The organism is Streptomyces sp. NPDC088197 (assembly GCF_044741185.1).
In the GTDB taxonomy this organism is placed as follows: Bacteria; Actinomycetota; Actinomycetes; order Streptomycetales; family Streptomycetaceae; genus Actinacidiphila.
The window spans coordinates 1-114453 of sequence record NZ_JBIUSD010000003.1 but is presented as its reverse complement, the minus strand read 5'-3'; the positions used below and the strand labels follow the sequence as shown (position 1 = coordinate 114453).

Below are 114453 nucleotides of genomic sequence, written 5' to 3'. Positions count from 1 at the left end.
CTCGGGCGTCAGTGGCGACCTGCACCACGACCGTAAGGAGTCCGGTCAGTGAGGGTCCAAGGCAAGATGTTCCTCGGCCTGGCCGTCTTCATCCTGGCCTCGGCCATCGTGTACGGCCTGTGGTCCAAGGAGCCCGCGGGCACCACGGCGCTCTTCCTCGCCTTCGCGCTGAGCACGATGATCGGCTTCTACCTCGCGTTCACCGCGCGCAGGGCCGACACCGGCGCGCAGGACCGGGAGGACGCGGAGGTCGCGGACGACGCCGGCGAGCTGGGCTTCTTCAGCCCGCACAGTTGGCAGCCGCTCGCGCTGGCCACCGGCGGCGCGCTGGCGTTCATGGGCATCATCTTCGGCTGGTGGCTGCTGTTCGTCTCGCTGCCGGTGATCCTGATCGGCGTGTACGGCTGGGTGTTCGAGTACTACCGCGGTGAGAACCGCACCCAGTAGCCGGGCAGGGCGGTGACGCGGCCCCCACGGGACCCGCGTCACCCGGGGAACAGAAGTACGGGCGGGCCCGGACACCGACTCAGGTGTCCGGGCCCGCCCCTTCGCGCGCCCGACCTCTTTTGCACGTATCCACCGAGCGAAATCACCCGGTTGTTCCTAACTTGAGTGCATGAGCCACAATTCTCTACGCCGTAACGCGCTGCGCTGCTCCCTGCTGGTGGCGCCCCTCGCGGTGGGGCTCACCGCTTGTGGCGGCGGCGGCAATCCGCTCGCCGCCACGCCGCACGACGCCGCCGCCAAGGTCGCGTTCGGCTCCGCGGCCGGAGGCAAGGCCGACCCGTCCAAACCACTCCAGGTGACCATCAAGAAGGACGGGAGCCGGATAACCGACGTGACCGCTACGGACGCCGCAGGGCGCTACGTACGCGGCGAACTCGGCTCCGACGGCCTGAGCTGGCACTCCACCGGCGCGCTGGCCGCAGGCGCGCACTACACGGTCCGGGTGAGCACCGAGGACTCCGACGGCCGCCCCGGCCGTAAGACGCTCGGTTTCGACACCACGCCCGCGGACGCGGGACTGCACGTCGCCTTCGGCCCCGACGCGGGTACGTACGGCGTCGGACAGCCGATCACCGCCGAGCTGAGCGTCCCGGTCAAGGACCCGGCGGCCCGCGCCGCCGTCGAGGGCAACCTCAAGGTCAGCTCGACCCCTCAAGCCGCCCCCGGCTCCTGGTACTGGGTCGACGACCGCACCCTGCACTACCGGCCCAGCACGTACTGGCCCGCGGACGCCACGATCGACGTGACCAGCACCCTGAACGGCGTACGCGTCCAGGACGGGCTCTACGGCGGCACCGACAAGTCCCTGGAGCTGCACACCGGCGACCGGGTCGAGGCGCTCACCGACGCGGGCACCCACCAGATGACCTTCAAGCGGAACGGGAAGGTGGTCCGTACGCTCCCCGTCACCACCGGCAAGCCCGGCTTCTCCACCCGCAACGGCGTCAAGGTGGTGCTCGGCAAGGAGCAGTTCGTCCGGATGCAGAGCGAGAGCATCGGCATCGCCGCGGGCAGCTCCGACTCCTACGACCTGCCGGTCTACTGGGCCACCCGGGTGACATGGAGCGGTGAATACGTGCACGCCGCGCCGTGGTCCGAGGGCTCGCAGGGGTACGCCAACGTCAGCCACGGCTGCACCGGCATGAGCATGGACAACGCCCACTGGTTCTTCGACAACGTGCGGCAGGGCGACATCGTCGAGGTCACCCACAGCCTCGGCGACACGATGACGCCGTTCGACAACGGCTTCGGCGACTGGAATCTGAGCTGGGCGCAGTGGAAGAAGGGCAGTGCCCTCGGCGCCGCGGGTCAGTCCGCGGCGACGCAGAACACCGCCACCACCGCCACCGTCTCCAACCCGGCCCGGCTGCGCCCCCAGGCGCTCTGACCGGCCGCCGCGGCGCTCAGTGCGCCGTCGTCGCCACGGCCGTGGTCCTCGGCGCCAGCCTGGCCCGCAGCAGCCCCGCCAGGGACTCGCTGAGGGCGACCGGGTCGACGGGGTGGGCGACCGCCGCGTCGGCCCGGCTCCAGGTCGCCAGCCAGGCGTCCTGGGGACGGCCGATCAGCACCAGCACCGGCGGGCAGCGGAAGATCTCGTCCTTCGCCTGACGGCACACCCCCATGCCGCCGGCGGGGGAGGTCTCACCGTCGAAGACGCAGACGTCGATGCCGCCGCGCTCCAACTCGGTGAGAACCGCGGGCATCGTCGCGCACTCCACGTACTCCACCGGCGGCAGGTCGGCGGCGGGCCTGCGGCCGACGGCGAGCCGGACCTGCTCCCGGGTGTTCGCGTCGTCGCTGTAGACCAGCACCGTGGCGGTCGCCTGCATCGTGGTTCCTCCTCGTGAAGGCGTTCTCAAGTGCGTCGGATGCTACTCCCGCCAGCGCCTTCGCGAGGAGGGTTCGTAGCCCGCGAAGATCGGCGGCCCGGTCGTCCGACGCACCGTCATCCCTCCTTCGGGGGACGGCGCCGCTAGGCCACGCGGGTCTCCTGCGGGCCTTGACACACCGAATGGCACCCCCCGGAGTCAGCGCCAGATAAGCGACCGACATAATGTCGGACGTGGCGACAGCAACAGCAGTAGATACCGGGCACGCGCACCCGTCGGTCAACCGGCCGAACCTCACCAGCGTCGGAACCATCATCTGGCTGAGTTCCGAGCTGATGTTCTTCGCGGCCCTCTTCGCGATGTACTTCACCCTTCGGTCGGTCACGGGTGCCGACTTCTGGAAGGAACACGCCCATGCGTTGAACGTCCCGTTCTCGGCGACGAACACGACGATCCTGGTGCTCTCCTCCTTCACCTGCCAGATGGGCGTCTTCGCCGCTGAGCGCGGCGACGTGAAGAAGCTCCGCTCCTGGTTCATCGTGACCTTCATCATGGGTGCGATCTTCATCGGCGGGCAGATCTTCGAGTACACCGAACTGGTCAAGAAGGACGGCATCTCGCTCAGCTCGGACCCCTACGGCTCGGTGTTCTACCTGACGACCGGGTTCCACGGGTTGCACGTGACGGGCGGACTGATCGCGTTCCTGCTGGTACTCGGGCGGACGTACGCGGCCAAGCGGTTCACCCACCAGCAGGCCACCGCAGCCATCGTCGTGTCCTACTACTGGCACTTCGTCGATGTCGTGTGGATCGGCCTCTTCGCCACGATCTACCTGATCAAGTAGCCGGTCGCACACCGCACACACATTCCAGAAGCATCGACGCAAGAGATCCTGACACCGGGGTAATCCGTGAAAAAGCTCTCCGCACGACGGCGCCACCCGCTGGCGGCGCTTGTCGTCCTACTCTTCGCGCTCGCGGTCACCGGGGGGCTGTACGCCGCGCTCGCGCCGGCGCCGAAGGCGCAGGCCGACGACGCGGCCCAGTCCCTCGCGATCACTGAGGGCAAGAAGCTGTACTCCGTCGGCTGCGCAAGCTGCCACGGCACTTCGGGCCAGGGCAGCTCCGACGGACCGAGCCTGGTCGGCGTCGGCTCCGCCGCCGTCGACTTCCAGGTCGGCACCGGCCGGATGCCCGCGCAGCAGCCCGGCGCGCAGATCCCGAAGAAGAAGGTCATCTACGACCAGGCCGAGATCGACCAGCTCGCCGCGTACATCGCGTCCCTCGGCCCCGGCCCCGCCGTGCCGAGCAAGGACCAGTACAACCCCGCGGGCGCGGACGCCGGCAAGGGCGGGGAGCTGTTCCGCACCAACTGCGCCCAGTGCCACAACTTCGTCGGCAAGGGCGGTGCGCTGACCAACGGCAAGTACGCGCCGACGATCCAGGGCGCCTCGCCCAAGCACATCTACGAGGCCATGCTGACGGGTCCGCAGAGCATGCCGTCCTTCCCGGACAGCACGATGCCGCAGGACACGAAGGCGGACATCATCGCGTACCTCCACGAGGTCAACAGCAGCGAGACGAAGAACCCCGGCGGTCTCTCGCTGGGCAGCATCGGTCCGGTGTCCGAGGGTCTGGTCGCCTGGGTCTTCGGCCTCGGCTTCCTGCTCGTCTGCACCACCTGGATCGCCGCCCGGACGACCAAGGCCAAGAAGTCATGAGCGAGACTGGATCTCACAAAGACGTGTCAGAGAACCTGCCAAGTGAGCACGGCGCTCACGGGAGCGAACCAGCGGTCCCCGACGACCCGTTCGCCAACCCCGGCCATCCCCCCCACGAGTACCGCCGTCAGGACATCGACGAGCGGGCCGAGAAGCACTCCGAGCGGGTCGTGGCGGGGCTGTTCGGCCTGTCGATGCTCGGCACCGTCGCGTTCATCGCCTGCTTCGTGATCTTCCCGGTCGACAAGATCGTCTTCATCTTCCCGTTCGGCAACGTGAGCGCGCTGAACTTCTCGCTCGGCCTCACGCTCGCCGTGGCGCTGCTGGGCATCGGCGCGGGCGCGGTCCACTGGGCCCGCACCCTGATGTCCGACGAGGAGTTCGCCGACGAACGCCACGCGGCGGGCGCGGACGAGGAACTGCGCGAGAACATCGAGCAGCAGTGGGCGCAGGGCGCCCGCGAGAGCGGGTTCGGACGGCGCAAGCTGATCCGCAACACGATGTTCGGCGCCCTGACCCTGGTCCCGCTGGCCGGTGTCGTGATCCTGCGCGACCTCGGCCCGCTGCCGGAGGACAAGCTCCGGCACACCCTGTGGGCCAAGGGCAAGGTGCTGATCAACCAGAACACGAACAAGCCCCTGCGCCCCGAGGACATCGTGGTGGGCTCGCTCACCTTCGCGATGCCCGAGGGTCTGGAGGAGTCCCAGGAGGACTTCCAGGAGCAGATCGCCAAGGCGGCTCTGATGATCGTCCGGATCAAGCCGGACGACATCAAGGACAAGCGCGAGCGTGACTGGGCCCACGAGGGAATCGTGGCCTACTCCAAGATCTGCACACACGTGGGCTGCCCGATCAGCCTCTACGAGCAGCAGACGCACCACGTGCTCTGCCCGTGCCACCAGTCGACGTTCGACCTGTCGGACGGCGCGCGGGTGATCTTCGGCCCGGCGGGGCACCGGCTGCCGCAGCTTCGGATCAGCGTCAATGGTGAGGGCAATCTCGTCGCTCTCGGCGACTTCGATGAGCCCGTCGGTCCGGCATTCTGGGAGCGCGGATGAGTACTACGACGGAAAGCTCGACCCGTCGGGGCAAAAAGCCGGTCGGCCAGCGGGCCGCCGAGTGGACTGACCCCCGGCTCGGTATCTACAAGTTGGCCAAGGCCAACATGCGGAAGATCTTCCCGGACCACTGGTCCTTCATGCTGGGCGAGATCTGCCTCTACAGCTTCGTCATCCTCATCCTCACGGGTGTGTATCTGACGCTGTTCTTCCACCCCAGCATGAACGAGGTCGTCTACCACGGCCCGTACGCGCCGCTCCAGGGCGTGCGGATGTCCGAGGCGTACGCCTCCACCCTGCACATCAGCTTCGAGGTGCGCGGTGGTCTGCTGATCCGGCAGATCCACCACTGGGCCGCGCTGATCTTCATCGCGGCGATGATCGTGCACATGATGCGCGTGTTCTTCACCGGCGGTTTCCGCAAGCCGCGTGAGATCAACTGGCTGTTCGGCTGGACGCTGCTGTTCCTCGGCATGTTCACCGGCTTCACCGGTTACTCGCTCCCGGACGACCTGCTGTCCGGCACCGGCATCCGGTTCGCCGACGGCGCGGTGCTCGCCACCCCGGTGGTCGGCTCGTACCTGTCGTTCTTCCTGTTCGGCGGGGAGTTCCCCGGCCACGACATCGTCAGCCGGTTCTACTCGATCCACATCCTGCTGCTGCCGGGTCTGATGGCCGGTCTGCTGACCGCCCACCTGATCCTGGTCTTCTACCACAAGCACACGCAGTTCCCGGGTGCGGGCAAGACCGAGAAGAACGTCGTCGGCATGCCGCTGCTGCCGATCTACACCGCGAAGGCGGGCGGCTTCTTCTTCCTGGTATTCGGCGTGATCTCGGCCATCGCCGCGACCGTGTCGATCAACCCGATCTGGTCGATGGGACCGTACCGGCCGGACCAAGTGTCCACCGGCGCCCAGCCGGACTGGTACATGGGCTTCTCCGAGGGCCTGATCCGTGTGATGCCCGGCTGGGAGATCAACGCCTGGGGACACACACTCGTCCTGGGCGTGTTCATCCCGCTGATGGTCTTCCCGGTGGTGCTGGCGGCCATCGCCGTCTACCCGTTCATCGAGGCGTGGGTCACCGGGGACAAGCGCGAACACCACCTGCTGGACCGGCCGCGCAACCGCCCGGTGCGCACCGGCTTCGGTGTGGCCTGGCTGACCGAGTACTTCGTGCTGCTGATCGGTGGCGGCAACGACCTGTGGGCCACGCACTTCCACCTGTCGATCAACTGGATCACCTGGTTCGTCCGCGTCGGCTTCTTCGTCGCGCCGGTCCTGGCCTTCATCATCACCAAGCGGATCTGCCTGGGTCTCCAGCGGCGTGACCGCGACAAGGTGCTGCACGGTCGTGAGACCGGCATCATCAAGCGGCTGCCGCACGGTGAGTACATCGAGGTGCACGAGCCGATCTCGCAGGAGCAGCGGCACATCCTCACCGCGCACGTCCAGCCGGAGCCGATCGACGCGGGCCCCGAGGTGGACGAGAACGGCGTGGAGCGCAAGCTCAACCCGATCGAGAAGGCGCGGGCCAAGCTCTCCCGCGGCTTCTACGGCGAGCACAGCCAGATTCCGAAGCCCACGGCCGAGGAGTACGAGGAGATCACCAGCGGACACGGCCACCACTGAGCCGCCGCCGCTGAGCTGAGCCACTCACGGGCCGGGCCCGGGAATCCCCCTCAGGGGAGTCCCGGGCCCGGCCCTTCGGCGTCCGCCGTCCGCAGTGCGGGCAGGGAGCCGTCGGGCCCCGCGGCGCGGATAGGCTGAGCGCGCAGTTCCCCATCCCACCACCAGGAGCGTGGACCATGAGCGTTGTGACCCCGGCAGGCGGCGAGAGTCCGGCGACGCGGTCCTGGCCGGACGTGCTGACCACGCTGCTGGCAGGGCGGAATCTGGGTGGGGACGACACCGCGTGGGCGATGGACGCGATCATGCGCGGCGAGGCGAGCGACGTGCAGATCGCCGGGTTCGTCGTCGCGCTGCGGGCGAAGGGGGAGACCGTCGAAGAGGTCTCCGGCATGGTGCGGTCGATGTACGCGCACGCGAACACCATCGAGGTGCCCGGCGCGACCGTGGACATCGTCGGCACCGGCGGCGACCGGGCGAAGACCGTCAACATCTCCACCATGTCGGCGATCGTGGTCGCGGGCACCGGGGCGAAGGTCGTCAAGCACGGCAACCGCGCCGCGTCCTCGGCCAGCGGCGCCTCCGACGTCCTGGGAGAGCTCGGCGTCAATCTGCAACTGACGCCGCAGCGGGTCGTGGAGGTCGCGGAGGAGGCGGGCATCACCTTCTGCTTCGCGATCAAATTCCACCCCGCGCTGCGCCACGCGGGCACCGCCCGGAGCCAGTTGGGGGTGGCGACCGTCTTCAACTTCCTCGGCCCGCTGACCAATCCGGCCCGGGTGCGGGCGCAGGCCACCGGGGTCGCGGACCCGCGGATGGCGCCGATCATGGCCGGCGTGCTGGCCGAACGCGGCTCGTCCGCACTGGTGTTCCGCGGTGACGACGGCCTGGACGAGCTGACCACCACCGCCACCTCCCAGGTGTGGGTGGTGCGCGACGGCAAGGTGGAGCAGACCGCCTTCGACCCGCGGGACGTCGGCCTGCCCCTGGTGCCCGTGGAGGCGCTGCGCGGCGCCGACGCGGCCCACAACGCGGACGTCGCCCGGCGGCTGCTCGCGGGCGAGACCGGGCCCGTACGGGACGCCGTGCTGCTCAACTCGGCGGCGGCGCTGGTGGCCCTGCGGCCCGGCAGCGGGCCGTTGGAGGAGCAGATCGCGGCCGGTCTGGTGACGGCGGCCGAGTCGATCGACTCGGGCGCGGCGGCGGCGACGCTGGAGCGGTGGGCGGCGGCGAGCAACGCGTAATCGCCACTGTGGCGGAATTCGGATAGGTCCCCCGGGGACCGAGCACACGACGCTGTCCAATTTCTGGACGGCGTCTTGTGCGTTCGGCGCCTTGTGGCAGAATGCTGTCCAGGTCACGAGTGACAGCGTCAAGGCCCCGGCTCGCTGTCCGGCAACCCTCCGTCCGAGGCGGGGTGCCCCGGGTGATGACCAGGCCGTGAGCAGCGAGGCTCATGGCAAGCCGGACTTGGGGAGTTCTTTCATGAGCAAGCGAATGCGATAGGGCCTGTCGGCCCGGTTCCGCCGTTCCGCCTTTCGTTCGACGTTTCCATCCCGCGCTTCTGTACCGCGAGCCATTCCTTTTCGGCTTCAGATGTGCGGTGATTTCGCCTGCCGTAATCCGGGAGATCGCCATGACTGTGTCCATCGCTGCCACCGACCGTGAGATTTGTACCCCGCTGCCCGTTCTGGGCCGGGACGTCCTCGTGCCGCTCGTGACGGGCGGCGAAGTGACGTACGCCGCGCTCGACTACGCCGCCAGCGCCCCCGCGCTCCAGCGGGTGTGGGACGACGTGGCCGCCTACGCCCCCTACTACGGCAGCGTGCACCGCGGCGCCGGCTACCTCTCGCAGCTCTCCACCGACCTGTTCGAGCAGAGCCGGGTCACGGTCGCGGAATTCCTCGGCTGTCGGGCCGAGGACCAGGTGATCTTCACCCGTTCGACGACCGACTCGCTCAATCTGCTCGCCGCCGTCATCCCGGCGGGCACCCACGTCTTCGTCTTCGAGACCGAGCACCACGCCTCGCTGCTGCCGTGGCAGACGCGGGACGACGCGCGGGTCACCGTCCTGGGCGCGCCGCGGACGCCCGAGCAGGCCGTCGCCGCGCTCGACGTGGCCCTGCACGGCGCCCCCAAGGGGCCCAAGCTGGTCTGCGTCACCGGCGCCTCCAACGTCACCGGTGAGCTGTGGCCGGTGCGGGAGCTGGCCGCCGCCGCGCACCGGCACGGCGCCCGTATCGTCCTGGACGCCGCCCAACTGGCCCCGCACCACCCGGTGGACATCGCCGCGCTCGACGTCGACTGGGTCGCCTTCTCCGGCCACAAGCTGTACGCGCCCTTCGGCTCCGGTGTCCTCGCGGGCCGCGCCGACTGGCTGCGCGAGGCCGAGCCGTACCTCGCGGGCGGCGGCGCCAGCCGCAAGGTCGCGCGGCGCGCGGACGGCGGAGTCGACGTCGAGTGGCACACCACCGCGGCGCGGCACGAGGCCGGGTCGCCGAACGTCATCGGCGTCTACGCCATCGCCGCGGCCTGCAAGGCGCTGACCGAGGCCGGGTTCGACCAACTCGTCACCCGTGAGCAGCGGTTGCTCGCCCGGCTGCGGGAAGGGCTCGCCTCCGTGCCCGAGGTGCGGGTGCTCTCCCTGTTCGGCGAGGACGCGCCCCGGGTCGGCGTGCTCTCCTTCGTCGTCCAGGGCTGGAACAGCTCGCACTTCGCCGCCGCGCTCTCCGCCGAGTACGGGATCGGTGTCCGCGACGGTCTCTTCTGCGCCCACCCGCTGGTGCGTACGCTCCTCGGCGCCGAGGGCGACGACCCGGGCGAGTGCGGCGCTCCCGAGGCCGCGCCGGGCGAGCGCGTCCTCAACGCCATCCGCGTGAGCTTCGGCGCGGGCACCCCCGAGGAGCACGTCGACCGCTTCGTCCACGCCGTCCGCACCCTCGTGCGCGACGGCGCCCAGTGGAACTACCGCACGGAGGACGGCCGCTGCGTGCCGGACAGGCGCTAGCGCCTGTCCGGCCGAACACGAACGGCACCCTCGGTGCGGGACTCGATGGCCTTCAGGACGGCGATCATGTCCGCGGCCGGGTCGGTGGCGGCGGTCTCGGTGAACAGGGCGAGGCAGGTGTCGAGCAGGGGGGTGGCGGTGGCGGAGGCGCGGGCGGCCTCCGCGATGAGGCGGTTGTTCATGAGGACGTCGGCGGCGGCGGCCTGGACGGTGAAGTCGCGGGCGAGCAGCTTGGGGGACTTCATACGGGAGACGCCGCTGGCCATCGGTCCCGCGTCGAGCACGGCGAGGAACTGACGGGCGTCGACGCCGTGCCGCTCGGCGAAGTGGAACGCCTCGGTGAGCCCGGTGACCACGGTGATCAGGAAGAGGTTGACCGACAGCTTCATGAGCAGGGCGCCGGGCACCGGCCCGCAGACGAAGGTCTCGTGGCACATGGGCGCCAGCAGCGGCCGTACCGCTGAGACGACGGCGTCCTCGCCCGCGAGCATCGCCACCAGGCGGCCCGCCTCGGCCGGGGCGCGGGAGCCGGAGACCGGGGCCTCGACGTAGCGGCCGCCCGCCGCGCGGACCTCGGCTTCGAGGCCGAGCGAGTACTCGGGCGAGGTCGTGCCCATGTGGACGAGGGTGTGCCCCGCGACGTTCGCCGCGAAGGCGGGGGTGCCGCGGCCGAGGCAGGAGTCGATGGCGGCGCCGTCGGCGAGCATCACGAAGACGGTCCCGGCCCGGCGGAAGAGGTCGGCGGGGCTGTCGGCGGTTTCGGCGCCCGCCGCCCGCAGGGCCTCGGCGGCGGGCGCGCTGCGGTTCCACACCACCAGCGGGGTCCCGGCGCGGAGGAGATTGAGCGCCATGGGCCGGCCCATGACCCCGAGCCCCAGGAAACCGATGTCCACGACGCACCGCCGCCTCTCTTGCCGTTTATGACAGCCGTCATAATACTGGTCGTTATGACAGTGGTCATAGAGGGTGCGGAGCGGCGGACGGCCGCTCCCGCCGACGGGATCGACCTGCTCAGGCCCGCCGACGCGGACGCGGTGGCCGCCCTCTTCGCGGCCTGCTCCCCGGAGACGGTCCGGCTGCGCTTCCTCGGCGGCGCGCGCGAATTCCCCCGCGCCCACCTGGACCGTCTGCTGGCAGGACCGCCCGCGGCGCACGACGCCGTGGTCGCGTACCGCGGCGGCCGGGACCGCCTGGTGGGAATCGCGGGCTTCGCGGCGGACGACACCGCCGGGCCGGGAACCGGCGGCGAGCTGGGCGTGCTGGTGGTGGACGCCTGGCAGCGCCGGGGCGTCGGCACCGCCATGGTCGGCCTGCTGCTGGCCCGCGCGCGGGCCAGGGGTGTCGAGCACGTGACGGTGAACGTCCCGCACGGCAGGCGGGGCCTGCTCGCCGCGCTCGGCCGCCGCCTGGAACCGGTCCGCGCGTCGTACACCCCGGACGGTCTGACCGCCGTCTATAAGGTGGCCCGGACGACCCGGGCGGCAGGGGTCGGAACGCAGTAGCTCCGTGGAGGTGTCGACGATGGCCGGGTCAGAACGCGGACCGCGCGAGCGGATGGTCTTCAGCGCGGCCCAGCTCATCCGGCGCGAGGGCGTCGGCGCGACCGGCATGCGCGAGGTCGCCGCCCACGCGGGCGCCCCGCGCGGCTCGCTCCAGCACTACTTCCCCGACGGCAAGGAACAGCTCGTCAACGAGGCGGTCGCCTGGGCGGGGAACTACGCCGCCAAGCGCGTCGCCCGCTTCCTGGCCGCGCTGCCCGACCCGACCCCCGGCGGGCTGTTCGCCGCGATGGTCGGCCAGTGGACGGACGAGTACGCGGCCGACGGCTTCGACGCCGGATGCCCGGTCGCCGCCGCCTCGGTGGACTGCGCGCGGACCACCGAGTCCACACGGAAGGCGACCGCCGCCGCCTTCGCGGCCTGGACCGCGCCGGTGGCCGCGGCGCTGACCGGCATGGGCGTTCCCGAGGACCGGTCCGTACCGCTGGCGACCCTCATGATCAGCACCCTGGAGGGCGCGATCCTGATCGCCAGGGCCGAGCGCGACGTCCGCGCCCTCACCACCGCCGCACGGGAGTTGGGCCCGCTGCTCGACGCGGCCCGCGCGTGACCGCGTACCGGGAGCGCAGGACGAATCCGTAGGACGAATCCGCAGGACGAACCTGTAGGCGGAATCCGTAGAAGGAATCAGTCTCAGGCGTCGAGGCCGATCGCGAACGCGGCCTCCAGGTCGTGCTGCGAGTACGTACGGAAGGCGACATGGGTGTCGGTGGCCTCGACACCGGGGATCTTGGAGATCCGGCCCGGAATGATGTCGGCCAGGTCGTCGTGGCGGGCGACGCGGACCAGCGCGACGAGGTCGTACGTGCCGGTCACGGAGTAGACCTCGCTGACGTTGTCCAGCGCGGCGATGGCCTCGGCGATCTCCGGAATCCGGTCGACGGAAGTCTTGATGAGCACGATCGCGGTGATCACGGCTGGATGTCTCCTTGGGTCGACCCGACTACGACGCTCAGCTTACGACGCGGCCGGTAGCACACCCAGGCGCACAGGAACCCGAAGGCGAAGCCGACGACATGGGCGAGATACGCCACCCCCGGACCGTTGTTGCCGGTCTGGGCGGCGAGCCACTGGAGGACGAACCAGAAGCCGAGCACCATCCACGCGGGGAAGCGCAGCGGGATGAAGAAGAGGAAGGGGAACAGGCTCGTCACCCGGGCCTTGGGATACAGATAGAGATACGCGCCCAGCGCCCCGGAGATCGCCCCGGAAGCGCCGACCAGGCTCTGCGTCGACTCGGGGTTGGCGAGCGCGAAGCCGTACGTCGCCAGATAGCCCGCGACCAGGTAGAAGAGCGCGAAGCGCACCCGGCCCATCCGGTTCTCGACGTTGTCGCCGAAGACGTAGAGGAAGAGCATGTTGCCGATCAGGTGCAGCCAGCTCCCGTGCAGGAACATCGCCGTGAGCACCGACAGCAGCGGCGACTTCGCGTACGCGTGCGGGGCCGCGCAGCCCGCGGGCAGGTCGAGCCGGTCCATCGGGAGCCGGCCGTGGAACAGCTCACTGGGGATGACACCCCAGTGCGCGAAGTAGACGGCCTGCGCGCACTGGAGCTTGTCGCCCGTGCCGTAGGAGGGGTTGAAGCCGGACAGCGGTCCGAGGAGGAAGACCACGGTGCACAGGGCGATCAGCGCATACGTCACGACCGGCGTGCGGCGGACCGGGTTCTTGTCATACACCGGGATGACCATGGACCGATGATGACGCAGCGGTCGTAACGGACATAGGCCGCCTCGCCGCAGCGCGTCGCGGGTCGGAGGCCGTAAGGTGACCCCGACGTACGCCCGTCAGCACTGATACGCCCGACCGAGGAAGAGGTGCAGGACCGATGCCGGTGCCCATGCCCACCGCCACCACCCGGTGGCGCTGCACGCAGTGCGGCAATCTGACCCGGTTCGACGTGACCCGCTCCACGCGGGTCGTGGAGTACGTCCATCTCGACCTCGGCGGCGAGCCGCGGATCGAGGAGACCGACGTGCTGACCGAGACGGTCGAGTCCGTGCGGTGCCGCTGGTGCAACGCCGCGGACCAGATCGAGCTGGTCGACCGGCCGGGCGCGGCCGTGGCCGCGGGAACGTCCGAGGGAACGGCCGGGGAAACGGACTCCGGCGCGGACGCGGAGACCGGTTCGGCGCGGGACTGAGCCTCCTTACGGGGACAATGGATGCAAGAGGCGGCGGCCGGAGGGATCGAAGGGGGCCGGGGAGGCGCCGTGTAACCGGACGGGAGTGACTGGTGGACGGTATCGGCGGCTTTCCGCGGGCCGAGGCGAGGGGGTCCGAGACGGATGCCGCCGACGGGCCGGGCGCCGACGCGTCCGGCGCCGCGGCGCAGGACCCCGACACACCGCGGGCCGACGACGAACCGGGCGCCGAAGCACCGCCCGGCCGTGACGGCGGCGGCACTCCCGACGGCTCTACCGGCAGCGTCTCCGGCAGCGCTCCCGACGGCAACGCTGCCCCCGGCGCCGACGCTCCCGGTGACCCCGCCGACACCGGTGATACCGCCGACCCCGCCGATACCGGTGTCACTGCCGATGACGACGCCGCTCATGAACCCGCGCTCGACCGGCCGCTGCCCGAAGGCGTACGCCACCGCGTCGTCGCCATCGCCGCCGACGCCTTCGGCGGGTTCACCTTCGCCGAACTGCCGGTCTCGCTGCGGCCGTACGCCCGTTTCACCCCGTCCAGACGTGTGAAATACGCGGCCACCGCGCTGGCCACCGCGCTGGAGGGCGACCCGGCCTTCCGGCACAAGGTCGCGGGCAAACTGCGCGAGGCGCAGCCGGAGCTGACCGGGGCGCTGGACGCCGGCACCCCGCCGCCCGCCGCGGACCCGCTCGACGTGGCCGCCGCGGCCTATCTGCTGCGCCCCGCGGGCTGGGCCAAGCTTGTCACCACCGCGGGCGAGGAGGCCCAACGGGCGCACGCCGAGCGGGCCGACGAGGAGACGCTGCGCGAACTGGCCAAGCTCCGCGAGGAGGTCCAGGGCCTGCACACGCAGCTGCGCTCGGACGCCGTACGGGCCCGCGCCGAACTGGACGCCGTCCGCAAGGAGGGCGACTCGGTGCACCGCAAGCTGCGCAGCGCCCTCAGCGACGTCAAGCGCGCCGAGGCCGCCCAGCGCAAGATCCAGGCGGAACTGGACGAGGCGCGGGCCGCCGCCGCCCAGGACAAGGCCGCCGCGGAGAGCGAGGCACGGCGGCTGCGCACCCGGCTCGCCGAGGCCGAGGCGGCGGTCGAGTCGGGCCGCCGCGCCGCCCGTGAGGGCCGCAGCATCGAGGACGTACGGCTGCGCCTGCTGCTGGACACCGTCCTCGACGCGGCCTCGGGGCTCCGCCGTGAACTGGCCCTGCCGCCGCGCGACACCCTGGGCGTACGCCCCGCCGACACGGTGGACGCGGTCGCGCCCGGGGCCTTCAGCCCGCGCGACATCGCCACCCGCGCGCTGTCCGAGACCGACCCGGCGCTGCTCGACCAGTTGCTCGCGCTGCCGCAGGCGCACCTCGTCGTCGACGGCTACAACGTCACCAAGACCGGCTATCCGTCGATGCCGTTGGAGAAACAGCGGCTGCGGCTGCTCGGCGGGCTCGCGGCGCTGGCCGCGCAGAGCGGCGCCGAGGTCACCTGTGTCTTCGACGGCGCCGACCTGGACATGCCGGTGCTGCTCGCGCCGCCGCGCGGGGTGCGGGTGCTGTTCAGCAAGGCCGGTGAGACCGCTGACGAGTTGATCCGGCGGCTGGTGCGGGCGGAACCGCCCGGCCGGCAGATCGTGGTGGTCTCCGCGGACCGCGAAGTCGCCGACGGGGTGGCCAAGGCGGGCGCCCGCCCGGTCGCCTCCGTCCTGCTGCTGAAACGTCTCGCACGCGTCTGAACCGCGCCTGCCGCTCGCGCCGCCCGCGCCTCCGGCCCCCGGCTCCCGGTCGCCGCACCGCCGCAGCACCGAACCACCGAACAGATCACTATTCGTTCGAGTATTCGGTTCGCGAACGCGCCATCGTCGACGGAGCGTTGATCCACCCTCACTGCGCGTACGAAGGTCGTAAAGAATGTGCGAACCGGTCGAGATTTTGCCAACAAGGATTTGAACCGATCACAGATAGGTCACTAAGGTCGGGCGTCGAACCTCCGCGCAGTCGATCATCCAATCCGGATGGCGCGCCGGGGGCCGCCCGCCAGTCAACCGGTAGGCGGCTGAAGGAAGAAGGAGCTCGCCTTCGTGGCGTCCCACCGTCGTCCCAAGCCGGCAAGCCGCACGCGCGTGACCGTGCTGACCGCCACCGCCGCAGCCGCGGTGGCCCTCACCTCCCAGGCGGCCCAGGCCGCCCCCGCCAAGCCGACCGTCAAGGACGCCAAGGCGAAGGTGGACGCGCTGTACGAGCAGGCTGAGCAGGCCTCAGAGAAGTACGACGGGGCCAACGAGAAGCTGCACACCCTCCAGAAGGAGGCGGGCACTCTCCAGGACCAGGTGGCCAGGCAGCAGCAGCACCTGAACCAGCTCAGGGACGGTCTCGGCGCCATCGCCGCGTCCCAGTACCGCAGCGGTGGCATCGACCCGTCGCTCCAGCTCTTCCTGTCGTCCAACCCGGACAACTACCTGGACCAGGCGACGACGCTCAACCAGCTCACGTCGATCCAGACCGACTCGCTGCACCAACTCCAGGACGCCAAGCGGACCCTGGACCAGCAGCGCGCCGAGGCGACCGCCAAGCTGACCGAGCTCCAGACCACCCGCACCGAGCTGGCCAAGCGCAAGGCCGAGGCGAAGGACAAGCTGGCCCAGGCCCAGCAGATCCTCAACTCGCTGACGGCCGCGCAGCGCGCGTCCATCGCCGCCGCCGACGCCCGCGCCAACCGCTCCACCACCCGCGTGGACCTCGGCGACGCGAAGCCCGCCTCGCAGCGCGCCGCCGCCGCCTTCTCCGCCGCGCAGTCCAGGGTCGGCCTGCCGTACGTGTACGGCGCCTCGGGCCCCAGCTCCTTCGACTGCTCCGGCCTCACCTCGTGGGCGTACCACCAGGCCGGCGTGACGATACCGCGCACCTCGCAGGCCCAGGCGAACGCCGGGACCCGGATCTACTCCACCTCCCAGCTCGCCGTCGGCGACCTCGTCATCTTCTACGGCGACTACCACCACGTCGGCCTCTACGCGGGCAACGGCATGGTGCTGCACGCGCCGAAGCCGGGCGCCTCGGTGCGCTACGAGTCGATCGGCAACATGCCGTTCCAGTTCGGCGTCCGCATCTGACGTCTTCCGGCGTCGTTCCTCACCGATTTCACGGGTCCGCGGGAGTCTCCCGCGGACCCCGGTGCGTTCATACGGCGTTCGGACTCCTACGGCGTTCGGGTGATGAACAAGTGCCCGGTGCCGCCCGGTGCGGGTGTGTGACCTGGGCGGGAGGCGCGGCGCGGCGATGCGGGGGCCGCGCCTTCTTTGAACTCTCCGCGTCGCGCTGACTACTGTCAGCTCCCGTGGCTTCCCATCGACGCTCCCCACAGCCGGGCTTCGCCGCCCGCACCACCCGGGTCACCGTGCTGTCCGCGGCCGCCGCGGCCACCGCGGCGCTGTCCGGCGGTGCGGCGCAGGTCGCCTCGGCCGATCCCGGCGGGGGCGCACCCGACACGGCGTCCCGGCTCGACCGGCTCTACCAGCAGGCCGAGCAGGCCACCGAGAAGTACAACGCGGCGCAGGAGCACGCCAAGCGGCTCCGCGCCGACCTGACCACCCTCCAGGACCGGGCCGCCGAGGGGCAGCAGCGGGTCAACGACATGCGGCAGGAGCTGGGTTCGCTCGCCTCCGAGCAGTACCGCAGCGGCGGCATCGACCCCTCGCTCGCCCTGATGATGTCCTCGGACCCCGACCAGTACCTGGACCGGGCCACCACCTTGGACCGGCTCAGCGCCCAGCAGGCCGGGCGGCTGCGCCAACTCCAGGAGGCCGAGCGGCTGTTGCTCCAGCAGCGCTCCCAGGCGGCGGGCAAGCTCGCCGAACTGGACAAGGCCGGGGCGGTGCTCCAGGACCGCAAGCGGTCGGTGCAGCGGGCGCTCGCCGAGGCCCAGCGGCTGCTCAACGCGATGCCCGCCGCCCAGCGCGCCGGATACCGTCCCGGCATGGACGCCGGGCGCGCCTCCCGCGACCGTACGACCGCCGACCTGCCGACCATCCCGAATCTGCCCGCCGCCTCGGGGCGCGGCGCGATGGCCGTGGCCGCCGCCCGCCAGATGGTCGGCGCCCCTTACGTCTGGGGCGCCACCGGGCCCAACTCCTTCGACTGCTCGGGCCTGATGCAGTACTCGTACGCACGGGCCGGGGTCGCGCTGCCGCGCACCTCGCAGGAGCAGATGAACGCCGGGCAGCGGGTGCCGCTGGACCAGGCGCGGCCCGGCGATCTGGTGATCTACCGCGGCGACGCCAGCCATGTCGGGATGTACGTCGGCGGCGGCCAGGTCATCCACGCCCCCTACCCCGGTGCCAGGGTCCGCTACGACCCGGTCGGCATGATGCCGATCACGGCCGTGACCCGGCCGTAAGGGCGCGGCGCCCCGGCCGTGGGGGGCGTCCTCGGGGCCGTACGATCGGGCCCATGGCCGTGGCGCCCCTCCGACGTACGCCGACCGCTTCCCGTGTCCGGGCGGCGGCGCTCGGCCTGTCCCTGGCGCTGCTGGCGGCGCTCGTCGCCGGGTGCGGCGGGACCGCCTCGGGCGGGCGGCCCACGGCGGACGCCACCGACGCCGGGATCCGGCAGGCGCTCGACCGGCGGGCCGCCGCGGTGCTGCACCACGACCGGGCGGCCTTCCTCGCCGGGATCGACCCGCGGGCGACGCGCTTCCTCGACCGGCAGAAGGCGATGTTCACCGACATCGCGGACGTGCCGCTGGCCGACTGGTCCTACCGGCTGGTGCGGACCGGCGCGTTCGGCCTGCCGCCGACCGCCGACGGCACGGTACGGGCCGCGGCCGAGGTCCAACTGCGCTACCGGCTCAGCGGATTCGACGCGGCGCCGGTCGCCGCGACCGACTACCTGACGCTGTCCCGGCGGGGCGGGAGCTGGTACGTGGCCGGGGACGACGACGGCGCCGCGTCCGGGCACCGCGGCGCCGTACAGCTGTGGGACCAGGGCCGGGTGACGGTGGTGCGGGGCACGGACAGCCTGGTGCTCGGGCTCGGCGACGCCGCCGGGCTGCGCGGCTACGCCGAGGACGTCGACCGGGCGGTGCCGGAGGTCCGGCGGACCTGGGGCGGCGCCGGGTGGTCGGGCAAGGTGGTGGTCGAGGTGCCGCGCACGCTGGACCAGATGGCCGCGCTGGCCGCCGCGGACCCGGCCGATTACCGCAACATCGCCGCCGTCACCACGGGGGAGGGCGGCGGCAGCGCGCGGGTCGGCTCCGACCGGGTGATCATCAACCCCGAGGCGTTCAGCGGGCTCTCCGCCTTCGGCCGGCAGACCGTGCTCACCCACGAGACCACGCATGTCGCCACCCGCGCGTGGACCACCGCCCGCACCCCGCTGTGGCTCTCCGAGGGCGCCGCCGACTGGACCGCCTACCGTACGGCGGGCCGCACCGCCCGCGAGCTCGCCCCGGAACTGGCCGCCGCCGTCGCCGCGGGCCGCGTCCCCGCCGCGCTGCCCGCCGACGCCGACTTCCACTCCGCCGACGCCGACACCCTGTCCCGCGCCTACGAGGGCGGCTGGCTCGCCTGCCGCCTGATCGCCGACCAGTGGTCCCCGGACGCGCTCGTCGCCTTCTACCGCGCCGTCGCCTCCGGCGGCACCGTCGACTCCCACCTGCGCACCACTCTCGGCACCACCCTCCCCGCCTTCACCGCCCGCTGGCGCGCCTACCTCCACCAGGAGCTGCCATGACCCGTGACCCCGCCGCGGACCCCCCGGCCCACCGGCCCCCACCTCCGTCGAACGCCGCCCCAGGACGCCCCCCGCACACCCCGCCGCCAGCAGGATCTTCGCCTGCGGCGGATGCCGGTTCTTCGGCTGCGGGGGTGGGGGACTTCAGTGCGGAGGAGGTCGGGCGGGCGCGGGCTTTGCGGCGGGGGGTGTGGCCGGTCGCGCTCGGCGGGCGGGTGGCAGCGCTGGGGCTGATGCTGGGGCTGGGGCTGACGACCGGGGGAGCGGGGCTGGTCGCGGCGTTCGGCGGCGGGACGTGGGGCGGCCGGGTGGCGGGCGCGGCGGTGTCCCTGGTGCTCCTGCCCGAGGTGCTGGGGCTGCCCTTCGCGGCGCGCGGGCGCGTGGTGCGCCGCCGGTTCGGCCTGGTGACGCAGGGCTGGGGCGGGTGGTGGGCGGACGTGCTGCGCGGCCTGCTGATCTCGCTGCCGCTGACCTTCGGTGCGCTCTTCGCCGTCTACGCCCTCGCCGGGGCGACCGGCCACTGGTGGGTGTGGGCCGCGCTCGGCGCCGCCGCGCTGACCGTCCTGATGTCCTGGGCGGCGCCCATGATCTTCGAGCCGCTGTTCAACCGCTTCACGCCGATGGAGCCGGGCCCCCTCAGGGACGCCCTGCTGGCGCTCGCCGCCCGCGACGGCGTCACCGTCGAGGATGTGCTGGTAGCCGACGCCTCGCGCCGTACGACCGCGCTCAACGCGTACGTGTCCGGCTTCGGCCGCACCCGCCGCATCGTCGTCTACGACACCCTGCTGACCACGGCGCAGCCGCGCGAGGTGGAACTGGTGGTCGCCCATGAACTCGGCCACGTCGTGCACCGGGACGTGCCGCGCGGCACCGCGCTCGGCGCGCTGGGCGCGGCCGTCGGCGTGTGCGTCCTGGCCGCCGTGGTGACCTGGCGGCCCCTGCTCGACCTCGCGGGCGCCGACGACTTCGCGGACCCGCGCTCCGCCTGGCTGCTGGCGGCCGTCGCCACTGTCGGCGGCGCCGTCGCCGGGCCGCTGGGCTGCGCGGTGAGCCGCGGGGTCGAGCGGCGCGCCGACCGGCACGCCCTCGAACTGACCGCGGACCCGGCCGAGTTCATCGCGATGCAGCGCCGCCTGACGGTCGCGAACATCGGCGACCCCGACCCGCCGCGCGCCCTGCACCTGATGTTCGGCACCCACCCCACCCCCGCCGAACGCATCGCCGCCGCCCGCGCCTGGCGCCCGGCCGTCCCGCAGGACACGTTCTAGCCCTTGTCGTGCACCCCGACCCGCTCGGCTCGGGTGAGCACCGCGGCCGGGGCGTCGGCGGGTTCCCCCTCGACCGCGCCGCGCGCCGCGCGGCGCGGCACGGTGGCCGCCCACAGCCGACGGCAGGCGCTCAGGGACGCCAGGACGAGCAGGCCGTTACGGGTGACGATCAGCGCCACGCCCAGCTTGTCGCTGTGGGCGATGTCCTCGAAGAAGATCGGGAACTCCAGCGTGGTGAAGAGCGTCGCGCCCAGCATCAGCGCGACCGGCCGCCGTACCACCGACTCCCGCAGCGTCATGCAGACCGCGCCGATGCCGACCAGCCACACCATGTACTGCGGGCTGATCACCCGGCTGGTGGTGGTGAAGACCAGCACCGCGGTGAAGGCCGCGTCGAAGGGCGTGGCGACCGAGTACGAGCGGGCCCGCACCCGCCACAGCAGCAGCCAGGCGAAGGCCAGCAGGGACAGCGCCATCGCCGCGGTGCTCACCAGGTGCACATGCGGGCCGATGAACTCGACCGACCCGTAGTGCATCCGCGCGGTGCCGTGCCAGCCGAAGTGCCGGGCGATGTGGAAGACGGTGGCGCCCAGCGACTCGACCTCGGTGCCGCGGTCGCGCTGGAAGGTGAGGAAGGACAGCGAGCCCGGCATGGCCAGGTGGAAGGCGAGCGCGATCACCGCCATCGTCACCGCCGCCGAGATCCACGACCGCCGGGTGGTACGGCCGCGGGGCGTCCCGATGAGCAGCAGCAGCGGCCACACCTTGAGCATGGCGCCCACCCCGGCCAGCACCCCGCCCGCCTTCGGGCGGCGCGGCAGCAGGAGCAGCCCCGCCACGGCGACGGCGGTGACCATCACGTCGTAGCGGGCGTAGATGATCGGGCCGAGCAGCGCGCCGCCGCCGACCCAGACCCACACCCCGGCCATCCGGCCGCCGCGCCTGACCCGCGAGTCGCGCAGCAGCACCGCCAGGATCACCGCGTCCGCCAGGAAGGCCAGCCAGAAGAAGGCGGCGGTGTAGCTGAGGAAGGGCAGCAGGCCGGGCGCGAGGATCACCAGCGCGGCCCCCGGCGGGTACTGCCAGGTCACGTCGTGCAGCGGGAAGCTGCCCGTGCTCAGCACCCCGTACCAGCGGTGGTAGACGGACGAGACATCGTGGGCGATGTACTGGCCGGGAAAGTGGACGACCTCGAACACGAACAACAAGAACGCGGCTCGGGTGACGACCCAGGTGAGCACGGCCCAGCCACGACCGCTGATATGTGTGTTTGTCACGATACGCATCATGCGGTGAGCGGCGGCCCGGTCGCGGGACGGACGCGGCCGGTGGCGGCCAGCCGGGTGAACACCGCGTGAGCGGGTACTGTCGGCGGCGATGGACAAGACCCTGATCGTGACCAACGACTTCCCGCCCCGGCCCGGCGGCATCCAGTCCTTCGTGCACAGCATGGCGCTGCGGATGGACCCGGGACAGGTCGTCGTCTACACCTCCACCTGGAAGGACGGCGCCGAGGTCGCCCGCTTCGACGCGGAGCAGCCCTTCCCCGTGGTCCGCGACCGCACCTCGATGCTGCTGCCCACCCGCAGGGTCACCCGGCGCGCCGCCGACCTGCTGCGGGAACACGGCTGCTCCTCCGTCTGGTTCGGCGCCGCCGCCCCGCTCGGCCTGATGGCGCCCGCGCTGCGCAAGGCCGGGGCGCGGCGGCTGGTCGGCACCACGCACGGGCACGAGGCGGGCTGGGCGCAGCTCCCCGCCAGCCGCTCGCTGCTGCGCCGGATCGGCGAGGGCACCGACACCCTCACCTACCTCGGCGAGTACACCCGCTCCCGGATCGCCGCCGCGCTGACCCCGGCCGCCGCCGCCCGGATGGTCCAACTGCCGCCGGGTGTCGACGAGAAGACCTTCCACCCCGGCTCGGGCGGCGCGGTGGTACGGGCCAGGCTCGGCCTCGCCGACCGCCCGGTGGTGGTGTGCGTGTCGCGGCTGGTGCCGCGCAAGGGCCAGGACACGCTGATCCAGGCCATGCCCCGGATTCTGCACGAGGTGCCGGACACCGCGCTGCTGATCGTCGGCGGCGGACCGTACCGGGGAGACCTGGAGAAGCTGGCGGAGCGGACCGGCGTCGGCCACGCGGTGCGCTTCACCGGGCCCGTGCCGTGGGAGGAGCTGCCCGCCCACTACGGCGCCGGTGACGTCTTCGCGATGCCGTGCAGGACCCGGCGCGGCGGCCTGGACGTCGAAGGGCTCGGCATCGTCTACCTGGAGGCGTCCGCGACCGGGCTGCCGGTGATCGCGGGCGACTCCGGCGGCGCGCCCGACGCGGTCCTGGACGGCGAGACCGGCTGGGTGGTCGCGGGCGGCTCGCCCGCGCAGTGCGCCGACCGCGTCCTGACCCTGCTGCGCGACCCCGAACTGCGCGCCCGGATGGGCGAGCGCGGCCGTCGCTGGGTCGAGGACGCCTGGCGCTGGGACCTGCTGGCGCAGCGGCTCACGTCCCTGCTGTAACCCGATGGGCGCGGTCACGGCCGCCGTCCCGGCGCCGTCGTCGTACGAGAACCGGCCACCGTAAAAGACCATGCGTCATGGGCATGGAGGGTTCACGCGGACCCGCCCATCATGCGCGCATGACATCAGACCTGACGCGCCGTCACTTTCTGGGACTCGGCGCCCTCCAGACCGCAGCAGCACTCGGCCTCACCCGTATCGCGCTCTCCGCGACCCCCGCGTCCGCCGCGCAGGCGGAGCCCGCCGCCACCACCTTCAGCCCCGCGATCGTGATCGGCTCCGGCTACGGCGGCGCCGTCGCCGCCCTCCGGCTCGGCCAGCGCGGTGTCACCACCACCGTCCTGGAGATGGGACGGCTGTGGGACACCCCCGCCGCCGACGGCAAGATCTTCTGCAACACCAGCTCGCCCGACCAGCGGTCGATGTGGTTCCGCAGCCGCACCGAGGCGCCGCTGGCGACCTTCCTCTGGCTCGACCTCGTCAACAAGGACATCACCCCCTACCCCGGCGTCCTGGACCGCGTGCACTACGGCGACATGTCCGTCTACGTCGGCCGCGGCGTCGGCGGCGGCTCCCTGGTCAACGGCGGCATGGCCGTCACCCCGTCCCGCGCGTACTTCGAGGAAGTCCTCCCGCAGGTCGACTCCACCGCGATGTACTCCACGTACTTCCCGCGCGCCACCAGCATGCTCGGCGTCAACACCGTCGACCCCGCCTGGTTCGAGTCCACCGAGTGGTACCAGTTCGCCCGCGTCTCCCGCGACCAGGCCCACAGCGCCGGCCTCAGCACCACCTTCGTGCCGAACGTGTACGACTTCTCGTACATGAAGGCCGAGGCCGCGGGCACCGCCACCAAGTCCGCGCTGGACCAGGAGGTCATCTACGGCAACAACCACGGCAAGCGCAGCGTCGACAAGACCTATCTGGCCTCGGCGCTCGGCACCGGACACGTCACCATAGAGACCCTCAGCCGGGTCAGAGCCGTGAGAAGAGCGGCCGACGGCACGTACGTCCTGACCGTCGACCGGATCGACCTGACCGGCGCGGTCGTGGAGACCCGCGAGGTCGGCTGTCGCTACCTCTTCCTCGCCGCGGGCAGCCTCGGCTCCACCGAGATCCTGGTCAGGGCCCGCGAGACCGGCACCCTCCCGCAACTCAACGCGAGCGTGGGCACCGCCTGGGGCGGCAACGGCAACATCATGCTCGCCCGCGCCAACTACCTGTGGAATCCCACCGGGGCGCACCAGTCCACCATCCCCGTCATGGGCATCGACGACTGGTCCAACGCGAGCAACCCGGTCTTCGCCGAGATCGCGCCGCTCCCGATCGGCTTCGAGACCTGGATCAGCCTCTACCTGGCCATCACCAAGAACCCCGAACGCGGCACTTTCTCCTACGACGCCGCCACGGACTCCGCCCGGCTGAACTGGACGCTCGCCCAGAACCAGCCCTCGGTCAAGGCCGCCAAGACCCTCTTCGACCGGATCAACCGCAAGCAGGGCACGATCTACCGCTACGACCTCTTCGGCGGCAACAAAGCCTTCGCCGACGACTTCTGCTACCACCCGCTGGGCGGCCTGCCGCTCGGCCGCGCCACCGACGCGTACGGCCGTGTCAGCGGCTACGACCACCTCTACGTCACCGACAGCTCCCTGATCCCCGGCTCCATCGGCGTCAACCCGTTCGTGACGATCACCGCGCTCGCGGAGCGGCTCATGGACAGCGCCCTCGCCGAAATCAGCCCGTCCGGCGTTTGAGGACAGAACCTCAGCGCTGGTAAAGGGCCTCGATCTCCGCCGCGAAGTCCGTCAGGACGACATTCCGCTTCAGCTTCAGCGACGGCGTGACGTGGCCGGACTCCTCCGTGAACTGGGTCGGCAGAATACGGAACTTCCGCACCGACTCGGCCTTGGAGACGGCCGCGTTGCCCTCGTCCACCGCGCGCTGCACGGCCGCCAGCAGCTCCGGGTCGGCCGCCAGCTCGGCGACGCCCGCGCCCGCCTTGCCGTGCTGCTCGGCCCAGTGCGGCAGGAACTCCTCGTCCAGGGTGATCAGCGCCGCCACGAACGGGCGCCCGTCACCGACCACCATGCACTCGGCGACCAGCGCGTCCGCCCTGATCCGGTCCTCGATCACCGCGGGCGCGACGTTCTTGCCGCCCGCCGTCACGATGATCTCCTTCTTCCGGCCGGTGATCGACAGATAGCCGTCCTCGTCGAGCGAGCCCAGGTCACCGGTGTGGAACCAGCCGTCGGAGACCGCCTCCGCGGTCGCCGCCTCGTTGTTCCAGTACCCGGTGAACAGGTGCTCGCCGTGCAGCAGCACCTCGCCGTCGTCCGCGATCCGCACGGTCGACCCCGGCAGCGGCTGGCCGACCGAACCGATCTTCGTACGGTCCCAGGGGTTGAAGGCCGTGGCCGCGCAGGACTCGGTGAGGCCGTAGCCCTCCAGCACCGTGAAGCCGATACCGCGGTAGAAGTGGCCGAGGCGCTCGCCCAGCGGCGCGCCGCCGGAGATCGCGTGGGTGGCCCGGCCGCCGAGGACCGCGCGGAGCTTGGCGTACACGAGCCGGTCGAAGACCTTGTGGGTGAACCGCAGCTTCAGCGACGGGCCCGCCGTGGTGTCCAGCGCCCGGCTGTACTCGATCGCGGTGGCCGCCGCGCGGTCGAAGATCTTGCCCTTGCCGCCCGCCTCCGCCGTGGCCCGCGCGGTGTTGTAGACCTTCTCGAAGACCCGCGGCACCCCCAGGACCATCGTCGGCCGGAACGAGCCGAGGTCGTCGGTGAGGTTCTTCACGTCCGGCACATGGCCGAGCCTGATCGGCGCCATCACGGCCGCGACCTCGACCAGCCGCCCGAAGACGTGGGCCAGCGGCAGGAAGAGCAGCACCGAGGAGTCGCCGGTACGGAACAGCGGGCTCAGCCGCTCCACCACGTTGCCGCACTCCGCGAAGAAGCTGCGGTGGCTCAGCACACAGCCCTTGGGGCGGCCCGTGGTGCCCGAGGTGTAGACGACGGTCGCGGGGGAGTCGGCGCCCGCGCTCGCGCTGCGCTCGTCCACCACCGCGTCGGAGATGTCGGTACCCGCCGCGTTCAGCGCGTCCACCGCCCCGGTGTCGATCCGCCACAGGTGCTTGAGCCGCGGCAGCCGCTCCCGTACGGACTCCACCGCGCTCTCGTGCGGCTCGGACTCCACGACCGCCGCGACCGCGCCCGAGTCGCTGAGGATCCACTCGATCTGGGACGCCGACGACGTCTCGTAGACCGGCACGGTGACCGCGCCCGCGCTCCAGATAGCGAAGTCCAGCAGCGTCCACTCGTACCGCGTCCTGGACATCACGGCCACCCGGTCGCCCGGCTGCACGCCCGAGGCGATCAGACCCTTGGCGGCGGCGCGCACCTCGGCGAGGAAACCCGTCGCGCTGACGTCCTGCCACCGGCCCGCGGAGTCCTTGCGGGCGACGACGGCGGTGTCCGGATGCTGAGCGGCGTTGCGGCGGATCAGATCCGTCAGATTGGCGTCCGCGGGGACCTCGTACAGGGCCGGAAGACTGAACTCACGCAAGGCGGCTGCTCCTCATCGGTGCCACGGCGCACCCGGAGGGAAGATGTGGACGGCGTGGACGTTACCCATCGGTAAAGCTCTGGCGATAGGGGGGCCGTACAGATGTTCTCAGCGTCACACACACATCACACGCGCTTCACACACCGGGGCGGAGCGGCTGGGTTCCTGCCCGGAAGAGTAGTCCAGCGCCCGGCCGGGCCGCCGCTGACCCGCTAGGGTCTGTCCGGCTATAACGTGTCCGCATGCGGGTCCATGTGGTGAGTGACGTCCATGGCGCTGCCGAGGCCCTGAGCCGGGCCGGGGACGGCGCGGACGCGCTGGTCTGCCTGGGCGACCTGGTCCTCTTCCTCGACTACGCCGACCACTCCCGCGGCATCTTCCCCGACCTCTTCGGCGTCGCCAACGCCGACCGGATGGTCGAGCTGCGCACCGCCCGCCGCTTCGACGAGGCCAGGGTCCTGGACCAGGAGCTGTGGGCCGGGACCGACCGGCGCACCGCCATCGAGTCCGCGGTACGCAAGCAGTACGCGGAGCTGTTCGCCGCCTTCCCCGCCCCGACGTACGCCACCTACGGCAACGTCGACATCCCGGCCCTCTGGCCGGAGTACGCGGGCCCCGGCACCACCGTCCTGGACGGCGCGACCGCCGAGATCGGCGGCCGGGTCTTCGGCTTCGTCGGCGGCGGCCTGCGCACCCCGATGCGCACCCCGTACGAAATCTCCGAGGAGGAGTACGCGGCCAAGGTCGCCGCCCTCGGCCCGGTCGACGTGCTCTGCTCCCACATCCCGCCCGCGATCCCGGAACTCTGCTACGACACCGCCGCCCGGCGCTTCGAGCGCGGCAGCCAGGCGCTGCTGGAGGCGATCCACACCGTCCGGCCCAAATTCGCGCTCTTCGGCCACGTCCACCAGCCGCTGGTGCCGCGCACCCGGATCGGCCGCACCGAATGCGTCAACGTCGGGCATTTCAACCACACCCGCCGGCCGTGGGTCCTGGAGTGGTGACCGCGCCGCCGGACGCGACCGGCGGCGCCCGCAGCGGTGACGGCCGCCCCACCTGCACGCGGTAGCCTTCAGCAGCAATGGCATGCGATGTCCCGGAGGGGCTACGGCGATGGCGGAACACACGAAGTCGAGCATCACGATCGAGGCGGCTCCGGCCGCCGTCATGGGCGTCATCGCCGACTTCGGCCGCTACCCGGAGTGGACGGGAGAGGTCAAGGAGGCGGAAGTCCTCGCCACCGACGCCGAAGGCCGCGCCGAGCAGGTCCGGCTGGTGCTCGACGCCGGGGCGATCAAGGACGACCACACCCTGGCGTACACCTGGATCAGCGCCACCGAGGTGCGCTGGTCGCTGGTCAAGTCCCAGATGCTGCGCACCCTCGACGGCTCCTACGCCCTCGCGCCGCGCGACGGCGGCACGCGCACCGAGGTGACGTACCAGCTCACCGTGGACGTCAAGATCCCCATGCTCGGCATGATCAAGCGCAAGGCGGAGAAGGTCATCATCGACCGGGCGCTCGCGGGTCTGAAGAAGCGCGTCGAGTCCGGGAGCGGTGAGGGCGGGGACGCGGCCGGCGTGCCGGACTCCGCCGACGCCGCGGCCGACTCCGCCGCCAAGCCCGACGACCCGGCCTGACCCGGTGACCCGCGCCCCGCGACCGCCCCGCACCCTGCTCGTCACCGGCCACGGAGGCGCGGGCCGCACCACGGTCGCGGCGGCGACCGCCGTGGCCGCCGCCCGCGACGGCGTCCGTACGGTGCTGCTCACCGGCGACCGCGCCGACGTGGCCGCCCTGCTGCCGCTGTCCGCCGCGCCCGAGGCCGCGGGACCGCTGTCCGGGTCACCCGCGCTCGGCCGCCCCAGCGCGGTGGACGGCCTGCCGGAACTGCGGGTCGCGGCCGTCGACACCGCCGCCTCCTACCGGGCCGCCACCCTCGACCTCCAGCAGCGGATCGGCACCCTGCTCGACATGCTCGGCGCGGCCCCCCTCGACCCCGAGGAGCTGACCGAGGTCCCCGGCGCCGACGCGCTCGCCCTGTTGCGGGCGCTGCGCGACGTGCACACCGTCGGCCACGACGACCGGCCGCCGTGGGACCTGGTCGTCGTCGACCTGCCGCCCGTGCGCGACGCCGTCGCGCTGCTCGCCCTGCCGGAACAACTGCGGCGCTACCTGCGGCGGTTGCTGCCCGCCGACCGGCAGGCCGCCCGCGCGCTGCGCCCGGTGCTCGCCCAGCTCGCCGGGGTCCCGATGCCCGCCGAGTGGGCGTACGAGGCCGCCGCCCGCGCCGACCGCGAGCTGTCCGCCGTGCAGTCGGTGATCGAGGACACCGGGACGACCGTGGCGGTCGTCGTGGAGCCGGGACCGCACGCCGAGCGCGTGCTGCGCGACGCCCGTACCGGACTCGCCCTGTTCGGCCACCGCCTCGAAGCCGTGGTCGCCAACCGGCTGCTGCCCGCCGACTCCGCCGACCCCTTCCTCGCCGGGCTCGGCGCCCGCCAGCAGGACCGGCTCAAGGCGATGGCCGAGACCTGCGCGGCCGACGCGGTGGCGTTGCGCGAACTGCCGCACCTGGGCGCGGAACCGCGAGGACCCGCGGAACTGGCGGCGCTGGCCGTCGACACCTTCGAGCACCGCTCTCCGCAAGCCGGTGTCTCGGGTTCGCGGGCCGCGGACCCCTGGACCGTCGACGACCGCCTCGCGGCCGAGGGCCACTTCGTGTGGTCGCTGCCGCTGCCCGGCGCGAGCCGCGAAGGGCTCGACCTGGTCCGCCGCGGCGACGAACTCGTCCTGGACGCGGGCGGCTTCCGGCGGATCGTGCCGCTGCCGTCCGCCCTGCGCCGCTGTACGGTCTCCGGCGCCGCGCTGCGGGACGGCGTGCTGCGCGTACGGTTCACGCCCGACCCGGCGCTCTGGCCGAACTGAGCGGGCGCCCCCGGCTCTCCCCGGGCTCCCCGGCGCCGGCTGCCTGCCGCCGGTACCCGCTGTCCCGTCGGCCGGTCGGGTACCGTCGAGGGAGCCGACGCAACCAGCCCGGAGCGCCCCTTTTGGAGCCGATCATGAGCGAATCCACGGAACGTCCCGACGCCGACGCCTGGGCGAAGGCCAGCGCCGAGGACATCGCGGCCGAGCACGCCAGACGGCGCGAGCAGGCGGGGCAGGGAGTCGGCAGCGCGGGCGAGGAGCTGCGCCGCCTCGCGGAGGCGTTCGGCGAGGCCGTCACGGACAAACTGGGGGCGCTGCGGAACCCCGCGGTACAGATGGCCGCCCAGGGCGTCATGTCCCAGATGCGTTCAGTTGTCGAACCCATCAAGGACCGTAATCCGGATGTGTTCGACCATCTGACGGCCGCGGGAGCCGAACTGCTCGCCGCATACCGCTCTGCGGTGGCCCAACACGAGACGCGGTGGACGGGCGAGGACCGCGCTCCGAGTTCACCGACTGAACACATCGACCTCGACTGACCTCCCCTCCGGTACGGTTCTCCTAAGCGGGGATCGACCGAAAACTGAGGGACACATGGGACTCACCATCGGCGTCGACATCGGCGGCACCAAAATCGCGGCCGGCGTGGTCGACGAGGAAGGCTCGATTCTCGAGACCGTCAAGGTGCCGACGCCGCCGACTCCCGAGGGCGTCATCGACGCGATCGTGGAGGCGGTACGCCAGGTCAGCACCGGTCACCAGATCGAAGCCGTCGGCATCGGCGCCGCCGGCTATGTCGACGACAAGCGCGCCACCGTCCTCTTCGCCCCCAATATCAACTGGCGGCACGAGGCACTGAAGGACAAGGTCGAGCAGCGTGTCGGGCTCCCCGTGGTCGTGGAGAACGACGCCAACGCGGCGGCCTGGGGCGAGTACCGGTTCGGTGCCGGGCAGGGACATTCCGATGTGATCTGCATCACGCTCGGAACGGGTCTCGGCGGCGGCATCATCATCGGCAACAAGCTGCGGCGCGGCCGGTTCGGCGTCGCGGCCGAGTTCGGTCACATCCGGGTCGTGCCCGACGGGCTGCTGTGCGGTTGCGGCAGTCAGGGCTGCTGGGAGCAGTACGCGTCCGGGCGCGCGCTGGTCAGGTACGCGAAGCAGCGGGCCAACGCGACCCCGGAGAACGCGGAAGTGCTGCTCGCCCTCGGCGACGGCACGGTGGACGGCATCGAGGGCAGGCACATCAGTGCCGCCGCCCGCCAGGGCGACCCGGTCGCCGTCGACTCCTTCCGCGAGCTGGCCCGTTGGGCGGGCGCGGGGCTGGCCGACCTGGCCTCGCTCTTCGACCCGTCGGCGTTCATCGTCGGAGGCGGTGTGTCGGACGAGGGCGAACTGGTCCTCGATCCGATCCGCAAGTCCTTCCGGCGCTGGCTGATCGGCGGGGAGTGGCGTCCGCACGCCCAGGTGCTGGCCGCCCAACTCGGCGGCAAGGCAGGGCTGGTGGGCGCGGCCGACCTGGCACGACAGGGCTGACACGATGACAGTGGAGGATCTGCCGAGTTCCGCCACCGAGCCGGGGGGCTCGGCGGTCGTCCGCGTGCTCAGCTACAACATCCGTTCCATGCGGGACGACACGGCGGCGCTGGCCCGGGTGATCCGAGCCTGCGCCCCCGATCTCGTCCTCGTCCAAGAGGCTCCGCGGTTCTTCCGATGGCGTAAGGCCGCGGCCCGCCTCGCCCGTGCGTCCGGCCTGGTGTACGTGACCGGCGGGGCGACCGCCGCGGGCCCGATGATCCTTTCCTCGCTCCGCGCGCATGTGGAGCGGGTGGAGGATCCGCTCATGCCGCACCGGCCCCCGCTGCACCAGCGGGGGTTCGCGACCGCCGTGCTCAGGATCGGCGGCGCGCGGCTGGCCGCCGTCTCCACCCACCTGAGCCTGTCGCCCGCCGAGCGGTACGAGCAGGCCGGATACGTACTGGACCGGGTGGCCGCGATGGGCGAGCCGTATGTGGTGCTGGGCGGCGACTTCAACGAGCCGCCGGACCGCCCCGGCTTCTCCCGGATCGCCGACGTCCTCCAGGACGGCTACGCCACCGCGCCGTGGGGCGCCGAGATCACCAACCACCGGGCGCCGTTCCAGCGGATCGACGCCGTCTTCAGCACACCGGGCATCGAGGTGCTGGGCTGCGGGGTCCCGTTGGGCCTGCCCGGAGTCAACGAGGCCGATCTGTACGCGGCCACCGACCACATGCCGGTGCTCGCCGCGCTCCGGGTACCCGCCACCGCGATGGAGGCGGAAGCGGAGGGCGACGCGGAAGCGGAGGCCGGGGCGGACGCGCGGGCCGGTACCGAGGCAGAAGCCGAGGCGGAAGCGGCGGGTTAGCCCCGCCGCCGCTCCTCGTCAGGGACGCGGGGCCTCAGACGACGGCCCCGCCGCCCGGCAGGTCGTCGTCGTCCTCTCCCGTACGCATCCGCGCGACCAGCGTCGTGAAGCCGCCGAGGAATCCGCCGACGCCCAAGAGGATGGCCCACCAGGTGAGTTCGACCTGGAAGAGGACGAAGCCCAGCATGAGCAGCGGTCCGCCCAGGACCGCGATCCAGGCGAATTTCGTGGTGACGTCCGCGTCGGGCAGCGGCGGCGGCTCGGGCGGCACGTAATGCGCGTCCTCGTCGTCGTCGGCCAGTTCGTAGTCGCGCGGACCCTGGATGACCGGGTGCACGACGATGCTGCGGCTGGAGCCGGGCAGCGCGGGACGTCCGGCGTCCGCCTTCGTGCCGGTCCCGGCCTCGCCCTCGTCGTCCTTCTCGCCGTCCTTCTCCGCGTCCGCCGAGCCGTCCGCCGGGCTGTTCCCCGAGGCACGCCCGGAGCCGGCCCCCGAGCCGTCCGCCGACCGGTCGCCCGGCCGCTGACCCGTGCCCGACGTGGTGGGTCCCGAGGCCGTCTCCGTGACGTTCTCCGAGTCCGGCCACGCCACCGACCCCGGCTCGGGCTCGTCGTCGTAGCCGGCGATCAGCGCGGCCCACGCCGCGTCCTCGTCGAGCGGCGGACGGGCCGGCTCCTCCTGCGGTGCGGTGCCCTCGTCCTCGCGGTCAGCCACCGGCCGTACCCCCCTTTACCGCTTCGTCGGCCGCGCCGCCCTCGGCGAGGTCCCCTGCGGGCTCCCCGCCCGGCCGGGACAGCCGCTGGATGAAGTCGTACGACTCCGTGAAGATCTGCTCGGCGTCGTGGTCGAGCGTGGCGACGTGGAAGCTGCGCTCCAGCACCCGCTCGGTGACATCGGTCGAGGAGACCTTGCTGAGCACCACCGTCGAATTCGACGGGTGCACCACATGGTCGACCCTGCTGTGCAGGAGCAGCAGCGGCTGGGTGACCTGCGGCAGCCCGGCGTGCACGACGGGCCAGAACTTGCTGAGCGAGTGCACGGCGTGCAGCGGCGTCCGGTCGTAGCCGAGCTCGGCGCCGCCCTCACGCGCGATGTCGCTGGCGATACCGGGCACCGACGGCACCAGGTGCCGCAGGACGGGCACCGCCTTGAGCTGGAGGCTGTCGGCCTTCACCGACGGGTTCACCAGCACGAGCCCGCTGATCGCGGCGCCGTGCCGCTCGGCCAGCCGCAGCGCCAGTGTGCCGCCCATCGACAGACCGCAGACGAAGACCTGCGAGCAGCGGTCGGACAGCGACCGCAGCTCGCGGTCGACCTCGGCGTACCAGTCCTGCCAGCCGGTGACCTGCATGTCCTGCCAGCGGGTGCCGTGGCCGGGCAGCAGGGGAACGGAGACGGTCAGCCCGCGGGCGGCCAGATATTCGCCCCAGGGACGCATGGACTGCGGTGTACCGGTGAATCCGTGACAGATCAGGACGCCGATCTCGCCGCCGTCATGGCGGTACGGCTCGGCTCCGGGCATGAGCGGCACCGTGGGTCTCCTGTTCGAGGGCGCGATCGCGGGTACACGAAGGTGAGAGGTTCAGCGTACGCGGACCGGATACCAAGCGGTAAGCCCCGTCGGTGGCCGCGGCGAGCGTGGCCCGGCGGCCGTGGCGTGACCATGGCACCTTCATGGCGGCGGCACGACGGTGCCGTGATGTCGTCACGGCGTGGCCGCGGTGCCGGGGTGCGTGGGGAGAGACCGGGCCCGACTGGCGTTAAGGTCTTCCCGTCGGCTACAGGAGGTCCTCGGTTGTTCTACGGTGCGATGAAGATCGCCATCGGCTCGCCGCTCAAGGCTGCCTTCCGCCCCTGGGTGGAGGGCCTGGAGAACATCCCCAGGGAAGGGCCGGCGATCCTGGCGAGCAACCACCTGTCCTTCTCGGACTCCTTCTTCCTGCCCGCGATGCTGGACCGCAAGGTCACCTTCATCGCGAAGGCCGAATACTTCACCTCCCCCGGAGTCAAGGGGAAGCTGACGGCCGCCTTCTTCAAGGGCGTCGGACAGCTCCCGGTGGACCGCTCGGGCGCGCGCGGCGCGGGCGAGGCCGCGGTCAAGAGCGGCATCGCGGTGCTGGAGCGCGGTGAGCTGTTCGGCATCTACCCCGAGGGCACCCGCTCGCCCGACGGCCGCCTCTACCGCGGCAAGCCCGGCGGGCTCGCCCGTGTCGCGCTGGCCAGCGGTGCCCCGGTGATCCCGGTCGCGATGATCGACACCGAGAAGGTGCAGCCGGTCGGCCAGGTGATGCCCAAGCTCTCCATCCGCCCCGGCATCCGGATCGGCAAGCCGCTGGACTTCAGCCGCTACCACGGCATGGAGGGCGACCGCTTCATCCTGCGCTCGGTCACCGACGAGGTGATGTACGAGATCATGAAGCTGTCCGGCCAGGAGTACGTGGACATCTACGCCACCGCCGCCAAGCGCCAGATCGCCGAGGCCGCCAAGCGCGCCGCCGAGCTGGAGAAGGCCGGGGGCCGCGACTCCGGTACGGGCGGGGAATCCGGTACGGACGGGGACTCCGGCTCCGGGGACTCCGGCACCGGGGACTCCGGCTCCGGGGGAACCGGCGAGGGCGGCCCCGGCGACATAAAGCAGGAGCAACCCGCAGGCCAGTGACCGGCCGCGGGGGAGGGGACCCGGCATGAGGATGTCCGTCGAACAGCCGCTGTGGCGCGCGCTGGTCGCCTACCGTGTCCTGACCCTCGGCTACGCGCTGTCGCTGTACGTCTACGCGTACCACGACCTGCTGCACCCGCTCGGCGCGGGCGCGTACATGCTGGTGCTCGCGGTGTGGACGCTGTCCACGCTCGGCCGCGTGATGTCGGCCGAGCGCTGCACCAAGCGCTTCCTGACCATCGACCTCACGGTCGCGATCACCGGCATCCTGCTCACCGCCGTGGTCGACACCCAGGCCAGGATCGACTCGGGCTCCTTCACGCTGCCGTCGATATGGACCGCGGGCTCGGTGCTGGCCTTCGCCGTCAAGGGCGGCTGGCGGTGGGCCGCGGTCGCCTCCACGCTGGTCGCCGCCGCGGACCTGATCGAGCGCGGCACCCCCAGCCGCGACACCCTGCACAATGTCGTGCTGATCTGGGTGGCGAGCATCGCCATCGGCTATGTGGTCGAGGTCGCGCGGGCCAGTGAGCGCACCCTGGCCCGCGCCCTCCAGATCGAGGCCGCCACCCGGGAGCGCGAGCGGCTGGCCCGCGACATCCACGACGGCGTCCTCCAGGTGCTCGCCATGGTGCAGCGGCGCGGCAACCAGGCCGGGGGAGAGGCCGCGGAGCTGGGCCGGATGGCGGGCGAGCAGGAGGCCGCGCTGCGCACCCTGATCACCGGCGGCCCGCTGCCCGAGGCGCGCGGCGCCGGTGACGCCCTGACGTCAGGCCCGCACGACCTCACCACGCTCCTCACGCCGTACGCCTCGGCGAGCGTCACGCTGTCCGCGCCCGGCACGCCCGTCCTGCTCGCACCGGACGCGGCGGCCGAACTGACCGCCGCCGTGGGCGCGGCGCTGGACAATGTGCGCAAGCACGCGGGTGACGGCGCGCACGCCTGGATTCTGGTCGAGGACGAGCCGGACGCGGTGCTGGTCAGCGTGCGGGACGACGGCCCGGGCATCACCGAGGGGCGGCTGGCCGCGGCGGAGGACGAGGGGCGGCTCGGTGTCGCCCAGTCGATCCGCGGCCGGCTGCGGGACCTCGGCGGCACCGCCGTGGTGGAGTCGGTGCCGGGCCAGGGCACGGAGGTCGAACTGCGGCTGCCCAGGGGGCCGTCGAAGAACACCGCGCCCGCTGCCGAGCCCGACCCCGCACCCGTATCCGACCCCGCGCCCGTATCCGGCCCTGACCCCGTGTCCCGGCCCGCGCCCGTATCCGGCCCTGACCCCGTGTCCCGGCCCGTGCCCGTACTCAGCGAGACAGAGGGAAGCAGGACCGCATGACCGATCAGTCCGTGACGGTGATGGTCGTCGACGACCACCCCATGTGGCGCGACGCCGTGGCCCGCGATCTGTCCGACTCCGGCTTCACGGTGGTGGCCACCGCGGGCGACGGCCCCGAGGCGATCAGGCGGGCGCGCGCCGCCCGCCCGCAGGTGATCGTCCTCGACCTCAACCTGCCCGGCGCCTCCGGCGTGCAGGTGTGCAAGCAGGTCATGTCGGACGACCCCGCCATTCGCGTCCTGGTGCTGTCCGCCAGCGGCGAGCACGAGGACGTCCTGGAGGCGGTGAAGTCCGGTGCCACCGGCTATCTGCTGAAGTCCGCGGGCCGCGACGAACTGGTCGACGCGGTGCGCAGGACCGCCGTCGGGGACCCGGTGTTCACGCCGGGCCTGGCCGGACTCGTGCTCGGCGAGTACCGCAGGCTCGCGACCGTGCCGCCGCCCGCCACGACCGGCGAACCCGCCGCGCCCCGGCTCACCGAGCGCGAGACCGAGGTGCTGCGGCTGGTCGCCAAGGGCCTGAGCTACAAGCAGATCGCGCAGCGCCTGGTCATCTCCCACCGGACCGTGCAGAACCACGTGCAGAACACCCTCGGCAAACTCCAGCTCCACAATCGCGTCGAGCTTGTCCGATACGCGATCGAGGCCGGTCTTGACGGCGACCTGGACGGCGACATGTGACCCAAGTCACGCTAGCTTGGCCGGTGTTTGTCACATCCGGCACAGCTGGCTTGCGACGAAGGGAAGAGTCCATGCGGGTCGGAGTTCTGACCGGCGGCGGTGACTGCCCAGGTCTCAACGCGGTCATTCGCGGCATCGTCCGTAAAGGCGTCCAGGAGTACGGGTACGAATTCACCGGCTACCGGGACGGTTGGCGCGGTCCCCTCGAAGGGGACATCGTGCCGCTCGACATCCCGGCCGTGCGCGGCATCCTGCCGCGCGGCGGCACCATACTCGGGTCCTCCCGCACCAACCCGCTCAAGGTCGAGGGCGGCGTGGAGCGCGTCCAGCGCAATCTCGTCGAACAGGGCGTGGACGCGCTCATCGTGATCGGCGGCGAGGACACCCTCGGCGTGGCAGCCACCCTCCACGACGAACACGGCGTCAAGGTCGTCGGCGTCCCCAAGACCATCGACAACGACCTCGACGCCACCGACTACACCTTCGGCTTCGACACCGCGGTCAACATCGCCACCGAGGCCATCGACCGGCTGCACACCACCGCCGAGTCCCACATGCGCGTCCTGGTCGTCGAGGTCATGGGACGGCACGCGGGCTGGATAGCCCTGCACTCCGGCCTCGCGGGCGGGGCCAACGTCATCCTCATCCCGGAACAGCGCTTCGATCTCGACCAGGTCTGCGCCTGGGTCGAGAGCCGCTTCAAGATCCGCTACGCGCCGATCGTGGTCGTCGCCGAGGGCGCCATGCCCAAGGACGGCGACATGGTCCTCAAGGACGGCACCCTGGACTCCTTCGGCCACGTCCGGCTCTCCGGGATCGGCGAATGGCTGGCCAAACAGATCGAGAAGCGCACCGGCAAGGAGGCCAGGACCACCGTCCTCGGCCACGTCCAGCGCGGCGGCACCCCCAGCGCCTTCGACCGCTGGCTCGCCACCCGCTTCGGCCTGCACGCCATCGAGGCGGTCCGCGACGGGGACTTCGGCACGATGGTCGCGCTGCGCGCCACCGACATCGTCCGGGTGCCGATCGCGGACGCCACCGCCCGTATCAAGACCGTCGATCCGCTGCTCTACGAGGAGGTCGGCGTCTTCTTCGGCTAGGGCTGCTCCCCGCCGGAAATTCTTTTGCCCGTCGCTTGCCCGACACCGCTTGTCACCAGCGATCTCCTCGCCCTATTCTCCCTCCACCCGGCATCGGACCTGTCCAGTCCCGCCGCTTCGTTTCCCCCCATTGAGCACATGAGGAGCGCCCGGTATGACGGGTGTGGCGAGTGGGCAGCACGTGCCCCTACTGGCGGTCGCAGGCGGCACCGCATCCGGCAAGTCCACGCTTGCCGAGGCGTTGGCGCGGCATGACCCGGAGACCGTCGGTCTCATCCATCTCGACGACTTCTACGTCCCCGCGCACGATCCTGTGCGCGGGGTACGTACGCGGAGCGCCTCGGGCGCCGACACGCTGGACTGGAACCATCCGGGCTCCATCGACGAGGGGGCCGTCACGGCGGCCGTCGACGCCGCGACCTCCGGCGGACGGTACCGGCTGGTCGTCGTCGAGGGCCTGTTCGCCCTCACCCTCCCCGCCGTCGTCACCCGCGCCACCTGGCGCGTCTACGTCGACACGCCGGACGACATCCGGCTGGCCCGGAAGATCCTCCGCAAGATCGACGTCCTCGGCCAGGACCCGCGGCTCTCCCTCCTCAACTACCTTCAGAGCGGACGCGAACGCCACGCGGCCTACGTCGCCCCGTCCCGGGCCCGTGCCGATCTCGTGCTCGACGGCACGGCGGACGGCGCGTCGATGCTGCGTGCGGTGACCGCGCTCATGACGCTGCCCCCGAGGAGCGCGGGGAGCTGCGCGATCAGCCACAGCGTGGCGGCGCTCGCCCCGCAGGCCGAGCCGCTCGCGGTCTGATCCCTCCCACCGGCCGGTGGGACGTGGCCGCGCGGTTCCTCGCGCCCCTGAGGAACGAGGAACCGCCGCCCGCCGGGCGGACCTTCAGGCGACCGTCACCGACGTCAGCAGCTCGGCCACCACGGCGGGGCCGTTCAGGGTCAGGACGGACTCGGGGTGGAACTGGACGCCGGCGAAGCCGGGGCCGCGCAGGGCGTGGACGTCGCCGGTGGCGGGGTCCAGGCTCAACTCGACCTGGTGCATGGCCAGTTCCTCCGCGACGGCGGAACCGGGGGCGCAGCGGGCGGTGAAGGTGTTGTAGAAGCCGACGGTCTCGGGGCGCCCGAAGAAGTCGATCCGCTCCTGGGCACCCTGCGCGGGACGCGCCTTGCGGACGATGTCGAGGCCGAGTTCGGCGGCGAGCAGTTCGTGGCCGAGGCAGACCCCGAGGATGCCGTGCCGGTGCCGGGCGACGAGATCGGCCGCCAGGCCGCGCAGCAGCCGCATCTTGGGGTCGGCGGTGTCCGACGGGTCGCCGGGCCCGGGGCCGAGGACGACCGGCCCCGGGTGGCCCAGGGCGGCCTCCCGCAGACCGGGCTCGTCGAAGCGCCGTACCGTCACGGCCAGCCCCGAGGAGCGCAGGACGTGCGCGAGCATCGCGGTGAAGGTGTCCTCGCCGTCCACCACCAGCGCGTGCCCGGCCGACGGCGCCTCGTCCGTGCGCGCGGTCCGCATCCGCAGCCAGAACGGGGCGAGGTGCGCCCGCCGGGCGTCCAGCGCCGCCCGTACCCGGATGTCGTCGGCCAGCCTCGGCCGTACCCCGCTCGCCGGGGCCGCGGGGGCCGGGCGGACCCCGAGGGCGGTCAGCACCCCGGCGACCTTGGCGTGGGTCTCGGCGACCTCGCCGTACGGATCGGAGTGCCGGACGAGGGTCGCGCCGACCGGCACCTTCAGCTCCCCGGCCGGGGAGATGTCGGCGGTGCGGATGAGGATCGGCGAGTCCAGGGTCTGCGCGCCGCCCGCGTCGCGGCCGAGCAGGGCGAGCGCGCCCGCGTAGTAGCCGCGCCCCGCGCCGTCGGGCCCGACCGGCTCGTAGCGCTCGATGACCCGGCACGCGTTCTGCACCGGTGAGCCGGTCACGGTCGCGGCGAACAGCGTCTCGCGCAGCACGTCCCGCACGTCCATGGTGGAGCGCCCGCGCAACTCGTACTCGGTGTGCGCGAGATGGGCCATCTCCTTCAGCCGCGGGCCGACGACGACCCCGCCGAGGTCGCCGACGGTGCACATCATCTTCAGCTCCTCGTCCACGACCATCGTCAGCTCCTCCACCTCCTTCGGGTCGTGCAGGAACGCCAGCAGCCCCTCGGCCGACGGCCCTTCGGCCGGATAGCGGTAGGTGCCGCTGATCGGGTTCATCACCACCGCGCTGCCCGACATCCGTACGTGCACCTCGGGGCTCGCCCCGACCAGGGTGCGCTCGGGCGTGTGCACCACATACGTCCAGTACGCGCCGCGCTCGCCGCGCAGCAGCCGGGCGAAGAGCGCGAGCGCCGCGTCCGGGCCGTGGTCGGCGACCGTGCCCCGGAAGGTGCGGCGGATCACGAAGTTGGCGCCCTCGCCGCGCCCGATCTCGTCCTCGATGACCCGCTCGACGATGCCCGCGTACGTGTCGTCGTCCACGTCGAAGTCGCCGCCCTCGACGCGTACCTCGCGGTCGGGCAGCGCGGCCAGCAGGTCGGCGAGCGCGAACGCGTACGACTCGTCGGGCCGCAGGACGGTCAGCGGGGTGCCGTCGTCGTGGACGTCGAAGCCGCGCTCGCGGATCTGCCGGAACGGGACGAGGGCGAGCGCGTCGGTGGCCGGGGAGCCGTCGGCGGGCGCACCCGTCGGCAGCGGGATGTCGGCCAGCCGCTCGACGGAGCCGACCGGGCCGAGCAGCACCTCCACCACGGCGTCCGGGCGGCCGGGCGTACGGCGGTGCAGCAGCGCGAACGGCGGGCAGCCGGGGGCGGTCAGGCGCTCGACGAGGGCGTGCGGGGTGGGCTGGGTGACGTGCACGGCGGTTCCTTCCAAGGGAGTTCGGAAGGGGCGGCCGGCCCGGCGGGGAAACGCCGAAGGCCGCCCCTGGGGGCGGCCTTCGCGAAGTGTCGTGCGCGCGATCAGTGGGCCGCCGGAGGAGCGGTCCACCACCAGTTCTGGTTCAGCGACTGAATCGTCGTTGTCGGCGCGTTCATACCGCCGACCTTAGCGCACGGCCCGCGGGTGGGACAGCCGGTTCCACCCGCGGGCCGGGCCCGTGGTCACGCGCGGCGGCGGTGGGTCAGAACAGCAGGTTGTACGCGTTCCAGCCGCCGCCGATCTGGGACTTGGCCGCGAAGGGTCCGCCCGTCGCCGTCCCGGTGCCCTTGTAGAACCACAAGGTGCCCGAGGCGTCCCGCGCCACGGCGTCCGGCTTCCCGTCGCCGTTGAGGTCGCTGACCCCGACGATGGTGTTGTACGCGTTCCAGCCGCCGCCGACCTTCACCCGCGCCGCGTACGGGGCGGTGGGGCTGCCGGTGCCCTTGTACAGCCACAGCACACCGGCGGTGTCGCGGGCCAGCAGGTCCGCCTTGCCGTCGCCGGTGATGTCACCCGTGCTGATCAGCATATTGAAGATGTTCCAGCCGGGGCCGATCTTCACCTTGGCCGCGAACGGCGCCGCCGGGTTGCCCGTGCCCTTGTACAGCCACAGGTTGCCCGAGGAGTCGCGCGCGATCAGGTCCGGCTTGCCGTCCCCGGTGATGTCCCGGGCTCCGATGATCATGTTGTAGACGCCCCAGCCCGCGCCGGTCTTCAGCCGCGCCTTGAACGGCCCGGACGGCTTGCCGCTGCCCTGGTAGTACCAGAGCACGCCCGAGGTGTCGCGGGCCACCAGGTCACCGGTGCCGTCCGCGCGCAGCGCGGTCATCGCGGTGACCGTGTTGAAGATCTGCCAGCCGGGACCGACCTTGAACTTCGTGTAGAAGGGCGTGGTCGCGCTGCCCGTGCCCTGGTACTGGTACAGGCCGCCGGAGGCGTCGCGGGCCAGCAGGTTGTAGCGCGTGGTGCCGGAGTCCGCCGCCGTGCTGGTCTTGAGCTGGACGTCGCTGGCCTTCACCCAGGCGATCCGGTGGTTGTACCGGATCGGGTAGAAGAGGTTCGTCTTGCCCTGCACCAGCGTGCGGTCACCGGCCGCGGTGCCCGCGAAGGTCCCCGCGAACCAGTAGTCGCCCGCCTTCTGCACACCCGCCGTCGGGTACGCCTGCCCGGACAGCACGCTGTACTTCGTCAGCGACGCGTTGTTCTGCGACTGCACCGGCACGTTGGTGCCGGTGTACGCCGCGTCCTCCGGGTACGCCCGGCCGTAGACCGGGATCGAGGTCGCGCCGGTCTTCGGGGTGATCACGCTGGTCGGCGTGACGACCGAGGTGTACTGGCCGCCGGGGTTGCGGAACCACAGCTTCTTGCCGCCGTACCAGATGGCCGTCCAGTCGTTCTGCGCCTCGGCGACGACGTAGGCGCCGCCCGCGAGGACCTTGTTCGACCAGTTGGAGCCCTCGGTCGGCAGCGGGCCCGTACCGACGTACGGGTCGGTCGGCTGCGCGGCGGTGGTGGACGGCGAGGTGTACAGGTACAGGAAGTTCGCGGGCTGCGCGGCCACCGCGGTGCCGCCGTTGGTCAGCTTCGGCTGGTTCGCCGTGCTGTACGGCGGGACGACCCGCACGAGCTGGCCGGCCTTGACCGGACCGCCCGCGCCGCCGGCGCCGTCGGGCGCGCCGAGCAGCGACATGTAGTGGTTCCAGTCGAAGAACGGTCCCGGGTCCCAGTGCTGCGCGCTGACGTTGGTGTCGAGCACGCCCGGCACCTCGTCGTGGCCGATGATGTGCTCACGGTCCAGCGGGATGTTGAACTTCGCGGCCAGGTACTTCACCAGCGTCGCCGAGGACTGGTACTCCTGCTCGGAGACCCACTGGCCGTTCTTGATCGCGTAGCCCTCGTGCTCGATGCCGACCGAGTGCATGTTCACGGTCTTGTTGGCAGCGTGCCACGCCTCGTTCTTGGTCTCCACGGCCTGGGCGACCTGGCCCTGGCCGCCGACCACGTAGTGGGCGCTGGCGTACCGGGACACGTCCTTGAACGTCGCCAGGGTGCCCGCGAAGGTGCCCTCGGCGTCGTGGATGACGATGTAGCGGATGTCCTCGCCGTTGGCGGGCCGGTTCGACTCGTTGTAGTTGCCGAAGTCGTCCGCCGCGGAACCGGCCTTGGCGTAGGCGGCCGGGTCGAAGGTGCAGTGCAGCTCGGCCGGGCACTCGGGGGTCGGGACGGCCGCCGTGCTCGCGAACGTCGCCGTCACCGGGACCTTGGCGGGCTTGACCACCCGCACCGTCGGGTCGGCGGGCAGCGTCAGCGACTGGCCGTCGGTGGTGACCCGGCTGACGCCGGTCTTCACCGAGCCCAGCACGCGCTCCGCGAAGAGCTGCGCGCCCTGCGGGTCGGTCGACTGGCTGTAGCGCGCGATGCCCGCGTACCACTGGCCGGGGTCGGCCGGCAGCGAGCCGGTGGCCTCCTTCTGGTACCGCGCGAGCAGCGCGGCGCCCGCGCGGACGCTCTGCCGCTCGTCGGTGCGTACGTCCTCTTGCGAGGTACGGGTCAGCTTGGCCGCCGCGTCCAGCGTGTGCAGCCGCGGGTCGTCGGTGTTCACCTTCGCCGGGTCGGACTTGAGCGCCCGCGCGGCGTTGAAGTGCTTGGTGACCACCGGGTCGCCGCTGAGGTTCACCTCCGCCAGCTTGTCGGCGGTGCTCGACTCCTCCAGGTCCTCGGGCTCGACCTGGGTCAGCCCCATGACGTTGTACGCGCCCGTGGTGCTCGGCTGTCCGTTGTGCGCTTCCCACAGCGTCTGCTGGTACGAAACGGCCATCAGCACGCTCTGCGGGACCTTGAACTCCTTCGCCGCGGACGCGAAGGCGTCCTGCAACGAGGTGGTGGAGCCATCCGCCTTCGCGTCCGTCCCGCCCCCGGATGACGGTGTCGCGATGGCGATGGTGCCGTAGGTGGCGACGGAGGCCAGCACGACGGCGGCGGCTCCGTAAGCGATCAGTGATTTCTTCCGGCGGTGTCTACGTGTCAACGCGCAGCCCTCGGCTATTCCGGCACGCGAGTCGCGCGCCCTCCCCTTGATGACCGCGGGGTTTGGCGGTCACCGGCCCTGAGGCCGGTCCGGCGGATCGCGAACGGCCCCTTCGGCTGCTGGACCGCTCGTGCAATCAGCCCGACGGGCCTAGGCGGCCAGACATTAGCAGTCACGGAAGGGGCAGGAGTGGACCGGGTCCGTGTCGCCCGCCGGACCTTTCGCCTCCGTTTTCGACCGATGGTGGCCACCGGGTCCGTCTCACTTCCTGAGCGGGGCCATAAGCACGTGACACGACCCCGTAATGTTGGGCCCGTGACCGTGAACGCAGATATCCACGCCGGTGACAACACCTGGCATTCTCTTCCCGCGGCGCAGCAGCCTGAGTGGCCCGACTCCGAGGCTCTGCGCGATGTGATCGCCGACCTCGCCTCGTATCCGCCGCTCGTCTTCGCGGGGGAGTGCGACCAGTTGCGCAGTCGCCTGGCGGCTGTGGCCAAGGGCGAGGCGTTCCTGCTCCAGGGCGGTGACTGCGCGGAGGCGTTCGACGCCGTCGGCGCGGACCAGATCCGCAACAAGCTCAAGACGCTGCTCCAGATGGGAGCGGTGCTCACCTACGCGGCGTCCGTGCCGGTGGTCAAGGTCGGCAGGATCGCCGGGCAGTACAGCAAGCCGCGCTCCAAGCCGACCGAGACCCGCGACGGCGTGACCCTGCCGACCTACCGCGGCGACTCGGTCAACGGCTTCGACTTCACCCCCGAGGCCCGCATCCCGGACCCCGAGCGGCTCAAGCGGATGTACCACGCGTCCGCGTCCACGCTGAACCTGGTGCGCGCCTTCACCACCGGCGGTTACGCCGACCTGCGCCAGGTGCACGCGTGGAACCAGGACTTCGTCAAGTCCTCGCCGTCCGGGCAGCGTTATGAGGCGCTGGCCCGCGAGATCGACAACGCGCTGAATTTCATGGCCGCCTGCGGCACCGACCCGGCCGAGTTCCGCACGGTCGAGTTCTACGCCTCCCACGAGGCGCTGCTGCTCGACTACGAGACCGCGCTGACCCGTACCGACTCGCGGACCGGCCGGCTGTACGACGTGTCGGGCCACATGGTGTGGATCGGCGAGCGGACCCGGCAGCTCGACGGGGCGCACATCGAGTTCGCGTCCCGGATCAGCAACCCGATCGGCATCAAGCTCGGTCCCGGCACCAGCCCGGAGGAGGCGCTCTCCTACATCGAGCGCCTCGACCCGGAGCGCGAGCCGGGGCGGCTGACCTTCATCGTGCGGATGGGCGCCGACAAGGTGCGCGACAAGCTGCCGACGCTGGTGGAGAAGGTCACCGCGTCCGGCGCGCAGGTCGCCTGGGTCTCCGACCCGATGCACGGCAACACCTTCGAGGCGGCCTCCGGCCACAAGACCCGGCGCTTCGACGACGTGCTCGACGAGGTCAAGGGCTTCTTCGAGGTGCACCACGCCCTCGGTACGCACCCGGGCGGCATCCACGTCGAGCTGACCGGTGACGACGTCACCGAGTGCGTCGGCGGCGGCGACGAGATCTTCGTCGACGACCTGCACCAGCGGTACGAGACGGCCTGCGACCCGCGGCTCAACCGCAGCCAGTCGCTGGACCTGGCCTTCCTCGTGGCCGAGATGTACCGCGGGCAGTAGCGCGCGGCGGCCCCACCGGCCGTTTCGTCCAGAGGGGCGCGGATCACACCGATCCGCGCCCCTCGGCGCTTTTCCTGACCAGGGGCGCCGGGTAAGGTAAGGGTAACCTCAGCTTCTGAGGCACTCCTGGGCCCTGATCGGCGGTGACCGCGTGTACGTCTGCTCCTGCTTCGGCATCACCGAGCAGCAGGTCAAGCAGCACGCCGACGACGGCCGCTGCACCCCGCGCCAGATCGCCTCCGCCTGCAAGGCGGGCACCGACTGCGGCTCCTGCGTCAAGCGCATCCAGGGCCTCCTCGGCCGCGGCGCCGCCCCGGCCACCACCCGCACCCAGCGCCTCGCGGCGATGCTCGCGGACGCCCGTGGCGCGGAGCAGCCGGCCGCGGCACGGGTGGAGCCGGACGTCCCGGCGGCGGCCCGCGCCGAGCGGATCGCCGTGCCCGGCGCCAACGAGCCGCCCGCCGCCGCGCAGGCGGCCTGACCGGGGCCGCGAAGCGCGGCTACGGGACCGCGGGGCGCCGGCCGGCGGGACCGTCCGTCAGGATTCCGGCTGCTCGATGAGCTGCGCGATGTACAGCGGCTCGCCCAGCTTCTCGACCAGTTCGAGCTGGGTGTCGAGGTAGTCGATGTGGTGCTCCTCGTCCTCCAGGATCGACTCGAAGATGTTCGCCGAGGTGATGTCGCCCTTGGCGCGCATGACCTCGATGCCGCGCCGCAGGCGGTCGATCGCCTCGACCTCGACCTGGCGGTCGGCCTGGAACATCTCGGTGACCGTCTGGCCCACCCGGACATGGAAGAGCCGCTGGTAGTTCGGCAGCCCGTCGAGGAAGAGAATCCTGTCGGTCAGGATCTCCGCGTGCTTCATCTCGTCGAACGACTCCGACCGGGTGTACTTCGCGAGCTTCGTCCAGCCGAAGTTCTCCTGCATCTTCGCGTGCAGGAAGTACTGGTTGATCGCGGTCAGCTCAGCGGTCAACTGTTCGTTGAGGAACTCGATGACCTCGGGGTCGCCCTGCATGGCAACGCCGTCCTTCCGATCGGGCTGTCAGGTTCCGCGCATCTTCGCACTGCTCAGGCATCTGATCCAGTAAGTGCAGGCTTACGTTCCGGGGCCCGGCTTGCCCGGAAAGACCCCGCCCGGTCGGAAGCATCACGCCCCGTCTGTCACCATGGAGACATGGGTCAGTCCGAACGCCAGACGGGGGAGCTTCCTCCGGGGCAGCGGATCCAGCGGGGCTGGCCGGTCACGCACTACGGCCCTGTACCCCGTTTCACGGCGGACCGCTGGGAGTTCCGGGTCTTCGGCGCGACCGCCGACAACGACAAGACCTGCTGGAACCACGAGGAGTTCTCCGCGCTGCCGTATGCCACGGTCGTCGCCGACTTCCACTGCGTCACGAAGTTCTCGATGCTCGGCATCGAATGGGGCGGGGTTTCCACCGATACCGTGCTGAAACTGGCGCCGCCCGCCGACGACGTCACGCATGTGATGGTGTGGGCCGAATACGGATTCAGCTCGAATCTGCGGATCGAGGACTTCATCGACGACAAGTCGATATTCGCGACCCATAAGGGCGGCGAACCCCTCACCGCGGAACACGGATTTCCGGTCCGCCTCGTCGTCCCCGGCCTCTACGCCTGGAAGGGCCCCAAATGGGTCCGCGGGGTGGAGTACATGACGGCGGACCGCCGCGGCTTCTGGGAGGAGCGCGGCTATCACAACCTCGGTGACCCCTGGAACGAGCAGCGCTACTCGTACCAGGAGGAGCCGGGCGACGGGCCCGAGCTGTAGCGGCTCAGTGGTGGTACTGGTGCACCACCGCGTGGCCCTTGCCCCGCCCGATCAGCCACTTGTTGACCGGGGTCGTGACGGCGAAGGCCACCACGAAGGAGAGCGCCAGGCTCACCCAGAACAGGGCGTCGGCCAAGGTCGCGTCCATGGCGCCGGGGAAGACCAGGATCGTGCCGTTGTCGGCCAGCTCCATGAAGATGATCGACACGGTGTCGGCGGCGAGCGCCACCCGCAGCGCCGAGCGCGGGTCCAGGCCCGCGCGCAGCACGCCGCGCATGGTGAGCGAGTAGCCGAAGACGAAGGCGAGCACGATCGCCAGCAGCATCGTCCGCACGTTGTCCCAGCCGAGCGCCGTGCCGATCAGCATGCCGAGGACCTCGCCGATGGCGCAGCCGGTGAGGCAGTGCAGGGTCGCCTGGGCGGCCGTCCGCCAGCCCGCCCCGCCGCCGCTGCCGCCGTGGTGCGCGTGCGCCGCGTGGTCGTGGGCGGTGTGGTCGTGAGCTGCCTGGCCATGAGCTGCCTGATCGTGCGCCGCGTGGTCGTGGGCCGTGTGCTCGTACGCCATGGGATGTCCCCGTCCTCAGGAAGTGCGTGCGGTGCCTTGCGGTCAGCACAACCACATACCCCCTGGGGGTATTCCTGAGGGCCGGGAGCAACCTCTATCCGCGCAGCTCCTTCAGCAGCTTCACGTCCGACGCGTGCCCCTCGGGCCCGCCCGGCGTCTCGATGACCAGCGGCACGCCCTCCGTCGCCGGGTGCCGCAGCAGCTCACGGAACGGCTCCGCGCCCAGATGGCCCGCGTCGATGTTCGCGTGCCGGTCCTTGCGCGCCCCGCACACGTCCTTGCTGCCGTTGGCGTGCACCAGCCGCAGCCGCCCCTCGCCCGCCGTCGCCGCCAGCTCGTCCAGCATCGCCGTCATCCCGCCGGGCGCCGCCATGTCGTGCCCCGCCGCGAAGGCGTGACAGGTGTCCAGGCACACCCCGAGCCGGGGATGCCGGTCGAGCGCCGCCATGTACGGGCCCAGGTCCGCGACCAGCGAGCACAGCGAGGAGCCCTGCCCCGCCGTCGGTTCCAGCAGCAGCCACGGGTCGTCGTCGTGCGTCAGCTCGTCCAGCAGCGGCCGTACCCGCTCGCGCACCTGCGCCAGCGCCACCTCGCGGGTCCTGCCGCCGGTCGCCGAGCCGGTGTGCACCACCACGCCCAGCGCGCCGATCGCCCGCGCCCGGCGCAGCGAGTGCCGCAGCGACTCCACCGAGCGCTCCACCGTCGCCTCGGTGTGCGAGCCGAAGTTGATCAGATACGGCGCGTGCACATACGCGGGCAGGTCCAGCTCCGCGCAGCGCGTCCGGAACTCCTCGTCCTGGACAGGGCTGCCGGGCGGAGTCGCCCAGCCGCGCGGATTGGCCGCGAAGACCTGGACGGTCTCCGCGCCGATCCGCTCCGCGTACCCCAGCCCCACGGTGGCCAGCCCGCCGGCCACCGGCACATGGCTGCCCACCGGATTGCGCGACCGCATCAGCCCGCCGCACCCGTCGGCGCGTCCGTCACCACGCGCATCAGCGCACCCAGATGGTGATCGTCGCGCCCTTGGGCGCCTGCCCGCCGCCGTCGGGGGACTGGCTGAAGACGGTGTCGCCGAAGAACACGGTGATCACCCGGACGTCGAAGCCCGCGTCCTGGAGGATCTGCTTGGCCTCGTCCTTCTTCTTGCCCGTCACGCCCGGCACGTCGAACTGCTGCTGGCCCTTGGACACGGTGATCGTCACCGTGTCGCCGGTGCCGACCTGCGTCCCCACCTCCGGGGACGCCAGCGCGACCTGGTCCTTGTCCGCGACGTCGGAGAACACCTTGTCCGGCGCCAGGACGACCTTCAGACCCGCGTCCTCGAGCTGCTGCTGCGCGTCGGTGACCGAGTCGCCGATCACGTCCGGCACGTCGACCGGAGCCCCGCGCGACACCTTGATCGCCACCGGGGTGTCGGGCGCCCGGCGGATGCCACCGGCGGGGTCGGTGGAGACGACCTGACCGCGGGGCACGTCCTCGCTGAACTCCTGGGCCACCGTGCCGGGCGTCAGACCCGCGTCCTTCAGCTCCTTGCGCGCGGTCTCCAGCGGCTTGCCCCGGACGTCGGGCACCTGGACCTGCTGCGGGCCCTTGGAGACCTTCAGCGTCACCGTGCCGTTGTCCCGGACGCGCTTGCCGGGGCCCGGATCCGTCGAGATCACCGTGCCGCGCGGCACCGTGATCGAGAAGTCCCGTGTCACCTTCGCGCGCAGCCCCGCCGCGTCCAGCTTCTTCTCCGCGTCGGCCTGCGACAGCGCCAGCACCGCGGGCACCTTCGTGAACTGCCCGTCGCTGATGTACCAGACGCCCGCGCCGACCCCGAGCAGCACCAGCAGCGCCAGCACCACCGCCAGCGGCCCGCGCCGCCGCGGCGCACCGTCCCCGCGGCCCAGCCGCCGCGGCTGCCGAGGACCCGCGGGCGGCTCCTCGGGCGGCGGGGGCGGCAACAGCAGCCTGCTCGTACGGTTCAGCTCGCCGCTGTCGGCCGCCGCCGGTACCGGCGGCGCGGACGCGGGCATCGGCTCCGACGCGAAGGCCGCCGACGGATAGCGGTGGACGACGCTGGTCGGGTCCTCGGACCCGGCGCCGCTCATCTCGCCGATGGTGTCCGCGGGCTCGCGGTCCAGCTGCGCCGGGGTCAGCGCCGCCCGCACGTCGCGCACCTCGGCCAGCAGGTCCACGGCGTCCGCGGGCCTGCCCCGCGGGTCACGGCAGGCGGCCCGCGCCACCAGGGCGTCCAGCGCGGGTGCCAGACCGGCGACGACCGAGGACGGGGCGGGCACGTCCTCGTTGAGGTGCTGGAACATCACCTGCGCGGGCGTCGTCCCGTCGTACGGCTTGCGGCCGGTCAGCGTCTCGTACAGCACGACCCCGCACGCGTACACATCCGTGCGCTGGTCGACCACGCCGTGCCCGATCTGCTCGGGGGCGAGGTACGAGACGGTGCCCAGCAGCGAGCCGGTCGACGCGCTGGTCTGAGTGTCCACCGCCCTGACCAGGCCGAAGTCGGCGACCTTCACGCGGCCGTCGTCCCCGATCAGCACATTCTCCGGCTTCATGTCGCGGTGGACCAGGCCCGCGCGGTGCGCGGCGCCGAGCGCCGCCAGCACCGGCTCCATGATGTCCAGCGCCGCCCGCGGCTGGAGCGCCCCGCGCTCGCGCACCACGTCGCGCAGCGTGCAGCCGGCCACGTACTCCATGGCCAGATACACGTAGGTGCCGTCGGCGCCCTGGTCGAACATCCCGACGACATTCGGGTGCGCCAGCTTCGCCACGGCTTTGGCCTCGCGGATGAAGCGCTCGACGAAGCCGGTGTCGGTCGCCAGGGCCGGGTGCATCACCTTGAGCGCGAGCACCCGGTCGAGGCGGGTGTCCACGGCCCTGTACACCGTGGCCATCCCCCCGACAGCGATGCGCGCCTCGACCCGGTAACGGCGGTCGAGCGTCTGCCCGACGAGCGGGTCCTGCACGGTCGTGTCCACGATCGCCGATTCTACGAGGCCGGAATGCCCCGAACGGCGCTGCGCGCCCGGTCTGTACCCCACCTGTTGCGTGCCGCAACGCTTCCGTGACCTCCCGTCCCCCTGCCCGGGTCGGCGCCCTTCCCCGGGGCTCCGCCCCTGTACGGCCCTTCACGGAGGGCGGCGGCCCGATCCTTCAAGGGTCGCGGTGGGCACGTCCTGTGCGCGGTGGACGCGGGGCCCTGGACCTAGAAGGCGGGGCGTTCCGGGTCGAGGGAGGGGAGACCTTCGGGCGGGGAGGAGGGGAGGGCGAAGTGGCGGCGGGGGATACGCCCGGCACGAAAGGCCAGGCGCCCGGCCGAAACGGCGTGACGCATGCCCTCGGCCATGAGAACCGGCTGCCGCGCCCGCGTGACGGCCGAGGCCAGCATGACGGCGGCGCACCCGAGTTCCATGGCGAGCGCGGCGTCGGACGCCGTCCCCGCCCCGGCGTCGAGGACGACGGGAACACCGGCCCGCTCGGTGATGAGTTGAAAATTGTGCGGGTTGCGGATTCCGAGCCCCGACCCGATCGGCGACCCGAGCGGCATGATCGCCGCGCACCCCACGTCCTCCAGCTTCCGCGCCAGCACCGGATCGTCGCTGGTGTACGGCAGCACCGTGAAGCCGTCGTCCACCAACGTCTCGGCGGCGTCGAGGAGTTCGACCGGATCGGGCAGCAACGTCCGCTCGTCCGCGATGACTTCCAGCTTCACCCAGTCGGTGCCGAGGGCCTCACGCGCCAGCCGCGCGGTCAGCACGGCCTCACCGGCCGTGAAGCACCCGGCGGTGTTGGGCAGCACACGGATGCCGTGCCGCCGCAGCACCGACAGCACCGACCCCTTCGTCGTGGGGTCGAGCCGCCGCATGGCGACGGTGGTCAGCTCCGTACCGGACGCGAGCAGCGCCTGCTCCAGCACCTCCAGGCTCGGCGCCCCGCCGGTCCCCATGATCAGCCGCGAGGAGAAGACGGCATCCCCGATCCGCAACGGGTCGCTGACGTCGACAGCGGAAGTCGTCATCCCTCAGCCCCCCTGCACGGCGGTGAGGATTTCCACGCGATCACCATCGGACAGCGGCGTCGCCGCCCACCGGGCGCGCGGGACGACCGTCTCGTTGAGGGCGGCGGCCACGCCGGAGGCGGCCGGGGTGAGGTCGGCCACCAGGGCGTCGAGGGCGAGGGGCGCGGGCAGGGAGCGGCGCTCGCCGTTCACCAGGACCGTGATCGTCATACGGTCTGCTCCTCACGGGCGGCGGCGGCCGGGGGTCCGGATACCGGGAAGACGGGCACCGGGACGGCCGCGAAGCGGGAGGCGGCGAACGGCCGCGCGTACGCGGGCAGTTCGCCCGTGACCAGCGCCTCCGCCATGATGTCGCCGGTGATCGGGGTGAGCAGCACGCCGTTGCGGTGGTGGCCGGTGGCCAGCAGCAGGCCGTCCAGCGCGCCGCGGCCGAGGAGTGGAGCGTTGTCCGGGGACCCCGGCCGCAGGCCCGCCAGGGTCTCGGTGAGCGGCAGTTCGGTGATGCCGGGCACCAACTCGTGGGCGTCCCGGAGGAGTTCGTAGACCCCGCCCGCGGTCACCGTGGTGTCCCAGCCCAACTCCTCGCTGGTCGCGCCGAGTACCAGCTCCCCGTTCTCGCGCGGCACCAGGTACACATGGCTGCCGCGTACCACCGCCCGGACCGTACGGGACAGGAACGGCGCGTGGCCCGGCGGGATGCGCAGCCGCAGGATCTGCCCCTTCACCGGCCGTACCGGCGGCAGCGCGGCCTCGGGCACGCCCGCGATCCGGCCGCTGTCGCTGCCCGCGGCCAGCACCGTACGACCGGCCGTGACCGCCGTACCGTCGTCGAGCAGCGCGCCGACGGCCCGGCCGCCCGAGATCTCGACGCGGGCCACCGCCGAGCGGTGCAGGATCACACCGGCCAGCTCCGCGGCCCGCAGCAGCGCCGTGGCGAGACGGCGCGGGTCGACCTGGTGGTCGCCGTCCACCCGCAGTCCGCCGCGGACACCGGGGGCGAGCAGCGGTTCGAGGCGGCGGCAGTCCCGGCCGCTCAGCCACTCCGAGGGCAGGCCCAGCGAGGTCTGGAAGGCGTGCAGATCGCGCAGGTGCGCGCGGTCGTCGGCGTCCAGCGCGACGGTCAGGGTGCCGCAGGCGCGGAAGCCGACGTCGAGGCCGGTCGCCTCGGTCAACTCGGCCACGAAATCCGGGTATCGGCGCGCCGACGCCAGATTGAGGTCCAGCAGCGTCTGCTCGCCGTACTGCGATTCGGTGACCGCGGCCAGCATGCCCGCCGCCACCCGCGCCGCGCCGCCGCCGGGGTCCGGGTCGGCCACGGCGGTCCGCAGGCCGCGCTGCGCCGCCCGCCAGGCGGTGACCAGGCCGATGATGCCGCCGCCCACCACCAGGACGTCGTACGACGCCGCCGCGCGGGAACTCCGCGGCGCGGCCGTAGGAGCCGCCGGTCCGCTCGGCGCCGCCGGTTCAGGTGTACCCATCGAATACCGCCCTCCCTTCGCCGGAATGACCCGGATCAGGTTCGTACGGTCGGCGGCCGTCCAGCCGCCCTCTCAGCCCGGTGCGTCCGGGCTCCCGCGTGTTCTCTGGCCCCGACACCATATCCCCGCCCGCCGCCCGGGGGTGGCCCGGCGTCGTCGGCGGCCCGTACCGACTACCGTGAATCATGTGAACGACGTCGTGATTGTCGGGGCCGGGATGGCCGGGGTGCAGACGGCGGTCTGCCTGCGCGAGCAGGGCTGGCGGGACGGCATCGTGCTGGTCGGCGACGAGCCGCACCCTCCGTACGACCGCCCGCCGCTGTCGAAGGCGGTCCTGCTCGGCACGGCGGGCGAGGACACCGACGTCCGCTTCGACGTCGACTTCGACGCCCTGGACGTGGATCTGCGCCTGGGCGTACGGGCGCAGGGGCTGCGGCCAGGCGACCACGAGGTCGTCACCGACAAGGGCGGCCTGCGCTACGGCCGTCTCGTCGTCGCGACCGGCGCCTACCCCGTGGCGCTGCCCGGCACGGCGGGCCTGCCCGGCGTCCACCTGCTGCGCACCCTGGACGACGCGGCGGCGCTGCGCCCGGTGCTGGACGCCCACAAGGACGTCGTGGTGGTCGGCGCGGGCTGGATCGGCGCCGAATTCGCCACCGCGGCGCGGCAGGCGGGCTGTGAGGTGACCGTCGTGGAGGCCGCGGACCGGCCGCTGTCCGGCGCGCTGCCCGCCACCATCACCGGCCACATGCGGGCCTGGTACGCCGACGCCGGGGTACGGCTGCTCACCGGCACCGCCGTCGCCGAGGTCGAACCCGGCGCCGTGGTGCTCGCCGACGGCACCCGGCTGCCCGCCGCGGCCGTCGTGGTCGGCATCGGCGCCAGGCCCGCCACCGGCTGGCTGGCCGGTTCCGGCGTCGGCCTCGGCCCGGACGGCGCCGTACTCGCCGACGACCGGCTGCGCACCACCGCGTCCGACGTGTACGCCGTCGGCGACTGCGCGTCGTTCCCGTCCGCGCGCTACGGCGAGCGGCTGCTCATCCACCACTGGGACAACGCCGTGCAGGGCCCGCGGACCGCCGCCGCCAACGTCCTCGGCGGCGACGAGGCGTACGACCCGGTGCCGTACTTCTGGTCCGAGCAGTTCGGCCGCTTCGTGCAGTACGCAGGGCACCACACGGGCGCCGACACGATGCTGCTGCGCGGCGACCCGGCGAGCCCGTCCTGGTCGGTGTGCTGGCTGCGCGGCGGCGCCCTGGCCGCGCTGCTGGCCGTGGACCGGCCGCGGGACCTGGCGCAGGCCCGCAAGCTGGTCGCCCGCGCGGCGGTGCTGGACCCGGCGCTCGCCGCCGACCCGGCGGTGCAGCTCAAGTCGGCGGCCCTGCGCTGAGCGGGGCGTCCCGCTAACGGCGCAGTGCCGCAGCGGTTGTCGGCGGCGGGTGGCACCCTTGTCCTGTGACTGTTTTCTCGTCGGTTGACGCACACATTGACGCTCTCGTCCCCTCGTGGCTCACGCTGCCCGAGGTCGCGGAGCGGCTCGGACTCGACATCACCCGGATTCGCCCCCTCATCAAGGAGGGCCAGCTCATCGCGGTCCGCCGCGGTGAGAACAAGGTGCTCATGGTGCCCGCGGACTTCGTCGGCGAAGGCGCCATCACCAAGGGCCTGTCCGGCACGCTCACCGTGCTCAAGGACGACGGGTTCTCGGACGATGAGGCGCTGGAATGGCTCTTCACGCCCGACCCGAGCCTCCCCGGCACCCCCGCCCAGGCACTGCGCGAGAATCGCGGGACCGAGGTGAAGCGCCGAGCGCAGGCGCTCGCCGTGTAACCCGTACGCCTCAGGGGGAACCGCCCGCATGACGACCACCGCCGCCGCCACCGCCGTGGGCACCGCCCGTGACCGGCTCGCCGCCGCCCGGCTCTATCTGTGCACCGACGCCAGGACCGAGCGCGGCGACCTCGCCGAGTTCGCGGACGCGGTACTGAGCGGCGGGGTGGACGTCATCCAGCTCCGGCACAAGGGCATCGAGGCGGGGGCCGAACTGGCGGCCCTCGCCGTCCTCGCCGAGGTCTGCCGCAGGCACGGCAAGCTCCTCGCGGTCAACGACCGCGCCGACGTGGCGCACGCGGCCCTGGCCGACGTCCTGCACCTCGGCCAGGGGGACCTGCCGGTCCCGGCCGCGCGCGCCATTCTCGGCGACGAGGTGCTGATCGGGCGCTCCTGCCATGCCCCTTCCGAGGTGGACGCCGCCGCCGTGGAGCCCGGCGCCGACTACTTCTGCACCGGGCCCGTCTGGCCCACGCCCACCAAGCCGGGGCGTCCCGCCCCGGGGCTCGACCTGGTCCGGCACGCCGCCGGGCTCACGACCGACCGGCCCTGGTTCGCCATCGGCGGCATCTCCCTCGACAACATCGCCCAGGTCCGCGCCGCCGGTGCGCGCCGTGTCGTCGTCGTCCGCGCCCTCACCGAGGCCGCCGATCCCGCCGGCGCGGCCTCCGCCCTCCGCGCCGCCCTCGCCTGACACCTAGGCGGTGAGCATTCCCGGGGCCCGGCCCCTGGACGGTCCTCTCCCGCCGGCGGCAAGCCGATCCTTTCGGGGCGCGGCCCCGAGGCGGTCTTTCTGCCAGGGCGGCTGGCCGGTCTTTTCAGGGGCGCGGGGAACTGCGCGACCCGCCCCCACCGGGCTGTCAGCCCGGAAACAACAGCATCTGCCCCGCTGGGGCCGGTTCTCAAAGGCCCGCCACCGCCGTGGCCGAGCGCGCAGTTCCCCGCGCCCCTGAAAACCCGGCGTGCCGCCCCCGGCAGAGAAACCGCCCGGGCCCGCGCCCCCGGAAAACCCGGTGTGCCGCCCCTGGCAAAGGAACCGCCCGGGGCCGCGCCCCGGGGAAGGCGCGGGCATGGGCGCCAAGCCCACCCGGTGTCCAATCCGTGGACCGCCGGTGGCCAGGAAATGGACGTACGAGGTCATATCGCCCCGTCCGGTTACGGACGGTGGCCAGCCGGGGCTAGCCTTCAAGGCATGGCTTTGGGGACACCTTCCACGCGAACAGACCGGGCGATCACGATCCGTGAGCTCCTGGCGCGGGGCGAGCGCTCGTACTCGTTCGAATTCGCCGCGCCGAGGACGGAGAAGGGCGAGCGGACGCTGTGGAACGCGATCCGCAGGATCGAGGCGGTCGGCCCCACGTTCGTGTCGGTGACCTACGGCGCGGGCGGCTCCTCGCGGGAGGGCACGGTGCGGGCCACGGACCGGATCGTGTCGGACACGACGCTGACCCCGTGCGCGCACCTCACGGCCGTGAACCACTCGGTGGCCGAGCTGCGCAACATCATCGGTCAGTACGCGGACGCCGGAATCCGCAACATCCTGGCTGTGCGCGGGGACCCGCCGGGCGACCCGCTCGCGGAGTGGGTGCCGCACCCGGAGGGCCTGACGTACGCGGCGGAACTGGTCCGGCTGATCAAGGAGTCCGGCGACTTCTGCGTCGGCGTGGCCGCGTTCACCGAGATGCACCCTCGCTCCACCGACCCGGCCGAGGACACCCGGCACTTCCTGGACAAGTGCCGCGCGGGCGCCGACTTCGCCATCACGCAGATGTTCTTCGACGCGGAGGACTACCTGCGGCTGCGCGACCGGGTCGACGCGGCGGGGTGCAGCACCCCGATCATTCCCGAGGTCATGCCGGTCACCAACGTCCGGCAGATCGAGCGTTTCGCCCAGCTCGGCAACGCCCCCTTCCCCTCCGACCTGGCCGAACGCATCCTCGCGGTGCAGGACGACCCGGTCGCGGTCCGGGCGATCGGCATCGAGTTCACCACCGAGATGTGCCGCCGTCTGATGGCGGAGGACATTCCGGGGCTGCACTTCATTACTCTTAACCACTCGACAGCGTCGCTGGAGATCTACGAGAACCTCGGTCTGCACCAGCGGACGTGACCGGCTCGGTACAGTCGGCTCGGTCCAGTTAAGGAAGTGGGCGCATGGGCTACTCGGTGCTGTACGTCGCCTTCGGAATCGTCGCGCTGTGGCTGCTCGGTGAGGTACTGCTCCAGTACAAGGCGCGGCTGCGCTATCGCGTACTGGCCTTCGCCGGGTTCCTGGGCGTGGTCGTCGGCGTGTCCCAGCGCAATGTGATCATCATCGTGCTCGGCGCGCTCGCCTTCGGCGCGGGCCAGTCCTTCGTGACGCTCTCCTACAAGCGCGGCTTCTCCACCGGCTGGGCGCTCGGCGGGCGTCCCGGCTCCAGCCGCCGCCGCAGGAAGGGCGGGGTGACCGAGCCGGTGCTGGAGGTCAGCCCGGTCGAGGAGGAGTACCCGGAGGAATTCGCCGCCGCCCGGCAGCCGGGTCCGCGCGACGAACTCGACGCGGACGAGCCCGATCTGTTCGGCGGCGGGCGGCCGTTGGACTCCGGCCAGATCTACCAGCCGGTCCCGATGCACGAGGACAGCGGCGAATACCCGGTCTACGACGGCCAGTCGACGTACACCCCCGACCCGTACACCAGCGGCGGCTACGAGGGGTACGGCGCGCAGGGCTATGCGGGCTGGGGCGGCGAACCCCAGCCCGCGGCGGCCTCCTACGCCGGTGACGGCTCCGACCAGTCCGGCTGGGGCGGCCACGAGTACGGCTACGACCCGGGCGCCTACCAGGAGCCCGCCCCCGCCTCCTACGGCTACGACACCCCGGCCGGCGGCGGCGAGCCCTACCCGTACCCGTATCCCCAGCCGCAGCCGCAGCCGCAGCCGCGGTACGAGACCTACGGCGGTCAGCAGGAGCAGGAGCAACAGCCGCTGGGCAGCGACCCGTACGGCTACCCGTACCAGCAGCAGCCCGACCCGCAGGCGCAGCCGTACATCCCCCAGCAGCAGTACCAGTCGCCGTACGAGCAGCAGCAACCGCCCCAGCAGGAGCAGCAGCCGCAGTACGCCGACCCGTACGACCCCTACCGCTACTGAGAGTTCGCCCCGCCGCCCGGCCCGCTACCCGGCCTGGGTGCGGGCCGCGTGCAGCAGTGACGGCAGCCGGGCCGCCGCCGTGCCCAGGCCGTTGGGCGCGGCCCAGGTCTGGGCGGGCAGCACGGCGGCCACGTGCGGGAAGTCCCGCCGCAGCGTCTCCTCCTCGTAGCGGTGGCAGCCCTCGTGCCAGGTGAGGATGCCCGCCAGCCAGTCGCGCAGCTCCTGCGCGTAGCCGAGCAGCACCTCGCGCGCCGCGTCGTCGAGTGCGAACTCCTCGAAGAGCGTGGGCAGTTGGTTCTCGGTGATGTGCTGGAACTCCTGCATCCGCGCGGCCATCAGATCCCCGACCACGTCCATCGCCTCCTGCGGCGAGCAGTCCAGGAAATTCTGCACGACGAGCACCGCGTTGTGGATCTCCCCCTCGAACTCGATCTCCTTGCGGTACGAGAACACGTCGTTGAGCAGGCAGGCGAAGTCGGCGGCGGCCACCTCCATGGACTGCACGGGCCGCGAGCGGTAGACGGCGTCCGGCAGGGCGTCACCGTGGCCGATCCGCGACAGGCTCATCGTCAGGTCGGAGCCGAAGGTCTTGCGGCGCATCTCGATGTAGTCGACCGGGTCCGGCACCCGGTTCTGCTTCTGGTTGGCCAGCTCCCACAGCCAGCTCTCGCACATGTCCTCGACGGCGAAGCGGAATTTGCCCCGCGCGTCGGGGGACATCGGGCCCGCGGTGCGCCGCCACAGGTCCGCCAGACCCCGCTCCAGCGCGCTCACCGGCGTGGGCGCGGGCTCGTCGCCCAGCGGCATGAACAGCTTGAACCGCTCGGTGGCCAGCCGGGCCGCTCCGGTGTCGGGGGACCGGCCGAAGACCAGCGGGTAGTAGTCGTCGCCGTAGGTGCCCCAGGTCAGCCAGTCCGTGGTGAGGTTCAGCTCCTCCGGCGAGGCCGCCGGGTGGATGCCCGCCGCGCACAGCGCGAAGTCGTAGTCGGCGAGCTTGCGTTCGTTCCACAGCCCGCCGGGGACGGGGAAGCCGGGCTCCGCGCCGAGGATGCCCATCGCCCGGCCCCACTCCATGTTGTGCCGCCGGGCGGTGTCCAAGTGCGGGCTGAGCGTGGTCTCGAACGGCATGTGGATCTCGGCGCGCCGGACCGTGTCGGTGCGCTGGTGCGGGGCGTGCGAGAAGGACCGGGCGCGCTGCGGCAAGGTCGCGGCCAGCGAGTGCAGGATCTGCGCGGCCGAGGTGCCCAGGCCCGTCGGCCCGCCGATCGCGCCGCCGCCGATACCGGCGCCCGCGCCCACCGCGCGGGAACTGCCGTCCGCGCCGTTCATGTACCGGCTGGAGCGCATGTGCCACTCGTGGCCGCCCGACTGCCAGTCCTGGAGTCCCTTGACGTACGCGAAGACGCCGAGACGTTCCTGCGGGGTCAGGCCGAACTGCCCGAACAGCGGCTCCACTTCGGTGAGAGCGGTGTGCTCGAACTGGTGCAGCCGCGAGGTCAGCAGGTCGTTCACCCGGTCCGCTGCCTGCTGGGCGGTCAGATCGAGGAACCGCTCAAGGACCAGGACGGCGTTGGAGAGTTCGCCCTCTTCCTCGATCTCGCGCTGGTACGAGAACAGGTCGTTGCGCAGGTGCACGCTGTCCGCGAAGCAGTCGCGCAGCACCCGCATCGCACGGCTCCCGGCGATCCGCGCCGGTACCTCGGCGCCCGCCGCGTGCTCGATCAGATTCGCCGACCAGGGCGCGCCGCCCACCTTGCGGCGCATCTCGATGTACTCGATCGGATTCGAGACCCGGCCCGCGTTGATGTTGGACAGCTCCCAGAGCGACTCCTCCAGCAGGTAGTACGTGCTCTCGTGGAACCGCTCCCTGAAGTCCTGCGACATCGTCGGCACCGTGCGCGCCCACAAGTCCGCGAGCCCCGCCTCGACCTGGTTGGTCGGCTCCGGCACCGGCTGTCCGGGATCCACCGGCATGAAGGCGGGCAGCCGGTCCAGGTACGCCTTCGCGCCCTGCATGTCCTGGCTGCGCTTGAAGATGTCCAGGAAGTGGTCGTCGAAGAAGAACACCCACACGTACCAGTCGGTGACCAGGTCCAGTTCGGGACCCGACGCGTCGGGATGGGTGTACGCGCACAGCAGCGCGTAGTCGTGGGCGTCGTAGTCCGCCTCGTCCCAGATCCCTGAGCCCTCGATCATGTCCATCTCGCGGGCCCACGCCTTGGAGTGCTCCCTGGCCCGTTCCAGGTGGGGGTTGAGCCGCGCCGGATACGGCACGTAGAACTGCGGGAGTTCGAAGGGCTGCGGCATGCTTCGTACGGCCTTCCGCTCGGTGATCACGGGCCGCCGTTCACGCTAGGCGGCCACCGCGCGCCCCCGGAGCGCCCACCGGGCTTTTCCGTCCGATCGGTTGAATCCGGGCGGTGGTCCGCTTAAGGATCTTCGCGGCGGTAACGGGGGCGGCAAGAGGCGGACAGCGGACGGGAATCCGTCGAGCGAGCCGTCAACGAGCGCGCGGCGCACGCCCGTTCACCGGCTGCCGCCGGGCCCGCCCATGATCAGGTCCGCCACGATCGCGCCCGACATGCCCGCGTGCGGCAGTCCGCCGCCGGGGTGGGCCCAGCCGCCGACCCGGTAGAGACCGGGCAGCGCGTCGGCGTTGGGGGAGCGCAGCAGTGAGCCGTGCGCGCCCGCGAGCGCGGGCGCGGGCACCGAGCCGCCCGGTGCGCCGGTCTCGCGTTCCGTGTCCGCCGGTGTCCGCACGATCCGCCACAACTCCCGCTCCCGCAGGCCGGGTACGGCCGCCTCCGCGGCGGCCACCGCCCGCTCGGCGACGGCGTCGGCGGCGCCGGGAGCCGTCCAGTCCAGGCCGGCCCGGCCGTGCGGCGGCACGGTCACCCTCACGGTGACCGCCTCGTGCCCGTCGTCCGGGCGCAGCGCGGGGTCGTCGGGCCGCAGCACCGTCACCGTGGGGACGGCGTCCGTGGTGCCGGGGGAGTCGAACGCCCAGGTCAGCGCGCGTTCGCGGTCCGGGGCGTGCACGACCGTACGGTGCACGGCGTCGGCCGGGCGCGCGCCGCGCAGCGCCAGGTGGACGGTGAGGACGCCCCGCGGGTGCCGCGGGCCCCAGTCGGGCAACTCGTCCTCGGACTCCCAGGGCAGCACGTGGTCCCGGTAGAGCGCGGGCAGCGGCGCGCCCGCCACCACGAAGTCGGCCTCCGCCGTACCGCTGTCGGCCAGTTCCACCCCGGCGGCCCGGCCGTCCTTCTCCAGCACCCCGGTGACCTCGGCGCCGAACCGGAACTCCACCTTCCGCGCCAGACAGCGCGCGTACACCGCGTCCGCCAGCGCCCGCAGCCCGCCGGGCACGTACCAGACGCCGAAGGTCTGCTCCACGTACGCCAGTACGGTCGCGGAGGCGGGAGCGGTGCGCGGGTCGAGGCCGTAGTCGAGCGGATAGCTCTCCAGCAGCGCGGCCAGCCGGGGGTCGCGCAACTCGCCGTCCGCGACGGCGGACAGGGTCCGCGCCTGCGCCGCGCGCCGCAGCAGACCGCGCTTCCCGGCCGCCGGATACGGATCCTCGCGCAGCGCGGCGGTCGCCCCGGACACCGCGTCCTCCAACAAGGGCCTGCGAGTGGCCTCCCAGGCTTCCCGGGCGCGCAGCATGACCTCGCTCCACCGCTCGCCGTTCCCGGCCCCCAGAGCGCCGTCCAGCGCCTCCATGACCCCGGAGCGCGACGCGTTGGGCAGCGTCAGATCCGTACCGTCGGCGAAGACGTGGCGGGCGGCCGGATCGGCCTGCGCCAGACCGACGGACTGTTCGAGCGACTCCCGGCCGGTCTTGACGAACAGATCGCGCTGCACGGCGGGCAGCAGCAGGAGACCGGGGCCGGTGTCGAAGGCGAAACCGTCTCTCTCGACCCGGCCCACACCGCCGCCGTACGTCGCCGACCGCTCGTGCACCACCACCCGGTGGCCGCCGATGGCGAGCCTGGCCGCCGCCGCCAGCGAGCCCATACCCGCGCCGATCACCGCAATCCGTGCCATGGCAGGGACTGTATCGAAGGCCGCCCGACAGGCTCTCAGGTGGGCGCCGGGGTGCCGTTCCGGTTCTTGCGCTCCCTGCGCTCCCTGCGGCGGCGCAGCGCCCGCCGGATCCGGGACAGCAGCAGGAGCACGACGGTCATGCCGAGCACCAGCAGCACCGCCGCGATGATCGCGGCGGGCAGCGGATGGAAGAGCGCGAAGGTGACGATGCTCGCGACGCCCAGGTCCTCGGCGAGGCTGACCACGATATTGCTCGCGGGCTCGGGCGAGGTGTTCACCGCCAGCCTCGTGCCCGCCTTCACCAGATGGCTGGCCAGCGCCGTGGACCCGCCGACCGCGCCCGCCGCCAGCTCCGACAGCGAACCCGACTGCCCGGCCAGCAGCGCCGCCACCACCGCGCCCGCGACCGGCCTGATCACCGTGTGCACGGCGTCCCACGCCGAGTCCACGTAAGGGATCTTGTCGGCCACCGCCTCGCAGAGGAACAGGGCGGCCGCGATCAGCAGCACATCGGTGCGCTGGAGCGAGAGCGGCACCTCGTCGGTGATACCCGCCCTGCCCATCACACCGAGCAGCAGCACGACGGCGTAGGCGTTGATCCCGCTCGCCCAGCCGCTGGTGAAGACCAGCGGAAGTACGGACATGCGCGGGACTCTAGCGAACCGCGCCCACTGTCACCGAGTGAAATCGCGCGGTCATGAGTATCCGTACCTAGACGCGCGGTTGAGTACGTTCGCGGATGGGGCGTCGGCCGGGAAACCGGAAGAGTGGGGACCGCGGACGGGCTTCGGTGCCAGAACCGCCGACACGGGGCGGCGGAAGTACACCGGTCCGTACGTGAACGGGGGGCGCACGGGGGAGGCGCTGTTCTGGCACGGACCTGCGGGGGACCGGACCCTGCCAGAACAGCGCACCCGCGGACCGCTCACTGGCGCGCCGAACGCCCGCCGACCCTGCCCTGGAGCAGCCGGGACAGCGCCGCGTGCACCTCGTCGATACCGCGCTCCGGCTGGAACGCCTGCCAGTCCAGCGCGGCGACCAGCACCATCCCGAACAGCGCGGACGCCGTCAGCGGTACGTCGATCTCGTCGTTCAGCTCACCCGCCGCCACGGCCTCGCCCAGCACCTTCTCGACCACCGCCACCGCCTCCTGACGCAGGATCATCAGCGTGTCCTGCCAAGCGCGGTTGGTGCGCCACAGCTCGGCCACGTAGAGCTGCGTGAAGGACGGGTAGCGCACGATGAAGTCGAGCCCCGCGTGGATCATCGCGTCCAGCGCGTCGACCTTGCCGCCGCCCTTGGCCTCCGCGTCCTGCGCGGCCTCGCGCAGCGAGACGGTCAGCAGACCCACGCCGTGCCGCAGCAACTCCTCGAACAGGTCGTTCTTGCTGGCGAAGTTGTAGTAGACGGTGCCCTTGGCGACCCCGGCCCGTTCGGCGATCTCGTCGACCGTGGTGGCGGAGAAGCCCTGTTCGGCGATGAGGGTGACGGCGGCCTCGTACAGCTTCTGACGAGTGGCCTGGCGTCGTGCGGTGGTCATGGTGCCGATTCTGCCTGTCCGGCGTCCGGCATGTTCACCGGGCACGTTCACCCGGCGGATTCCGGCCACCGCGCCAATGTCCCGTTTTCGGGCGTTACCCCAGGTCAGGACCGATTGTCAGTGGTAGCCCCCACTATGGGTGGCATGGAGAAAGGAGGCTCGCCATGGCAGCTCCCGTAAGCGACATCCATCCTGTGCTGCGCCGCGCCACCGCGTCACCCGCCGCCCTTGACCTGCTCACCCAGGCACACCTCGGCCTCGAAGAGGCCGCCGTCCTGGAAACTCCGAACGAGCGCTACGCCACCGCCCACCTCGCCGCCCTGCGCACCGCCGCCGCGGTGCTCGCGGTACGCGGCCGACCCGAGCCCGCCCCGCGCCGCCGCCAGCGGATACGCACCGCCTGGGAGGTGCTGCCCGAGGTCGCGCCCGAACTGGCGGAGTGGAGCGCCCTGTTCGAGGCGGGCGCGGCCCGCAGGGCCCGCGCCGAGGCCGGCATAGCCGGAGCCGCGGGCCCCCGCGACGCCGACGACCTGCTGCGCGCCGCGACCATGTTCCTGCGCCTGGTGGAGCGCATGCTGCTCCTCCAGCCCGCGCTCGCGGGCAAGCCGCCCCTGGTCCCGGCCCCCGCGGCCGCGGAGCCACCCCGCAGACGCGCCAACTGACACCCGGCCGCGCGCGGCGGCCCCGTCGTCCTGGTCACGCACGAGCACCTGGACCACGACACCCGGCCGCGCGCGCGGCGGCCCCACCTCGGCCGGGGGCTCTAGAGTGGAGCCGCCCGATGTGACCAGCCCCTGCGAGGAGCCGCGCGCCATGTCCCGTCAAGGAGGGGTGGACCCGATGCGCCCCCGTGCCAGTCTGCGTACCGCCGTGGTGTGGGAGGTCCTCAAGGACGCTCTCGAACGGCGGGCCAAGACCGCGGACACGGCGGCACTCGACGTCCTGGACACCGGCGGCGGCACCGGCAACTTCGCGGTGCCCGTCGCCCGGCTCGGCCACCGCGTCACCGTCGTCGACCCCAGCCCCGACGCGCTCTTCGCACTGGAGCGGCGAGCCGCCGAGGCCGGGGTCACCGACCGGGTCAGCGCCGTCCAGGGCGACACCCACGGGCTGCCCGACATCGTGCCCCGCGCGAGCTGGGACATGGTGCTGTGCCACGGCGTCCTGGAGTACGTGGACGACCCGGCGGAGGCCGTGCGCAACGTGGTCGGAGCCCTCCGCCCCTCCGGCGCCCTCAGCCTGCTCGCGGCGGGCCGCGGCGGCGCCGTACTGGCCCGCGCCCTCGCCGGGCACTTCGCGGAGGCCCAGCACGCCCTCGGTGACCCGGACGGCCGATGGGGCGACGGCGATTCGCTGCCCCGCCGCTACACCGCGGACCAGCTCACCCGGCTGGTCACCGACGCGGGTCTGCGGGCCGCCGCCGTGCACGGCATCAGGGTCTTCGCCGACCTCGTCCCCGGCGTTCTGGTCGACACCGAGCCGGGCGCCCTGGAGGCGCTGCTGCGGCTGGAGCTGGCAGCGGCGGAAGAGCCCGGATTCCACTCGGTGGCCACCCAGCTCCACGTCCTCGGCGAGCGCGGCTGACGGACCCCGCGAGACCCCCGGAAGGACCTCTTCCGCTTCACCCGCCCCCGCCACCGGCCGGAGTAGTCGGTCACAGGCCCCCCGTACCGCCATTGCTGACCGTATGCTGGCATGACGTAACGGCGGACGGGGAATGAAGCCCCCGTCGGATTGGCGTAGTGGGGCGGGTTTCATGGGGGCGAATCCCTGCCTATCCTGAAAGGGTCGGACCGGTCGCCCCCCTGCGACCGACGAGTAGGAGGACTCCGTGCCGCTCTCGGAGCACGAGCAGCGCATGCTCGAGCAGATGGAGCGAGCGCTGTACGCCGAAGATCCCAAGTTCGCGTCGGCGCTTGAGGGAAGTGGGCTGCGCACGTACACCAGGCGGCGTGTCTACCAGTCGGTGGCGGGCTTCCTGGTCGGTATCGCGCTGCTCATGGGCGGCATGATCGCCAAGCAGCCCTGGATCAGTGTGGTGGGCTTCCTGGTCATGCTGGCCTGTGCGGTGCTGGCCGTCACCGGCTGGCGCAAGGCGGGCAAGCCGGGCGAGGCGGCGCCCGCCGCCGGGGTTCCCGGTGCCCCCGGCGCACCCGGCCGGCGGCTCAGCCGCCGCAACCAGGCCAAGCGGGGCAAGGTCATGGACCGGATCGAGGAGCGGTGGCAGCGCCGCCGCGACGAGCAGCAGGGTGGCCGCTAGAGGGTCACTTCCGCCAGCACGGCGCACCGTCCGAGGGTCCCGCACCCTCCCGGCGGTGCGCCGATCTTTTTGCCCCCCGTGCGCCCACCTGTCGCCGTGCGGCGAGCCGATCCCTGAGGGTCGCGGCCCCTGAGGCCGTGCCGGCGCGAGGCATGTGCCCGGAGGGGCGCTGGGGGGCGCCTCCCAGCGTTAGCTGGGGGAGGAACCGCGCGGTCCGCCGCCGGCCGCGCTGAGGAACCGCGCGGTCCGCCGCCGGCCGCGCTCCCGCAGGTCACCACCCGCTCCGGCGGGGCAGTCCGGTCGTTCCCGGACCACCGGCCCCTGGGGCGGGCGCGCTGCTCCTCCCGCCCCTGACGGGGCACGCCCCGCGCGGACGGCGCAGCCCCCTGAGGGGCGCCCCACCCGCGCGGTGGGGACTCACGCCTGGCGGGCCAGGCGCCTCCTCAGCGGAGCGACAAGGCGATGCCCGGCCTCGGACAGACGGAGAGTGACCGCGGACCACCGGTCAGAAAGCTGCCAGATCACCCGGGCGGAGGAACGCGGCAGAAGCACCGCCCGAAGGCGACCGCGGCGCCCGGCCGCCGCGTGCAGGCCCTCGCGGACGTGCCGGACATCGGCCGGCAACCCGGTGACCGGCTGGGGCCTGGGCGAGTAGAGCACCTGCTCCACCGCCGTGGCCAGGGCGCCCGCGGAGACCGCGGCCTGGCCGGTCAGACCGCCGTCCTGGACCAGCCGGGCCATCGCCCGCCGCGGGGTCTCGGAGTCGTCCGGCGGGACGCCGTAGTCCCAGCCGGTGTCGACCACCTCGCGCCAGGCGGACAGGGCGAGCCCTTCGGCCCTGTCCCGTCCGCCGCCGAGCCGTCTGGACCGCTGTCGGCGCCGCCAGAGCATGGGCAGCAGCGGGACGGCCAGCACCAGCAGCGCGAGCAGCGTGAGCACGGCGATCCTGCCGCCGCCGATCCCGCCGCCGCCGGAACCGCCGGAAGCGGCCACCGCCGTGTTGTCGCAGGAGCTCTGCGCCCGGTTGTCGCTGCCGCAGCTCGCGCTCGCCGAGGGCGTCGGGGTCGGCGTCGTCGCCGTGCCGTGCTGCCCCTGGTCGGCGGGCTCGTTGGTGCCCGAGGGCGTCGTGGTCTGGGTGTACGAGGGGGCCGTGCCCCGGTACGGGGTCGGCTCGAAACGGGTCCAGCCGATGCCCTCGAAGTACAGCTCGGGCCAGGCGTGCGCGTCCTTGAGGCCCACCGACATCGTGCCGTCCGAGCCCTGCTGCGAGCCGGGGGTGAAGCCGACCGCCACCCGCGCCGGGATGTGCAGCGTGCGGGCCATCGCCGCCATGGTGAAGGCGAAGTGGATGCAGAAGCCTTCCTTGGTGCGCAGGAACCGCGCTATGGCGTCCACGCCGGTGCCCGACTGCGCCTTGGTGTTGTAGACGAACGCGCCCGAGGTGAAGTACCGCTGGAGCGCCAGCGCCTTCTCGTAGTCGTTGTTCGCCGACTCCGTCACCTGCTGCGCGGTCTGCGCGACCACCTTCGGCAGCGAGCCGGGCACCTTGGTGTACTCCTCGGCGACCCGTCCGGTGGCCGGGGGCGCGGCGGCGAGCTGCGCGGCCGTCGGCTGCACCTGCATGCTCGTGACCGAGTACGTCAGACCCGAGGTGTTCTGCCCGCGGTCGCCGATGATCGTCCGGCCCTCGGGCTCGAACCGCCAGTGCCCCGACACGTCGACGCCCAGCGCCGGGAAGGGCATCGGCAGCCAGCCCTGCGCGTAGCCGTCGTCGACCTTCACCGTCGTCTGGACCTTGGAGTACTTCACGTCGGAGGCCATGCCCGCGGGCTGCGGCAGCACCGACGGGATGTCCTCGATCTTCCGCTTCGACGGCTGCCACTGCGTGCCGTCGAACTGGTCGAGCGCCACGATCCGCAAGTACATGCTGGACAGATCGGTGGAGTTGGTCCTGTACGAGAGGACTTCGCGGTTGTCCTGCTGGTTGAGGTTGTCCTGGAGGGCCACCACCGGGTTGACCGCGGAGATCGTGCCGCCGCGCCCCGGTCCCGTACCGGTGCCCGAGGTGTCCAGCAGGCCGCTGCCCAGCGACGGCAGCACGGCGGGCGCGACCAGGGCCAGGCCCAGCGCCATCACGCCGATCCTGCGGCCGGTGCGCACCGGGGCCAGCGCCCGGCTGCCGGAGGCCGGGTTGGCGGAGCCGCCCCAGCCGTTGGCCGGCGGACCGCCGCCGAAGACCCGGCCCCAGCGCGAGAGCCGGTCCCGGCCCTCGGCCAGGAGCAGCAGCAGGTAACCGGCGGCGGCGACCACGAAGTACAGCCACTGCGCACCGCCGTTGGACAGCCCCGCGGCCACCGAGTACAGCGCCAGCAGCGGAAGTCCCGCGGGGGCCGCGCTGTTGTACGTGACGGCCAGCGCGTCCACCGCGAGCGCGACCACCAGCACACCGCCGACCAGCAGCATCCTGATGCCGGGGGTGACCGGCGCCGGGATGGCGAACTGGCTGACGTCGGTCAGCCCGTCGCGTACCAGGTCGCTGAGGTGGACGAAGGCGTTGGGACCGGGGATGACGCCGCCCAGTGCCTGGTGCGGCGCGAACATCACGGTCAGCACGAGCAGTGAGACCACCGCCTGCGCGAGGACGGTCAACGGCCGGGCCAGCGGCACCCGTCGGGCCAGCGCGCCGACCCCGGACTGGAGTGCCACGAAGAGCACGGCCTGGAACATCCAGCCCGCGGGGGTGGCCAGCGGCAGCAGCGAGCAGGCGGCCATCACGGAGGCGGCCGCCGCACACACCGTCAGCCGGGCACGTCCGCTCATGTTGTGGCCCCTGCCTCTTGCTGTTCCTCGCGTGAGCGGTAACGGTCGGCCCGCTGCCACAGTTCCGGCAGCGAGTCCCCGGCGCGTACCGACAGCACCGTCCAGCCCGCCTCGCGGAGCATCCGCAGCGGTGTCGGGGTGTCGTCGTCCTCGGCGCCGGTCTCCCGCGCGCCGTGCTCGGCCGGGGGCTCCGACCTGGCGCCCGGCTCGCGGGCCGTCCAGTCGTCGCTGTCCAGGACGAACGCGACGGCGCCGCCCGCCCGTTGCCGCATCCGGCCGACGTTGGCCGCCTGCTCCTCGTCCAGGTCGCCGAGGAAGGCCACCAGCAGCCCCTCGTGGCTGGACCGCAGCACCTCGTAGGCGCGGGACAGGCCGTCGCTGTGCGCGGCGTCGGGGCCGGAGCCGGAGCCGGAGCCGGGCGACTGCGCCAGGTCGTCGGAGTGGTCGACCACGGCGAGGGTGTCCAGCAGGACGCCCGCCATGTCCGAGGAGTCGCCGACGTAGCCGCCGGTGCCCTCGGGGCCGGGGACGCTGCTGCCGGTGTCGGTCAGCAGCCGTACCGCGAAGCCGCGTTCCAGCATGTGGGTGGAGACCGAGGCGGCGGCCGAGACCGCCCACTCGAACGCCGAGTCGGGGCCCGCGCCGTAGTAGGCGGAGCGCCGGGTGTCCAGCAGGACGGTGCAGCGCGCGCGGTGCGGCTGCTCCTCGCGGCGCACCATCAGCTCGCCGTACTTGGCGGTGGAGCGCCAGTGCACCCGGCGCAGGTCGTCGCCGTGCCGGTAGCCGCGCGGGATGACGTCGTCCTCGCCGGCGAAGGCCAGCGCGCGGGTGCGGCTCTCGCCGTAGCCGTTGGCCTCACCGGCCAGGCGTACCGGCGGCAGCGCCTCGACGCGCGGCACCACGGTGAGGGTGTCGAACGCGCTGAAGGAGCGGGTCAGTTCGCACATGCCGAACGGGTCGGTCAGCCGCAGTTGCAGCGGGCCGAGCGGGTAGCGGCCCCGCAGGTCGGAGCGGACCCGGTAGGACACCTCGCGGTGGCCGCCGGGCTCCACCCGGTCCAGCACGAAGCGCGGGCGCGGGCCGAGCACGTACGGCACCCGGTCCTGGAGCATCAGCAGTCCGGTGGGGATGCGCGAGACGTTGTCGACCCGCAGGTGCACGCGGGACTCCGACATGGCGGGCACCCGCGACGGGGCGAGCCGCCTGCTGCCCGCGACCCGGTAACGGGTGCGGTACAGGACGGCGACGCAGACCAGCGGCAGGATCGCCAGCAGCAGTCCGACCCGCAGCAGGTCGGGCTGGCCGAGCACGTAGGCGCATATCCCGGCGGCGACCCCGGCCGCGACGAAGGACCGGCCCCGGGTGGTGAGTCCGCCGAGCGCGGTACGGAATCCGCCGCTCGCCTGCTGCGGTCCCGCGGCGCCCGGCGGGCCGCCCTGGCGGCCCTGCGCCGGGCCCCGCTGCGGCTGCGGCGCGGATTGCGGCGGTCGGGTCGGCGGCGGGGTCCCGGCGCCGGGCGTCGCCATCACAGGCCCCGCAGGCCCTGCGGGCGGGCGGACGGCTTCTGCGGCCAGCCGCCGGCCGCCGGGTCGGGCACCGGGACGCGCTGCACGATCTCGGCGACCACCTGTTCGGGGGTGCGCCGGTTCAACTGCGCCTGCGCGGTGGGCAGCAGGCGGTGCGCCAGTACGGAGGAGGCCAGGCCCTGCACGTCGTCGGGCAGCACGTAGTCCCGGCCGTCCAGCGCGGCGGAGGCCCTGGCGGCCCGCACCAGGTGCAAGGTGGCGCGCGGCGAGGCGCCGAGCCGCAGATCGGGGTGGTTGCGGGTGGCGCCGACCAGCGTCACCGCGTACCGCCGTACCGGCTCCGAGACATGCACCATCCGTACGGCCTCGACGAGCTTGACGATCTCGTGGGCGTGCGCGACGGGCTGGAGGTCGTCGAGCGGCGAGACACCGCCGTGCACGTCGAGCATCTTCAACTCGGCGTCCGGGCTGGGGTAGCCGATCGAGACCCGGGCGGTGAACCGGTCCCGCTGCGCCTCGGGCAGCGGATAGGTGCCCTCCATCTCCACCGGGTTCTGGGTGGCGATCACCATGAAGGGGCTCGGCAGTTCGTACGTGGTGCCGTCCACGGTGACCTGCCGCTCCTCCATCGACTCCAGCAGCGCCGACTGGGTCTTGGGCGAGGCGCGGTTGATCTCGTCGCCGACCACGATCTGCGCGAAGATCGCGCCCGGCTTGAACTCGAAGTCCCGCCGCTGCTGGTCGAAGACGCTCACTCCGGTGATGTCGGACGGCAGCAGGTCGGGTGTGAACTGGATGCGCCGCACCGAACAGTCGATCGACCGTGCCAGGGCCTTGGACAGCATCGTCTTACCGACACCCGGCACGTCCTCGATCAGCAGATGTCCCTCGGCGAGCAGCACCGTCAGTGCGATGCGGACGACTTCGGGCTTGCCCTCGATCACGTTCTCCACACTGCGGCGCACCCGGTCAGCGGTCGTCGTCAGATCGCTCAGGCTTGCTCGTGCGTCAAAGGTCGTCACCCGGTACTCCTCGGCCATGTTCCTCGGGACACGGTCATCCCTGGACCGGCCCACCCCACTTGCGTGCCGCTCGTGCTCGCGCCGGGCGAGGCAGTGCGGTGCCGCACGATGCATTCTTCCCTTACGCGGCACCCCACGTCACTCGCCTGCCGTTACTTGTTCGTGATTTCCCGGAGTAGACCAGTGTGCACGTCGAAGACGAACCCGCGCACGTCGTCGGTGTGCGCGAGGAAGGGCGAGGTGCGCACCCGGTTCATCGACTGCCGGACATCCTGGTCGATATCGGTGAACGCCTCCACCGACCAGGTCGGCCGCTGGCCGACCTCCCGTTCCAGTTCGGTACGGAAGTCCTCGGTGATGCTCTGCAGGCCGCAGTTGGTGTGGTGGATCAGCACGACGGAGCGGGTGCCCAGCGCGCGCTGGCTGATGGTGAGGGAGCGGATGGTGTCGTCGGTGACCACGCCGCCCGCGTTGCGGATGGTGTGGCAGTCGCCCAGCTCCAGACCGAGCGCCCGGTGCAGGTCGATGCGGGCGTCCATGCAGGCCACGACGGCGACCTTCAGAACGGGCCTGGCATCCATGCCGGGGTCTTGGAACGCGTCGGCGTAGCGCTGGTTGGCTGCGACGAGCCGGTCGGTAACGGACGCGGTGGCGGTGTCTCCGGAGCGGCCGCTGACGTCGGTCGGCGCTGGGGAACCACTGGCAGATATCGACATGTCTCTGACGGTACGGCTCCGGGTGCCGTTCCACCTGCTGTGAGTTCCCACGAAATTTCGGCTCAAAAAGGATAAGCGTCGGCAATTCCACGATGTGTGAGGTAGCCCACACGCCCTCCGGGGCTCACCGGAAAGGGGTGACGCGAGGGGACGTGAGGGGTGACGCGAGAGGACGCGAGGGGTGACGCGGAGGCCGCGCGGGACGTGACGCGCCCGGCTCCGCTCTGCGTTGACCGTGGGGGCCGGTGGAGTAAAGTGGCGCGAAGTGGTGCCGTCTGCTGGAGGTGTGCATGTTCCTCGGGACGTACACCCCGCGGCTCGACGACAAGAACCGGCTGGTGCTGCCCGCCAGGTTCCGCGAGCAGTTCGCCGACGGACTGGTGATCACCAAGGGGCAGGAACGCTGCTTGTGCGTGTGGTCGGTCGACGGCTTCAAGGCCGCCACCAGAAGCCTGTCCGACGCCCCGCTGACCTCGAAGGGCGCGCGGGACTACCTGCGCGTGCTGTTCGCCGGGGCGCATGACGAGGTCCCCGACAAGCAGGGCCGGGTCACGGTGCCGCAGCCGCTGCGCGCCTACGCCGGGCTGGTCAGGGACTGCGCGGTGATCGGCGCGGGCAGCCGGGTGGAGATCTGGTCCGCGACCGCCTGGGAGGGGTACCTCGCGGCCCAGGAAGACACCTTTTCGGCCCTGTCCGAGGAGGTTCCGCCCGGATTACTGTGAGCGCGGCCCGACCGGTCCGCGCCCCGGCGCACCTGCGCGCACCCCACGCTTGACTCCGTACCACCGCGCGGACGTACGGCCCGGCCTCCTCCCGCTCTGCCGCTCCGCTGGCACCACTTCCCCGGTGCCAGGGGAACGTTTCCTTTCGAGCGGGCGGGGACCCGGTTCTACGTCCCTCGTACCGCCGAGAAGGGCCCCATGAGCGACACCACCCCCGCGCAGCCCGAGCCGCGCCATGTGCCGGTCATGCTCCGGCGCTGCCTGGACCTGCTGGCCCCCGCGCTCGCCGAGCCGGGCGCGGTCGTCGTGGACGCCACCCTCGGCCTCGGCGGCCATAGCGAGGCGCTGCTCAGCACGTTCCCCGCCGCCCGGCTGGTCGCGCTCGACCGCGACACCGAGGCGCTGAAGCTCTCCGCCGAGCGACTCGCGCCCTTCGGCGACCGCGCCACCCTCGTGCACGCGGTCTACGACGAGCTGCCCGACGTCCTGGACCGGCTCGGCATCGTCCGCGTCCAGGGCGTCCTGTTCGACCTCGGCGTCTCCTCCATGCAGCTCGACGAGGCCGGCCGCGGCTTCGCCTACGCCCAGGACGCGCCGCTGGACATGCGGATGGACCAGACCACCGGGATCAGCGCCGCCGAGGTGCTCAACACGTATCCGCCGGGCGACCTGGTGCGCATCCTGCGCGCGTACGGCGAGGAGAAATTCGCCCGCAAGATCGTGGACGCGGTGGTGCGCGAGCGGGAACGGGAGCCGTTCAGCAACAGCGCGCGCCTGGTGGAGCTGATCCGTACGGCGCTGCCGCAGGCCGCGATGCGCACCGGCGGCAACCCGGCCAAGCGGACCTTCCAGGCCCTGCGGATCGAGGTCAACGGCGAGCTGTCGGTGCTGGAGCGCGCGGTTCCGGCGGCCGTCGGGGCGCTCGCGGTCGGCGGCCGGATCGCCGTGCTGTCGTACCAGTCGCTGGAGGACCGGCTGGTCAAGCAGGTCCTCGCGGCCGGGGCCGCCACGACCGCGCCGCCCGGCCTGCCGGTGGTGCCCGAGCAGTACCAGCCCCGCCTGAAGCTGCTCACCCGCGGCGCGGAACTGCCCACCGAGGACGAGATCGCCGAGAACCGGCGGGCCGCGCCCGCCCGGCTGCGCGGCGCCGAGCGGATCCGCGAGGACGCGCGGTGAGCCAGGACCGGCCGGGGGACCGGCGACGGCCCCCCGGCGACGACCGGGCACGCCGGGACCGGTCACCTGAGGGCCGGCCGGGCGACGGCCGGGCACGCGAGGAACCGGCGCGCGGACGGAGTCCCCGCGAGGACCCCGCCCGTGGCCGCGCCCCGCGCCAGGAACCGTCCCGTAAGCGGGCCGCCGGTCAGGAACCGTCCCGCGAGCGGCCCGCCCGCCAGGACCGGCCGCCGCGCCAGGACCGCGGGGAGCCGCGCCGCGGGACCGCGAGGGTGCCCAGGCCGCCGCGCCCGCCCGGCCTGTCCGTACGGCCGTCCGCGGGCCGCGGGTCCGCCCGGTCCGCAACCGCCGCCCGTATGCCGTTCGTCCTTCTTGTCGTGACCCTCCTCGCGGGCGGCCTGCTCTCCCTGCTGCTGCTCAACGGAGCGGTCAACCAGGACTCCTTCGAGCTGAACAAGCTTCAAAAGGAGACCAACGGTTACACGGACGAGCAGCAGCAGCTCCAGCAGGAGGTCGATCAGTACGCGGCCCCCGGCGGCCTGGAACAGCGCGCCCGGCAGCTCGGCATGGTGCCGGGCGGCAACCCGGCCTTCCTCAACCCGGACGGCAGCGTCCGGGGCACCCCCGAGGAGGCCACGGCGCCGCCCGCGCCGCCGCCGACCAGCAAGGCGCCGCCGGCCCCGACCGGTACGCCCACCGCGACCCCGCCGAGCGGCACCCCGACCGGCGCGGCCGACGCCGCCGCGACCGGGTCGCCGACCGGCGCGCCCGGCACCACTCCTTCGGCACCCACGACCCCCGGCGGCGCGCACGCCGCAGCCACGACCACTCCCACTCCTCCCGGCAGGTGACTTCGTGAAGCCTCAGCCACCCTCCCCGACCGCCCGTTCCCCGCGCCCCGCGCGGAGGGCCGGCCGGTGAGCGAGCCGAGACGACCGCAGCCGGGCCGCGCCCCGCGCCCCGGCGCGCCCCGCCCCCGCGCGTCCGGAGCGGGCAACGCGGGCGGCGCGGCGGCCGGAGCCGCAGGAACCCCCGCGGGCCGGATCCGCCGCCCCCGCCCCGAAGGCGCCGCGCCCCGGCCCGCCCAGCGCGCGGGCCAGCGCCCCGCCGCCCCCCGCCCGCGCCGCACCGCCCCGCCGCCGCGGGCCCCCCGCGGCCCCCGGCTGGTCAAGCTCGGCAGGCCCAAGCCCCGGCTGCGGCTGGTCGGCGTCGCCCTCACCCTGGTGATGGCCGCCTTCGTCATCCGGCTGCTCCAGGTCCAGGCCGTGGACGCCTCCACCTACGCGGCCAAGGCCGCGGTGAACCGCTGGGTGACCCACGACGTCACCGCCGACCGCGGCACCATCACCGACCGCTCCGGCGTCGACCTGGCCACGACCGTGGACGCGTACGACATCACCGCCGACCCGTATCTGTTCACCCCGGAACAGACCAAGACCAAGGACGCGCCGCTCCAGGCCGCCGAACTGCTCGCGCCGATCGTCGGCGGCGACCCGACGGCCATCGCCAAGGCGCTGGCCACCCCCAAGTCCCGCTACCAGGTGATCGCCCGCCAGCAGTCCCCGCAGGTCTGGAACCAGATCAAGGACCTGAAGAAGGCGTTCGCCGCCACGTACGCCAGGGGACAGGGCGCCAACGTGCTGGCCGGGGTCTTCAGCGAGACCCACACCAAACGCGTCTACCCCGGCGGCGACCTGGCCGCGGGCGTCCTCGGCTTCGTCAACAGCCAGGGCGTGGGCGGCGGCGGCCTCGAATCCATGCTCAACAAGGAACTCGCGGGCAAGAACGGCAAGATCCGCTACGCCCAGTCCGACGGCCGCCAGGTGCCCACCGCGGGCGTCCAGGAACACCCCGCCGTGCCCGGTTCCGACGTCGAGCTGACCCTGGACCGGGACATCCAGTGGGCCGCCCAGAGCGCGATCACCGCCCAGGTGCAGAAGTCCAAGGCCGACCGCGGCTATGTGATCGTCCAGGACTCCAGGACCGGCGAGGTGCTGGCCATGGCCGACGCCCCCGGCTTCGACCCCGGCGACCTCGCCCACGCCGACCCGCGCGCGCTCGGCAACGCGGCGATGCAGGACGCGTACGAGCCCGGCAGCGTCAGCAAGCTGATGTCGATGGCCGCGATCCTCGACACCGGCACCGCCACCCCCGACACCCGGGTCACCGTCCCCGGCACCCTGCCGCGCGCCGACCGGGTCTTCCACGACGACGTCGACCACGGCACCTGGTACCTGACGCTCAACGGCGTCCTGGCCAAGTCCAGCAACATCGGCACCATCCTGGCCAGCCAGCAGCTCGGCACGACCCAGCCGCAGGCCAACCGGGTGCTCTACTCGTACCTGAAGAAATTCGGCATCGGCGACCCCACCGGCATCGGCTTCCCCGGCGAGACACCCGGCATCCTGGCCAAGCCGCAGGACTGGAACGCCTCCCAGCAGTTCACCATCCCGTTCGGCCAGGGCCTGTCGGTCAACGCGCTCCAGGCCACCTCGGTCTACTCGACGATCGCCAACGGGGGCGTACGCGTCCAGCCCACGCTGATCCGCGGCACCACGGGACCCGACGGCCGCTACGTCCCCGCGGACCCGGCCAAGAAGACCCGGGTGGTCAGCGCGCAGACCGCCAAGACGCTCTCCACGATGCTCGAATCGGTCGTCGGCGACGAACAGGGCACCGGACTCCACGCGCGGATCGCCGGATACCGCGTCGCGGGCAAGACCGGTACGGCCAACCGGGTGGACCCGGAGACCGGCAAGTACAAGGGCTACACCTCGTCGTTCCTGGGGTTCGCGCCCGCCGACGACCCGCGCGTCACGGTCTCCTGCGTGATCCAGAACCCGACCAGGGGCAGCTACTTCGGCGGCTCCATCTGCGGCCCGGTCTTCAAGCAGGTCATGGAATTCGCGCTCAAGACGCTGAAGGTCCCGCCGTCCGGCACCAAGGCTCCCCATCTGCCGGTCGACTTCGACCCGGCCCAGCCCGCGACGCCGCCCGGCACCGCGAAGCCCGGCACGGACAAGGCGCGGTGATCATGAATTTTGGCTCGCACCCCGGCCAGCCCGGTAACCTCACCGCCGTGCCCAAAGCTGATCAGCCCACCCTCACCCAGCCGGGCGCGCCGCGCCCGACGCGTATCCGCCCCAAAACCCTGCACGAACTCGCGGAACTCACCGGACCTCTCGGTACGCGGGTGCCGGACGGCCCCACCGCGCAGGTCACCGGCATCACGCACGACTCGCGCGCGGTCCGCCCCGGTGACCTGTACGCGGCGCTGCCCGGCGCGCGCTTCCACGGCGCGGACTTCGCCGCGCAGGCCGCCGCCGCCGGAGCCGTCGCCGTACTGACCGACCCGGCGGGCACCGAGCGCGCCGCCGCCACCGGACTGCCCGTCCTGACCGTGGACGACCCGCGGGCCCGGATGGGCGAGCTGGCCGCCGCCGTCTACGACCAGCCGGGCGACGGCCTGCTGCGGGTCGGGATCACCGGCACGTCGGGCAAGACCACCACCGCCTACCTCGTCGAGGGCGGCCTGCGCGCCGCGCGCGACGGCGGCACCGGCCTCATCGGCACCGTCGAGACCCGGATCGGCGACGACCGGATCAAGAGCGAGCGCACCACACCGGAGGCCACCGACCTCCAGGCGCTCTTCGCCGTGATGCGCGAACGCGGTGTCGAGTCGGTGGTCATGGAGGTCTCCAGCCATGCCCTGGTGCTCGGCCGGGTCGACGGGGCGGTGTTCGACGTGGCCGTCTTCAACAACCTCAGCCCCGAGCACATGGAGTTCCACGCGGGCATGGAGGACTACTTCCAGGCCAAGGCGCAGCTCTTCACCCCGCGCCGCAGCCGGCTCGGCGTGGTCAACCTGGACGACGCGTACGGCCGCAGGCTGGTCGGCGAGGCCACCGTGCCGCTGGTCACCTTCTCCGCCGAAGGGCGGCTGGACGCGGACTGGCGGGCCGAGGACGTCGAGGCGGGGCTGCACGGCAGCACCTTCACCGTGCTCGGCCCCAAGGGCGAGCGGGTGGACGCCACCGCGCCGCTGCCCGGCCCCTTCAACGTCGCCAACACCCTTGCCGCGATCGCCGCACTGGCCGCCGCGGGCCTCGACCCGCAGACCGCCGCCGACGGCATCGCCGCCGTCCCCGGCGTCCCCGGCCGCCTGGAGCGGGTCGACGCGGGACAGCCGTATCTGGCGGTCGTGGACTACGCGCACAAGACCGACGCCGTGGAGCTGATGCTGCGCGCGCTGCGCAAGACCACCCGCGGCCGGATCCACGCCGTGCTCGGCTGCGGCGGCGACCGCGACACCACCAAGCGCGGGCCGATGGGCGCGGCGGTCGCCCGGCTCGCCGACACCGCCGTACTGACCTCCGACAACCCGCGGTCGGAGGACCCGCTGGCCATCCTCGCCGCGATGCTGAACGGCGCGTGCGAGGTCCCCGCGCAGCAGCGCGGACACGTCATCGTCGAACCCGACAGAGCCGCCGCCGTCGCCGCCGCCGTCGCACGGGCCGAGCCCGGCGACATCGTGGTGGTGGCGGGCAAGGGCCATGAACAGGGCCAGGACATCGCCGGAGAGGTACGCCCCTTCGACGACCGAGAGGTGCTGCGCGCCGCGATCGAGAAGGACCGACAAGCACTGTGATCCCCCTCACCCTCGCCGAGGTCGCACGCGCGGTCGGCGGGAGCACGCACGACATACCGGACACGGAAGTACGTGTCACCGGCCCGGTGGTCAGGGACTCCCGCGAGGTGGTGCCCGGCGCGCTCTTCGTGGCGTTCGCCGGAGCCAAGGCCGACGGTCACGACTTCGCCGCCGACGTGGTCGCGGCGGGCGCCGTGGCGGTGCTCGCCACCCGGCCGGTCGGCGTACCCGCGATCGTCGTGGACGACGTACAGACCGCGCTCGGCGCTCTCGCCAAGCACGTCATCGAGCGGCTGGGCGCCACCGTGGTGGCGCTGACCGGCTCCGCGGGCAAGACCAGCACCAAGGACCTCATCGCGCAGCTCCTGGAGCGGCACGCGCCCACCGTGTGGACACCGGGCTCGCTCAACAACGAGATCGGGCTGCCGCTGACCGCGCTGAGCGCCGACGAGCACACCCGGCACCTGGTGCTGGAGATGGGCGCCCGCGGTATCGGCCACATCAGCTACCTGACCGGACTGACCCCGCCGCGGATCGGCCTGGTGCTCAACGTCGGCAGCGCGCACATCGGCGAGTTCGGCGGCCGGGAGCAGATCGCCCAGGCCAAGGGCGAGCTGGTCGAGGCGCTGCCCGCGGCGGCCGAGGGCGGCATCGCCGTACTCAACGCCGACGACCCGCTGGTCCGCGCCATGGCCTCCCGTACCAAGGCGCGCGTCGTGTACTTCGGCGAGTCGGCCAGGTCGGTCGACGGCGTGGACGTCGAGGTGACCGCCGAGAATGTCCGGCTCAACGACCGGGGTCAGGCCGTCTTCACGCTGCGAACACCCACCGGGTGCGCCGAGGTGACCTTGCGCCTGTACGGTGAGCACCACGTGTCGAACGCGCTCGCCGCGACCGCCGTAGCCCGTGAACTGGGCATGCCCGTCGACGAGATCGCCACCGCGCTCTCCGAGGCCGGCACGCTCTCGCACTGGCGCATGGAGGTCACCGAGCGGCCCGACGGCGTGACGGTCGTCAACGACGCCTACAACGCGAACCCCGAATCCATGAGGGCTGCCCTGCGCACACTCGCAGCGATGGGCAGATCCACACAGGCGCGCGGGGGGCGCACGTGGGCGGTGCTCGGAAAGATGGCCGAACTCGGCGGGGAAGCACTCGTCGAGCACGACGCGGTGGGGCGGCTGGCCGTCCGGCTCAACGTCAGCAAGCTCGTGGCCGTGGGCGGTACCGAAGCCGCCTGGCTGCAAATGGGCGCCTATAACGAGGGTTCGTGGGGTGAGGAGTCGGTGCACGTGTCCGACGCGGAGGCGGCGATCGACCTGTTGCGCAGCGAAGTGCGCCCGGGGGACGTCGTACTGGTGAAGGCATCGAGGTCGGTCGGCCTGGAGTCCGTCGCCCTGGCGCTGCTCGAAGCCGACGGCTTCGACGGCTCGGCCCGTGAGGGTGCCGCCCTGTGAAGCAGATTCTCGTCTCCGGCGTCCTGGGGCTCTTCCTGTCGCTGGTCGGCACACCGCTGTTGATCCGCCTGCTGGCCCGCAAGGGCTACGGACAGATGATCCGGGACGACGGTCCGAAGGCGCACCACAGCAAGCGCGGCACGCCCACCATGGGCGGTATCGCGTTCATCCTGGCCACGCTGATCGCCTACGCGGCGACCAAGCTGATCACCGGTGACAAGCCGACCATGTCCGGCGTGCTGGTGCTCTTCCTCTTCGCCGGTATGGGCCTGGTCGGCTTCCTCGACGACTACATCAAGATCGTCAAGCAGCGCAGCCTCGGCCTGCGCGCCAAGGCGAAGATGTCGGGCCAGCTCATCGTCGGCATCGCCTTCGCGGCGCTCGCGCTGAACTTCAAGGACTCCCGCGGCCAGACCCCGGCCTCCACCAAGCTGTCGTTCACCACCGACTTCGGCTGGTCCATCGGCCCGGTGATCTTCGTGGTCTGGGCGCTGTTCATGATCCTGGCGATGTCCAACGGCGTGAACCTCACCGACGGCCTGGACGGCCTGGCCACCGGCGCCTCCACCATGGTCTTCGCCGCGTACACCGTCATCGGCGTGTGGCAGTACGGCCAGTGGTGCGGGGCCCCGGTCAGCGCCAACGGCGCGTGTTACGAGGTCCGCGACCCACTCGATCTCGCGGTGGTCGCGGCGGCCCTGATGGGAGCCTGCTTCGGCTTCCTGTGGTGGAACACCTCACCGGCCAAGATCTTCATGGGCGACACCGGCTCCCTGGCCCTGGGCGGCGCGCTCGCGGGCCTGGCGATCTGCTCCCGCACCGAGATGCTGCTGGCCATCCTCGGCGGCCTCTTCGTCCTGATCACGATGTCCGTGATCATCCAGGTCGGCTCCTTCCGGCTCACCGGCAAGCGGGTCTTCCGGATGGCGCCACTCCAGCACCACTTCGAACTCAAGGGGTGGAGCGAAGTCCTGGTCGTGGTCAGATTCTGGATCATCCAGGGCATGTGCATGGCCGTCGGACTCGGCATCTTCTACGCGGGCTGGGTGGCCGCGTCGTGACGACCGATTACCCGGCGTCCCCGGCGTCCCCGGAGTCTCCGGCCTCCCCGTCCGCCGCCGGGCAGGGCTTCGTGAACCCCGACTTCACGGACCTGCGCGTCACCGTCGCCGGGCTCGGCGTCTCCGGCGTGCCCGCCGCGAAGGCGCTGCACGCCCTCGGCGCCCGCGTCACCGTCGTCAACGGCGTCGCGGGCGAGCGGCAGCGGGCCGAGGCGGCCGAACTGGAGGCGCTCGGCATCACCGTGCGCCTCGGTGGCGGCGCGACCCTGCCCGAGGGCACCGAACTCGTCGTCACCGCCCCCGGCTGGAAGCCGAGCAGCCCGCTGTTCACGGCCGCCGCCAAGGCGGGCGTGGAGATCTGGGGCGACGTCGAACTGGCCTGGCGGCTCAGGAAGCCCGGCGCGGCCCCCTGGCTCGCGGTCACCGGCACCAACGGCAAGACCACCACCACCCGCATGCTCGCCGCGATCCTCACCGCGGCGGGCCTGCGCACCGCGGCCGTCGGCAACATCGGCGTCTCCCTGCTGGACGCGGTCCTCGGCGACGAACCGTACGACGTCCTCGCCGTCGAGCTGTCCAGCTACCAGCTCCACTGGGCGCCCAGCATCCGCCCGCACTCCGCCGCCGTGCTCAACCTGGCGCCCGACCACCTCGACTGGCACGGCTCGATGGCGGCGTACACCGCCGACAAGGGCCGGATCTACCAGGGCAACCAGGTCGCCTGCGTCTACAACCGCGCCGACCCGGAGACCGAGCGGTTGGTCCGCGAGGCCGACGTCGAAGAGGGCTGCCGGGCGATCGGCTTCACCCTCGACGCGCCCCGGCCCTCCGACTTCGGCCTGGTCGACGGCATCCTGGTCGACCGCGCCTTCGTGGACGACCGGGTCAACAGCGCGCAGGAGCTGGCCGAGACCGCCGACGTCAACCCGCCGGCCCCGCACAACATCGCCAACGCGCTGGCCGCCGCCGCCCTCGCCCGCGCCTACGGTGTCGAACCGGCCGCCGTACGCGAGGGCCTGCGGGCCTTCCGCCCGGACGCGCACCGCATCGCCGAGGTCGCCACCCGCGACGGCATCACCTGGGTCGACGACTCCAAGGCCACCAACACCCACGCGGCCGAGGCGTCGCTGGCCGCGTACCCGTCGATCGTCTGGCTCGCCGGCGGCCTCGCCAAGGGCGCGGTCTTCGACGACCTGGTCATCAAGTCCGCCGACCGGCTGCGGGCCGCCGTGCTGATCGGCGCCGACCGCGCCCTGATCCGTGAAGCACTCGCGCGACACGCCCCCCAGGTCCCGGTGGTCGAGCTGGGCCGGACCGACACTGGGGCGATGGCCGCCGCCGTCGCCGTGGCACGCGACCGGGCCCAGCCCGGCGACACCGTTCTGCTGGCACCGGCCTGTGCGTCGATGGACATGTTCGCCAATTACAACGAGCGCGGCGATATGTTCGCGGAAGCCGTCCGGCGCCTGGGCGCCGCCGACAGCGACAGCGACGAGCCCTAGCCGCAGGTGTCGTGCGGCGCCCTCGCTCCGATGGAGGTCCCATGACGGCCACTGCGTCCCCCCGCCGCCCCGCGCACCGCCCCCGCGGGGGGCGGGTATGAGCACGTACCCGGCCCGGCAGCGCGGCAGCGCGCTCCGGGGCGCCGCCCGGCTCCCCGAGCGGGTACGCGCCGCCTGGGACCGCCCGCTGACGGCGTACTACGTCATCCTCGGCGCGGCCCTGCTGATCACCGTGCTCGGCCTGGTGATGGTGTACTCCGCCTCGATGATCCAGGCGCTGCGCTACGGCCTGCCGTCCACGTACTACTTCCGCAAGCAGCTCCTCGCGGTCGCCCTCGGCTCCGTCCTGCTCTACGCCGCCGCCCGGATGCCGGTCAGGCTGCACCGCGCGCTCGCGTACCCGCTGCTGCTCGGCGCCGTCTTCCTGATGTGCCTGGTCCAGGTCCCCGGAATAGGGCAGACGGTCAACGGCAACACCAACTGGATCTCCATCGGCGGCCCGTTCCAGATCCAGCCCAGCGAATTCGGCAAGCTGGCCCTGGTGATGTGGGGCGCCGACCTGCTCGCCCGCAAGGGCGACCGGAATCTGCTGATCCAGTGGAAGCACCTGCTGGTGCCGCTCGTGCCCGTGACGTTCCTGCTGCTCGGACTGATCATGCTCGGCGGCGACATGGGCACCACGATGATCCTCACCGCGATCCTCTTCGGCATGCTCTGGCTCGCGGGCGCCCCCACCAGGCTCTTCGCGGGCGTGCTGTCCGGCGCGGCGGCGCTGGCGGCCCTGGCCATCATCACCAGCCCCAACCGGATGGGCCGGCTGCACTGCATCGCCGCCACCGACCCCGGCACCAACGACCAGTGCTGGCAGGCCGTGCACGGGATCTACGCCCTCGCCTCCGGTGGCTGGTTCGGGTCGGGACTCGGGGCGAGTGTGGAAAAATGGGGTGAACTCCCGGAGCCGCACACCGACTTCATCTTCGCCGTAACCGGGGAGGAATTGGGTCTGGCGGGGACGCTGTCGGTACTCGCCCTCTTCGCGGCACTAGGCTACGCGGGTATCCGCGTGGCCGGTCGTACGGAGGACCCCTTCGTCAGGTTCGCAGCGGGTGGCGTGACCACCTGGATCACGGCGCAGGCCGTGATCAACATCGGTGCGGTGCTCGGCCTGCTGCCGATCGCCGGAGTCCCGCTCCCGCTGTTCTCCTACGGAGGTTCAGCCATCCTGCCGACCATGTTCGCGATCGGGCTGCTCATCTCCTTCGCGAGAAACGAGCCCGGAGCGCGAGCGGCCCTGGCCATGCGGGGGCGTAGTGCTTTCAGCGGGGCAATGACACGGACGATGCGGCGGTACGTCACCAGGCGGCCGTCCGGAGAGCGGTGAATTTCGGTGCATGTCGTACTCGCCGGCGGGGGGACCGCCGGCCACATCGAGCCTGCGCTCGCGCTCGCCGATGCCCTGCGCAGGCAGGACCCGACCGTGGGCATCACGGCCCTCGGCACCGAGAAGGGCCTGGAGACCAGGCTGGTGCCGGAACGCGGTTATGAACTGGCGCTCATCCCGGCCGTCCCGCTGCCGCGCCGCCCCACCCCGGAACTGATCACCGTCCCCGGACGGCTGCGCGGCACCATCAAGGCCGCCGAGCAGATCCTGGAACGCACCAAGGCGGACTGCGTGGTCGGCTTCGGCGGCTACGTGGCGCTGCCCGGCTACCTGGCCGCCAAGCGGCTCGGCGTGCCGATCGTCGTGCACGAGGCCAACGCGCGGCCGGGCCTGGCCAACAAGATCGGGTCGCGGTACGCGCACGCGGTCGCGGTCTCCACCCCCGACAGCAAGCTGCGCGACGCCCGCTACATCGGCATCCCGCTGCGCCGCACCATCGCCACCCTCGACCGGGCCGCCGCCCGCCCCGAGGCCCGGCACGCGTTCGGCCTCGACCAGAACCTGCCCACCCTGCTGGTCTCCGGCGGCTCCCAGGGCGCCCGGCGGCTCAACGAGGTGATCGCCACCGTCGCGCCGCGGCTCCAGCAGTCCGGCGTGCAGATCCTGCACGCGGTCGGCCCCAAGAACGAACTCCCGCGGTCCGACAACATGCCCGGCATGCCGCCGTACCGCCCGGTGCCCTACGTCGACCGGATGGATCTCGCCTACGCCGCCGCCGACATGATGCTCTGCCGGGCCGGTGCCATGACCGTCGCCGAACTGTCCGCGGTCGGACTGCCCGCCGCCTACGTGCCGCTGCCCATCGGCAACGGCGAACAGCGGCTCAACGCCCAGCCGCTGGTGAAGGCCGGCGGCGGCCTGCTGGTCGACGACGCCGAACTCACCCCCGACTGGGTGCTGGGACACGTGCTGCCCGTCCTGACGGACCCGCACCGCCTGTACGACATGTCGCGCGCGGCAGCCGAGTTCGGCCGCCGCGACGCGGACGACCTGTTGGTCGCCATGGTGTACGAGGCGGTGGCCGCGGGCCGCCGCTGACGGTGGCCGCCGCGCCGAGGGCGTGTCCCGCGGCGCGGCGGACCGGGCCTGGCACGATAGGGCCCGCGGGGCGCGGACGCGCTCCGCATCCGTCGACGCGGGGAGGCCGGGTGACCGGGGTGACCGGGACGCAAGCGAAGCCGGTCGGCGCCGACCGGGACGGGGCGGCGCCCGGCGCCGGACGGCGCCCGCGCCCCCGGCCGACCCTCCCCAGCCGCCGGACGGCGATCATCACACTGGTCGTCCTCACCGTCCTCGTCGCGGGCGGCACCTGGGCCGTCTACGGCTCCTCCTGGTTCCGCGCCACGCGCGTGACCGTCACGGGCAACGACGTGCTGACGCCGCAGCAGATCGAGCGCGCCGCGGGCGTACCGCTGGGCGGCGCGCTGGCCTCCGTGGACACCGGCGCGGTCCGCAGGCGGCTGCTCACCGCGCTGCCGCGGATCGACCATGTGGACGTGGAACGGTCGTGGCCGCACACGGTCCGGGTGAAAGTGACCGAACGAACGGCCTCCGCCGTACTGAAAAGCGGCGACAAGTTCACCGAAGTGGACCCGGGCGGTGTGCGATTCGCGACGGTCGACACCGCGCCGCGCGGCGTACCGCTCGTGCAATTGACGCCGGATCAGTCGCCGAGCCTTCGGCATTTCGGAACAAAGAGCCTGCTGCGGGCCGCCATTGCGGTCGCCGCCGATCTTCCGGAATCGCTGCACGGCCAGGCGACCGCGATCCGGGTCCGTTCCTACGACAACATCACCGTCGAACTCTCGCGCGGACGCAGCGTGATGTGGGGGAGCGCGGAACAGGGCGCGCGGAAGGCCGCGGTGCTCAATGCGCTCCTGAAGGTCCAGCCACACGCCTCCCACTACGACGTGAGTGCCCCCAGCGCCCCTGCGGCGTCAGGGAGTTGACGCCCCTTATGGCATTATTCGACCCCTGGCCCACCAGCCGGTGACGTGATCACATAGGGTCAAAAGAAAAACGGTAGGTTCGGCGTGTTCGTTGAACCACTACCGCTTGTCGACTTAGTGTCTCGTCCCAAGGAACACATGGGACATGCATACTGGTAACCCTAAACCTCACGGTTAGGGTTCGGAACGGCATCGGCGAGCGTACCGACCGTCCCACAAGATACGTAACTCGAGGCGAGAGGCCTTCGACGTGGCAGCACCGCAGAACTACCTCGCAGTCATCAAGGTCGTCGGCATCGGCGGCGGTGGCGTCAACGCCATCAACCGGATGATCGAGGTCGGTCTCAAGGGCGTCGAGTTCATCGCGATCAACACCGATGCGCAGGCCCTCCTGATGAGCGACGCCGACGTCAAGCTCGACGTCGGCCGTGAACTGACCCGGGGCCTCGGCGCCGGGGCCAACCCCGACGTGGGCCGCAAGGCCGCCGAGGACCACCGCGAGGAGATCGAAGAGGTGCTCAAGGGCGCCGACATGGTCTTCGTCACCGCGGGTGAGGGCGGCGGCACCGGCACCGGCGGCGCACCCGTCGTCGCCAACATCGCCCGCTCGCTCGGCGCCCTGACCATCGGGGTCGTCACCCGCCCCTTCACCTTCGAGGGCCGCCGCCGCGCCAACCAGGCGGAGGACGGCATCGCGGGGCTGCGGGAGAACGTCGACACCCTGATCGTCATCCCCAACGACCGTCTGCTGTCCATCTCGGACCGCCAGGTCAGCGTGCTCGACGCCTTCCGCTCGGCCGACCAGGTCCTGCTCTCCGGCGTGCAGGGCATCACCGACCTGATCACCACCCCCGGCCTGATCAACCTCGACTTCGCCGACGTGAAGTCCGTGATGTCCGAGGCGGGTTCGGCCCTCATGGGCATCGGCTCCGCACGCGGTGACGACCGTGCGGTCGCCGCCGCCGAGATGGCGATCTCCTCGCCGCTGCTCGAAGCCTCCATCGACGGCGCCCGCGGGGTGCTGCTCTCCATCTCCGGCGGCTCCGACCTCGGCCTGTTCGAGATCAACGAGGCGGCCCAACTCGTCAGCGAGGCGGCCCACCCCGAGGCCAACATCATCTTCGGCGCGGTCATCGACGACGCGCTCGGCGACGAGGTGCGGGTCACCGTGATCGCCGCCGGGTTCGACGGCGGCCAGCCGCCCACCAAGAGCAGCGCCAAGGCGCTCGACGGATACCGCGACACGACCCCCGCCTCCGGCGCCCGGATCGCCAGCCAGCCCGAACCCGCCCGCCCGGCGACCTCGTACACCGGCCTCGGCAGTGTCCCGGTCGCCTCGTCGGACCGCGACACCGACAACGAGCCCGTCGCGGAGGCGCCGACCCCGGTCCCGCCCCCGCACGTGCCGCCGGCCCGTCCCTACCAGGACACCGCGGCCGAAGAGCTCGACGTACCCGACTTCTTGAAGTGATAGGGCACCGCCAGACAGCGAGCGGCGCGCACTTCGCCTTCACCGACCGGTGGGGCGGGGTGAGCGCCGTTCCGCACGACAGCCTCAACCTCGGCGGCGCGGTGGGGGACGACCCCGCCGCCGTACGCGCCAACCGCGAGCGCGCCGCGGCCGATCTCGGCCGCGACCCCGAGCGGGTGGTGTGGATGAACCAGGTGCACGGCCGCGAGGTCGCCGTCGTGGACGCCCCGTGGGGCGACCGGCCGGTCCCGGCCGTCGACGCGCTCGTCACCACCCGCGCCGACCTCACGCTCGCCGTACTCACCGCCGACTGCGTACCCGTACTGCTCGCCGACCCGGTGGCCGGTGTCGTGGCCGCCGCGCACGCGGGACGGCCGGGACTGGTCGCGGGTGTGGTGCCCGCCGCCGTCGAGGCGATGACGGCGCGGGGGGCCGACCCCGCGCGGATCACCGCGCTGCTCGGACCCGCCGTGTGCGGAAAGTGCTATGAAGTGCCCGCCGCGATGCGGGACGAGGTCGCCCGGGCGGTGCCGGAGGCGTACGCCGAGACGAGCTGGGGCACTCCGGCGGTCGACGTGGCTTCGGGGGTGCGCGCCCAACTCGCGCGCGCCGGAGTGAACCTCGGGCCGAGCGCCGGATCATCCGACGGGCCGGGCGCGGGTGTGTGCACCCTGGAGTCCGCCGATCACTTCTCCTACCGCCGCGACGGTGTCACCGGCCGCCTGGCGGGCTATGTCTGGCTGGACGGCGCCGCGTGACCGAGCATCAGACCGACCCCGAGGCCGAGGACGGCGCCAGGCGTGCGGAACTCGCCGCGAATCTGGACCGTGTCGAGAAGCGGATCACCGCCGCCTGCGAGGCGGCCGGGCGGGACCGCGCGGACGTGACCCTGATCGTGGTCACCAAGACCTACCCGGCGAGCGACGTCCGGCTGCTGGCCGGCCTCGGCGTCCGGCACGTGGCGGAGAACCGCGACCAGGACGCCGCGCCCAAGGCGGCGGCGTGCGCCGATCTTCCGCTTACTTGGCATTTTGTGGGGCAGTTGCAGACCAACAAGGCTCGTTCAGTGGTCCGTTACTCTGATCATGTGCACTCGGTCGACCGGCTCCGGCTGGCCGGCGCGCTGTCGACCGCGGCGACCGCCGCGGAAAAGCGGCTCGGGTGCCTCGTTCAGGTCGCCCTGGACGCGGAGTCGGGCGCTCAGGGAGAGCGCGGCGGGGTGGCACCCGACGCGGTCGCCGCGCTCGCCGACGCGATCGCGGCGGCACCGGGGCTGCGTCTCGACGGCCTGATGACCGTCGCGCCGCTGGCCGGGGCGTACGCGGGCCAACCCCGCGCCGCCTTCGATCGGTTGATGGAAATCTCATCCGGCCTGCGCGAGACCCATCCGGCTGCGACCATGGTCTCGGCAGGGATGAGCCAGGACCTCGACGAAGCCGTTGCGGCCGGAGCGACACATGTACGCGTCGGTACGGCGGTACTCGGAGTCCGTCCCGGGCTCGGGTAACGTCACCAACAAGTCGGACCACAGCATAAATATGGTGTGGCGGCCGTCCGAGCGGCGGCCGAGGACCGCAACCCCGCTGAGAGGACGCAGAGCATGGCCGGCGCGATGCGCAAGATGGCGGTCTACCTCGGCCTCGTGGAGGACGACGGATACGACGGGCCGGGATTTGACCCCGACGACGAGTTCGAGCCCGAGATGGCCGCTCCGCCCGCAGCACGGGCCAGCGCCGACCCCGAGCGTGCCCCTCGCCGTCAGCAGCAGGTCAGCCAGCACGTACCGCAGCACGTACCACAGAGCCAGCACCAGTCGTCGCAGGACGAACCGGCGCGTCTCGTACACGCCCCGGCGCCCCGTGAACCGCGGATCGCCCCCGTGGCGTCCATCACACCCGAACGTCACAGCCTGGAGAAGAACGCACCGGTGATCATGCCCAAGGTCGTGTCAGAGCGAGAGCCGTACCGGATCACGACACTGCACCCCCGGACCTACAACGAAGCCCGTACCATCGGGGAACACTTCCGCGAGGGAACGCCGGTGATCATGAATCTGACGGAGATGGACGACACGGACGCGAAGCGTCTTGTCGACTTCGCCGCCGGCCTGGTCTTCGGTCTTCACGGAAGCATCGAGCGGGTGACGCAGAAGGTGTTCCTCCTGTCGCCTGCTAACGTCGATGTCACGGCGGAGGACAAAGCCCGGATCGCCGAGGGCGGGTTCTTCAACCAGAGCTGAACGAGACGCAACCGCAGGGACCCGGCCACCGGGCCGAAGACGAGCAGGGGAGAGGGAAGCGCGATGAGTGTCGCACTCCAGGTGCTGTACATCGCGCTGTACTGCTTCCTGTTTGTGCTGATCTTCCGATTGGTGATGGATTACGTCTTCCAGTTCGCCCGTTCATGGCACCCTGGGAAGGCGATGGTGGTGGTCCTGGAGGGCACCTACACTGTCACCGATCCGCCACTCAAGCTCTTGCGGCGGTTCATCCCGCCGCTACGTCTCGGGGGCGTGGCGCTCGACCTGTCCTTCTTCGTATTGATGATCATCGTGTACATCCTGATCTCCGTCGTGGGGAACTTGATGTGAACGGTGCGGGCTCCCGATATGTCGACGATCACGTTGAGGTGAAGAGATGCCGCTGACCCCCGAGGACGTTCGGAACAAGCAGTTCACGACCGTCCGCCTCCGAGAGGGCTATGACGAGGATGAGGTCGACGCCTTCCTCGACGAGGTGGAGGCGGAGCTGACTCGATTGCTCCGCGAAAACGAGGACTTGCGCGCCAAACTGGCCGCGGCCACCCGTGCCGCCGCCCAGAACCAGCAACAGGGCATGCGCAAGCCCGAACAGCAGGACCGGCCGGTGCCCGCTGCCATATCCGGTCCGCAGCCGGTGCCGCAGCAGCAGATGGGTCCGCCGCAGCAGCAGGGCGGTATGCCGCAGTTGCCGCCCGGCCCCAGCGCCCAGCAGCAGCACGGGCCCGGCCCGATGCAGCAGCAGATGGGGCACCCCATGCAGCAGCAGGGGCCTGGTCCGATGGGCCAGCACCCGATGCAGCAGCAGGGACCCGGCCCCATGGGCCAGCACCCGATGCAGCAGCAGCAACAACAGCAGCACCACCCGATGCAGCAGCAGGGACCCGGTGGCGACAGCGCCGCCCGCGTGCTCTCGCTCGCGCAGCAGACGGCGGACCAGGCCATCGCGGAAGCGCGTTCCGAGGCCAACAAGATCGTCGGCGAGGCCCGCAGCCGCGCCGAGGGCCTGGAGCGGGACGCCCGCGCCAAGGCGGACGCTCTTGAGCGGGACGCCCAGGAGAAGCACCGCGTCGCGATGGGCTCCCTGGAGTCCGCCCGCGCCACGTTGGAGCGCAAGGTCGAGGACCTGCGCGGCTTCGAGCGCGAGTACCGCACGCGTCTGAAGTCCTACCTGGAGTCCCAGCTCCGTCAGCTCGAGAACCAGGCCGACGACTCGCTGGCTCCGCCGCGTACCACCCCCGCGGCTCCCTCCCTCCCGGCCGCGTCCACCATGGGCGGCTCGATGGGCGGATCCATGGGCAACGGCGGTATGGGCAACGGCATGGCACCGGCCGGCGCGGGCGCCGGTATGGGACACGCGGGCTCCGCGCCGTCCTACGGCGGCCAGGGCATGGGCGGCGGTCACACCCCCGGCCCGACGTACGGCGGCCAGCAGCAGATGTCTCCTGCCATGACCCAGCCGATGGCACCGGTACGGCCGCAGGCGCCGCAGCCGATGCAGCAGGCGCCGACGCCGATGCGCGGTTTCCTGATCGACGAGGACGACAACTGACCTAGCGGTCGGCTGGACCCGCACCACACAGGGCCGGGCCCCCGGGGAATCCTTTTTCCCCGCGGGGCCCGGCCCTGTTCTGTGCGACGACCACCGTGCGTAGGGGACTTCGCCCCCTACGGGCTCAGCTCTTGCGCAGGTGGAAGGTCAGGGCCAGGGACTCGTCCGTGAACGCCGGGCCGAAGGAGGCATCGGCCGACGCGTCGGTGAAGCTGTCCGCCAGGACCTCCTCGGAGATGAGCGAGGCGTGGGCGGACAGGGCCGTCGAGACGTCGGGCTCGGCCGTGGCCCAGCGGACGTGAATCCGGTCGGCCACGTCGAAGCCGGAGGTCTTGCGGGCCTCCTGGATCAGCCGGATGGCGTCGCGGGCGAGCCCGGCCAGGCGGAGTTCGGGAGTGATCTCCAGGTCGAGCGCGACCGTGGCGCCGGAGTCGGAGGCGACCGACCACCCTTCGCGCGGGGTCTCGGTGATGATGACCTCTTCAGGAGCGAGCGCGACCTCCTCGCCGTCCACGACCACCGAGGCCGTACCGCCGTCGCGCAGCGCCGCCGACAGGGTCGCCGCGTCGGCGGCGGCGACCGCGGCCGCCACGGCCTGGACGCCCTTGCCGAAACGCTTGCCCAGCGCGCGGAAGTTGGCCTTGGCCGTGGTGTCGACCAGCGACCCGCCGACCTCGGACAGCGACGCCAGGGAGCTGACGTTCAACTCCTCGGTGATCTGCGCCCGCAGCTCGGCCGAGAGCCCCTCGAAGCCCGCGGCGGCGACCAGCGCGCGCGACAGCGGCTGACGCGTCTTGACACCGGACTCCGCGCGCGTGGCACGGCCCAGCTCGACCAGCCGCCGTACGAGCAGCATCCGCTCCGACAGGGCCGGGTCGACGTGCCGCTCGTCCACGACGGGCCAGGACGAGAGGTGGACGGAGTCGGGGGCACCGGGGACCACCGGCACCACCAGGTCCTGCCAGACCCGTTCGGTGATGAACGGCACCAGCGGGGCCATCAGCCGCGTCACGGTCTCCACCACGTCGTGCAGGGTGCGCAGCGCGGCCGGGTCGCCCTGCCAGAAGCGGCGCCGCGAACGGCGCACGTACCAGTTCGACAGGTCGTCCACGAAGGCCGACAGCAGCTTGCCCGCGCGCTGGGTGTCGTACGACTCCAGCGCGTCGGTGACCTCGCGCACCAGCACGTTCCGCTCGCCGACCAGCCAGCGGTCGAGCAGCGGGCGGTCCTCGACGGCCGGGTCGGCCGCCGAGGGAGCCCAGCCGGACGTACGGGCGTACAGCGCCTGGAAGGCGACCGTGTTCCAGTACGTGAGCAGCGTCTTGCGGACGACCTCCTGGATCGTGCCGTGGCCGACCCGGCGGGCCGCCCACGGGGAGCCGCCGGCCGCCATGAACCAGCGCACCGCGTCGGCGCCGTGCTGGTCCATGAGCGGGATCGGCTGGAGGATGTTGCCCAGGTGCTTGGACATCTTGCGGCCGTCCTCGGCGAGGATGTGGCCGAGGCAGACCACGTTCTCGTAACTCGACCTGTCGAAGACGAGCGTGCCGATGGCCATCAGCGTGTAGAACCAGCCGCGGGTCTGGTCGATCGCCTCCGCGATGAACTGCGCCGGGTACGTGCGCTCGAAGACCTCCTTGTTGTGGAACGGGTAGCCCCACTGCGCGAACGGCATCGAACCCGAGTCGTACCAGGCGTCGATCACCTCGGGGACGCGGGTCGCGGTGCCGCCGCAGGACGGGCAGCCGAAGGTGACCGCGTCGATGTACGGGCGGTGCGGGTCGAGCCCGGACTGGTCGGTGCCGGTCAGTTCGCCGAGTTCGGCCAGCGAGCCGACACAGGTCAGATGGCCGTCCTCGCAGCGCCAGATCGGCAGCGGCGTACCCCAGTAGCGGTTGCGCGACAGCGCCCAGTCGACGTTGTTCTTCAGCCAGTCGCCGAAGCGGCCGTGCTTGACCGAGTCCGGGTGCCAGTTGGTCTTCTCGTTCTCCCGCAGCAGGGCGTCCTTGACCGCCGTGGTCCTGATGTACCAGGACGGCTGCGCGTAGTAGAGCAGCGCGGTGTGGCAGCGCCAGCAGTGCGGGTAGCTGTGCTCGTACGGCAGGTGCCGGAACAGCCGTCCCGAAGCCTGGAGTTCGGCGACCAGCGCCTCGTCGGCCTTCTTGAAGAAGACCCCGCCGACCAGGGGCACGTCCGGCTCGAAGGTGCCGTCGCGGCGCACCGGGTTGACCACCGGAAGGCCGTACGCGCGGCAGGTCTTGAGGTCGTCCTCACCGAAGGCGGGGGACTGGTGGACCAGGCCCGTGCCGTCCTCGGTGGTGACGTACTCGGCGTTCACCACATAGTGCGCGTCCGGGATCTCGACGAGGTCGAACGGCCGCTGATACGTCCAGCGTTCCATCTCGCGGCCGGTGAAGGACTGCCCGGTCGCCGTCCAGCCCTCGCCCAGCGCCTTGCCGAGCAGCGGCTCGGCGACGACCAGCTTCTCGGTGCCGTCGGTGGCGACGACGTACGTCACGTCGGGGTGCGCGGCGACGGCGGTGTTGGAGACCAGCGTCCAGGGCGTGGTCGTCCACACCAGCAGCGCGGCCTCGCCCGCCAGCGGGCCGCCGGTCAGCGGGAAGCGGACGAAGACCGACGGGTCGACGACCGTCTCGTAGCCCTGGGCCAGTTCGTGGTCGGACAGGCCGGTCTGGTCCTTCGGGCACCAGGGCGCCACCCGGTAGTCCTGGACCAGCAGGCCCTTGTCGAAGATCTGCTTGAGCGACCACCACACGGACTGGACGTACTCCGGGTCCATCGTCCGGTAGGCGTTGTCGAGGTCGACCCAGTAGCCCATGCGCGTGGTCAGGTCGGTGAAGGCGTCGGTGTACCGGGTCACCGACTCGCGGCACTTCGCGTTGAACTCCGCGACGCCGTAGTCCTCGATGTCCTGCTTGGTGGTGAAGCCCAGTTCCTTCTCCACCGCCAGCTCGACCGGCAGCCCGTGGCAGTCCCAGCCGGCCTTGCGGGTCACGTGGTGGCCCTGCATGGTCTTGAAGCGCGGGAAGACGTCCTTGAAGACGCGGGCCTCGATGTGGTGGGCGCCGGGCATGCCGTTGGCGGTCGGCGGGCCCTCGTAGAAGACCCAGTCGGGCAGTCCGCGGCTCTGCTCGACGGAACGGGCGAAGGTCTTCCGCTCGCTCCAGAGGTCGAGCACCTCGTGTTCGAGGGCGGGCAGGTCGACCTGGGCGGGCACCGGCCGGTACTGCGGCGGCTGCGGCTGTCCCTGCGCGGTCTGGTGGTCGCTCATCGGTGGTTTCCTCCGGCGGACACTGGTGCGTACTCCGTCGAAGGGACGAGAGCGAGCGCTCCCGCGGTACCACCCTCCTTGGCGGTGGAGGCGCCCCGCACACGGGGAAACCCACCGCCCCCTCATTGGGGCAGCGACGCCGGTTCTACTCGCCCGGGGGCCTTGAGGGGCCTCCCGCGGGCTTTCTTCCGGCGGCTCCGGGGTGATCTTCGCACCGCGCACACCCCCGGGCTTCCACCGTCCCCGGGTCGCTCATGGCTGCGTGCGGCGCTACTCGTCCCATCCACGCCTTTCGCTGCGCTCAGTGTACGGCGCTGGGAGCGGCCCGGCCGAACGGTTTACCGGGGCCGCCCACTGACCCGAATGGCCTGCTCCGCGCGCCCCGACGGCGACTGTCACGGATCGTTACCGCCAGGTACCGGAATACCTGGCGGTGAGCTGGGCACAACGGATGCAGACCTGCCCGCCCTCCGGGGCGGACCGGTCGGCCAGGCAGCGCGCCCCGTTGCCGCGGGTCCGGAGCCGATTTACCGTTTCCGGCACGATTCGCGAACAAGATCACGGATGTGAAGGGGTCGCGGCCATGGTCGTGAAGAAAAGGGGACGGCCTGCGGCCGGCTCCGACCATCCCGGTGTGACCGGGGCGTCCGTGGCGCCTGCCCGCGGGCCCGCGGCGGCGAGGAAGTCCGTGCGTACGGTCACGGTCGCCATCGATGCGGAGGAGGGCGACGCGGCCGAGGAGGCACCGCGGAAGAAGGCGGCTGCCAAGAAGGCCCCGGCCAAGAAGGCAGCCAAGAAGACGGCGGCGAAGAAGGCAGCGGCGAAGAAGACGGCAGCCAGGGAAACGGCTCCGGCAGGGAAGGCCGCCGCCGCGAAGGCGCCGGCGAAGAAGGCGGCCGCGAAGAAGGCGGCGGCCGAAAAGGCGGCGACGGGCCGTACGGCGAAGAAGACGGGAGCCGGCAAGGTGGCAGCGAAGAAGACCGCGGCGGGTACGGCCGCGACCACGGGGGCCGCGTCCGCGGTGCCCGCCGCCCGCACCGCAGGCCCCGGCGGCCTGGCCGTCCTCCCCGGTGAGGACCCGTGGACGCCGGAAGAGGTCGAGGAGGCCCGCGCCGAGCTGCTGGGCGAGGTCCAGCGGCTCACGGAGGGCATCAGCTCCTCGGAGGCGGCCGTGGCGGGCCTGCTGCGCGACTCGGGCGACGGCGCGGGTGACGACGAGGCCGACACCGGCACCAAGAACATCACCCGCGAGTACGAGATGGCGCTGGCCGCCAACACCCGCGAGATGCTGGCGCAGACCAGGCACGCCCTGGAACGGCTGGACGAGGGCACGTACGGCCTCTGCGAGTCCTGCGGCAATCCGATCGGCAAGGCCCGCATGCAGGCGTTCCCGCGGGCCACGCTGTGCCTGGACTGCAAGCAGAAGCAGGAGCGGCGCTGAGGGCTCCGCCCGCGGACGGCCCCGGTCGTACGGGTGTGCCGTACCCTCGTCATCAGTCAGGATTCGGCCTGGCGGGCACGGAGCACAAAGGCTGAGGGACTCACGTGACGGAAGCGGAGCGCACCATCACCACGCCGGAGGAGACGCCGGACGCGACGCCTGACGGCGGGACGGGCGTCGAGGAGTCGGGCGTCGCCGAGCCGTCGGAGCAGGCCGCTCCGGCGGCGGACGGGACGGAAGGGCCGGCGCGGGGCGACGAGCCCGCCGGGCCGCAGGCCGTCTCGCGGCGGCGGCGCCGGATCGTCACCCTGATCGGGGTGGCAGCGCTGGCGTACCTCCTCGACCTGCTCTCCAAGATCTGGGTGGTCACCAGCCTGGAGAACCACGAGCCGGTCAACGTCTTCGGCCACTACCTGCGGCTGGACGCGATCCGCAACGCCGGGGCGGCCTTCGGCATGGGGCAGGGCATGACGATCGTCTTCACGATGATCGCGGCCGGTGTCATCGTCGTGATCGCCCGGCTCTCCCGCCGTCTGCACAGCCTGCCGTGGGCCGTCGCGCTCGGCCTGCTCCTCGGCGGCGCCTTCGGCAACCTCACCGACCGCGTCTTCCGCGCTCCCGGCGGCTTCCAGGGCCGGGTGGTGGACTTCATCGCACCCGAGCACTTCGCCGTCTTCAACCTCGCCGACTCCGCCATCTGCTGCGGCGGCGCCCTGATCGTCCTGCTCTCCTTCCGCGGCGTCGACCCGGACGGCACCGTCCACCGCGAGGACTGACTCCCGCCGGAGGCGCCCGGTCCCGCGCTGGTACGGCCGGGGGCGGCGGGTCCGGCATACTCGTGTGGTGAGTACCGTTCCGGAAATCCGTTCCCTGCCCGTGCCCGACGGCCTCGAGGGCGAGCGTGTCGACGCCGCCATCGCCCGGATGTTCGGCTTCTCGCGGACGAAGGCCGCGGAGCTGGCGGCGGCGGGCAAGGTGTCGATCGACGGGTCGGCCGCGGGGAAGTCCGAGCGGGTGCACGGCGGGGCGTGGCTGGAGGTCGAGATGCCCGAGGCCGCCGCCCCGGTGCGGATCGTCGCGGAGCCGGTCGAGGGCATGGAGATCGTCCACGACGACGAGGACATCGTCGTCGTCCTCAAGCCGGTCGGCGTCGCCGCCCACCCGAGCCCCGGCTGGACCGGCCCCACCGTGATCGGCGGCCTCGCCGCCGCCGGATACCGGATCTCCACCTCGGGCGCCGCCGAGCGCCAGGGCATCGTGCACCGGCTCGACGTCGGCACCTCTGGCCTGATGGTGGTCGCCAAGTCCGAGCGGGCGTACACCCTGCTCAAGGCGCAGTTCAGGGACCGCGTCGTGGACAAGCGCTACCACGCGCTGGTGCAGGGCCACCCGGACCCGATGAGCGGCACGATCGACGCGCCGATCGGCCGTCACCCCCACCACGACTACAAGTGGGCGGTCGTCGCCGACGGCAAGGCGTCCGTGACGCACTACGACCTCATCGAAGCGTTCCGCTCCGCCAGCCTGCTGGACATCAAGCTGGAGACCGGCCGCACCCACCAGATCCGGGTGCACATGTCCGCGCACCGCCACCCCTGCGTCGGCGACATCACCTACGGCGCCGACCCGACGCTCGCCAAGCGCCTGGGCCTCACCCGGCAGTGGCTGCACGCCAAGCAGTTGGGCTTCGAACACCCCTCGGACGGGCGCTGGGTGGAGTTCAGCAGCGAGTACCCGGACGACCTCCGGCACGCGCTCGACGTGATCCGCGCCGACAGCGAGTAGCCGTATCGGGGCCGGTGAAAGGCACGGCGGGGCGGCCGCGGGTCCGGCGGCGCGGAGCCGGTGTGGCATCGTGACGCCGTGGATCAGCTCGCTCTCTTCTTCTTCCTCATGCTCGCGGCCATCGTCATGGTGCCGCTCAGCGACCGGATCGGGCTGCCCTCGCCGGTCCTGATGACGCTGCTCGGCGGGGTCCTCGCGCTGCTCCCGCAGGTGCCCAACGTCCAGATCGACCCCGATCTGATCCTGCCGCTGGTGCTGCCCCCGCTGCTCTACGCGTCCGTACAGCGCACCTCCTGGCGGCAGTTCGCCGCGAACCGGCGGGCGATCTTCCTGCTCGCGGTCGCGCTGGTCTTCGTCACCACGGCCGCGGTGGCGGCGGTCGCCGACGCGGTCGTGCCGGAGATCACACTGGCCGGGGCCTTCGCGCTCGGCGCGCTCGTGGCGCCGCCCGACCCGGTGGCCGCCACGGCCGTCGCGGGCAGCCTCGGACTGCCCCGGCGCATGATCTCCATTCTGGAGGGCGAGGGGCTGTTCAACGACGTCACCGCCATCGTGCTCTACCACGTGGCCGTCGCGGCGGCGCTGTCCGGCAACTTCTCCGCGCCCCACGCGGCCCTGGAGCTCGTGCTGTCCGCCGTGGTCGCGATCGCGGTCGGCCTGGCCCTCGGCTGGGGCGCCAACAAGCTGATGGGCGTGGTCGGCGACCCCACCTTGCAGATCGGCCTGTCACTGCTGGTGCCCTTCGCCTCCTACGCGCTGGCCGAGGAGTTCGGCGGCTCCGGGGTCCTGGCCGTGCTCACCACCGCGCTGTTCCTGGCCGAATACGCCTTCGAGGCCGACGACGTGACGGCCCGTCTGGCGGGCAACACCTTCTGGGAGATCGTCGACACCCTCGTCACCGGCATCGCCTTCGGCCTGATCGGCCTCGAACTGCACAATGTGTTCCGGGTCGGCGCGGGCGACTGGGGCCCGATGGTGCGGCACGCCGCCATAGTGGTCGCGGTGGTCATCGGCGTGCGGCTGCTGTATCTGCTGCCCGCGACCTGGGCGGCGCGCAAGATGCACAAGCTGCGCGACCTGGACGAGGACATCCCGATGAGCTGGCGCGAGAGCGTCATCATGTGGTGGTCGGGGATGCGCGGGGTGGCGTCCGTCGCGCTGGCCCTGGCCATCCCGCTGACCACCGACAGCGGCGACGGCTTCCCGGCCCGCACGGAGATCTTGTTCATCGCCTTCGCGGTGGTGCTCAGCACCCTGGTGCTCCAGGGGCTGACGCTGCCGTGGCTGGTGAAACGGCTCGGGGTGCGCAGCGACATCGACGCCGAGCACGACCTGGAGAAGATGCTGGCGCTGCGGGCCATGACGGCCGCCAAGGCGCGGCTGCGCGACATCGAGTCCGTCGAGCCGCTGAGCGACGACCTGTCGGAGCTGCTGCACCGCCGCGCCTTCGACCTCGGCGCGCGGATCTGCCCGGACATCGTGGACGACGAGCGGCGCGAGAGCCACGCCAAGCGCGTCAAGCGGCTCAAGTCGGTCCGCCGCATCCAGGACGAGATGATGTCCGCCGCCCGGCACGAGGTGCTGTCGGCGCGCAGCGAGGCGGGGTACGACCCGGAGGTCGTCGACCGGGTGCTGCGCCAGCTCGACCTGCGCTCGATGCGCGGCTGACAGGTGAGAGCCTCTCACTGCCGTAACGCCCCGCAGCGTGAGGGCCCCGTGGGGGCGTAAGAGCCTCTTACCTGGTGCCCGGTCCCGGGCCCAGATCGCCCGATTCCGGCGCCGGGGCCGCCTCCCGGCCCGGGTCCTGCTCCTGGCCGGGCGCGGGCGCGGTGCTGAGCCGGGGCAGCGCGTACGGGTGCTCGCAGCGCAGCCAGTCGATCAGCTGCTCACGGACGATGCAGCGCAGGTTGAAGATGTCGTCCGAGTCCTTCGCGGTGGCCAGCGCCCTGACCTGGATCGTGGTCGGGGTGGAGTCGATCACGACGAGCCCCCACGCCCTGCGGTCCCACTCCGCGCAGCTCTCCAGGATCTCCAGCAGCCGCTTGCGCATCAGCGCCACCGGCGCCGAGTGGTCCAGGTGCAGCAGGACGGTGCCGGTCATCCGCGGGTCGCCGCGCGACCAGTTCTCGAAAGGATTGCTGGTGAAGTACGACACCGGCATCGTGATCCGCCGCTCGTCCCAGGTGCGCACGCTCAGGAAGGTGAGGGTGATCTCCTCGACCACACCCCACTGGCCCTCCACGACCACGGTGTCGCCGATCCGCACCATGTCGCCGAAGGCGATCTGGAGACCGGCGAAGAGATTCGCGAGCGTGGACTGGGCGGCCACACCGGCGACGATGCCGATGATGCCCGCGGAGGCCAGCACCGACGCCCCGACCGTCCGCATCGCGGGGAAGGTGAAGAGCATCGACGCGACGACGATGACCGTCACGATCGCGGTGAACACCCGCTGGATCAGCGTGAGCTGGGTGCGCAGGCGGCGGATCTTGGGCACGTCGTGGCTGACCGCGACATAGCGCGCGTACGAGGAGTCGATGACCGCGGCGGCGACCCGTACCACCAGCCAGCCCGACGCGGCGATCAGCACCAGCACGAGGAACTGGCCGACGGCCTCCGCGTGGTCCTTCGACAGATGGGCGGACCGGTAGCCGCCGCGCAGTATGGCGGTGCAGATCACCACCTGGAGGGGTATGCCGCACCGGCGCAGCAGATGCCACAGCGGGGTCTCCGGGTGCCGGCCGTCCACCTTGCGCAGGGAGCGGTCGACGGTCCACCCCACGACCAGCGAGACCCCGACCGCCACACAGACGACGAGAACCGGGCGCAGCGCGCTGTCCATCACCATCCCGCGTCCACCTCGGCTTTCTTGTAGGAAACCCGGATCATCGGGTCTTCGTATCGCGGCGCTCCGCCCAAGGAGGGTAGCTGGCACCATGGTCGCGTACCGAACCCGAACAAAGGCAGCACTGTGACGATCGTCCTGTTCCACTCCGTCTACGGACCGCGTCCCGCCGTGCACGCCGCCGCCGACCGGCTGCGGGCGGCCGGGCACGAGGTCGTCGTTCCCGATCTGTACGACGGCCGGGTCGTGGACACCGTCGAGGCGGGACGGGCGATCCGCGAGGAGATCGGCAACGAGGAGCTGCTGCACCGGGCGGTCCTCGCGGCGGCGCCGTACTCGGAGCGGGAGCTGGTCTACGCGGGCTTCTCGCTGGGCGGGGCCCTCGCGCAGACCGTGGCGCTCGGCGACGAGAAGGCGCGCGGGCTGCTGCTCCTGCACGGCACCTCGGACATCGCCGACGACGCGGCCACCGACATCCCCGTACAGCTCCATGTCGCCGACCCCGACCCCTTTGAGCCGGAGGACTGGCTGAACTCCTGGTACCTGGGGATGCGCAAGGCCGGCGCCGACGTCGAGGTGCACCGCTACCGGGGCGCCGGCCACCTCTACACCGACCCCGACCTGCCGGACCACGACGCCGAGGCCGCCGAGAAGACCTGGGCGGTCGCGCTGGACTTCCTGGCCGGGCTGTAGGACCGCGGGGCCGCAGGAGACCGGGCCGCGCGAAACGGCGGGAGCCGGTCCCGTACGCGTAGGGGACCGGCTCCCGCCGTTCGGAGCGGTGTGCCGCTACTTCAGGGCCGCCGTGATCTGGTCCATCACGCCGTCGGCGGTCAGCTCCTTGCCGTTGAGCCTGATGGTCGGCGTGGACTTGATGCCCGCCGCGTTGAACGCGTCGGAGGAGTCCAGCGCCCACTTGTCGTAGGTGCCCTCCTTGACCGCGGTCTGGAACGCGGCGTTGTCCTTGAGCGCCGGGACCAACTGCGCCAGCTTGATCATGTTGGCGTCGTCCGCGAACAGGTCGGGGCCGGACTCCTCCGGGTGGTGGTCCTTGGAGTAGAGCAGCGTGTGGTACGCCTCGAAGGCGTCCAGGCTCACGTTGGCCGCCGCGCCGACCGCGCTCAGCGCGTTCTTGGAGCCGGTGCCGCCGAGGTTGCCGTCCAGGAACGTGCCGAAGTGGTACGTGATCTTGTACTTGCCGTCCTTGGCGCCCTTGAGGACGTCCGCGCCCGAGGTCTGCTCGAACTGCGCGCACGCCGGGCAGCGCAGGTCCTCGTACAGGTCGAGGTTGTTCTTGTTCTTCGGGTCGCCGACCACGATGGTCGAGCCGTTGGTGCCCGAGGTGTTCGCGGGCTTGACCAGCTTGTCCTTCTTGGCGGACTCCCAGTAGCTGGGCTTGTTCGCCGCGTTGACCGCGACGGCGACACCGCCCGCGATGGCCAGCACCGCGACGACGCCGACGCCGACGAATATCTGGCGGCGGACCTTCGCCCGCTTCGCCTCGCGCTCGCGCTCCGCGCGCAGCCGCTCGCGGGCGGCCTGCTTGCTGGCCTTGCTGTTCCTGCTGCTCATGGGGGATCTCCGTGATGACGCGTGGTGGTATGAGAGGGAAGTGCCGGTACGACGGTCAGACTGCGACCGCGACGGGCGGACCACGGCGTACGACGGAGTGCAGCAGCGGGCGCGCGGCGAGCGGGCCCGCCGAGGCGCGGGCGGCCGGGCGGAACCGGCGCGGCGGCACCGCGAGCCCGGTGCGGGCGGCCACGGCCAGCAGCAGCGGCCGGAAGGCGGCGGCGGCCATCACGCGCAGCACCCGGTGCAGCGCGGCCTCACCGCGCCGCAGCCACCAGGACGCGACCAGGCCGACGGTCACATGGACGGCCAGCAGCAGCCACGGCAGCGCGGTGGACGGCATCTGCGCCGCGGCGGCGCCGCCCGGTACCGCGGACAGCCCCTGGCCGCCGACCTGGCCGCCGTTGCACAGGAAGGTCTCGTGGAACGACCACCACGAACCGGTCACCGGGCCGCCCGCGGGCCCGTAACAGGCCTGCTGGCCCGCGGTGAAGACGGTGTCGACGGCCAGTTCCAGCGGGACCATCAGGCCCGCGATCGGCCAGAAGCCGCGCTCGTGCCGGCCGCCGAGCAGATACGCCAGCGCGAAGACACCGCCGAACGCGCCGCCGACCACGGTCAGCGGCAGCGGGGTGTGCGACATCAGCACATGGGAGGTGGAGGAGAGGGTGACGCACAGCGCGGCGAAAAGGGCAGCGCGCAGCGCCCTCAGCCTCGGCCGTATGTCCTCCATGGCGACAGAGTGTGCCATGCGCGAGCGTATGTGTGACCTAAAGGCGGGTAACGGATGGGACTACAGAGGGCGGCCGGCACGCGGCGGACTCCTCCGGCGGACCGGCGCGGGTGGCGGTACGGGGAGCCGCGCCGCGTTGTCGGACCCGAGTCGTAGACTCGCAGCGCCGCCAGAATCAGCCAGCGACGCACCAGCAGTCCGCCCCCTCTCGCCGGAGGTATCGCCGCCCGTGACCGACCAGCCCTTCACCCATCTCCATGTCCACACCCAGTACTCGCTGCTGGACGGAGCGGCGAGATTGAAGGACATGTTCAAGGCGTGCAACGAGATGGGGATGAGCCATGTGGCCATCACCGACCACGGCAATCTGCACGGGGCGTACGACTTCTTCCACCAGGCCAGGGACGCCGGTGTCACGCCGGTGATGGGCATCGAGGCGTATCTGGCGCCCGAGTCGCGGCGGTACAACAAGCCCGTCAAGTGGGGGGCGCCGCACCAGAAGCGGGACGACATCTCGGGTGCGGGCGCGTACACCCACATGACCATCTGGGCGCGCAACGCCGTCGGGCTGCACAATCTCTTCCGCGCCCAGTCGCGGGCGGCCTTCGAGGGCTACTTCCGCAAGCCCCGGATGGACCGCGAACTGCTCAGCGAGTACGCCGAGGGCCTGATGGGCACCACGGGCTGCCCCTCCGGCGAGATCTCCACCCGCATCCGGCTCGGGCAGATGGACGAGGCGATCAAGGCCGCCGGCGAGTACCAGGACATCTTCGGCAAAGAGAACTTCTTCGTCGAGATCATGGACCACGACATCGACATCGACCGCCGGGCCCGCGCGGGCCTGGAGGAGATCGCCAAGAAGATCGACGCGCCCTTCGTCGTCACCAACGACTCGCACTACACGTACGCCAACGAGTCCTCGGCGCACGACACCCTGCTGTGCATCCAGACCGGCTCGAACATGTCGGACCCCGACCGGTTCAAGTTCGACGGCAGCGGTTACTACCTGAAGTCCGCCGCCGAGATGTACGCGATCGACTCCTCGGACGCGTGGCAGGAGGGCTGCCGCAACAGCCAGCTCCTGATCGCGAACCGGATCGAGACCGAGGGCATGTTCGAGACGAAGAACCTGATGCCCAGGTTCGACGTCCCCGAGGGCTACACCGAAGTGACCTGGTTCCGCGAGGAAGTGGCCCGCGGCATGGCCCGGCGCTTCCCCACCGGCATCCCCGAGGACCGGCAGAAGCTCGCCGACTACGAGATGGACACCATCGTCCAGATGGGGTTCCCCGGCTACTTCCTCGTCGTCGCCGACTTCATCATGTGGGCGAAGAACAACGGCATCGCGGTCGGCCCCGGGCGTGGTTCCGCGGCCGGTTCGATCGTCGCCTACGCCATGGGCATCACCGACCTCGACCCGGTCCCGCACGGCCTGATCTTCGAGCGCTTCCTCAACCCCGAGCGCGTGTCCATGCCCGATGTCGACATCGACTTCGACGAGCGTCGGCGCGGCGAGGTCATCCGCTACGTGACCGAGAAGTACGGCTCCGACAAGGTCGCGCAGATCGCCACCTACGGCACCATCAAGGCCAAGGCCGCGATCAAGGACTCGGCCCGCGTGCTCGGTTACCCCTTCTCCATGGGCGACCGGATCACCAAGGCCATGCCCGCCGACGTCCTCGGCAAGGGCATCCCGCTCTCCGGCATCACCGACAAGGACCACCCGCGCTACAGCGAGGCGGGCGAGGTCCGGGCGATGTACGAGAACGAGCCGGACGTCACCAAGGTGATCAACTCGGCCAAGGGCATCGAGGGCCTGGTCCGGCAGATGGGCGTGCACGCGGCGGGCGTGATCATGTCCGCCGAGCCGCTGATCGACCACGTGCCGATCTTCTCGCCGAAGAACGACGGCGCGGTCGTCACGCAGTGGGACTACCCGAGCTGTGAGTCGCTCGGCCTGCTGAAGATGGACTTCCTCGGCCTGCGCAACCTGACGATCATGGATGACGCGGTCAAGTCGATCAAGGCCAACAAGGGCATCGACATCGACCTGCTGTCCCTGCCGCTGGACGACCCCAACACGTACGCGCTGCTCGGGCGCGGCGACACGCTGGGCGTCTTCCAGTTCGACGGCGGCCCCATGCGCGCTCTGCTGCGCATGATGAAGCCCGACAACTTCGAGGACATCTCCGCCGTCTCGGCCCTGTACCGGCCGGGCCCGATGGGCATGAATTCGCACATCAACTACGCGCTGCGCAAGAACAAGCAGCAGGAGATCACCCCGATCCACAAGGAGCTGGAAGAGCCGCTCCGCGAAGTCCTCGACATCACCTACGGCCTGATCGTCTATCAGGAGCAGGTGCAGAAGGCCGCCCAGGTGCTGGCCGGTTACTCGCTCGGCCAGGCCGACCTGCTGCGCCGCGCGATGGGCAAGAAGAAGAAGGAAGTCCTCGACAAGGAGTTCATCCCCTTCCAGGCGGGCATGCGCGAGCGCGGCTACTCCGACCAGGCCATCCAGGCGGTCTGGGACGTGCTGGTGCCGTTCGCCGGATACGCCTTCAACAAGGCGCACTCCGCCGCGTACGGCCTCGTCTCCTACTGGACCGCGTATCTCAAGGCCAACTACCCGGCCGAGTACATGGCGGGCCTGCTGACCTCGGTCAAGGACGACAAGGACAAGATGGCGCTCTATCTCAACGAGTGCCGCCGGATGGGCATCAAGGTGCTGCCGCCGGACGTCAACGAGTCCAACGCCAACTTCACACCGCGCGGCGACGACACGATCGTCTTCGGCCTCACCGCCGTGCGCAACGTCGGGACGAACGTGGTGGAGTCGGTGGTCCGCAGCCGCAAGGCCAAGGGGCGGTACGCGACCTTCCCGGACTTCCTCGACAAGGTCGAGGTGGTGGCGTGCAACAAGCGGACCGTCGAATCGCTGATCAAGGCCGGCGCGTTCGACACGATGAAGCACACCAGGCGCGGTCTGACCGAGCACTTCGAGACGATGATCGACAACGTGGTGCAGGTCAAACGCAAGGAGGCCGAGGGCCAGTTCGACCTGTTCGGCGGGGCGGGGGAGGAGGGCGACGACACCCCGGCCTTCGGGATGGACGTGGTCTTCTCCGACATCGAGTGGGACAAGACGTATCTGCTCGCGCAGGAACGGGAGATGCTCGGCCTCTACGTCTCCGACCATCCGCTCTTCGGCATCGAGCACATTCTCAACGACAAGACGGACGCCGCGATCGCCGCGCTGGCCGGTGACTACTCCGACGGCGCGATCGTCACCATCGGCGGCATCATCTCCGGGCTCCAGCGGAAGATGACCAAGCAGGGCAACGCGTGGGCGATCGCCACCGTCGAGGACCTGGCGGGCTCCGTCGACTGCATGTTCTTCCCCGCCACCTACCAACTGGTCTCGACCCAACTCGTCGAGGACGCCGTGGTCTTCGTCAAGGGGCGGCTCGACAAGCGGGAGGACATCCCGCGGCTGGTGGCGATGGAGCTGATGGTCCCCGACCTGTCGGACGTGGGCACCAACGCGCCGGTGATGATCTCCATCCCGACGGTCAAGGTGACCCCGCCGCTGGTGGCCAGGCTCGGCGAAGTGCTCTCCAGCCACAAGGGCAACACCGAGGTACGGGTGAAGCTCCAGGGCGCGCGCACGACCACGGTACTGCGGCTCGACCGGCACCGGGTGACCGCGGACCCCTCGCTCTTCGGCGACCTCAAGGCCCTGTTGGGCCCCGCGTGCCTGGGCGCCGCGCAGCAGCAGGCGGGCTGATCACCGGGGCGCGGGCCGCGCGAGCCCGGCGCGCGTGATGTGAGTGCGGGGGCACCCCTGGTGGAGGGGTGCCCCCGCGACCACGCGGTGGGACTAGTTGTGGCCGAACTTCTGCTTGTTCTGCTTGTGCGAGAAGTCCTGCGCGGGCGCCATCTCCGGCTGGTCCTCGTCCATCGGGCGCTGCGTGCGCTCCCGCTCCTCGGTGGCGGCGGCGCCGCGCTGCTGGTTCTGGTTCTCGCGCTGACGGTTCTGGTTCTTGTTCTTAGCCACGATCGTCTCTCCTAGTGGGGGATGTCGGCCGTTGGCCTGGTGGCCCATCGGCCGCCATCAGATTTGCATGGGAGTACGAAGCGCGCATTTCGGGCAGTTGACGGAGTGGGGCGGCCGGAAAAGTGACCACCGCCACGCCGATGATCGGGTTCGAGGTCATAACCCCCGAGCATTCGGGCAGACTCGGGGGAAATCCGTGCCGGGGGGCGACCGGAAGAGGTGCAACATGGACCGCTGCGTCGTCCTGGTGGACGCAGGCTACCTACTGGGTGCTGCGGCGAGTCTGTTGGCGGGTGAACCCTCCCGGTCCCGGATCACCGTTGATCATGCCGCCGTCGTCGCTGGCCTGCGCGAACGTGCCGAGTTGGAGACCGGCCAGCCACTGCTGCGGATCTACTGGTTCGACGGCGCACCCGACCGGGTTCCGCAACCGGAACACCGTCGGCTGCGGGTGATGCCCCGAGTGACCGTACGACTGGGCGCACTCACCCGGACGGACGGCCGGTGGGCGCAGAAGGGCGTGGACGCCGCCATGCACGCCGAGCTGTCGGAGCTGGCCCGCAACCGCGCGTGCTCCGACGTCGTCCTGGTGACCGGTGACGGCGATCTGCTGCCCGGCATGATGTCCGCCAAGGAGCACGGCGTCGCCGTCCACCTGTGGGCCGTCCAAGCCGCCGACGGGGACTACAACCAGTCGGAAGACCTGGTCGCGGAGGCCGACGAGCGGCGTGTGCTGGACCGCCAGTGGATCACCGCGGCGATCAGGGCCCGCGAGATCCCCGGCGTCTGTCCGCCGCCCGGCCCGCGCCCGGAGATCGCCGCGATCCTCTCCGCGCCGCTGCCCGAGTCGGCCTCGGGCGGCGAGCGGCTGGCGCCCCCGGAGGAGCGGCCGGGCAAGAACGGCACCGCGCCGGAACCGGCGGCGGCCGAGAGCACGCCGCCGGGCAAGGTTGCCCCTCCGGAACCCGCCGGTCCCACCGTGCCCACCCCGAAGGATCTCGCCGATCTGGGCCGCAGCCACGCCGCCCCCGCGCCGCCGCCGGCCCAGCCGGCCCCCAGCGCCACCCTGCGCTGGTCGTCGGACAAGGGCTGGACCGACCGCGGCGCGGGCGCCGACCTGCCCGACACCAGCGGCCTGCCCACCCTCGCCCAGCTCACCTCCGCCGAGCAGCGCTGGGCGGACCGCGAGGCCGACATCACGGCGGTCAGCGGCGACCCTTTCGAGGTCGGCCAGGTCTTCGCCCGCCGCTGGATCGCCCGCCTCACCGACACCTCCCAGCTCCAGCAGCTCTCCACCCACTACCCCCGCGTCCCGCACCGCATAGACGGTGAGCTGCTGCGATACGCCGCCCGCTTCGGCCTGCTCGCCCACAAGGACGACCAGATCGACGAGCACGACCGGTACGCGATCAGGGCCGGATTCTGGCGCGAGGTCGACGCCCACGCGGTCGCCGAGCACGCACCCGCGGGGGAGTGAGCGGCCGGGCCCGCGCCCTCCCGCGCCTCGGGCGGGTCCGAGGGGAAAGCGGGTGAACCGGGCCCCCCTTGCGCCGGATGCCGCGTGCGGCGCGTACTCTCGATCCTCGTGAGTACGGGCACGGAGGAGACGGCGCCCCCAGCGGTCGCCACAGCCCGCGACACGGTGTGCACCGTGCGCGGTCTGGTCAGAACGTACCCGGCCGGTTCCGCGGCCAGGGGCCGAGGGCTGCGCCGCCGCCGTACCGCCGCCGACCAGGCACCCGAGACCGCCGCCGCGCCCAGGCCCGGTGTCGTACGCGCCAACGACGGCATCGACCTCGACGTCGGCCGCGGCGAACTCTTCGGCATCCTCGGCCCCAACGGCGCGGGCAAGACCACCCTGGTCCGCCAGCTCACCGGCCTGCTGCGGCCCGACGCCGGATCGATCGACCTGCTCGGCCACGACCTCGTACGCCACCCGGACCGGGCCTCCCGGCTGGTCGGCTACCTCGGCCAGGAGTCGTCCGCGCTGGACGAGCTGACCGTCGCGCTCGCCGCCGAGACCACCGGACGGCTGCGCGGCCTGGACGCGCGCGCCGCCCGCGCCGAACGGGACGCCGTCCTGGACGAACTCGAACTCGGCCCGATCGCGGGACGCCCCATCAAGCGCCTCTCCGGCGGCCAGCGGCGGCTGGCCTGCTTCGCGGCCGTCCTGGTCGGCCAGCGGCCCGTCCTGGTCCTCGACGAGCCCACCACCGGCATGGATCCGGTCGCCCGGCGCGCGGTGTGGGCCGCGGTCGGCCGCCGTAGGACCGAGTACGGCGCGACGGTGCTGCTGGTCACCCACAACGTCATCGAGGCGGAGAACGTCCTGGACCGGGTCGCCGTGCTCGACCACGGCAAGGTCATCGCCTGCGACACCCCCACGGGCCTGCGGTCGCTGGTCGCCGACGAGGTCAGGCTCGACCTCGTGTGGCGCGACGAGCCGCCGATGTCGCTGCCCGCCATCGCCGCCCTGCACCCGCTCGCCGACATCTCGGGCCGCCGCTGGACGCTGCGGCTGCCCCAGGAGCGGGCCCGCGCCGCCGTCGCCGAGGTCACCGGGGGACCGGCCTTCGCCGCCCTGGACGACTTCACCCTGGCGATGCCCAGCCTGGAGGACGTCTACCTCGCGCTCGGCGGCAGGGGAGAGGGCCTGGTGAAGTCATGAGACGGGTCCCCCCGCGGTCCGCGCCGCCCCGGCCGGCGGTCGCGCCGTACGCCCCCGCCCTCCGGCGGTGCGACCCCGTGCTTTCGCCGTACGACACGGCCCCGCCGTGTTCCGCACCGACGCGTGGAGCCTGCGTATGAGCGTGCTCACCCCAACCGTTCCCGCGCCCCGGGGCGTCGCCGCGCAGCAGTCCGGCGCCGCGCCGCTCGCGCCGCGGGCCCGGCTGTGGCCCGCCTTCGGCGCGGTCTACCGCGCGCAGCTCTCGCGGGCCCGGGTGGCCCGGATACCGCTGCTGTTCGTCGCCACCTTCCAGTCCGTCGGGATCATGGTGATGATGCGCGGAGTGGTCGACGGCGGGGACGGGGAGGCGGCGCGCTCGGTCGTCGCGGGCTCCAGCGTCCTGGTGGTCGCCTTCGTCGCGCTCAATCTGCTCGCGCAGTACTTCGGACAGCTCAGGGCGTCCGGCGGACTCGACCACTACGCGACGCTGCCGGTGCCGCCGGCCGCCGTCGTCCTCGGCGCGGCGGGCGCGTACGCGTCCTTCACCGTGCCCGGCACCCTCGTGACCGCCGTGACGGGCTGTGTCCTGTTCCATCTGCCGCTGGCCAATCTGTGGATCCTCGCCGTCGTGATCCCGCTGGCCGGGGCCGCGCTCTCCGGCCTCGGCGCGGCCCTCGGGCTGCTCGCGCCGCGGCAGGAGATCGCCACGCTCTTCGGCCAGTTGGGCATGTCGGCGGCGCTGCTGCTCGGCGTGCTGCCCGCCTCGCACATGCCCGCGCCGATCTCCTGGGCGCGCGATCTGCTGCCCTCCACGTACGGCGTCGAGGCGTTCGCCCGCACCTTCGGCGGGCATCCGCACTGGGCCGCGGTCGTCGGCGACCTGTCCGTGTGCGCGGCCGTCGGCGTCGGCTCGCTGGCCGTCGCCACCTGGGCCTACCGCAGGGCGGCCTGCCGATGAAGCGACGGACAGGCAGACCTGGCACGATGGGCGGGTGACCGCACCCCTGACGCCGCATGACCAGCCGCCGCCGTTCCCGCCGTACCCGGGCGCAGGCCCCGGTGGAGGCGACGGCAAGGGGGACCGGCCCTCACCGGTCGCCGAGTTGGGCCGCGCCGCGCTCGTCGCGGTCGCCGTCACGGTGTGCGGGGTGTTCCTCGGGCTGCTGTGGGCGTGGCTGTCACCGCGCGTCCCGCTGATCTCGGACGGCAAGTACATCTACCTCAAGGACACCGAGGGCGAGGAGGCGATCGGCGGCGACGGCACCTTCGTGCTGATCGCGCTGTGCCTGGGCGCGCTGACCGCCCTCGGCGTCTTCCTCTGGTACCGCCGCGGCGGCGTCGCCGTGGTCCTCGGCCTCGCGGTCGGCGGCGTTCTCGCCTCCATCGTCGGCTGGCGGCTGGGCATCGCCCTCGGACCGACCGTCCACATCAAGGCACACGCCAAGGAGGTCGGCCCGAACGTCGTCTTCGACGGGCCGCTGAAGCTGCGCGCCAAGAGCGCGCTGGTCGCCTGGTCGGCGGCGGCGATGCTGGTGCACCTGGGCCTGACCTCGCTCTTCGGGCCGCGCGACCCGCAGCCGGTGTACGTGGCGCCGCAGCCGTGGGGCGCGCCGCCTCCGCCGCCGCCCCCGGCGCAGTGACGCTCTCCCGCTCAAGCCGAGGTCGAGACGTCCCGGTCAGATACGGGAGATCCGCGCCGTCACCGCTGAGGTGAGCGTCACCAGGTCGGCGGGGGACAGCTCCAGCTCCAGGCCGCGCTTGCCCGCGGAGACGAAGACCGTGGGGAAGCCGAGCGCCGAGGCGTCCAGGGCCGTGGGCAGGCGCTTGCGCTGGCCCAGCGGGGAGATCCCGCCGAGCACGTAACCGGTGCTGCGCTCGGCGTCGGCCGGCGCCGCCATCGTGGCGCGCTTGCCGCCGACCGCCGCGGCCAGCGCCTTGAGGTCGAGCGAGCCCGCGACCGGGACGACCGCCACGGTCAAAGCGCCGTCCACCTCCGCGACCAGTGTCTTGAAGACCCGGCCCCGGACCTCGTCGGGGGGCACCCCGAGCGCCGCGCCCAGCGCCGCCGCGGCCTCGGCGCCGTAGGAGAGTTCGGAGGCCGGGTCGTGCGCGTAGGCGTGCACGGTGAACGGCAGGCCCGCCTTCTCCAGGGCGACCGTGGCCGGGGTGCCTCCGGCCGTACGCGCCTTCTTCGCCATCGCCGACCCCCTGATGCGCGCTAGTTGGCGCTGATCGCCTGGTGGGTGAGTTCCACCGCGGGCAGTGACGGCAGCTTGTCGATCACCGCGCTCTCGCGGCGCAGCAGCCGCAGTTCGGCCGTCAGCCGGGCGGCGGTGTCCGCCGCCTCCAGCAGCTCCTGCTTCACCGAGGTCTCCACGACCACCGCCGCCGCGACGAGATACGACAGCACCGTGGCGTCGTCGGGGAACTCCTGCCCCGGCGCGAGCGTGCGCTCCCGCGCCCCGGCCAGCCGCTTCTGATACGTGCCGAACACCCGTGAGACCTCGGAGGCCAGCGCGCCCGCGCCCGCGCCGGGCTCGTCCGGCAGCTCCTCGTACTCGGCCGTCAGATACGGCCCGCTCGCGTCCACCGACAGCAGCTTGAACCGGATCAGACCCGTGGCCACCAGTTCGTACCCGCCGTCGTCGCGCTCCGCGATGCCCGCCGCGTCCGCGATGCACCCGTAGCCGTACAGCGCCGCCTCCGGGTCCTCGCCGAGACCGGCGGCCGGACCGGTGTCCCCGCCGTCCTGGCCCGTCGGAGCGACCTCCTGGCCGTTCTTGATCGCCACCACGCCGAAACGCCGCGGCGCGTTCTCGGGCAGCGCCAGCAGATCGCCCACGAGCGCGCGGTACCGCTCCTCGAAGACGTTCAGCGGCAGCACCAGGCCGGGAAAGAGCGCCGTACTGAGCGGGAAGAGCGGAAGACGATCGGTCACAGTGAGCAAGGGTACGGGCAGTACGCCCGCCTTAGGCATCCGCTGCGCCCCTCGGGGCCGCGGCGGGCCCCGAAACGCCGCCGATCGGTTGAGCGGGGGTGACGCACCTCATGGCTGCCGCCCGGCTCTCCCGCACACGGCGCCCGCCTGGCCCTGACGGCTGTCGTCCGGCTCGCCCGGCCCTGACGGCTGTCGTCCGGCCGTGCGGCCCGCCCGGCCCTGACGGCTGTCGTCCGGCTCGACCGCGGCTGAGGGCAGCCGCCCGTGCTCAACCGCGGCTGAGCATGCGGGAGGCGCCCGCGGCGACCGTGGTGGCCAGGGTCCAGTCGAGCAGGGTGAGCAGGGAGGCCACCCACTGGCTGACGCCGACCTCCCGCCACGCGTTGTCCTGGCCGAGGTCGATCACCGGCAGGAGCAGGTCAAGGGCGTAGAGCGCGGGGCTCCAATGCGGCCGGTAGTCGTTCCCCGCCGGGGGCGGCGTCCTGTGGAGGGCGAAGTACAGCGCGCCCAGCGCCCACAGCACCGCCATCCACACCGCCGCCCGGCCGGGCCGGTAGCCGTATCCGACCGTCACGTCCTGGAGCCACCCCCACGCCCGCCCGGCCGGCGGCAGCGACTCGCGGCGGCGGCGCTGCTTGGCCAGCAGCACCTCGCGGGCGTGCGCGTCCTCGCCGCCCGCCCGCAGTGCGGCGGCCAGCCGCTCGTACGGGCCGGGACTGTATTCCGGCGTCGCCGCGTTCAGCCACGCGACGCGCTCGCGCAGCGGGAAGGCGGTGCGCGGGGTCAGCGCCTCGTACGAGAAGTCCGTCAGATCGACCTGCCCCGGCCCCGGCCAGCTCTGCGGCGCGTCGGTCAGCCGCCCCACCCGCGCGCCCGCCAACGACACCGGCCCGCTGGGCGGCGTCCCCAAGGTGATCCGCAACTCGGGCGTCTGCAAGCGCCGTAGCGAGAGCTGCTGCCCTTCCCCCAGCCGGAACCGTGCCCGGTCGATCACCACGGCGTTGCCCACCCGGGCGTCGTCCAGCCGTACCCCGCCCTCCGCGCTGAACTCCCTGCGGGCCGTGCCGGACGGCTCGCCGCCGCCCGCGGGGTCCGTCCCGCCGGGAGCCGCGGTCGTGTCGGGCGAGCGGTTCGCGGGCCAACTGGTGGTGAGGTAGACGGTGTGCTCGACCGTCGTGCGGGCGGCGTTGAGCGCGTCGCGGCCGTACGGATTGCGCAGGGTGGCCCCGCGCAGGTTGAGACGGCCGCCGACGCGGGCGCTGCGGAGGCTGAACTCGCCGCGCAGGTCGAGGAGTTCGGCGTCCAGGTCCTGGCCGACGGTGAGACCGTCGGCGGCGATGGCGCGGCCGTGGCGGTCGCGGCGGACGGTGAGCTGGTTGAGCAGGAGGTCGGTGCCGATCTGGGCGTCGGTCAGGCGGATGCCGCCGGTCACGACGCACTGCGGCAGATGCAGGTCACCGGTGATCTGGAGCCGGGCGGCCTCCAGCCGCGGGAGGTGGCAGCGCACCAGCCGGACACTGCCCGCCCGGCACTCCGGCAGCAGCACCTGGTCCTCGAAGCGGCAGTCGTCGAACTGCACGTAGGGGGCGACGGTGCCGCCCGCCAGCGACAGACGGCCGGTGATCCGCAGGCCCGCCAGTTTGAGCGCCGCCACCCGCCCCGGCTCCGGCGGCGGCCCGTCCAGCAGCAGCTGCGCGACGGCGTCGGCCCGTACCGCGGGCGTCCCCCCGGCCCCCGCCCCGAAGGCCGCACCGAGCCGGAAGGCCCGCCACATCCCCTGCTCCACAGCCGTCCAGTCGCCCGGCGGCCCCTCACCACGACGCTCGCTCACCCTTCCCCCTCCCACGACCCGCCGCCACGCTAGGGCGTGTCCGTAAAGTCTCGCCTGGCTGGCGGCGCCTGGCACGCACGCTCGCTGCGTTGTCGGGCTCATCCGAATAGGCCCACTATGAG

General features: G+C 72.1%; 101 protein-coding genes and 2 riboswitches (1 of these 103 only partly in view). Of the genes, 68 read left to right on the top strand and 33 right to left on the bottom strand.

The annotated features are described in order from the left end of the window. From ctaD to ACIOC1_RS09025, 3 genes are all read left to right on the top strand, one after another. Positions 1-52 carry the final stretch of a cytochrome c oxidase subunit I gene (gene ctaD, locus ACIOC1_RS09035; RefSeq protein ID WP_355334278.1) on the top strand. Its footprint begins 1706 nt before the window's first position, so only the last 52 of its 1758 coding nucleotides appear in the window; its start codon lies off the left edge, out of view; the stop codon is at positions 50-52. Continuing rightward, entirely contained in the window at positions 49-447 is a 399-nt protein-coding gene (locus ACIOC1_RS09030) for a cytochrome c oxidase subunit 4 (RefSeq protein WP_188281472.1), read from the top strand. The genes ctaD and ACIOC1_RS09030 overlap by 4 nt, the downstream gene beginning before the upstream one ends. 169 nt (positions 448-616) lie before the next feature. Beyond that, positions 617-1894 carry an Ig-like domain-containing protein gene (locus tag ACIOC1_RS09025; RefSeq protein WP_355334275.1) on the top strand — a complete coding sequence of 426 codons (1278 nt, stop codon included), beginning with the start codon at positions 617-619 and terminating at the stop codon, positions 1892-1894. Positions 1895-1910: 16 nt separating this feature from the next. Here ACIOC1_RS09025 and ACIOC1_RS09020 read toward each other — a convergent pair whose 3' ends face one another. Next, positions 1911-2336, bottom strand: a complete 426-nt coding sequence (locus ACIOC1_RS09020) for a hypothetical protein (protein ID WP_355334273.1) — start codon at positions 2334-2336, stop codon at positions 1911-1913. A 224-nt stretch (positions 2337-2560) separates the two neighbouring features. Between ACIOC1_RS09020 and ACIOC1_RS09015 the strand changes: the two genes are divergently transcribed. The 6 genes from ACIOC1_RS09015 to ACIOC1_RS08990 all read left to right on the top strand — a co-directional run bounded on the left by ACIOC1_RS09015 (position 2561) and on the right by ACIOC1_RS08990 (position 9750). Then, positions 2561-3181 (top strand): heme-copper oxidase subunit III, encoded by a 621-nt coding sequence (locus ACIOC1_RS09015; RefSeq protein ID WP_355334271.1) that lies wholly within the window; start codon positions 2561-2563, stop codon positions 3179-3181. A 66-nt stretch (positions 3182-3247) separates the two neighbouring features. Next, entirely contained in the window at positions 3248-4057 is an 810-nt protein-coding gene (locus ACIOC1_RS09010) for a c-type cytochrome (RefSeq protein ID WP_355334269.1), read from the top strand. After that, entirely contained in the window at positions 4054-5115 is a 1062-nt protein-coding gene (locus ACIOC1_RS09005; protein WP_355334266.1) for a Rieske 2Fe-2S domain-containing protein, read from the top strand. The genes ACIOC1_RS09010 and ACIOC1_RS09005 overlap by 4 nt, the downstream gene beginning before the upstream one ends. Next, complete coding sequence (locus tag ACIOC1_RS09000) at positions 5112-6746, top strand: cytochrome bc complex cytochrome b subunit (RefSeq protein ID WP_355334263.1); 1635 nt, start codon at positions 5112-5114, stop codon at positions 6744-6746. The genes ACIOC1_RS09005 and ACIOC1_RS09000 overlap by 4 nt, the downstream gene beginning before the upstream one ends. Before the next feature lie 176 nt (positions 6747-6922). Then, positions 6923-7987: an anthranilate phosphoribosyltransferase gene (trpD, locus tag ACIOC1_RS08995; RefSeq protein WP_355334260.1), complete on the top strand. Its 1065-nt coding sequence runs from the start codon at positions 6923-6925 to the stop codon at positions 7985-7987. Between the two features lie 111 nt (positions 7988-8098). After that, a riboswitch (SAM riboswitch) is annotated at positions 8099-8215 on the top strand. 164 nt (positions 8216-8379) lie between these two features. Next, positions 8380-9750, top strand: coding sequence for an aminotransferase class V-fold PLP-dependent enzyme (locus ACIOC1_RS08990; RefSeq protein WP_355334257.1), 1371 nt, complete (start codon positions 8380-8382; stop codon positions 9748-9750). On the opposite strand, the gene ACIOC1_RS08985 is transcribed toward ACIOC1_RS08990, so the two are convergent. Continuing rightward, a complete protein-coding gene (locus ACIOC1_RS08985) occupies positions 9747-10643 on the bottom strand; it encodes an NAD(P)-dependent oxidoreductase (protein ID WP_401852918.1) in 897 nt (298 codons plus the stop codon). The genes ACIOC1_RS08990 and ACIOC1_RS08985 overlap by 4 nt on opposite strands. Positions 10644-10697: 54 nt before the next feature. Between ACIOC1_RS08985 and ACIOC1_RS08980 the strand changes: the two genes are divergently transcribed. Together ACIOC1_RS08980 and ACIOC1_RS08975 are read left to right on the top strand one after the other, a co-directional pair. After that, on the top strand, positions 10698-11252 hold the full coding sequence (locus ACIOC1_RS08980; protein WP_355334254.1) for a GNAT family N-acetyltransferase: 555 nt from the start codon (positions 10698-10700) through the stop codon (positions 11250-11252). Positions 11253-11271: 19 nt separating this feature from the next. Beyond that, positions 11272-11859, top strand: coding sequence for a TetR/AcrR family transcriptional regulator (locus ACIOC1_RS08975; RefSeq protein WP_401852916.1), 588 nt, complete (start codon positions 11272-11274; stop codon positions 11857-11859). A gap of 83 nt (positions 11860-11942) precedes the next feature. Here the strand turns inward: ACIOC1_RS08975 and ACIOC1_RS08970 are convergent, their stop codons facing one another. Both ACIOC1_RS08970 and ACIOC1_RS08965 read right to left on the bottom strand, forming a co-directional pair. After that, complete coding sequence (locus tag ACIOC1_RS08970) at positions 11943-12224, bottom strand: Lrp/AsnC ligand binding domain-containing protein (RefSeq protein WP_188281460.1); 282 nt, start codon at positions 12222-12224, stop codon at positions 11943-11945. Beyond that, a complete protein-coding gene (locus ACIOC1_RS08965; RefSeq protein WP_355334249.1) occupies positions 12221-13000 on the bottom strand; it encodes a rhomboid family intramembrane serine protease in 780 nt (259 codons plus the stop codon). Before ACIOC1_RS08965 ends, ACIOC1_RS08970 begins: the two co-directional genes overlap by 4 nt. A gap of 137 nt (positions 13001-13137) precedes the next feature. On the opposite strand from ACIOC1_RS08965, the gene ACIOC1_RS08960 reads away from it, so the two are divergent. The 6 genes from ACIOC1_RS08960 (at position 13138) to ACIOC1_RS08935 (ending at position 20441) form a co-directional block, all read left to right on the top strand. Further along, positions 13138-13452 carry a hypothetical protein gene (locus ACIOC1_RS08960; RefSeq protein ID WP_391043890.1) on the top strand — a complete coding sequence of 105 codons (315 nt, stop codon included), beginning with the start codon at positions 13138-13140 and terminating at the stop codon, positions 13450-13452. Positions 13453-13883: 431 nt separating this feature from the next. Beyond that, positions 13884-15182, top strand: a complete 1299-nt coding sequence (locus ACIOC1_RS08955) for an NYN domain-containing protein (RefSeq protein WP_391044265.1) — start codon at positions 13884-13886, stop codon at positions 15180-15182. 345 nt (positions 15183-15527) lie between these two features. Continuing rightward, positions 15528-16556 (top strand): NlpC/P60 family protein, encoded by a 1029-nt coding sequence (locus tag ACIOC1_RS08950; RefSeq protein WP_391043892.1) that lies wholly within the window; start codon positions 15528-15530, stop codon positions 16554-16556. 224 nt (positions 16557-16780) lie between these two features. Then, positions 16781-17839 (top strand): NlpC/P60 family protein, encoded by a 1059-nt coding sequence (locus ACIOC1_RS08945; protein WP_391043894.1) that lies wholly within the window; start codon positions 16781-16783, stop codon positions 17837-17839. Positions 17840-17892: 53 nt separating this feature from the next. After that, complete coding sequence (locus ACIOC1_RS08940; protein WP_401852911.1) at positions 17893-19173, top strand: hypothetical protein; 1281 nt, start codon at positions 17893-17895, stop codon at positions 19171-19173. 134 nt (positions 19174-19307) lie between these two features. Continuing rightward, positions 19308-20441 carry a M48 family metallopeptidase gene (locus tag ACIOC1_RS08935; RefSeq protein ID WP_401852908.1) on the top strand — a complete coding sequence of 378 codons (1134 nt, stop codon included), beginning with the start codon at positions 19308-19310 and terminating at the stop codon, positions 20439-20441. Here ACIOC1_RS08935 and ACIOC1_RS08930 read toward each other — a convergent pair. Beyond that, a complete protein-coding gene (locus ACIOC1_RS08930; protein WP_391043902.1) occupies positions 20438-21727 on the bottom strand; it encodes a glycosyltransferase 87 family protein in 1290 nt (429 codons plus the stop codon). The genes ACIOC1_RS08935 and ACIOC1_RS08930 overlap by 4 nt on opposite strands. A 91-nt stretch (positions 21728-21818) precedes the next feature. On the opposite strand from ACIOC1_RS08930, the gene ACIOC1_RS08925 reads away from it, so the two are divergent. Further along, positions 21819-22949, top strand: a complete 1131-nt coding sequence (locus tag ACIOC1_RS08925) for a glycosyltransferase family 4 protein (protein ID WP_355334230.1) — start codon at positions 21819-21821, stop codon at positions 22947-22949. Positions 22950-23068: 119 nt separating this feature from the next. Continuing rightward, a complete protein-coding gene (locus ACIOC1_RS08920; RefSeq protein WP_401852905.1) occupies positions 23069-24706 on the top strand; it encodes a GMC oxidoreductase in 1638 nt (545 codons plus the stop codon). 10 nt (positions 24707-24716) lie between these two features. Here the strand turns inward: ACIOC1_RS08920 and ACIOC1_RS08915 are convergent, their stop codons facing one another. Beyond that, positions 24717-26513, bottom strand: coding sequence for an AMP-dependent synthetase/ligase (locus tag ACIOC1_RS08915; RefSeq protein WP_355334225.1), 1797 nt, complete (start codon positions 26511-26513; stop codon positions 24717-24719). 242 nt (positions 26514-26755) lie between these two features. Between ACIOC1_RS08915 and ACIOC1_RS08910 the strand changes: the two genes are divergently transcribed. The 6 genes from ACIOC1_RS08910 to ACIOC1_RS08885 all read left to right on the top strand — a co-directional run bounded on the left by ACIOC1_RS08910 (position 26756) and on the right by ACIOC1_RS08885 (position 31825). Further along, on the top strand, positions 26756-27517 hold the full coding sequence (locus tag ACIOC1_RS08910; protein WP_355334223.1) for a metallophosphoesterase: 762 nt from the start codon (positions 26756-26758) through the stop codon (positions 27515-27517). Between the two features lie 109 nt (positions 27518-27626). Continuing rightward, positions 27627-28151 (top strand): SRPBCC family protein, encoded by a 525-nt coding sequence (locus ACIOC1_RS08905; protein WP_391124148.1) that lies wholly within the window; start codon positions 27627-27629, stop codon positions 28149-28151. 4 nt (positions 28152-28155) lie between these two features. Next, positions 28156-29439, top strand: a complete 1284-nt coding sequence (locus ACIOC1_RS08900) for an ArsA-related P-loop ATPase (protein WP_401852901.1) — start codon at positions 28156-28158, stop codon at positions 29437-29439. 134 nt (positions 29440-29573) lie between these two features. Continuing rightward, positions 29574-29978 carry a DUF5304 family protein gene (locus tag ACIOC1_RS08895; RefSeq protein ID WP_401852899.1) on the top strand — a complete coding sequence of 135 codons (405 nt, stop codon included), beginning with the start codon at positions 29574-29576 and terminating at the stop codon, positions 29976-29978. Positions 29979-30033: 55 nt separating this feature from the next. Continuing rightward, the gene (locus ACIOC1_RS08890; protein WP_355334214.1) at positions 30034-30975 is read left to right on the top strand and encodes an ROK family glucokinase; all 942 of its coding nucleotides are present in this window, start codon (positions 30034-30036) and stop codon (positions 30973-30975) included. Between the two features lie 4 nt (positions 30976-30979). Beyond that, complete coding sequence (locus tag ACIOC1_RS08885) at positions 30980-31825, top strand: endonuclease/exonuclease/phosphatase family protein (RefSeq protein ID WP_401852896.1); 846 nt, start codon at positions 30980-30982, stop codon at positions 31823-31825. 34 nt (positions 31826-31859) lie between these two features. On the opposite strand, the gene ACIOC1_RS08880 is transcribed toward ACIOC1_RS08885, so the two are convergent. After that, positions 31860-32540 carry a hypothetical protein gene (locus ACIOC1_RS08880; protein ID WP_401852893.1) on the bottom strand — a complete coding sequence of 227 codons (681 nt, stop codon included), beginning with the start codon at positions 32538-32540 and terminating at the stop codon, positions 31860-31862. Further along, positions 32533-33357, bottom strand: coding sequence for an alpha/beta hydrolase (locus tag ACIOC1_RS08875; RefSeq protein ID WP_401852891.1), 825 nt, complete (start codon positions 33355-33357; stop codon positions 32533-32535). The genes ACIOC1_RS08880 and ACIOC1_RS08875 overlap by 8 nt, the downstream gene beginning before the upstream one ends. A 264-nt stretch (positions 33358-33621) precedes the next feature. On the opposite strand from ACIOC1_RS08875, the gene ACIOC1_RS08870 reads away from it, so the two are divergent. The 5 genes from ACIOC1_RS08870 to ACIOC1_RS08850 all read left to right on the top strand — a co-directional run bounded on the left by ACIOC1_RS08870 (position 33622) and on the right by ACIOC1_RS08850 (position 38403). Next, a complete protein-coding gene (locus ACIOC1_RS08870) occupies positions 33622-34485 on the top strand; it encodes a lysophospholipid acyltransferase family protein (protein ID WP_401852888.1) in 864 nt (287 codons plus the stop codon). Between the two features lie 25 nt (positions 34486-34510). Beyond that, positions 34511-35812, top strand: a complete 1302-nt coding sequence (gene macS / locus ACIOC1_RS08865) for a MacS family sensor histidine kinase (protein WP_401852885.1) — start codon at positions 34511-34513, stop codon at positions 35810-35812. Next, entirely contained in the window at positions 35809-36492 is a 684-nt protein-coding gene (locus ACIOC1_RS08860; protein ID WP_355334202.1) for a response regulator transcription factor, read from the top strand. The genes macS and ACIOC1_RS08860 overlap by 4 nt, the downstream gene beginning before the upstream one ends. 71 nt (positions 36493-36563) lie before the next feature. Next, positions 36564-37592: a 6-phosphofructokinase gene (locus ACIOC1_RS08855; RefSeq protein WP_355334200.1), complete on the top strand. Its 1029-nt coding sequence runs from the start codon at positions 36564-36566 to the stop codon at positions 37590-37592. Between the two features lie 154 nt (positions 37593-37746). Then, a complete protein-coding gene (locus ACIOC1_RS08850; RefSeq protein WP_391043922.1) occupies positions 37747-38403 on the top strand; it encodes a uridine kinase in 657 nt (218 codons plus the stop codon). An 84-nt stretch (positions 38404-38487) separates the two neighbouring features. On the opposite strand, the gene ACIOC1_RS08845 is transcribed toward ACIOC1_RS08850, so the two are convergent. Together ACIOC1_RS08845 and ACIOC1_RS08840 are read right to left on the bottom strand one after the other, a co-directional pair. Further along, a complete protein-coding gene (locus ACIOC1_RS08845) occupies positions 38488-40440 on the bottom strand; it encodes an anthranilate synthase family protein (RefSeq protein ID WP_401852880.1) in 1953 nt (650 codons plus the stop codon). A 262-nt stretch (positions 40441-40702) separates the two neighbouring features. Continuing rightward, positions 40703-43468 carry an N-acetylmuramoyl-L-alanine amidase gene (locus ACIOC1_RS08840; RefSeq protein WP_401853618.1) on the bottom strand — a complete coding sequence of 922 codons (2766 nt, stop codon included), beginning with the start codon at positions 43466-43468 and terminating at the stop codon, positions 40703-40705. Positions 43469-43843: 375 nt separating this feature from the next. Between ACIOC1_RS08840 and ACIOC1_RS08835 the strand changes: the two genes are divergently transcribed. Both ACIOC1_RS08835 and ACIOC1_RS08830 read left to right on the top strand, forming a co-directional pair. After that, positions 43844-45193 (top strand): class II 3-deoxy-7-phosphoheptulonate synthase, encoded by a 1350-nt coding sequence (locus ACIOC1_RS08835; protein ID WP_355334194.1) that lies wholly within the window; start codon positions 43844-43846, stop codon positions 45191-45193. Positions 45194-45344: 151 nt separating this feature from the next. Continuing rightward, a complete protein-coding gene (locus ACIOC1_RS08830) occupies positions 45345-45674 on the top strand; it encodes a (2Fe-2S)-binding protein (RefSeq protein WP_391159792.1) in 330 nt (109 codons plus the stop codon). Positions 45675-45731: 57 nt separating this feature from the next. Here the strand turns inward: ACIOC1_RS08830 and bfr are convergent, their stop codons facing one another. Next, a complete protein-coding gene (gene bfr, locus ACIOC1_RS08825) occupies positions 45732-46211 on the bottom strand; it encodes a bacterioferritin (RefSeq protein ID WP_188284346.1) in 480 nt (159 codons plus the stop codon). Positions 46212-46370: 159 nt separating this feature from the next. Between bfr and ACIOC1_RS08820 the strand changes: the two genes are divergently transcribed. Continuing rightward, the gene (locus ACIOC1_RS08820; protein ID WP_355334188.1) at positions 46371-46985 is read left to right on the top strand and encodes a sulfite oxidase-like oxidoreductase; all 615 of its coding nucleotides are present in this window, start codon (positions 46371-46373) and stop codon (positions 46983-46985) included. 4 nt (positions 46986-46989) lie between these two features. Here the strand turns inward: ACIOC1_RS08820 and ACIOC1_RS08815 are convergent, their stop codons facing one another. The 6 genes from ACIOC1_RS08815 to thiO form a co-directional block, all read right to left on the bottom strand. Next, the gene (locus ACIOC1_RS08815) at positions 46990-47550 is read right to left on the bottom strand and encodes a DUF4396 domain-containing protein (RefSeq protein ID WP_401852876.1); all 561 of its coding nucleotides are present in this window, start codon (positions 47548-47550) and stop codon (positions 46990-46992) included. 94 nt (positions 47551-47644) lie between these two features. Further along, positions 47645-48502: a deoxyribonuclease IV gene (locus ACIOC1_RS08810; RefSeq protein ID WP_401852873.1), complete on the bottom strand. Its 858-nt coding sequence runs from the start codon at positions 48500-48502 to the stop codon at positions 47645-47647. 40 nt (positions 48503-48542) lie between these two features. Next, complete coding sequence (pknB, locus tag ACIOC1_RS08805; RefSeq protein WP_401852871.1) at positions 48543-50531, bottom strand: Stk1 family PASTA domain-containing Ser/Thr kinase; 1989 nt, start codon at positions 50529-50531, stop codon at positions 48543-48545. A 227-nt stretch (positions 50532-50758) separates the two neighbouring features. Continuing rightward, on the bottom strand, positions 50759-51571 hold the full coding sequence (locus ACIOC1_RS08800; RefSeq protein ID WP_355334179.1) for a thiazole synthase: 813 nt from the start codon (positions 51569-51571) through the stop codon (positions 50759-50761). 3 nt (positions 51572-51574) lie between these two features. Then, positions 51575-51781: a sulfur carrier protein ThiS gene (gene thiS / locus ACIOC1_RS08795; protein WP_355334176.1), complete on the bottom strand. Its 207-nt coding sequence runs from the start codon at positions 51779-51781 to the stop codon at positions 51575-51577. After that, entirely contained in the window at positions 51778-53049 is a 1272-nt protein-coding gene (thiO, locus tag ACIOC1_RS08790) for a glycine oxidase ThiO (RefSeq protein ID WP_401714721.1), read from the bottom strand. The genes thiS and thiO overlap by 4 nt, the downstream gene beginning before the upstream one ends. Beyond that, positions 53045-53157, bottom strand: a riboswitch (TPP riboswitch). (Overlaps the previous gene by 5 nt.) 109 nt (positions 53158-53266) lie before the next feature. On the opposite strand from thiO, the gene ACIOC1_RS08785 reads away from it, so the two are divergent. From ACIOC1_RS08785 to ACIOC1_RS08765, 5 genes are all read left to right on the top strand, one after another. Beyond that, positions 53267-54439 carry an NAD(P)/FAD-dependent oxidoreductase gene (locus ACIOC1_RS08785; RefSeq protein WP_401304991.1) on the top strand — a complete coding sequence of 391 codons (1173 nt, stop codon included), beginning with the start codon at positions 53267-53269 and terminating at the stop codon, positions 54437-54439. A 65-nt stretch (positions 54440-54504) separates the two neighbouring features. Next, complete coding sequence (locus ACIOC1_RS08780; protein ID WP_355334168.1) at positions 54505-54879, top strand: Rv2175c family DNA-binding protein; 375 nt, start codon at positions 54505-54507, stop codon at positions 54877-54879. A 28-nt stretch (positions 54880-54907) separates the two neighbouring features. Further along, positions 54908-55573: a thiamine phosphate synthase gene (gene thiE / locus ACIOC1_RS08775; RefSeq protein ID WP_401852867.1), complete on the top strand. Its 666-nt coding sequence runs from the start codon at positions 54908-54910 to the stop codon at positions 55571-55573. Positions 55574-56071: 498 nt separating this feature from the next. After that, positions 56072-56989, top strand: a complete 918-nt coding sequence (gene metF / locus ACIOC1_RS08770) for a methylenetetrahydrofolate reductase [NAD(P)H] (RefSeq protein ID WP_355334163.1) — start codon at positions 56072-56074, stop codon at positions 56987-56989. 44 nt (positions 56990-57033) lie between these two features. Next, a complete protein-coding gene (locus ACIOC1_RS08765; protein ID WP_401852864.1) occupies positions 57034-58008 on the top strand; it encodes a hypothetical protein in 975 nt (324 codons plus the stop codon). Between the two features lie 24 nt (positions 58009-58032). Here the strand turns inward: ACIOC1_RS08765 and ACIOC1_RS08760 are convergent, their stop codons facing one another. The 4 genes from ACIOC1_RS08760 to ACIOC1_RS08745 form a co-directional block, all read right to left on the bottom strand. Then, positions 58033-60315 (bottom strand): germacradienol/geosmin synthase, encoded by a 2283-nt coding sequence (locus ACIOC1_RS08760; protein ID WP_401853615.1) that lies wholly within the window; start codon positions 60313-60315, stop codon positions 58033-58035. A gap of 219 nt (positions 60316-60534) precedes the next feature. Further along, the gene (locus tag ACIOC1_RS08755; RefSeq protein ID WP_401852861.1) at positions 60535-62052 is read right to left on the bottom strand and encodes a phytoene desaturase family protein; all 1518 of its coding nucleotides are present in this window, start codon (positions 62050-62052) and stop codon (positions 60535-60537) included. Positions 62053-62087: 35 nt separating this feature from the next. After that, the gene (locus ACIOC1_RS08750) at positions 62088-62696 is read right to left on the bottom strand and encodes a DUF4126 domain-containing protein (protein WP_355334153.1); all 609 of its coding nucleotides are present in this window, start codon (positions 62694-62696) and stop codon (positions 62088-62090) included. Positions 62697-62977: 281 nt separating this feature from the next. Beyond that, positions 62978-63592 carry a TetR/AcrR family transcriptional regulator gene (locus ACIOC1_RS08745; protein ID WP_355334150.1) on the bottom strand — a complete coding sequence of 205 codons (615 nt, stop codon included), beginning with the start codon at positions 63590-63592 and terminating at the stop codon, positions 62978-62980. Positions 63593-63756: 164 nt separating this feature from the next. Here ACIOC1_RS08745 and ACIOC1_RS08740 point away from each other — a divergent pair, with 164 nt between their 5' ends. The 3 genes from ACIOC1_RS08740 (at position 63757) to ACIOC1_RS08730 (ending at position 65852) form a co-directional block, all read left to right on the top strand. Next, entirely contained in the window at positions 63757-64254 is a 498-nt protein-coding gene (locus tag ACIOC1_RS08740) for an SAV_6107 family HEPN domain-containing protein (protein WP_401852858.1), read from the top strand. Between the two features lie 151 nt (positions 64255-64405). Continuing rightward, complete coding sequence (locus tag ACIOC1_RS08735; protein WP_391043951.1) at positions 64406-65176, top strand: methyltransferase domain-containing protein; 771 nt, start codon at positions 64406-64408, stop codon at positions 65174-65176. 247 nt (positions 65177-65423) lie between these two features. Continuing rightward, complete coding sequence (locus ACIOC1_RS08730; protein WP_355334142.1) at positions 65424-65852, top strand: DUF3040 domain-containing protein; 429 nt, start codon at positions 65424-65426, stop codon at positions 65850-65852. 417 nt (positions 65853-66269) lie between these two features. On the opposite strand, the gene ACIOC1_RS08725 is transcribed toward ACIOC1_RS08730, so the two are convergent. The 4 genes from ACIOC1_RS08725 to ACIOC1_RS08710 all read right to left on the bottom strand — a co-directional run bounded on the left by ACIOC1_RS08725 (position 66270) and on the right by ACIOC1_RS08710 (position 71936). After that, positions 66270-68672, bottom strand: a complete 2403-nt coding sequence (locus tag ACIOC1_RS08725) for a DUF3488 and DUF4129 domain-containing transglutaminase family protein (protein ID WP_401852854.1) — start codon at positions 68670-68672, stop codon at positions 66270-66272. Continuing rightward, positions 68669-70198 (bottom strand): DUF58 domain-containing protein, encoded by a 1530-nt coding sequence (locus ACIOC1_RS08720; RefSeq protein WP_401852851.1) that lies wholly within the window; start codon positions 70196-70198, stop codon positions 68669-68671. Before ACIOC1_RS08720 ends, ACIOC1_RS08725 begins: the two co-directional genes overlap by 4 nt. Next, positions 70198-71220: a MoxR family ATPase gene (locus ACIOC1_RS08715; protein ID WP_188283215.1), complete on the bottom strand. Its 1023-nt coding sequence runs from the start codon at positions 71218-71220 to the stop codon at positions 70198-70200. Before ACIOC1_RS08715 ends, ACIOC1_RS08720 begins: the two co-directional genes overlap by 1 nt. Positions 71221-71372: 152 nt before the next feature. After that, the gene (locus tag ACIOC1_RS08710) at positions 71373-71936 is read right to left on the bottom strand and encodes a carbonic anhydrase (RefSeq protein ID WP_355334136.1); all 564 of its coding nucleotides are present in this window, start codon (positions 71934-71936) and stop codon (positions 71373-71375) included. Between the two features lie 290 nt (positions 71937-72226). Here ACIOC1_RS08710 and mraZ point away from each other — a divergent pair, with 290 nt between their 5' ends. From mraZ to ACIOC1_RS08625, 17 genes are all read left to right on the top strand, one after another. Then, positions 72227-72658, top strand: coding sequence for a division/cell wall cluster transcriptional repressor MraZ (mraZ, locus tag ACIOC1_RS08705; RefSeq protein WP_355334133.1), 432 nt, complete (start codon positions 72227-72229; stop codon positions 72656-72658). A 198-nt stretch (positions 72659-72856) separates the two neighbouring features. Then, complete coding sequence (gene rsmH / locus ACIOC1_RS08700) at positions 72857-73834, top strand: 16S rRNA (cytosine(1402)-N(4))-methyltransferase RsmH (protein ID WP_355334131.1); 978 nt, start codon at positions 72857-72859, stop codon at positions 73832-73834. Positions 73835-74190: 356 nt separating this feature from the next. Next, positions 74191-74685 carry a cell division protein FtsL gene (locus tag ACIOC1_RS08695; protein WP_401303762.1) on the top strand — a complete coding sequence of 165 codons (495 nt, stop codon included), beginning with the start codon at positions 74191-74193 and terminating at the stop codon, positions 74683-74685. 66 nt (positions 74686-74751) lie between these two features. Next, positions 74752-76866, top strand: a complete 2115-nt coding sequence (locus ACIOC1_RS08690; RefSeq protein WP_401852847.1) for a peptidoglycan D,D-transpeptidase FtsI family protein — start codon at positions 74752-74754, stop codon at positions 76864-76866. Between the two features lie 2 nt (positions 76867-76868). Beyond that, complete coding sequence (locus ACIOC1_RS08685; protein WP_401852845.1) at positions 76869-78482, top strand: UDP-N-acetylmuramoyl-L-alanyl-D-glutamate--2,6-diaminopimelate ligase; 1614 nt, start codon at positions 76869-76871, stop codon at positions 78480-78482. After that, positions 78479-79939 (top strand): UDP-N-acetylmuramoyl-tripeptide--D-alanyl-D-alanine ligase, encoded by a 1461-nt coding sequence (murF, locus tag ACIOC1_RS08680; protein ID WP_355334122.1) that lies wholly within the window; start codon positions 78479-78481, stop codon positions 79937-79939. The genes ACIOC1_RS08685 and murF overlap by 4 nt, the downstream gene beginning before the upstream one ends. After that, on the top strand, positions 79936-81000 hold the full coding sequence (gene mraY / locus ACIOC1_RS08675) for a phospho-N-acetylmuramoyl-pentapeptide-transferase (protein ID WP_188282125.1): 1065 nt from the start codon (positions 79936-79938) through the stop codon (positions 80998-81000). Before murF ends, mraY begins: the two co-directional genes overlap by 4 nt. A 71-nt stretch (positions 81001-81071) precedes the next feature. Beyond that, positions 81072-82502, top strand: a complete 1431-nt coding sequence (gene murD, locus ACIOC1_RS08670) for a UDP-N-acetylmuramoyl-L-alanine--D-glutamate ligase (RefSeq protein WP_401853612.1) — start codon at positions 81072-81074, stop codon at positions 82500-82502. Positions 82503-82599: 97 nt separating this feature from the next. After that, positions 82600-83883 (top strand): putative lipid II flippase FtsW, encoded by a 1284-nt coding sequence (gene ftsW / locus ACIOC1_RS08665; protein ID WP_355334118.1) that lies wholly within the window; start codon positions 82600-82602, stop codon positions 83881-83883. A gap of 6 nt (positions 83884-83889) precedes the next feature. Next, positions 83890-84981, top strand: coding sequence for an undecaprenyldiphospho-muramoylpentapeptide beta-N-acetylglucosaminyltransferase (gene murG / locus ACIOC1_RS08660; protein ID WP_355334117.1), 1092 nt, complete (start codon positions 83890-83892; stop codon positions 84979-84981). 119 nt (positions 84982-85100) lie between these two features. Continuing rightward, the gene (locus ACIOC1_RS08655; RefSeq protein WP_401852843.1) at positions 85101-85892 is read left to right on the top strand and encodes a cell division protein FtsQ/DivIB; all 792 of its coding nucleotides are present in this window, start codon (positions 85101-85103) and stop codon (positions 85890-85892) included. Between the two features lie 250 nt (positions 85893-86142). Continuing rightward, on the top strand, positions 86143-87363 hold the full coding sequence (ftsZ, locus tag ACIOC1_RS08650; protein ID WP_401852840.1) for a cell division protein FtsZ: 1221 nt from the start codon (positions 86143-86145) through the stop codon (positions 87361-87363). Continuing rightward, complete coding sequence (gene pgeF, locus ACIOC1_RS08645) at positions 87360-88121, top strand: peptidoglycan editing factor PgeF (protein ID WP_401852838.1); 762 nt, start codon at positions 87360-87362, stop codon at positions 88119-88121. Before ftsZ ends, pgeF begins: the two co-directional genes overlap by 4 nt. Beyond that, a complete protein-coding gene (locus ACIOC1_RS08640) occupies positions 88118-88870 on the top strand; it encodes a YggS family pyridoxal phosphate-dependent enzyme (protein ID WP_401303751.1) in 753 nt (250 codons plus the stop codon). Before pgeF ends, ACIOC1_RS08640 begins: the two co-directional genes overlap by 4 nt. Before the next feature lie 93 nt (positions 88871-88963). Next, a complete protein-coding gene (locus tag ACIOC1_RS08635) occupies positions 88964-89602 on the top strand; it encodes a cell division protein SepF (protein WP_188282131.1) in 639 nt (212 codons plus the stop codon). 63 nt (positions 89603-89665) lie between these two features. Further along, the gene (locus ACIOC1_RS08630; protein WP_355334104.1) at positions 89666-89953 is read left to right on the top strand and encodes a YggT family protein; all 288 of its coding nucleotides are present in this window, start codon (positions 89666-89668) and stop codon (positions 89951-89953) included. Positions 89954-89999: 46 nt separating this feature from the next. Then, entirely contained in the window at positions 90000-91172 is a 1173-nt protein-coding gene (locus ACIOC1_RS08625; RefSeq protein ID WP_355334102.1) for a DivIVA domain-containing protein, read from the top strand. Between the two features lie 124 nt (positions 91173-91296). On the opposite strand, the gene ileS is transcribed toward ACIOC1_RS08625, so the two are convergent. Continuing rightward, positions 91297-94464, bottom strand: a complete 3168-nt coding sequence (gene ileS / locus ACIOC1_RS08620) for an isoleucine--tRNA ligase (protein WP_401852833.1) — start codon at positions 94462-94464, stop codon at positions 91297-91299. Between the two features lie 688 nt (positions 94465-95152). Between ileS and ACIOC1_RS08615 the strand changes: the two genes are divergently transcribed. The 4 genes from ACIOC1_RS08615 to ACIOC1_RS08600 all read left to right on the top strand — a co-directional run bounded on the left by ACIOC1_RS08615 (position 95153) and on the right by ACIOC1_RS08600 (position 99358). Beyond that, positions 95153-95905, top strand: a complete 753-nt coding sequence (locus ACIOC1_RS08615) for a TraR/DksA family transcriptional regulator (RefSeq protein WP_401852829.1) — start codon at positions 95153-95155, stop codon at positions 95903-95905. 104 nt (positions 95906-96009) lie between these two features. Next, on the top strand, positions 96010-96681 hold the full coding sequence (gene lspA / locus ACIOC1_RS08610) for a signal peptidase II (RefSeq protein WP_401303740.1): 672 nt from the start codon (positions 96010-96012) through the stop codon (positions 96679-96681). Between the two features lie 67 nt (positions 96682-96748). Continuing rightward, entirely contained in the window at positions 96749-97690 is a 942-nt protein-coding gene (locus ACIOC1_RS08605; RefSeq protein ID WP_401852826.1) for an RluA family pseudouridine synthase, read from the top strand. A gap of 78 nt (positions 97691-97768) precedes the next feature. Continuing rightward, a complete protein-coding gene (locus ACIOC1_RS08600; protein WP_355334089.1) occupies positions 97769-99358 on the top strand; it encodes a Na+/H+ antiporter in 1590 nt (529 codons plus the stop codon). A 67-nt stretch (positions 99359-99425) separates the two neighbouring features. Here ACIOC1_RS08600 and ACIOC1_RS08595 read toward each other — a convergent pair whose 3' ends face one another. Continuing rightward, positions 99426-100532: a mechanosensitive ion channel domain-containing protein gene (locus tag ACIOC1_RS08595; RefSeq protein WP_391044271.1), complete on the bottom strand. Its 1107-nt coding sequence runs from the start codon at positions 100530-100532 to the stop codon at positions 99426-99428. Between the two features lie 42 nt (positions 100533-100574). Here ACIOC1_RS08595 and ACIOC1_RS08590 point away from each other — a divergent pair, with 42 nt between their 5' ends. Next, positions 100575-101228, top strand: coding sequence for a dienelactone hydrolase family protein (locus ACIOC1_RS08590; protein WP_401853609.1), 654 nt, complete (start codon positions 100575-100577; stop codon positions 101226-101228). 96 nt (positions 101229-101324) lie between these two features. Here the strand turns inward: ACIOC1_RS08590 and ACIOC1_RS08585 are convergent, their stop codons facing one another. Beyond that, positions 101325-102107, bottom strand: a complete 783-nt coding sequence (locus tag ACIOC1_RS08585) for a thioredoxin domain-containing protein (RefSeq protein WP_401852823.1) — start codon at positions 102105-102107, stop codon at positions 101325-101327. Positions 102108-102162: 55 nt separating this feature from the next. Further along, entirely contained in the window at positions 102163-102858 is a 696-nt protein-coding gene (locus ACIOC1_RS08580; protein WP_355334084.1) for a hypothetical protein, read from the bottom strand. A gap of 211 nt (positions 102859-103069) precedes the next feature. On the opposite strand from ACIOC1_RS08580, the gene dnaE reads away from it, so the two are divergent. Continuing rightward, positions 103070-106624: a DNA polymerase III subunit alpha gene (dnaE, locus tag ACIOC1_RS08575; RefSeq protein ID WP_401852820.1), complete on the top strand. Its 3555-nt coding sequence runs from the start codon at positions 103070-103072 to the stop codon at positions 106622-106624. A 93-nt stretch (positions 106625-106717) separates the two neighbouring features. Here dnaE and ACIOC1_RS08570 read toward each other — a convergent pair whose 3' ends face one another. Continuing rightward, positions 106718-106894 carry a hypothetical protein gene (locus ACIOC1_RS08570; protein WP_401852817.1) on the bottom strand — a complete coding sequence of 59 codons (177 nt, stop codon included), beginning with the start codon at positions 106892-106894 and terminating at the stop codon, positions 106718-106720. 226 nt (positions 106895-107120) lie between these two features. On the opposite strand from ACIOC1_RS08570, the gene ACIOC1_RS08565 reads away from it, so the two are divergent. The 4 genes from ACIOC1_RS08565 (at position 107121) to ACIOC1_RS08550 (ending at position 111202) form a co-directional block, all read left to right on the top strand. After that, positions 107121-108371 carry an NYN domain-containing protein gene (locus tag ACIOC1_RS08565; protein WP_391043988.1) on the top strand — a complete coding sequence of 417 codons (1251 nt, stop codon included), beginning with the start codon at positions 107121-107123 and terminating at the stop codon, positions 108369-108371. A 108-nt stretch (positions 108372-108479) separates the two neighbouring features. Beyond that, on the top strand, positions 108480-109562 hold the full coding sequence (locus tag ACIOC1_RS08560; protein WP_401303728.1) for an ABC transporter ATP-binding protein: 1083 nt from the start codon (positions 108480-108482) through the stop codon (positions 109560-109562). A 136-nt stretch (positions 109563-109698) separates the two neighbouring features. Continuing rightward, the gene (locus tag ACIOC1_RS08555; RefSeq protein ID WP_355334070.1) at positions 109699-110520 is read left to right on the top strand and encodes an ABC transporter permease; all 822 of its coding nucleotides are present in this window, start codon (positions 109699-109701) and stop codon (positions 110518-110520) included. Positions 110521-110554: 34 nt separating this feature from the next. Further along, on the top strand, positions 110555-111202 hold the full coding sequence (locus ACIOC1_RS08550) for a hypothetical protein (RefSeq protein WP_391043992.1): 648 nt from the start codon (positions 110555-110557) through the stop codon (positions 111200-111202). A 36-nt stretch (positions 111203-111238) separates the two neighbouring features. Here ACIOC1_RS08550 and ybaK read toward each other — a convergent pair whose 3' ends face one another. From ybaK to ACIOC1_RS08535, 3 genes are all read right to left on the bottom strand, one after another. Beyond that, positions 111239-111760, bottom strand: a complete 522-nt coding sequence (gene ybaK, locus ACIOC1_RS08545; RefSeq protein WP_401852812.1) for a Cys-tRNA(Pro) deacylase — start codon at positions 111758-111760, stop codon at positions 111239-111241. A gap of 20 nt (positions 111761-111780) precedes the next feature. Continuing rightward, on the bottom strand, positions 111781-112539 hold the full coding sequence (locus ACIOC1_RS08540; RefSeq protein WP_355334061.1) for an LON peptidase substrate-binding domain-containing protein: 759 nt from the start codon (positions 112537-112539) through the stop codon (positions 111781-111783). 229 nt (positions 112540-112768) lie between these two features. After that, positions 112769-114274: an oxidoreductase gene (locus ACIOC1_RS08535; RefSeq protein ID WP_401853607.1), complete on the bottom strand. Its 1506-nt coding sequence runs from the start codon at positions 114272-114274 to the stop codon at positions 112769-112771. Positions 114275-114453 lie beyond the last annotated feature (179 nt).

What these genes read in the sequence shown, in the direction of transcription:
- ACIOC1_RS09025 (WP_355334275.1), top strand. Translation starts at nt 617, where the DNA reads ATGAGCCACAATTCTCTACGCCGTAACGCGCTGCGCTGCTCCCTGCTG.
- ACIOC1_RS09020 (WP_355334273.1), bottom strand. Translation starts at nt 2,336, where the DNA reads ATGCAGGCGACCGCCACGGTGCTGGTCTACAGCGACGACGCGAACACC.
- ACIOC1_RS09015 (WP_355334271.1), top strand. Translation starts at nt 2,561, where the DNA reads ATGTCGGACGTGGCGACAGCAACAGCAGTAGATACCGGGCACGCGCAC.
- ACIOC1_RS09005 (WP_355334266.1), top strand. Translation starts at nt 4,054, where the DNA reads ATGAGCGAGACTGGATCTCACAAAGACGTGTCAGAGAACCTGCCAAGT.
- ACIOC1_RS09000 (WP_355334263.1), top strand. Translation starts at nt 5,112, where the DNA reads ATGAGTACTACGACGGAAAGCTCGACCCGTCGGGGCAAAAAGCCGGTC.
- trpD (WP_355334260.1), top strand. Translation starts at nt 6,923, where the DNA reads ATGAGCGTTGTGACCCCGGCAGGCGGCGAGAGTCCGGCGACGCGGTCC.
- ACIOC1_RS08990 (WP_355334257.1), top strand. Translation starts at nt 8,380, where the DNA reads ATGACTGTGTCCATCGCTGCCACCGACCGTGAGATTTGTACCCCGCTG.
- ACIOC1_RS08980 (WP_355334254.1), top strand. Translation starts at nt 10,698, where the DNA reads ATGACAGTGGTCATAGAGGGTGCGGAGCGGCGGACGGCCGCTCCCGCC.
- ACIOC1_RS08975 (WP_401852916.1), top strand. Translation starts at nt 11,272, where the DNA reads ATGGCCGGGTCAGAACGCGGACCGCGCGAGCGGATGGTCTTCAGCGCG.
- ACIOC1_RS08965 (WP_355334249.1), bottom strand. Translation starts at nt 13,000, where the DNA reads ATGGTCATCCCGGTGTATGACAAGAACCCGGTCCGCCGCACGCCGGTC.
- ACIOC1_RS08960 (WP_391043890.1), top strand. Translation starts at nt 13,138, where the DNA reads ATGCCGGTGCCCATGCCCACCGCCACCACCCGGTGGCGCTGCACGCAG.
- ACIOC1_RS08940 (WP_401852911.1), top strand. Translation starts at nt 17,893, where the DNA reads ATGGCCGTGGCGCCCCTCCGACGTACGCCGACCGCTTCCCGTGTCCGG.
- ACIOC1_RS08930 (WP_391043902.1), bottom strand. Translation starts at nt 21,727, where the DNA reads ATGCGTATCGTGACAAACACACATATCAGCGGTCGTGGCTGGGCCGTG.
- ACIOC1_RS08925 (WP_355334230.1), top strand. Translation starts at nt 21,819, where the DNA reads ATGGACAAGACCCTGATCGTGACCAACGACTTCCCGCCCCGGCCCGGC.
- ACIOC1_RS08920 (WP_401852905.1), top strand. Translation starts at nt 23,069, where the DNA reads ATGACATCAGACCTGACGCGCCGTCACTTTCTGGGACTCGGCGCCCTC.
- ACIOC1_RS08910 (WP_355334223.1), top strand. Translation starts at nt 26,756, where the DNA reads ATGCGGGTCCATGTGGTGAGTGACGTCCATGGCGCTGCCGAGGCCCTG.
- ACIOC1_RS08905 (WP_391124148.1), top strand. Translation starts at nt 27,627, where the DNA reads ATGGCGGAACACACGAAGTCGAGCATCACGATCGAGGCGGCTCCGGCC.
- ACIOC1_RS08895 (WP_401852899.1), top strand. Translation starts at nt 29,574, where the DNA reads ATGAGCGAATCCACGGAACGTCCCGACGCCGACGCCTGGGCGAAGGCC.
- ACIOC1_RS08890 (WP_355334214.1), top strand. Translation starts at nt 30,034, where the DNA reads ATGGGACTCACCATCGGCGTCGACATCGGCGGCACCAAAATCGCGGCC.
- ACIOC1_RS08885 (WP_401852896.1), top strand. Translation starts at nt 30,980, where the DNA reads ATGACAGTGGAGGATCTGCCGAGTTCCGCCACCGAGCCGGGGGGCTCG.
- macS (WP_401852885.1), top strand. Translation starts at nt 34,511, where the DNA reads ATGAGGATGTCCGTCGAACAGCCGCTGTGGCGCGCGCTGGTCGCCTAC.
- ACIOC1_RS08860 (WP_355334202.1), top strand. Translation starts at nt 35,809, where the DNA reads ATGACCGATCAGTCCGTGACGGTGATGGTCGTCGACGACCACCCCATG.
- ACIOC1_RS08855 (WP_355334200.1), top strand. Translation starts at nt 36,564, where the DNA reads ATGCGGGTCGGAGTTCTGACCGGCGGCGGTGACTGCCCAGGTCTCAAC.
- ACIOC1_RS08850 (WP_391043922.1), top strand. Translation starts at nt 37,747, where the DNA reads ATGACGGGTGTGGCGAGTGGGCAGCACGTGCCCCTACTGGCGGTCGCA.
- bfr (WP_188284346.1), bottom strand. Translation starts at nt 46,211, where the DNA reads ATGCAGGGCGACCCCGAGGTCATCGAGTTCCTCAACGAACAGTTGACC.
- ACIOC1_RS08820 (WP_355334188.1), top strand. Translation starts at nt 46,371, where the DNA reads ATGGGTCAGTCCGAACGCCAGACGGGGGAGCTTCCTCCGGGGCAGCGG.
- ACIOC1_RS08815 (WP_401852876.1), bottom strand. Translation starts at nt 47,550, where the DNA reads ATGGCGTACGAGCACACGGCCCACGACCACGCGGCGCACGATCAGGCA.
- ACIOC1_RS08810 (WP_401852873.1), bottom strand. Translation starts at nt 48,502, where the DNA reads ATGCGGTCGCGCAATCCGGTGGGCAGCCATGTGCCGGTGGCCGGCGGG.
- ACIOC1_RS08800 (WP_355334179.1), bottom strand. Translation starts at nt 51,571, where the DNA reads ATGACGACTTCCGCTGTCGACGTCAGCGACCCGTTGCGGATCGGGGAT.
- thiS (WP_355334176.1), bottom strand. Translation starts at nt 51,781, where the DNA reads ATGACGATCACGGTCCTGGTGAACGGCGAGCGCCGCTCCCTGCCCGCG.
- thiO (WP_401714721.1), bottom strand. Translation starts at nt 53,049, where the DNA reads ATGGGTACACCTGAACCGGCGGCGCCGAGCGGACCGGCGGCTCCTACG.
- ACIOC1_RS08785 (WP_401304991.1), top strand. Translation starts at nt 53,267, where the DNA reads ATGGCCGGGGTGCAGACGGCGGTCTGCCTGCGCGAGCAGGGCTGGCGG.
- thiE (WP_401852867.1), top strand. Translation starts at nt 54,908, where the DNA reads ATGACGACCACCGCCGCCGCCACCGCCGTGGGCACCGCCCGTGACCGG.
- metF (WP_355334163.1), top strand. Translation starts at nt 56,072, where the DNA reads ATGGCTTTGGGGACACCTTCCACGCGAACAGACCGGGCGATCACGATC.
- ACIOC1_RS08765 (WP_401852864.1), top strand. Translation starts at nt 57,034, where the DNA reads ATGGGCTACTCGGTGCTGTACGTCGCCTTCGGAATCGTCGCGCTGTGG.
- ACIOC1_RS08760 (WP_401853615.1), bottom strand. Translation starts at nt 60,315, where the DNA reads ATGCCGCAGCCCTTCGAACTCCCGCAGTTCTACGTGCCGTATCCGGCG.
- ACIOC1_RS08755 (WP_401852861.1), bottom strand. Translation starts at nt 62,052, where the DNA reads ATGGCACGGATTGCGGTGATCGGCGCGGGTATGGGCTCGCTGGCGGCG.
- ACIOC1_RS08750 (WP_355334153.1), bottom strand. Translation starts at nt 62,696, where the DNA reads ATGTCCGTACTTCCGCTGGTCTTCACCAGCGGCTGGGCGAGCGGGATC.
- ACIOC1_RS08745 (WP_355334150.1), bottom strand. Translation starts at nt 63,592, where the DNA reads ATGACCACCGCACGACGCCAGGCCACTCGTCAGAAGCTGTACGAGGCC.
- ACIOC1_RS08740 (WP_401852858.1), top strand. Translation starts at nt 63,757, where the DNA reads ATGGCAGCTCCCGTAAGCGACATCCATCCTGTGCTGCGCCGCGCCACC.
- ACIOC1_RS08735 (WP_391043951.1), top strand. Translation starts at nt 64,406, where the DNA reads ATGTCCCGTCAAGGAGGGGTGGACCCGATGCGCCCCCGTGCCAGTCTG.
- ACIOC1_RS08725 (WP_401852854.1), bottom strand. Translation starts at nt 68,672, where the DNA reads ATGAGCGGACGTGCCCGGCTGACGGTGTGTGCGGCGGCCGCCTCCGTG.
- ACIOC1_RS08720 (WP_401852851.1), bottom strand. Translation starts at nt 70,198, where the DNA reads ATGGCGACGCCCGGCGCCGGGACCCCGCCGCCGACCCGACCGCCGCAA.
- ACIOC1_RS08710 (WP_355334136.1), bottom strand. Translation starts at nt 71,936, where the DNA reads ATGTCGATATCTGCCAGTGGTTCCCCAGCGCCGACCGACGTCAGCGGC.
- mraZ (WP_355334133.1), top strand. Translation starts at nt 72,227, where the DNA reads ATGTTCCTCGGGACGTACACCCCGCGGCTCGACGACAAGAACCGGCTG.
- rsmH (WP_355334131.1), top strand. Translation starts at nt 72,857, where the DNA reads ATGAGCGACACCACCCCCGCGCAGCCCGAGCCGCGCCATGTGCCGGTC.
- ACIOC1_RS08695 (WP_401303762.1), top strand. Translation starts at nt 74,191, where the DNA reads ATGCCGTTCGTCCTTCTTGTCGTGACCCTCCTCGCGGGCGGCCTGCTC.
- ACIOC1_RS08685 (WP_401852845.1), top strand. Translation starts at nt 76,869, where the DNA reads ATGAATTTTGGCTCGCACCCCGGCCAGCCCGGTAACCTCACCGCCGTG.
- ftsW (WP_355334118.1), top strand. Translation starts at nt 82,600, where the DNA reads ATGAGCACGTACCCGGCCCGGCAGCGCGGCAGCGCGCTCCGGGGCGCC.
- ACIOC1_RS08635 (WP_188282131.1), top strand. Translation starts at nt 88,964, where the DNA reads ATGGCCGGCGCGATGCGCAAGATGGCGGTCTACCTCGGCCTCGTGGAG.
- ACIOC1_RS08630 (WP_355334104.1), top strand. Translation starts at nt 89,666, where the DNA reads ATGAGTGTCGCACTCCAGGTGCTGTACATCGCGCTGTACTGCTTCCTG.
- ACIOC1_RS08625 (WP_355334102.1), top strand. Translation starts at nt 90,000, where the DNA reads ATGCCGCTGACCCCCGAGGACGTTCGGAACAAGCAGTTCACGACCGTC.
- ileS (WP_401852833.1), bottom strand. Translation starts at nt 94,464, where the DNA reads ATGAGCGACCACCAGACCGCGCAGGGACAGCCGCAGCCGCCGCAGTAC.
- ACIOC1_RS08595 (WP_391044271.1), bottom strand. Translation starts at nt 100,532, where the DNA reads ATGGACAGCGCGCTGCGCCCGGTTCTCGTCGTCTGTGTGGCGGTCGGG.
- ACIOC1_RS08585 (WP_401852823.1), bottom strand. Translation starts at nt 102,107, where the DNA reads ATGAGCAGCAGGAACAGCAAGGCCAGCAAGCAGGCCGCCCGCGAGCGG.
- ACIOC1_RS08580 (WP_355334084.1), bottom strand. Translation starts at nt 102,858, where the DNA reads ATGGCACACTCTGTCGCCATGGAGGACATACGGCCGAGGCTGAGGGCG.
- ACIOC1_RS08565 (WP_391043988.1), top strand. Translation starts at nt 107,121, where the DNA reads ATGGACCGCTGCGTCGTCCTGGTGGACGCAGGCTACCTACTGGGTGCT.
- ACIOC1_RS08555 (WP_355334070.1), top strand. Translation starts at nt 109,699, where the DNA reads ATGAGCGTGCTCACCCCAACCGTTCCCGCGCCCCGGGGCGTCGCCGCG.
- ybaK (WP_401852812.1), bottom strand. Translation starts at nt 111,760, where the DNA reads ATGGCGAAGAAGGCGCGTACGGCCGGAGGCACCCCGGCCACGGTCGCC.
- ACIOC1_RS08540 (WP_355334061.1), bottom strand. Translation starts at nt 112,539, where the DNA reads ATGCCTAAGGCGGGCGTACTGCCCGTACCCTTGCTCACTGTGACCGAT.
- ACIOC1_RS08535 (WP_401853607.1), bottom strand. Translation starts at nt 114,274, where the DNA reads ATGTGGCGGGCCTTCCGGCTCGGTGCGGCCTTCGGGGCGGGGGCCGGG.